General features: G+C 71.0%; 100 protein-coding genes, 4 tRNA genes and 1 pseudogene (2 of these 105 only partly in view). 56 read left to right on the forward strand and 49 right to left on the reverse strand.

Annotated elements, in window-relative coordinates; genetic code table 11:
- Positions 1-114 carry the beginning of a serine hydrolase gene (locus tag PGH47_RS15805; RefSeq protein ID WP_271663974.1) on the reverse strand. It extends 756 nt beyond the left edge of the window, so only the first 114 of its 870 coding nucleotides appear in the window; the start codon lies at positions 112-114; the stop codon falls past the left edge of the window.
- Between the two features lie 196 nt (positions 115-310).
- On the opposite strand from PGH47_RS15805, the gene PGH47_RS15810 reads away from it, so the two are divergent.
- The 3 genes from PGH47_RS15810 (at position 311) to PGH47_RS15820 (ending at position 3,944) form a co-directional block, all read left to right on the forward strand.
- Positions 311-2,554: an ArnT family glycosyltransferase gene (locus PGH47_RS15810; protein ID WP_271663975.1), complete on the forward strand. Its 2,244-nt coding sequence runs from the start codon at positions 311-313 to the stop codon at positions 2,552-2,554.
- A gap of 210 nt (positions 2,555-2,764) precedes the next feature.
- On the forward strand, positions 2,765-3,574 hold the full coding sequence (locus PGH47_RS15815) for an endonuclease I family protein (protein ID WP_271663976.1): 810 nt from the start codon (positions 2,765-2,767) through the stop codon (positions 3,572-3,574).
- A gap of 118 nt (positions 3,575-3,692) precedes the next feature.
- The gene (locus PGH47_RS15820) at positions 3,693-3,944 is read left to right on the forward strand and encodes a hypothetical protein (RefSeq protein WP_271663977.1); all 252 of its coding nucleotides are present in this window, start codon (positions 3,693-3,695) and stop codon (positions 3,942-3,944) included.
- Here PGH47_RS15820 and PGH47_RS15825 read toward each other — a convergent pair.
- The 3 genes from PGH47_RS15825 to PGH47_RS15835 are packed head-to-tail and all read right to left on the reverse strand — an operon-like array spanning position 3,934 to position 8,105.
- Entirely contained in the window at positions 3,934-5,622 is a 1,689-nt protein-coding gene (locus tag PGH47_RS15825; protein ID WP_271663978.1) for a thiamine pyrophosphate-binding protein, read from the reverse strand. The two genes, PGH47_RS15820 and PGH47_RS15825, sit on opposite strands and share 11 nt — an antisense overlap.
- A complete protein-coding gene (gene speB / locus PGH47_RS15830) occupies positions 5,619-6,587 on the reverse strand; it encodes an agmatinase (protein WP_107905547.1) in 969 nt (322 codons plus the stop codon). Before speB ends, PGH47_RS15825 begins: the two co-directional genes overlap by 4 nt.
- Positions 6,588-6,644: 57 nt before the next feature.
- Entirely contained in the window at positions 6,645-8,105 is a 1,461-nt protein-coding gene (locus PGH47_RS15835; protein ID WP_271663979.1) for a sodium:solute symporter, read from the reverse strand.
- 191 nt (positions 8,106-8,296) lie between these two features.
- Here PGH47_RS15835 and PGH47_RS15840 point away from each other — a divergent pair, with 191 nt between their 5' ends.
- The 3 genes from PGH47_RS15840 to PGH47_RS15850 all read left to right on the forward strand — a co-directional run bounded on the left by PGH47_RS15840 (position 8,297) and on the right by PGH47_RS15850 (position 12,131).
- On the forward strand, positions 8,297-9,940 hold the full coding sequence (locus PGH47_RS15840; RefSeq protein ID WP_271663980.1) for a helix-turn-helix domain-containing protein: 1,644 nt from the start codon (positions 8,297-8,299) through the stop codon (positions 9,938-9,940).
- 74 nt (positions 9,941-10,014) lie between these two features.
- Positions 10,015-10,806 carry a phosphatase gene (locus PGH47_RS15845; RefSeq protein ID WP_271663981.1) on the forward strand — a complete coding sequence of 264 codons (792 nt, stop codon included), beginning with the start codon at positions 10,015-10,017 and terminating at the stop codon, positions 10,804-10,806.
- A 152-nt stretch (positions 10,807-10,958) separates the two neighbouring features.
- Positions 10,959-12,131, forward strand: coding sequence for an acyltransferase family protein (locus PGH47_RS15850; RefSeq protein ID WP_271663982.1), 1,173 nt, complete (start codon positions 10,959-10,961; stop codon positions 12,129-12,131).
- 36 nt (positions 12,132-12,167) lie between these two features.
- On the opposite strand, the gene PGH47_RS15855 is transcribed toward PGH47_RS15850, so the two are convergent.
- From PGH47_RS15855 to PGH47_RS15870, 4 genes are all read right to left on the reverse strand, one after another.
- Entirely contained in the window at positions 12,168-13,034 is an 867-nt protein-coding gene (locus tag PGH47_RS15855) for an acyl-CoA thioesterase (protein ID WP_271663983.1), read from the reverse strand.
- Positions 13,035-13,069: 35 nt separating this feature from the next.
- A complete protein-coding gene (locus tag PGH47_RS15860) occupies positions 13,070-14,227 on the reverse strand; it encodes an acyl-CoA dehydrogenase family protein (protein WP_214335612.1) in 1,158 nt (385 codons plus the stop codon).
- 167 nt (positions 14,228-14,394) lie between these two features.
- Positions 14,395-15,036: a DedA family protein gene (locus PGH47_RS15865; protein WP_271663984.1), complete on the reverse strand. Its 642-nt coding sequence runs from the start codon at positions 15,034-15,036 to the stop codon at positions 14,395-14,397.
- Between the two features lie 62 nt (positions 15,037-15,098).
- Positions 15,099-15,695 carry an SACE_7040 family transcriptional regulator gene (locus PGH47_RS15870; RefSeq protein WP_030954494.1) on the reverse strand — a complete coding sequence of 199 codons (597 nt, stop codon included), beginning with the start codon at positions 15,693-15,695 and terminating at the stop codon, positions 15,099-15,101.
- Between the two features lie 110 nt (positions 15,696-15,805).
- On the opposite strand from PGH47_RS15870, the gene PGH47_RS15875 reads away from it, so the two are divergent.
- Genes PGH47_RS15875 through PGH47_RS15890 form a run of 4 tightly spaced genes read left to right on the forward strand, consistent with a single transcriptional unit; the run spans position 15,806 to position 21,467 of the window.
- Positions 15,806-17,422: a carboxyl transferase domain-containing protein gene (locus PGH47_RS15875; RefSeq protein WP_271663985.1), complete on the forward strand. Its 1,617-nt coding sequence runs from the start codon at positions 15,806-15,808 to the stop codon at positions 17,420-17,422.
- A gap of 17 nt (positions 17,423-17,439) precedes the next feature.
- Positions 17,440-19,365, forward strand: coding sequence for an acetyl/propionyl/methylcrotonyl-CoA carboxylase subunit alpha (locus PGH47_RS15880; protein WP_271668072.1), 1,926 nt, complete (start codon positions 17,440-17,442; stop codon positions 19,363-19,365).
- On the forward strand, positions 19,365-20,300 hold the full coding sequence (locus tag PGH47_RS15885) for a hydroxymethylglutaryl-CoA lyase (protein WP_030944338.1): 936 nt from the start codon (positions 19,365-19,367) through the stop codon (positions 20,298-20,300). Before PGH47_RS15880 ends, PGH47_RS15885 begins: the two co-directional genes overlap by 1 nt.
- A 6-nt stretch (positions 20,301-20,306) precedes the next feature.
- Positions 20,307-21,467 carry an acyl-CoA dehydrogenase family protein gene (locus PGH47_RS15890; RefSeq protein WP_125528437.1) on the forward strand — a complete coding sequence of 387 codons (1,161 nt, stop codon included), beginning with the start codon at positions 20,307-20,309 and terminating at the stop codon, positions 21,465-21,467.
- Between the two features lie 16 nt (positions 21,468-21,483).
- Here the strand turns inward: PGH47_RS15890 and PGH47_RS15895 are convergent, their stop codons facing one another.
- Positions 21,484-22,332 carry a hypothetical protein gene (locus PGH47_RS15895; RefSeq protein ID WP_271663986.1) on the reverse strand — a complete coding sequence of 283 codons (849 nt, stop codon included), beginning with the start codon at positions 22,330-22,332 and terminating at the stop codon, positions 21,484-21,486.
- Positions 22,333-22,558: 226 nt separating this feature from the next.
- On the opposite strand from PGH47_RS15895, the gene PGH47_RS15900 reads away from it, so the two are divergent.
- From PGH47_RS15900 to PGH47_RS15925, 6 genes are all read left to right on the forward strand, one after another.
- On the forward strand, positions 22,559-23,605 hold the full coding sequence (locus PGH47_RS15900) for an ABC transporter substrate-binding protein (protein WP_271663987.1): 1,047 nt from the start codon (positions 22,559-22,561) through the stop codon (positions 23,603-23,605).
- Between the two features lie 119 nt (positions 23,606-23,724).
- Positions 23,725-24,579, forward strand: coding sequence for a siderophore-interacting protein (locus PGH47_RS15905; RefSeq protein ID WP_271663988.1), 855 nt, complete (start codon positions 23,725-23,727; stop codon positions 24,577-24,579).
- Between the two features lie 187 nt (positions 24,580-24,766).
- Positions 24,767-26,209: a lysine decarboxylase DesA gene (gene desA / locus PGH47_RS15910; RefSeq protein WP_271663989.1), complete on the forward strand. Its 1,443-nt coding sequence runs from the start codon at positions 24,767-24,769 to the stop codon at positions 26,207-26,209.
- Entirely contained in the window at positions 26,193-27,470 is a 1,278-nt protein-coding gene (locus PGH47_RS15915) for a lysine N(6)-hydroxylase/L-ornithine N(5)-oxygenase family protein (protein ID WP_271663990.1), read from the forward strand. Before desA ends, PGH47_RS15915 begins: the two co-directional genes overlap by 17 nt.
- Positions 27,467-28,006, forward strand: coding sequence for a GNAT family N-acetyltransferase (locus tag PGH47_RS15920; RefSeq protein ID WP_271663991.1), 540 nt, complete (start codon positions 27,467-27,469; stop codon positions 28,004-28,006). Before PGH47_RS15915 ends, PGH47_RS15920 begins: the two co-directional genes overlap by 4 nt.
- Positions 28,003-29,775 (forward strand): IucA/IucC family protein, encoded by a 1,773-nt coding sequence (locus tag PGH47_RS15925; protein WP_271663992.1) that lies wholly within the window; start codon positions 28,003-28,005, stop codon positions 29,773-29,775. The genes PGH47_RS15920 and PGH47_RS15925 overlap by 4 nt, the downstream gene beginning before the upstream one ends.
- A 139-nt stretch (positions 29,776-29,914) precedes the next feature.
- Here the strand turns inward: PGH47_RS15925 and PGH47_RS15930 are convergent, their stop codons facing one another.
- On the reverse strand, positions 29,915-31,507 hold the full coding sequence (locus PGH47_RS15930; RefSeq protein WP_271663993.1) for a beta-N-acetylhexosaminidase: 1,593 nt from the start codon (positions 31,505-31,507) through the stop codon (positions 29,915-29,917).
- Positions 31,508-31,602: 95 nt separating this feature from the next.
- Between PGH47_RS15930 and PGH47_RS15935 the strand changes: the two genes are divergently transcribed.
- A complete protein-coding gene (locus PGH47_RS15935) occupies positions 31,603-32,484 on the forward strand; it encodes a DUF4429 domain-containing protein (protein WP_271663994.1) in 882 nt (293 codons plus the stop codon).
- Between the two features lie 5 nt (positions 32,485-32,489).
- Here the strand turns inward: PGH47_RS15935 and PGH47_RS15940 are convergent, their stop codons facing one another.
- The gene (locus PGH47_RS15940) at positions 32,490-34,052 is read right to left on the reverse strand and encodes a purple acid phosphatase family protein (protein ID WP_271663995.1); all 1,563 of its coding nucleotides are present in this window, start codon (positions 34,050-34,052) and stop codon (positions 32,490-32,492) included.
- A gap of 175 nt (positions 34,053-34,227) precedes the next feature.
- Here PGH47_RS15940 and PGH47_RS15945 point away from each other — a divergent pair, with 175 nt between their 5' ends.
- Together PGH47_RS15945 and glmS are read left to right on the forward strand one after the other, a co-directional pair.
- Entirely contained in the window at positions 34,228-34,485 is a 258-nt protein-coding gene (locus PGH47_RS15945) for a hypothetical protein (protein ID WP_126900017.1), read from the forward strand.
- A 14-nt stretch (positions 34,486-34,499) separates the two neighbouring features.
- Positions 34,500-36,317: a glutamine--fructose-6-phosphate transaminase (isomerizing) gene (gene glmS / locus PGH47_RS15950; RefSeq protein WP_030944380.1), complete on the forward strand. Its 1,818-nt coding sequence runs from the start codon at positions 34,500-34,502 to the stop codon at positions 36,315-36,317.
- Positions 36,318-36,509: 192 nt separating this feature from the next.
- Here glmS and PGH47_RS15955 read toward each other — a convergent pair whose 3' ends face one another.
- Positions 36,510-37,076 (reverse strand): GPR1/FUN34/YaaH family transporter, encoded by a 567-nt coding sequence (locus PGH47_RS15955; protein ID WP_271663996.1) that lies wholly within the window; start codon positions 37,074-37,076, stop codon positions 36,510-36,512.
- A 150-nt stretch (positions 37,077-37,226) separates the two neighbouring features.
- Positions 37,227-37,754 (reverse strand): universal stress protein, encoded by a 528-nt coding sequence (locus PGH47_RS15960; protein WP_030944387.1) that lies wholly within the window; start codon positions 37,752-37,754, stop codon positions 37,227-37,229.
- A 343-nt stretch (positions 37,755-38,097) separates the two neighbouring features.
- Here PGH47_RS15960 and PGH47_RS15965 point away from each other — a divergent pair, with 343 nt between their 5' ends.
- From PGH47_RS15965 to PGH47_RS15985, 5 genes are all read left to right on the forward strand, one after another.
- Positions 38,098-38,415, forward strand: coding sequence for a hypothetical protein (locus tag PGH47_RS15965; RefSeq protein WP_030944390.1), 318 nt, complete (start codon positions 38,098-38,100; stop codon positions 38,413-38,415).
- Between the two features lie 377 nt (positions 38,416-38,792).
- Positions 38,793-40,031: a helix-turn-helix domain-containing protein gene (locus PGH47_RS15970; RefSeq protein WP_271663997.1), complete on the forward strand. Its 1,239-nt coding sequence runs from the start codon at positions 38,793-38,795 to the stop codon at positions 40,029-40,031.
- A 107-nt stretch (positions 40,032-40,138) separates the two neighbouring features.
- Positions 40,139-40,741: an oligoribonuclease gene (orn, locus tag PGH47_RS15975; RefSeq protein ID WP_271663998.1), complete on the forward strand. Its 603-nt coding sequence runs from the start codon at positions 40,139-40,141 to the stop codon at positions 40,739-40,741.
- 117 nt (positions 40,742-40,858) lie between these two features.
- Positions 40,859-40,931 (forward strand) — tRNA-His (locus tag PGH47_RS15980).
- 79 nt (positions 40,932-41,010) lie between these two features.
- Positions 41,011-41,529 (forward strand): GNAT family N-acetyltransferase, encoded by a 519-nt coding sequence (locus PGH47_RS15985; RefSeq protein WP_271663999.1) that lies wholly within the window; start codon positions 41,011-41,013, stop codon positions 41,527-41,529.
- A gap of 72 nt (positions 41,530-41,601) precedes the next feature.
- Here PGH47_RS15985 and PGH47_RS15990 read toward each other — a convergent pair whose 3' ends face one another.
- On the reverse strand, positions 41,602-42,657 hold the full coding sequence (locus tag PGH47_RS15990) for a LacI family DNA-binding transcriptional regulator (protein WP_271664000.1): 1,056 nt from the start codon (positions 42,655-42,657) through the stop codon (positions 41,602-41,604).
- A 378-nt stretch (positions 42,658-43,035) separates the two neighbouring features.
- On the opposite strand from PGH47_RS15990, the gene PGH47_RS15995 reads away from it, so the two are divergent.
- The 4 genes from PGH47_RS15995 (at position 43,036) to PGH47_RS16010 (ending at position 47,871) form a co-directional block, all read left to right on the forward strand.
- The gene (locus tag PGH47_RS15995) at positions 43,036-44,361 is read left to right on the forward strand and encodes an ABC transporter substrate-binding protein (RefSeq protein ID WP_269640912.1); all 1,326 of its coding nucleotides are present in this window, start codon (positions 43,036-43,038) and stop codon (positions 44,359-44,361) included.
- A complete protein-coding gene (locus PGH47_RS16000; protein ID WP_269640911.1) occupies positions 44,358-45,386 on the forward strand; it encodes a carbohydrate ABC transporter permease in 1,029 nt (342 codons plus the stop codon). Before PGH47_RS15995 ends, PGH47_RS16000 begins: the two co-directional genes overlap by 4 nt.
- The gene (locus tag PGH47_RS16005) at positions 45,383-46,285 is read left to right on the forward strand and encodes a carbohydrate ABC transporter permease (RefSeq protein ID WP_271664001.1); all 903 of its coding nucleotides are present in this window, start codon (positions 45,383-45,385) and stop codon (positions 46,283-46,285) included. The genes PGH47_RS16000 and PGH47_RS16005 overlap by 4 nt, the downstream gene beginning before the upstream one ends.
- Positions 46,286-46,452: 167 nt before the next feature.
- Positions 46,453-47,871 carry a GH1 family beta-glucosidase gene (locus tag PGH47_RS16010; protein WP_381633240.1) on the forward strand — a complete coding sequence of 473 codons (1,419 nt, stop codon included), beginning with the start codon at positions 46,453-46,455 and terminating at the stop codon, positions 47,869-47,871.
- 243 nt (positions 47,872-48,114) lie between these two features.
- Here PGH47_RS16010 and PGH47_RS16015 read toward each other — a convergent pair whose 3' ends face one another.
- From PGH47_RS16015 to PGH47_RS16025, 3 genes are all read right to left on the reverse strand, one after another.
- Positions 48,115-49,587 carry a glycoside hydrolase family 18 protein gene (locus PGH47_RS16015; protein ID WP_271664003.1) on the reverse strand — a complete coding sequence of 491 codons (1,473 nt, stop codon included), beginning with the start codon at positions 49,585-49,587 and terminating at the stop codon, positions 48,115-48,117.
- A 107-nt stretch (positions 49,588-49,694) separates the two neighbouring features.
- A complete protein-coding gene (locus PGH47_RS16020) occupies positions 49,695-51,113 on the reverse strand; it encodes a HAMP domain-containing sensor histidine kinase (protein WP_271664004.1) in 1,419 nt (472 codons plus the stop codon).
- A complete protein-coding gene (locus PGH47_RS16025; RefSeq protein WP_030967866.1) occupies positions 51,110-51,814 on the reverse strand; it encodes a response regulator transcription factor in 705 nt (234 codons plus the stop codon). The genes PGH47_RS16020 and PGH47_RS16025 overlap by 4 nt, the downstream gene beginning before the upstream one ends.
- 110 nt (positions 51,815-51,924) lie before the next feature.
- On the opposite strand from PGH47_RS16025, the gene PGH47_RS16030 reads away from it, so the two are divergent.
- Entirely contained in the window at positions 51,925-52,449 is a 525-nt protein-coding gene (locus tag PGH47_RS16030) for a hypothetical protein (protein ID WP_271664005.1), read from the forward strand.
- Between the two features lie 62 nt (positions 52,450-52,511).
- Here the strand turns inward: PGH47_RS16030 and PGH47_RS16035 are convergent, their stop codons facing one another.
- Both PGH47_RS16035 and PGH47_RS16040 read right to left on the reverse strand, forming a co-directional pair.
- Positions 52,512-53,381 (reverse strand): spermidine synthase, encoded by an 870-nt coding sequence (locus PGH47_RS16035; protein ID WP_271664006.1) that lies wholly within the window; start codon positions 53,379-53,381, stop codon positions 52,512-52,514.
- A gap of 44 nt (positions 53,382-53,425) precedes the next feature.
- Positions 53,426-53,881, reverse strand: coding sequence for a hypothetical protein (locus PGH47_RS16040; protein ID WP_185844160.1), 456 nt, complete (start codon positions 53,879-53,881; stop codon positions 53,426-53,428).
- A gap of 266 nt (positions 53,882-54,147) precedes the next feature.
- Here PGH47_RS16040 and PGH47_RS16045 point away from each other — a divergent pair, with 266 nt between their 5' ends.
- Positions 54,148-55,626: a hypothetical protein gene (locus PGH47_RS16045; RefSeq protein WP_271664007.1), complete on the forward strand. Its 1,479-nt coding sequence runs from the start codon at positions 54,148-54,150 to the stop codon at positions 55,624-55,626.
- A 135-nt stretch (positions 55,627-55,761) separates the two neighbouring features.
- Here the strand turns inward: PGH47_RS16045 and PGH47_RS16050 are convergent, their stop codons facing one another.
- Complete coding sequence (locus PGH47_RS16050; RefSeq protein WP_271664008.1) at positions 55,762-56,358, reverse strand: histidine phosphatase family protein; 597 nt, start codon at positions 56,356-56,358, stop codon at positions 55,762-55,764.
- 187 nt (positions 56,359-56,545) lie between these two features.
- Between PGH47_RS16050 and PGH47_RS16055 the strand changes: the two genes are divergently transcribed.
- From PGH47_RS16055 to PGH47_RS16085, 7 genes are all read left to right on the forward strand, one after another.
- Complete coding sequence (locus PGH47_RS16055) at positions 56,546-57,544, forward strand: phosphatase PAP2 family protein (protein WP_271664009.1); 999 nt, start codon at positions 56,546-56,548, stop codon at positions 57,542-57,544.
- Positions 57,495-58,628, forward strand: coding sequence for a hypothetical protein (locus tag PGH47_RS16060; RefSeq protein WP_271664010.1), 1,134 nt, complete (start codon positions 57,495-57,497; stop codon positions 58,626-58,628). The genes PGH47_RS16055 and PGH47_RS16060 overlap by 50 nt, the downstream gene beginning before the upstream one ends.
- Complete coding sequence (locus tag PGH47_RS16065) at positions 58,619-60,226, forward strand: hypothetical protein (RefSeq protein WP_271664011.1); 1,608 nt, start codon at positions 58,619-58,621, stop codon at positions 60,224-60,226. Before PGH47_RS16060 ends, PGH47_RS16065 begins: the two co-directional genes overlap by 10 nt.
- A complete protein-coding gene (locus PGH47_RS16070) occupies positions 60,223-61,557 on the forward strand; it encodes an AAA domain-containing protein (RefSeq protein WP_271664012.1) in 1,335 nt (444 codons plus the stop codon). The genes PGH47_RS16065 and PGH47_RS16070 overlap by 4 nt, the downstream gene beginning before the upstream one ends.
- Positions 61,558-61,861: 304 nt before the next feature.
- Positions 61,862-62,227 (forward strand): hypothetical protein, encoded by a 366-nt coding sequence (locus tag PGH47_RS16075; RefSeq protein ID WP_107905583.1) that lies wholly within the window; start codon positions 61,862-61,864, stop codon positions 62,225-62,227.
- A gap of 140 nt (positions 62,228-62,367) precedes the next feature.
- Entirely contained in the window at positions 62,368-63,033 is a 666-nt protein-coding gene (locus PGH47_RS16080; protein WP_271664013.1) for a hypothetical protein, read from the forward strand.
- Positions 63,024-63,097, forward strand: a tRNA-Lys gene (locus tag PGH47_RS16085). Before PGH47_RS16080 ends, PGH47_RS16085 begins: the two co-directional genes overlap by 10 nt.
- A 347-nt stretch (positions 63,098-63,444) precedes the next feature.
- On the opposite strand, the gene PGH47_RS16090 is transcribed toward PGH47_RS16085, so the two are convergent.
- Entirely contained in the window at positions 63,445-64,878 is a 1,434-nt protein-coding gene (locus tag PGH47_RS16090) for a M6 family metalloprotease domain-containing protein (RefSeq protein WP_271664014.1), read from the reverse strand.
- 309 nt (positions 64,879-65,187) lie between these two features.
- On the opposite strand from PGH47_RS16090, the gene PGH47_RS16095 reads away from it, so the two are divergent.
- Positions 65,188-67,050: a putative bifunctional diguanylate cyclase/phosphodiesterase gene (locus PGH47_RS16095; protein WP_271664015.1), complete on the forward strand. Its 1,863-nt coding sequence runs from the start codon at positions 65,188-65,190 to the stop codon at positions 67,048-67,050.
- A 16-nt stretch (positions 67,051-67,066) separates the two neighbouring features.
- On the opposite strand, the gene PGH47_RS16100 is transcribed toward PGH47_RS16095, so the two are convergent.
- From PGH47_RS16100 to PGH47_RS16110, 3 genes are all read right to left on the reverse strand, one after another.
- The gene (locus PGH47_RS16100) at positions 67,067-68,155 is read right to left on the reverse strand and encodes an LLM class flavin-dependent oxidoreductase (protein ID WP_030967726.1); all 1,089 of its coding nucleotides are present in this window, start codon (positions 68,153-68,155) and stop codon (positions 67,067-67,069) included.
- 107 nt (positions 68,156-68,262) lie between these two features.
- A complete protein-coding gene (locus PGH47_RS16105) occupies positions 68,263-68,994 on the reverse strand; it encodes a maleate cis-trans isomerase family protein (RefSeq protein ID WP_271664016.1) in 732 nt (243 codons plus the stop codon).
- 10 nt (positions 68,995-69,004) lie between these two features.
- On the reverse strand, positions 69,005-69,817 hold the full coding sequence (locus tag PGH47_RS16110) for a maleate cis-trans isomerase family protein (protein WP_271668073.1): 813 nt from the start codon (positions 69,815-69,817) through the stop codon (positions 69,005-69,007).
- 206 nt (positions 69,818-70,023) lie between these two features.
- Between PGH47_RS16110 and PGH47_RS16115 the strand changes: the two genes are divergently transcribed.
- Both PGH47_RS16115 and PGH47_RS16120 read left to right on the forward strand, forming a co-directional pair.
- Positions 70,024-71,007 (forward strand): D-2-hydroxyacid dehydrogenase, encoded by a 984-nt coding sequence (locus tag PGH47_RS16115; RefSeq protein WP_271664017.1) that lies wholly within the window; start codon positions 70,024-70,026, stop codon positions 71,005-71,007.
- Positions 71,008-71,030: 23 nt separating this feature from the next.
- Positions 71,031-72,431: an amidase gene (locus tag PGH47_RS16120; protein WP_271664018.1), complete on the forward strand. Its 1,401-nt coding sequence runs from the start codon at positions 71,031-71,033 to the stop codon at positions 72,429-72,431.
- On the opposite strand, the gene PGH47_RS16125 is transcribed toward PGH47_RS16120, so the two are convergent.
- Positions 72,412-72,906 (reverse strand): DUF3830 family protein, encoded by a 495-nt coding sequence (locus PGH47_RS16125; protein ID WP_271664019.1) that lies wholly within the window; start codon positions 72,904-72,906, stop codon positions 72,412-72,414. The genes PGH47_RS16120 and PGH47_RS16125 overlap by 20 nt on opposite strands.
- A gap of 47 nt (positions 72,907-72,953) precedes the next feature.
- On the opposite strand from PGH47_RS16125, the gene ehuB reads away from it, so the two are divergent.
- The 6 genes from ehuB (at position 72,954) to PGH47_RS16155 (ending at position 77,115) form a co-directional block, all read left to right on the forward strand.
- Positions 72,954-73,859, forward strand: coding sequence for an ectoine/hydroxyectoine ABC transporter substrate-binding protein EhuB (gene ehuB / locus PGH47_RS16130; RefSeq protein WP_271664020.1), 906 nt, complete (start codon positions 72,954-72,956; stop codon positions 73,857-73,859).
- Entirely contained in the window at positions 73,856-74,575 is a 720-nt protein-coding gene (gene ehuC / locus PGH47_RS16135; RefSeq protein WP_271664021.1) for an ectoine/hydroxyectoine ABC transporter permease subunit EhuC, read from the forward strand. The genes ehuB and ehuC overlap by 4 nt, the downstream gene beginning before the upstream one ends.
- The gene (gene ehuD, locus PGH47_RS16140; protein WP_107905592.1) at positions 74,572-75,222 is read left to right on the forward strand and encodes an ectoine/hydroxyectoine ABC transporter permease subunit EhuD; all 651 of its coding nucleotides are present in this window, start codon (positions 74,572-74,574) and stop codon (positions 75,220-75,222) included. The genes ehuC and ehuD overlap by 4 nt, the downstream gene beginning before the upstream one ends.
- The gene (ehuA, locus tag PGH47_RS16145; protein ID WP_271664022.1) at positions 75,212-76,003 is read left to right on the forward strand and encodes an ectoine/hydroxyectoine ABC transporter ATP-binding protein EhuA; all 792 of its coding nucleotides are present in this window, start codon (positions 75,212-75,214) and stop codon (positions 76,001-76,003) included. The genes ehuD and ehuA overlap by 11 nt, the downstream gene beginning before the upstream one ends.
- 173 nt (positions 76,004-76,176) lie before the next feature.
- On the forward strand, positions 76,177-76,941 hold the full coding sequence (locus tag PGH47_RS16150) for an IclR family transcriptional regulator (protein ID WP_271664023.1): 765 nt from the start codon (positions 76,177-76,179) through the stop codon (positions 76,939-76,941).
- Between the two features lie 100 nt (positions 76,942-77,041).
- Positions 77,042-77,115: transfer RNA gene (locus PGH47_RS16155), tRNA-Lys, on the forward strand.
- 239 nt (positions 77,116-77,354) lie between these two features.
- Here the strand turns inward: PGH47_RS16155 and PGH47_RS16160 are convergent.
- From PGH47_RS16160 to PGH47_RS16180, 5 genes and pseudogenes are all read right to left on the reverse strand, one after another.
- Positions 77,355-79,071: pseudogene (locus tag PGH47_RS16160) on the reverse strand (AMP-binding protein).
- Positions 79,072-79,129: 58 nt separating this feature from the next.
- A complete protein-coding gene (locus PGH47_RS16165; RefSeq protein WP_271664025.1) occupies positions 79,130-79,597 on the reverse strand; it encodes a hypothetical protein in 468 nt (155 codons plus the stop codon).
- A 91-nt stretch (positions 79,598-79,688) separates the two neighbouring features.
- Positions 79,689-80,294: a lytic polysaccharide monooxygenase auxiliary activity family 9 protein gene (locus PGH47_RS16170; protein WP_269645247.1), complete on the reverse strand. Its 606-nt coding sequence runs from the start codon at positions 80,292-80,294 to the stop codon at positions 79,689-79,691.
- A 130-nt stretch (positions 80,295-80,424) separates the two neighbouring features.
- Positions 80,425-81,555, reverse strand: a complete 1,131-nt coding sequence (locus PGH47_RS16175) for an SPFH domain-containing protein (protein ID WP_271664026.1) — start codon at positions 81,553-81,555, stop codon at positions 80,425-80,427.
- A 95-nt stretch (positions 81,556-81,650) separates the two neighbouring features.
- A complete protein-coding gene (locus PGH47_RS16180; RefSeq protein ID WP_271664027.1) occupies positions 81,651-83,087 on the reverse strand; it encodes a peptidoglycan-binding protein in 1,437 nt (478 codons plus the stop codon).
- A gap of 183 nt (positions 83,088-83,270) precedes the next feature.
- Between PGH47_RS16180 and PGH47_RS16185 the strand changes: the two genes are divergently transcribed.
- The 4 genes from PGH47_RS16185 to PGH47_RS16200 all read left to right on the forward strand — a co-directional run bounded on the left by PGH47_RS16185 (position 83,271) and on the right by PGH47_RS16200 (position 88,531).
- A tRNA-Lys gene (locus tag PGH47_RS16185) sits at positions 83,271-83,344 on the forward strand.
- Between the two features lie 206 nt (positions 83,345-83,550).
- Positions 83,551-84,267 carry a FadR/GntR family transcriptional regulator gene (locus tag PGH47_RS16190; RefSeq protein ID WP_271664028.1) on the forward strand — a complete coding sequence of 239 codons (717 nt, stop codon included), beginning with the start codon at positions 83,551-83,553 and terminating at the stop codon, positions 84,265-84,267.
- Between the two features lie 323 nt (positions 84,268-84,590).
- Positions 84,591-86,597, forward strand: coding sequence for a glycosyltransferase family 2 protein (locus PGH47_RS16195; RefSeq protein ID WP_271664029.1), 2,007 nt, complete (start codon positions 84,591-84,593; stop codon positions 86,595-86,597).
- Positions 86,594-88,531: a kelch motif-containing protein gene (locus tag PGH47_RS16200; protein ID WP_271664030.1), complete on the forward strand. Its 1,938-nt coding sequence runs from the start codon at positions 86,594-86,596 to the stop codon at positions 88,529-88,531. Before PGH47_RS16195 ends, PGH47_RS16200 begins: the two co-directional genes overlap by 4 nt.
- 97 nt (positions 88,532-88,628) lie before the next feature.
- Here the strand turns inward: PGH47_RS16200 and PGH47_RS16205 are convergent, their stop codons facing one another.
- Positions 88,629-89,660 carry a glycoside hydrolase family 6 protein gene (locus PGH47_RS16205; protein WP_271664031.1) on the reverse strand — a complete coding sequence of 344 codons (1,032 nt, stop codon included), beginning with the start codon at positions 89,658-89,660 and terminating at the stop codon, positions 88,629-88,631.
- A 182-nt stretch (positions 89,661-89,842) separates the two neighbouring features.
- Between PGH47_RS16205 and PGH47_RS16210 the strand changes: the two genes are divergently transcribed.
- Positions 89,843-90,607, forward strand: a complete 765-nt coding sequence (locus PGH47_RS16210; RefSeq protein WP_271664032.1) for a GAF and ANTAR domain-containing protein — start codon at positions 89,843-89,845, stop codon at positions 90,605-90,607.
- Positions 90,608-90,886: 279 nt separating this feature from the next.
- On the opposite strand, the gene PGH47_RS16215 is transcribed toward PGH47_RS16210, so the two are convergent.
- From PGH47_RS16215 to PGH47_RS16275, 13 genes are all read right to left on the reverse strand, one after another.
- Positions 90,887-91,552, reverse strand: a complete 666-nt coding sequence (locus tag PGH47_RS16215) for a class F sortase (RefSeq protein WP_271664033.1) — start codon at positions 91,550-91,552, stop codon at positions 90,887-90,889.
- A 2-nt stretch (positions 91,553-91,554) separates the two neighbouring features.
- Positions 91,555-92,109, reverse strand: a complete 555-nt coding sequence (locus PGH47_RS16220) for a hypothetical protein (protein ID WP_271664034.1) — start codon at positions 92,107-92,109, stop codon at positions 91,555-91,557.
- Positions 92,110-92,239: 130 nt separating this feature from the next.
- Positions 92,240-93,019, reverse strand: coding sequence for an HAD-IIA family hydrolase (locus tag PGH47_RS16225; protein WP_126901951.1), 780 nt, complete (start codon positions 93,017-93,019; stop codon positions 92,240-92,242).
- A gap of 79 nt (positions 93,020-93,098) precedes the next feature.
- Entirely contained in the window at positions 93,099-94,637 is a 1,539-nt protein-coding gene (locus PGH47_RS16230) for an alkaline phosphatase family protein (RefSeq protein WP_271664035.1), read from the reverse strand.
- Positions 94,638-94,766: 129 nt separating this feature from the next.
- Positions 94,767-95,822 carry a 2-aminoethylphosphonate ABC transporter substrate-binding protein gene (locus PGH47_RS16235; RefSeq protein ID WP_271664036.1) on the reverse strand — a complete coding sequence of 352 codons (1,056 nt, stop codon included), beginning with the start codon at positions 95,820-95,822 and terminating at the stop codon, positions 94,767-94,769.
- Positions 95,823-95,860: 38 nt separating this feature from the next.
- Positions 95,861-96,658, reverse strand: a complete 798-nt coding sequence (locus PGH47_RS16240; protein ID WP_271664037.1) for an ABC transporter permease — start codon at positions 96,656-96,658, stop codon at positions 95,861-95,863.
- The gene (locus PGH47_RS16245; protein ID WP_271664038.1) at positions 96,645-97,505 is read right to left on the reverse strand and encodes a 2-aminoethylphosphonate ABC transporter permease subunit; all 861 of its coding nucleotides are present in this window, start codon (positions 97,503-97,505) and stop codon (positions 96,645-96,647) included. The genes PGH47_RS16240 and PGH47_RS16245 overlap by 14 nt, the downstream gene beginning before the upstream one ends.
- The gene (locus tag PGH47_RS16250; RefSeq protein ID WP_271664039.1) at positions 97,498-98,559 is read right to left on the reverse strand and encodes an ABC transporter ATP-binding protein; all 1,062 of its coding nucleotides are present in this window, start codon (positions 98,557-98,559) and stop codon (positions 97,498-97,500) included. The genes PGH47_RS16245 and PGH47_RS16250 overlap by 8 nt, the downstream gene beginning before the upstream one ends.
- Positions 98,556-99,239, reverse strand: a complete 684-nt coding sequence (locus tag PGH47_RS16255; protein ID WP_271664040.1) for a phosphonatase-like hydrolase — start codon at positions 99,237-99,239, stop codon at positions 98,556-98,558. The genes PGH47_RS16250 and PGH47_RS16255 overlap by 4 nt, the downstream gene beginning before the upstream one ends.
- Before the next feature lie 5 nt (positions 99,240-99,244).
- The gene (locus PGH47_RS16260; protein WP_271664041.1) at positions 99,245-100,369 is read right to left on the reverse strand and encodes a TIGR03364 family FAD-dependent oxidoreductase; all 1,125 of its coding nucleotides are present in this window, start codon (positions 100,367-100,369) and stop codon (positions 99,245-99,247) included.
- 141 nt (positions 100,370-100,510) lie between these two features.
- Entirely contained in the window at positions 100,511-101,266 is a 756-nt protein-coding gene (locus PGH47_RS16265) for a GntR family transcriptional regulator (RefSeq protein WP_269644629.1), read from the reverse strand.
- A gap of 72 nt (positions 101,267-101,338) precedes the next feature.
- The gene (locus tag PGH47_RS16270; protein ID WP_435887791.1) at positions 101,339-102,157 is read right to left on the reverse strand and encodes a hypothetical protein; all 819 of its coding nucleotides are present in this window, start codon (positions 102,155-102,157) and stop codon (positions 101,339-101,341) included.
- 133 nt (positions 102,158-102,290) lie between these two features.
- Entirely contained in the window at positions 102,291-103,514 is a 1,224-nt protein-coding gene (locus PGH47_RS16275) for an ROK family transcriptional regulator (protein WP_271664043.1), read from the reverse strand.
- A gap of 59 nt (positions 103,515-103,573) precedes the next feature.
- On the opposite strand from PGH47_RS16275, the gene PGH47_RS16280 reads away from it, so the two are divergent.
- Both PGH47_RS16280 and PGH47_RS16285 read left to right on the forward strand, forming a co-directional pair.
- Entirely contained in the window at positions 103,574-104,665 is a 1,092-nt protein-coding gene (locus tag PGH47_RS16280) for a Gfo/Idh/MocA family protein (protein WP_107905615.1), read from the forward strand.
- Entirely contained in the window at positions 104,662-105,180 is a 519-nt protein-coding gene (locus PGH47_RS16285) for a heme-degrading domain-containing protein (protein WP_271664044.1), read from the forward strand. The genes PGH47_RS16280 and PGH47_RS16285 overlap by 4 nt, the downstream gene beginning before the upstream one ends.
- Before the next feature lie 126 nt (positions 105,181-105,306).
- Here PGH47_RS16285 and PGH47_RS16290 read toward each other — a convergent pair whose 3' ends face one another.
- The 4 genes from PGH47_RS16290 to PGH47_RS16305 all read right to left on the reverse strand — a co-directional run bounded on the left by PGH47_RS16290 (position 105,307) and on the right by PGH47_RS16305 (position 108,049).
- Positions 105,307-106,164 (reverse strand): fumarylacetoacetate hydrolase family protein, encoded by an 858-nt coding sequence (locus PGH47_RS16290; protein WP_271664045.1) that lies wholly within the window; start codon positions 106,162-106,164, stop codon positions 105,307-105,309.
- Between the two features lie 100 nt (positions 106,165-106,264).
- Entirely contained in the window at positions 106,265-107,005 is a 741-nt protein-coding gene (locus PGH47_RS16295; RefSeq protein ID WP_271664046.1) for a YidC/Oxa1 family membrane protein insertase, read from the reverse strand.
- 117 nt (positions 107,006-107,122) lie between these two features.
- Positions 107,123-107,434, reverse strand: coding sequence for a DUF6412 domain-containing protein (locus PGH47_RS16300; protein WP_271664047.1), 312 nt, complete (start codon positions 107,432-107,434; stop codon positions 107,123-107,125).
- Positions 107,435-107,521: 87 nt separating this feature from the next.
- On the reverse strand, positions 107,522-108,049 hold the full coding sequence (locus PGH47_RS16305) for a winged helix-turn-helix transcriptional regulator (RefSeq protein ID WP_271664048.1): 528 nt from the start codon (positions 108,047-108,049) through the stop codon (positions 107,522-107,524).
- A gap of 69 nt (positions 108,050-108,118) precedes the next feature.
- Between PGH47_RS16305 and PGH47_RS16310 the strand changes: the two genes are divergently transcribed.
- Positions 108,119-109,549 (forward strand): MFS transporter, encoded by a 1,431-nt coding sequence (locus PGH47_RS16310; RefSeq protein ID WP_271664049.1) that lies wholly within the window; start codon positions 108,119-108,121, stop codon positions 109,547-109,549.
- Positions 109,550-109,622: 73 nt separating this feature from the next.
- On the opposite strand, the gene PGH47_RS16315 is transcribed toward PGH47_RS16310, so the two are convergent.
- On the reverse strand, positions 109,623-110,417 hold the full coding sequence (locus PGH47_RS16315; protein WP_271664050.1) for a class E sortase: 795 nt from the start codon (positions 110,415-110,417) through the stop codon (positions 109,623-109,625).
- A gap of 261 nt (positions 110,418-110,678) precedes the next feature.
- On the opposite strand from PGH47_RS16315, the gene PGH47_RS16320 reads away from it, so the two are divergent.
- Positions 110,679-112,151, forward strand: a complete 1,473-nt coding sequence (locus PGH47_RS16320) for a beta-1,6-galactanase (RefSeq protein ID WP_271664051.1) — start codon at positions 110,679-110,681, stop codon at positions 112,149-112,151.
- Positions 112,152-112,414: 263 nt separating this feature from the next.
- On the forward strand, positions 112,415-112,910 hold the 5' end (the start) of the coding sequence (locus PGH47_RS16325) for an SEC-C metal-binding domain-containing protein (RefSeq protein ID WP_271664052.1). 527 nt of this gene lie beyond the right edge of the window; 496 of the gene's 1,023 nt are visible here — the first part of the coding sequence; the start codon lies at positions 112,415-112,417; the stop codon falls past the right edge of the window.

Consider the following 112,910-nt stretch of genomic DNA (forward strand, 5'->3'; position numbering starts at 1 on the left):
GGCCGCGGGGCCCGCGGCGATGACCGGTATGAACACACCGGCACCCACGCCCGCCGCGACGACGGCTCTCGCACGTCTGGAAACGCCCCTTGACTTCTCTCTCCCGTGAGTCATGCCCTCAAGACTCGTGAGACCCGGGGAAAGGTTGTACGCGAACGGCACCTGATACACCGTCAGGATATTGCCACGGGATCCGTGCGGCTCCGGGGATCGGCGGCGGCGCGTACCCCTGCTCCCGCCGAGGTGATTTCACAGCCGGCCGCCAGGTACGGCACAGCCCGCACCCACCCCCGCGACACACGATGCGCTGGTGACATCAGCCACCGATCCCCACCCCCACCCGATCGTGACCGCCGACGCGCCCCCGCCGGCACCGCACCGGGCGCCTCCGGACCGGGCACCGCGCTGGTCGCTGCCCGCCCTGATCGCGGTCCTGATCCTGGCGGCGGTGCTGTACTCCTGGAACCTGTCGGGCTCCGGCCTCAACAGCTTCTACAGCGCGGCCGTCCTGAGCGGCACGCAGAGCTGGAAGGCATGGTTCTTCGGCTCGCTGGACGCGGGCAACTTCCTCACCGTCGACAAGCCGCCGTTCGCTCTGATGGTGATGGGGCTGTCCTGCCGTGTGTTCGGCTACGGCACCTGGCAGATGATGCTCCCGATGATCCTTCTCGCGCTGGCGACGATCTGGATCGTGCACGCCTCGGTGAAGCGGGTGTGGAGGCACGGCGCGGCGACGGTGGCCGCGCTGGTCCTTGCCCTGACCCCGATCACGGTCGCCATCAACCGCGACAACAACCCCGACACCCTGCTGGTCTTCCTGATGGCCGGCGGCGCCGCCCTCGCCCTGCGCGCCGTGCGCAACGGCAGGCTGCTGCCCCTGGTCGGCTCCGCGGTCTGCTTCGGCCTCGCCTTCAACACCAAGATGCTCCAGGGCTACATCGCGCTGCCCGCCGTCTTCGCGGTCTACCTGTACGCCGCGAAGCCGGGGCTGGTGAAGCGGATCGTCAACCTGCTGATCGCGGGCGTCGCCCTGGCCGTCTCCAGCTTCTGGTGGGCGGCGGCGGTCTCGCTGGTGCCCGCCGACGACCGCCCCTATATCGGCGGTTCGACGGACGGCACGGCCTGGGACCTGATCATGGGCTACAACGGCCTCGGCCGGATCCTCGGCGGCGACGGCAACGGCGGAGGCGGCGGGGGCGGAGGCGGCGGCTTCTCCGGTACGGCCGGCGTCGGCCGCCTCTTCAACGACATCCTCGGCGGCCAGATCTCGTGGCTGATCCCCTTCGCCGCGATCGCCTGCGCCGGCGGCCTCCTGCTGCGCGGCCGCGCCCCACGCACCGACCCGGCCCGCGCCGCGCTGCTGCTGTGGGGCGGCTGGACGGCCCTGCACTACCTCACCTTCGCCATGGCCGAGGGCACGATGCACCCCTACTACACGACCGCGCTCGCCCCGGGCATCGCGGCGCTGTGCGGTGGCGGCGGCGTGATGCTGCTGCGCGCGTTCCGGACCGACAGGCGGTGGGCGTGGGTGCTGCCGGCGGGACTGGCGGTCACGGCCGTCTGGGCGGTCGTGCTGCTACGCCGTGCCTCCGGCTGGAACACCTGGCTGTGGCCCGCAGTCGCCGTCGTCATGGCGCTGGCGATCGTGGGTCTGCTCGTCTTCCGGTCCGCGACGGGCCTACGGGTACGACTGCTCGCGGCATCCGTGGCGGCGGCGGTCGTCGCGGCGGTGGCGGGCCCGGCGGCGTACGCCTGGTCGGTGCCGTCCGGCTCGGGCGGCGGCATGGGCGGCACGAACCCGACGGCCGGCCCTTCGACGGGGAGCGGCTTCGGCGGCGGGCCCGGTGGTGGCGGCGCTCCAGGTGGCGGTGGCGGCCGGGGCGACTTCGGCGGCGGGCAGTTGCCGGGCGGCACACAGCAGGGCGGCCAGATGCCGGGCGGCGGGAACGGTCAGACTCCCGACGGTGCCGGCGAGATGGGCGGCGCCCCGCCGAACGGCACCGTCCCCGGCGGTACCGCCCCGGGCGGAACGGACACCGGCAGCGGCACCCGGCCCGGCGGCGCGGGCGGCGGCTTCGGTGGCGGCGGCATGGGCGGTGGCGGCATGGGCGGTGGCGCGAGCAGCGAGCTGATCGCCTACCTCAAGAAGCACCAGGACGGCGCCGAGTGGCTCCTCGCGGTGTCGAGTTCGCAGAGCGCCGCACAGCTGATCCTGAGCAGCGGTGAGCCCGTGATCTCCATGTGGGGCTGGTCGGGCAGCGACAAGGCGATGACCCTGGCCAGGCTCAAGGAGCTGGTGAGGAAGGGCGAGCTGCACTACGTCCAGATCGGTGGCGGCGGCATGGGAGGCGGCCCCGGCGGTGGCGGTGACGTCAGCACCGAGGTGACGGAGTGGGTGCAGAGGAACGGGACGGCGGTGAAGGAGAGCGAGTACAGCGCCACGACCGGCTCGGACACCGCCCGGTCCTCCTCATCCTCTTCGTCCTCCTCTTCGCCATCCTCCGAGAGCGACCAGTCCACCGTCTACCGCCTCGACCCGTCGGACGTCGGCTAGCGACACCCGGCACCGCACCACCCCACGGCCCCCGGCTCACCGCCGGGGGCCGTTTCGGCGTGTCAACTCGCGTAGCGCTGCCCCGTTTTGCCGTTCCCCGTCACCCAATGGACACGTGCAAGCCCTCGACAGCACTGCATGTTCATGCCACTCTCCCGTTTGCCGCCTTCGCTCAACCCGCGTAGATCCCCGCGCAGATGGGAACCCCACATGCTGGCGACACACATAGGCCACCGGCGCTGGAAGTCGGTGGCGCTGACGACGGCCGCCGTCCTGGTCGGCCTCACCACCCCCACCCTGACGGCGACTTCGGCCGCCGCCACGACGACCGACTACGACTCGACGTACTACAAGAACGCGATCGGCAAGACCGGCGCGAGCCTGAAGTCGTCCCTGCACACGATCATCAGCAGCCAGACCAAGATCTCGTACTCCGCGGTCTGGAACGCGCTGAAGGTCACCGACCAGGACCCGAACAACAGCAACAACGTGATCCTGCTGTACAGCGGCGTCTCCCGCAGCAAGTCCCTCAACGGCGGTGACGTCGGCGACTGGAACCGCGAGCACACCTGGGCCAAGTCGCACGGCGACTTCGGCGAGGTGACCGGCCCCGGTACCGACCTGCACCACCTGCGCCCGGCCGACGTCCAGGTCAACAGCATCCGCGGGAACCTGGACTTCGACAACGGCGGCAGCACCGTCACCAACGGCGGCGGCAGCAAGGTCGACTCCGACTCCTTCGAGCCGCGCGCCGCCGACAAGGGCGACGTGGCCCGCATGATTCTCTACATGGCCGTGCGCTACGACGGCGGCGACGGCTTCGCCGACCTGGAGCCCAACGAGAAGGTCGGCAACGGCAGCAACCCGTACATGGGCAAGCTCTCCGTCCTCAAGGCGTGGAACGAGCAGGACCCGCCGAGCGCCTTCGAGGAGAAGCGCAACCAGGCCATCTACGACACCTACCAGCACAACCGCAACCCGTTCATCGACCACCCGGAGTGGGTCGAGGCGATCTGGTAGCCGACCGGGCTCCGCTCGGTCCCCGTGGACGCGCCAGGGCCCTCCTCGGCCCCGGCGCGTTCATTCACCACCTGTGCAGCGGAGTTACCTGCGCCGATCCGGTGCCGTTGACCCGGCCATGAAGAAGATCAGCGCGCTCGCCGCGCTCACCATGGCAGCCCTCGTACTCGCCGCCCCGGCTCACGCCGACGACGGCGACCGGGGCCGCATCAGCATCGCCGGCTACTCCGGTTTCGGCCTCTGCAAGGAGACACTCGCGCTCGTCCCATGGGCCCTGCCGCTGACCGGCCCCGCAGTGGACGACGCCTGCCACAACCGCGACCACGACGAGATGCGCGACCGGGCTGCCGGGCCCGCCCTCACACCGTGAGGTGAGTCGGCTCGAACATCCGTAGTACCGCCGGGAGTACGACCACCGAAGGGCCGGGCTCGGACAGGGCCTTGGTCAGGTCGGCCTCCAGGGTCTCCGGGGTCGTGCGGACCCCGGGGACGCCGAAGGACTCGGCCAGGGCTACATAGTCCGGCCGGGTCAGTTCGGTGGCCGTGGCCTCGCCGAAGGCGTCGTTCATGTACTCGCGCAGGATGCCGTAGCCGCCGTCGTCGACGATGAGCCAGGTGACGTTCAGGTCGTACTGGCGGGCCGTCGCGAGCTCGGCGATCGAGTAGAGGGCACCGCCGTCGCCGGACACCGCCAGGACCGGGCGGGTCGGATCGGCCACCGCGCCGCCGAGCGCCGCCGGGAAGCCATAGCCGAGGCCGCCGGCGCCCTGGGCGGAGTGCAGGTGGTTGGGGCCCTTGGCGTCGAAGGCCGACCAGGCCCAGTAGGCCAGGATCGTCATGTCCCAGAAGGACGGGGAGTCGGCGGGCAGGGCGCGGCGCACGGACGCCAGCACCTGCCGCTCCAGAGTGAGTTCCTGGGCGTCGATGCGCTCGGCGACCTTGGCCAGGACCGTCGCCACCCGCTCGGGCGCCGTGGGGTCCGGGCGCTCGGACACCGTCTCCAGCAGGGCCTGCAACGCGAGGCGGGCGTCCGCGTGGATGCCGAGGGCCGGGTGGTTGGACTCCAGCTTGCCGAGGTCGGCCTCGATCTGGACGACCCGGCCGCGCGGCTTGAACGTGTGGTAGTTCGAGGAGAGTTCACCGAGGCCCGAGCCGACGACGAGGAGGACGTCGGCGTCCTCCAGGCAGTCCGTGGTGTGCCGGTCCTCGATCCACGACTGGAGCGACAGCGGGTGGTTCCAGGGGAACGCCCCCTTGCCGCCGGGAGTGGTGACCACCGGCGCCTGGATCAGCTCCGCGAGCTGCCGCAGCTTGCCGCTCGCGTCGGCCCGTACCACTCCCCCGCCCGCGATGATCGCCGGGCGGGCCGCCTTCGACAGCAGGTCGGCGGCCACGGCGGTCAGTTCGATGCGCGGGGGCAGCTCCTCCGGGAACGCGTCGCCGCCCGTCACCACCGGGACCGACGTCTCGGCCAGCAGCACGTCCTGCGGGATCTCCACCCACACCGGGCCGTGCGGGGCCGTCAGCGCCGACTTCCAGGCCGCCTCGATCGCGGACGGGATCTGGGACTGGGTGCGGACGGTGTGCACCGACTTCACCACGCCCCGGAACGAGGCCGCCTGGTCGGGGAGTTCGTGCAGATAGCCGTGCCGGCCGCCGCCCAGGCCCGCCGTGGGGATCTGGCTGCTGATCGCCAGCACCGGCGCGGACGCCGCGGCCGCCTCCTGGAGCGCGGCCAGCGAGGTGAGCGCGCCAGGGCCGGTCGACAGCAACAGCGGGGCCGCCTCGCCGGTCAGCCGGCCGTACGCGTCCGCCGCGAACCCTGCGTTGTTCTCCACGCGCAGACCGATGTAGCGCAGATCGCTGCGGCGCAGGGCGTCGAACATGCCGAGGGCGTGCTGGCCGGGGAGGCCGAAGACCGTCGTCGTGCCGAGCGCCGCCAGCGTCTCCACGACCAGGTCCCCGCCGTTGCGGCCGGGTGGAGGGTTCAGCGCCGCCTCCGTCTGGGCGGCGGTGGGGCGGAGTACCAGGTCGTGGTCGTGAGTCACTTCGCGCGGGCCTCTGCAATCTGGCGGGACATGATCGTGGTCAGTTCGTACGCGGTGTGCGAGGCCGCCACCGACGTGATCTCGGCGTGGTCGTACGCCGGGGCCACCTCGACGACGTCCGCCGACACCAGGTTGCAGGATGCCAGCCCGCGCAGGATCTCCAGCAGTTCGCGCGAGGTCATGCCGCCGGCCTCGGGGGTGCCGGTGCCGGGCGCGTGGGCCGGGTCGAGGCAGTCGATGTCGATGGAGATGTACAGCGGGCGGTCGCCGATGCGCTGGCGCAGCTGGTCGGCGACCTCGTCGGCGCCGCGGCGGTAGATGTCCGCCGAGGTGACGATGCCGAAGCCCATCTTCTCGTCGTCGGTGAGGTCCTGCTTGCCGTACAGCGGGCCGCGGGTGCCGACGTGGGAGAGCGCCTCGGTGTCGAGGATGCCCTCCTCCACCGCGCGCCGGAACGGGGTGCCGTGGGTGTACTCGGCGCCGAAGTACGTGTCCCAGGTGTCGAGGTGGGCGTCGAAGTGCAGCAGCGCGACGGGGCCGTGCTTCTTGGCGACCGAGCGCAGCAGCGGCAGCGCGATGGTGTGGTCGCCGCCGAGCGTCATCATGCGGGCGCCGGTGCCGAGGAGGTCGTCGGCGGCGGCCTCGATCGTCTCGACGGCCTCGTTGATGTTGAACGGGTTCGCGGCGATGTCACCGGCGTCCGCGACCTGGGCGAGCGCGAACGGGGACGCGTCCTGCGCCGGGTTGTACGGGCGCAGCAGCCGGGACGCCTCGCGGATGGCGTTGCCGCCGAAGCGGGCGCCCGGCCGGTACGAGACGCCCGAGTCGAACGGCACACCGACCACGGCGACGTCGGCGCGGCCGACCTCGTCGAGGCGCGGGAGCCGGGCGAAGGTCGCGGGTCCGGCGTACCGCGGGATGCGGGAGGAGTCGACGGGGCCGCGGGGCGTCTCGTAGCTGCTCATGTGGAAATGCCTTCTTTCCTACGCTTCATCGCGTATGCGGGATATCTACCTACGACTCTACTGGTGAGCCGGTACCGGTTCGGACACGAGTTCGGGGTCCCGCCCGGCCAGGCGCTCGCGCCAGGCGGCGAGTACGGCCGCGTCGGTCGGCTTCGTCATCAGGGAGACGACGAGGTACGCGGCGAGGGAGGCCAGCAGGCCGTAGTACACGGGCTCGTTGGCCAGGATGCCGTGGGTCGCCATCAGGGTGATCACCGCGACGCCGCCGACCACGACCGAGGCGAGTGCTCCCTGCGCGGTGCCGCGTCGCCACAGCAGCCCGCCGAGGATCGGCACGAGCAGTCCGCCGACCAGCAGGTTGTAGGCGACGGTCAGCGCCTCGACGACGTTGTTCAGCGCGATGGCCGTACCGATCACGGCGAGGCCCATGATGAGGATGAACGCGCGGTTGCCCTTGACCTCGTCGTGCGCCTCCCCGTCCGGGCGGACCACGCCGCGCAGCCGGGACCAGATGTCGTTGTTGGCGACGGTCGCGCAGGCGATCAGCGCGCCGGAGGAGGTGGACATCACCGCGGCGAGGGCGGCGGCGAGCACCAGGCCCCGCACACCCATGGGCAGTTCGTCCTTGACGATGGTCGCGAAGGCGTCGTCCGGGCTGCCGAGCTTGGGGTAGAGCACCTTGGCCGCGGTGCCGATGACGGCGCCGGCGAGGGCGTAGGCGAGACAGTAGGTACCGGCGACGGTGCCGCCCCACTTGGCGGTCCTGTCGCTGCGCGCGGTGAACACGCGCTGCCAGATGTCCTGCCCGATCAGCATGCCGAAGGTGTAGATCAGGACGTAGGTGAAGATCGTCTCGCCGCCGATGCCCAGCGGGTCGAAGTACTCGGTCGGCAGCTTCGCCTTCATCTCGCTGAACCCGCCGGCCTTGACGACGGCGATGGGCAGGAGCAGCAGGAGCACGCCGATCGTCTTGACGACGAACTGCACCATGTCGGTGAGGGTGATCGACCACATGCCGCCGAGCGTGGAGTAGGCGACGACGATGGAGCCGCCGAGGATGATCGCGACGGTGCGGTTCATGTCGAAGAGGACGTCGAAGATCGTGGCGTACGCGATGGTCGACGTGACGGCGAGCATGAGGGTGTACGCCCACATGACGAGGCCGGAGATGACGCCGGCCCGGCCGCCGTAGCGCAGGTCGAGCATCTCGGAGACGGTGTAGACCTTCAGCCGGGCTATGCGGGCGGAGAAGAAGACACTCAGCGCGAGCAGGCCGAGGCCGATGGTGAACACCATCCAGGCGCCGGAGAGCCCGTACTGGTAGCCGAGGCCCACGCCGCCGATGGTGGACGCGCCGCCGAGGACGATCGCCGCCATGGTGCCGGAGTACATCGTCGGGCCGAGCCGGCGGCCGGCGACCAGGAACTCGCTCTTGGACTTGGCGCGGCGCATGCCCCACCAGCCCATGGCCAGCATGCCGGCCAGATAGACGACGATGACGGTGTAATCGACGGCCATGGTGGGGCCTCCTTCGCGCAACTTCCGGTGGCGTGTCGTGCGTATGGGGGGTGGGGACGGTCGGCAGCGGCTCGCGGGGACATCCGCCCGTACCCGCGGCTGCCGGTCTGGAACGACAGTAGGTGGCCGGAAAGTGACTGCGAAGTGTACGTTTCATCCATCCGAGACTGCGCGAGTGTAGGAAACGTCCCATGCCGGATCCCGCTGTTCCGCCCACCCCACCCGTAGCGCTGTCGGCGCTCCTGGCCCGTGAGGATCTGGGCCTGCGCCAGATCGCCGGCCCGAAGGACACGAACACGGTGATCCACTGGGCGCACACCTCGGAGATGGCCGATCCGTACCCCTATCTGCTGGGCGGGGAGCTGCTGCTGTCGGCCGGGGTGCACGTTCCGGAGGCGGTGGGGTCGGGGACGTACTTCGACGACTACGTGTCGCGGATCGTCGCGGCGGGCGGCGCCGCTCTCGGCTTCGGCCTGGCCCCGGTGCACGACACGGTGCCGCGCGCCCTGGTGGAGGCCTGCGACACCTACGAGCTGCCCCTGCTGGAGGTCCCGCCGCAGACCACGTTCTCCGGCGTGGCCCGCGCGGTCTGGCAGCTCATGGCCCAGGCCCGCCATGCCGAACTGCGCCGGGTGACGGAGGCCCAGCAGAGCCTGGCGGCCGCGGCCTCCCGCCCGGATCCGGTGCGAGCGGTACTGCGTCAACTGGCCCAGCGGGTGGGCGGTTGGGCGGTGCTGTACGGGCCGGAGGGCGCGGAGAGCGCCTCGGCGGGACGCGCGCCGGACGGGCACGGGCAGGAAGCCGCGTCCGCCGGGCGGGCGGCCGAAGCCACGGCGGCCGGGCGGGCGGCCGAAGCCACGGCTGCCGGGCGGGCCGCCGAAATCGCGGCTGCCGGGCGGGCCGCCGAAGCCACGGCTGCCGGGTGGGCGGCCGAAATCACGGCTGCCGGGCGCAAGCCGGGGGACGTGGTGCGTGGGGCGCTGGCCGGGCTCGCGGCGGTCGTACGCCCCTCGGGCCCCGGGACGCCCACCTCCGCCACCGACACCGCCGCCGGCACCCACCTCGCCGCCTATGCCCTCGGCGCGGGCCAGGGCTTCGTCCTCGGTGTCGCCGCCCCGCACCGGGACACCGGCGACCACACCATCGCCTCCGTGGCGGCGGTGCTGCTCTCCCTTCTCACCGGCGAGCACCAGAGCGGCTCCGGCGCGGCCCGCTCCTCCGCGCTCGTGCGGCTGCTGCTGGGCGCCGAGCCGGAGGAGGTGGCCCCGCTGCTGGGCAGCGGCGGCTGGCTCGTGGTGCACGGCAGCCCCGACGCCCAGCCCTGCGACCCCGTCGCGGCCGCCGCACTGGGCGCCGCCCTCGGCTCCCCGCTGGTCGACCTCGCCCGGGACGTCGTACGCGTCCTCGTCCCGGCCGACCGCGAACCCGCCCCGCAGCCCGGCTGGACCCTGGGCGTCAGCGCCCCCGCGACCGCGCGCGACTGGCCGGCCGCCGACACCCAGGCGGCCCGTGCCCTGTCCCGCGCGCGGGCCACCCGGGCGCCCCTGCACCGGCACGGCACCCACCGCCCGGCCCTCACCGACCTGCTCTCCCCCGGCGAGGCCGAGGCTCACGCCCGCGCACTGCTCGCGCCCCTCACCCCGCCCCTCGCCGAGACGCTGCGCACCTGGCTCTCGCTGCACGGCAGCTGGGACCGCACGGCCGTGGCCCTCGCCGTGCACCGCAACACCGTCCGCCAGCGCGTCGCCCGCTGCGCGGCACTGCTCGGCACGGACCTGGACGACCCGGACGTACGCATGGAGCTGTGGTTCGCCCTGCGGCACGGCGAGCGGTGATCCACACAGTGACCCGCGTCGCACGCACCCCGGACGCGGCCGTTCCCGTAGTTGTCTGCCTCACAATGGGAACCATGCCGATACCCGGGACACCCAGCCGCGCCGAGCTCGTCGACCACCTCGTCAGAACCCGTATCGCGGGCGACGTCGCCACTCCCCGCGAGAACAACCTCTCCCACTACCGCAAGCTGGCGAACGGCGACCGCCACTACTGGCTCGGCCTGGAGCTCGGCGAACGCTGGACCGACGAGCAGGACGTGCTCGCGGTGATGGCGGAGCGCGTCGGCGTGAACGACGACGCCGAGCACCGGCACGGCCAGGACACCATCGACCCCGAGCTGACCGTGGCCGCGCTGGAGCGCATGGCGGCCCGGCTGCGCAAGGCCGCGGACGGCGGCCAGCGGGTCCTGTTCGCGACCGGCCACCCGGGCGGCCTGCTGGACGTGCACCGCGCGACGGCCGACGCGCTGCGCGGCGCCGGCTGCGAGATCGTCGTCATTCCCGAGGGCCTCCAGACCGACGAGGGCTACGTCATGCAGTTCGCGGACGTCGCGGTCCTCGAACACGGCGCCACCCTCTGGCACACCCACTCCGGCGAGCCCATGAAGGCCATCCTCAAGGGCCTTGAGCGCGAGGGACGTCCGCTGCCCGACCTCGTCGTGGCCGACCACGGCTGGGCGGGATACGCCGGCCAGCACGGCGTGGACTCCGTCGGCTACGCCGACTGCAACGACCCGGCGCTGTTCCTCGCGGAGTCGGAGGGCACGGTGCAGGTCGTGGTGCCGCTGGACGACCACGTCGTCAGCCCCCGCCACTACGACCCGATGACCGCCTATCTGCTGCGCGAGGCCGGCCTGGCCGAGTAGGGGGTTGTACCGGCCCACGTTGAAATCTCGGCGAACGCTGCCGGATTTCTTCGTGGAGGTCGCGTCCCTGCACACATCCCCCTGAGACACGTCTCTGTCTGTTCAACCGGAAACAGAAGTGACGGAGTTTCTCAGGGGAACGGATGTTGCTGATGCGCGGACTTGATACTGGACACACGGCTCTGCTGCGGGCGCCGGGCGCGATACGCGTGCCCTCGCAGCCGCTCCCCCCGCCGACCGAGACGGCGCCCGCCCGGGAGGGCCGCCGGCTGTACGTCATCGACGGTGTACGGCTGCTCGCCGCGCTGCTGGTGGCGGTGCACCACTACACGGGCACCGACCGGCTCGACCGGCCCGGCAACCCCGTCTGGGACCGCCCGGTGTCCGAGATCATGCCCACGGTGTTCCACTTCTCCGCCTACGGCTGGATCGGCGTCGAGGTCTTCTTCGTCATCAGCGGCTTCGTGATCTGCATGTCGTGCTGGGGCCGCACCCCACGGCAGTTCTTCGTCTCCCGGGTCATCCGGCTCTATCCGGCGTACTGGTTCGCCGTCCTCTTCACCACGGCCGTCGTCGTGGCCCTGCCGGGGGTGTGGGAGCGCCTGCGGATGCGGGACATCCTGCTCAACCTCACGATGCTCCAGTCCGGTTCGGCCTCGCCGCACGTCGACGGCGTCTACTGGACCCTGTGGACGGAGCTGCGGTTCTACCTGCTCTTCCTCGTGGTCGTCGCCATGGGGCTCACCTACCGCAGAGTCGTGGTGTTCTGCTGCGTCTGGGGCACCGCCGCGATGCTCGCGCCGGTCTCCGAGCTGCGCCTGATGATCCTGATCGTGAACCCGGTCGCGGCCTGGTTCTTCATCGCCGGTCTGGTGCTGTACCTGATGTACCGCTTCGGCCAGGACCTGCTGCTGTGGGGCATGCTGACCATGTCCTGGCTGATGGCGCAGGTGGAGCTGGGGCGCCGGATCGAATCGGTCGAGCACGTCTCGGGCTGGCGCGGCAGCGCGCTGATCTACACGGCGTTCCTGCTGTTCATGGTCGCCGTCGCGCTCGGGTACACGGACGGGATCCGCTGGAAGTGGCTGGTCACCGCCGGGGCGCTGACGTATCCGCTGTATCTGACGCACTACCTCGCCGGCACGGTCCTGATCAGCCGGCTGCGGGACACGATGGACCCGCGGCTGCTGGTCGCCGTGGTGATCGCGGTGTTCCTGGTGCTGAGTTGGCTGGTGCACCGGTGCGTGGAGCGCCCGGCGGCGAGGCTGATCAAGCGCGGTCTGGACACGTCGTTCGCCCGGCTGCGGAACGCGACGCGGGCCTGAGGTGCCGGGGCCGGCGGGCCCCGGCGCTCGGCGTGTTCAGCGTGGGACGCGGACCACGCCCTCCTGGATCACGGACACCGCGAGCCGCCCGTCCTGTGTGTAGATCCGCGCCTGGCCGAGCCCGCGCCCGCCGAACGCCGACGGCGACTCCTGGTCGTACAGCAGCCACTCGTCGGCCCGGAAGGGCCGGTGGAACCACATCGCGTGGTCCAGCGAGGCGCCGACCACGTCCCCGACCGCCCAGCCGCCCCTGCCGTGCGCGAGCAGGACGGAGTCGAGGAGGGTCATGTCGGAGACGTACGTGGCGAGCACGACGTGCAGGAGCGGGTCGTCGGCGAGCTTGCCGTTGGTGCGGAACCAGACCTGGGAGTGCGGCTCGCGCGGCTCGCCGAACTTTCCGTACGGCGGCTCGTCGACATAGCGCAGGTCGACCGCCTGGCGTGCCTCCAGGAACCGCTCCACGACCCCCGCGTCGAGGTGGTCGTACCCGCGCAGGCGCTCCTGGGAGGTGGGCAGCGACTCCGGGTCGGGTGAGGGGGGCATCGGGGTCTGGTGGTCCAGGCCCTCCTCGTACGTCTGGAAGGACGCCGACAGCGCGAAGATCGGCTTGCCGTGCTGGACGGCGACCACGCGGCGGGTGGTGAAGGAGCGGCCGTCGCGCATCCGGTCGACGTTGTAGACGATGGGCGCGCCCGGGTCCCCCATGCGCAGGAAGTACGCGTGCAGGGAGTGGGCGGGCCGGTCCGCGGGCACCGTGCGGCCGGCGGCTACGAGCGCCTGGGCCGCGACCTGCCCGCCGAAGACCCGGGGGACGACGGCGGACCGGGACTGGCCACGGAAGATGTCCTCCTCGATCTGCTCCAGGTCGAGCAGATCGAGGAGGTCCTGAAGTGCCTCGTTCATGGCACCTTTTCTACTGGCAGGGGATGTCAGGAGCCTTAGAGGCCCATGTCCTTCGCGATGATCGACTTCATGATCTCGCTGGTGCCGCCGTAGATGCGGTTGACGCGGTTGTCCGCGTACAGGCGAGCGATCGGGTACTCGTTCATGAAGCCGTAGCCGCCGTGCAGCTGGAGGCAGCGGTCGATCACCCGGTGGGCGACCTCGGTGCAGAAGAGCTTCGCGGAGGCGGCCTCGGCGGGGGTCAGCTCACCGGCGTCCAGGGCCTCCAGGGCGCGGTCGGCGACGGCCTCGGCCGCGTCCACCTCGGCCTGGCAGGCGGCCAGCTCGAACTTGGTGTTCTGGAAGGCGGCGACGGGCTTGCCGAAGACGGTGCGCTCGGTGACGTACTGCTGGGCGAACCGCACGGCGGCCTTGGCCTGCGCGTAGGCGCCGAAGGCGATGCCCCAGCGCTCGGAGGCCAGGTTGTGGCCGAGGTAGTAGAAGCCCTTGTTCTCCTCGCCGAGGAGGTCCTCGACGGGCACCTTGACGTCGACGAAGGCGAGCTCGGCGGTGTCGGAGGTGCGCAGGCCCAGCTTGTCCAGCTTGCGGCCGATGGAGTAGCCCTCGGACTTGGTGTCGACGGCGAACAGGGAGATGCCGTGGCGGCGGTCCTCGGCGCTGGGGGCGTCGGTGCGGGCGCAGACGATCACGCGGTCGGCGTGCACGCCACCGGTGATGAAGGTCTTGGAGCCGTTGAGGACGTAGTGCGTGCCGTCCTCGGAGAGCTTGGCGGTGGTCTTCATGCCCGCGAGGTCGGAGCCGGTGCCCGGCTCGGTCATCGCGAGCGCCCACATCTCCTCGCCGGAGACGAACTTCGGCAGGAAGCGCTTCTTCTGCTCGTCGCTGGCGAGCATCTTGATGTACGGCAGGCCGAGCAGCACGTGCACGCCGGAGCCGCCGAACTGCACACCGGCGCGGGCGGTCTCCTCGTACATCACCGCCTCGAACTTGTACGAGTCGATGCCGGCGCCGCCGAACTCCTCGTCGACGCGGATGCCGAAGACGCCCAGCTCGGCGAGCTTGTAGTAGAAGTCGCGGGGCGCCTGGCCCGCCGCGAACCACTCGTCGTAGACCGGCACGACCTCGGCCTCGATGAAGGCGCGGATGGTCTCCCGGAACGCCTCGTGATCCTCACTGAACACCGTACGGCGCACCGCCGCCACCCTTCTCTGCGCCTAAACCGGCGCCGCTCTCGCGTACCTGGTTGCTCGCCGTAGGGGTTGCTCAATTGATGGCTGCGGTCCCATGGCTAAGCGCTTGCTCACTCAACCGTACCGGCGAGTATCCACAGGCGTCCAGAGGTCAAGGTCAGTAACGCTCGTCACGCTCGCAGGCGTGTGCGGAGCAGCCGTGCGGCCACGAAGGCCAGGGCCGCGACCGCCACGGCCGCCAGGATCACCTTGGAGTAGAGGCCGACCACGTCGGTGACCTCGCGCCAGCGTGCACCGAGGGCGTAGCCGCCGGCGATGAAGGCGGTGTTCCAGATGAGACTGCCGGCCGCGGTGAGGGCGAGGAAGACCGGCAGCCGCATGCGTTCGACGCCGGCCGGTATCGAGATCAGGCTGCGGAAGATGGGCACGAAGCGGCCGAAGAAGACGGCCTTGGTGCCGTGCCGGACGAACCACGCCTCGGTCCGCTCCACGTCCGCGACCTTCACCAGCGGCAGCCGGGCCGCCGCCGCGATCACCCGGTCCCGCCCGAAGAGCGCGCCGAGCAGATACAGCGCCAGCGCGCCCACCACCGAACCCGCGGTAGTCCACGCGATCGCGGCGAACACGTCCATCCGGCCCTGGCTCGCGGTGAACCCCGCCAGCGGCAGGATCACCTCGCTCGGCAGCGGCGGAAAGAGGTTCTCCAGGGCGATGGCCAGTCCGGCACCCGGGCCGCCCAGCGTCTCCATGAGGTCGGCGGCCCAGCCGGCCACTCCACCGACCGGCGCCTCGGCCTCAGCAGCAAAGATCATGCCGCCACTTTACGAAGTCTTGACCTAAAGGCGGCATGAAGAAGGGCGCACGCCCTCCCGCCTCACTCCGCCCCGGCCGCCCCGAACGCCCCCCGCGCCATCCGGTGCAACAGCACCGCCGTGACGCCCCGGCCCGGGAGCGCCCCCGGCCGGCCCAGGTGCGGTGTCGAGTTGAGCAGGCCGAAGACCGAGTGCACGGCGGAGCGGGCCGTCGGTTCGGTCAGGCCCGGGTAGACCTCGCGGACCACCTCCACCCACAGCTCGACGTACTGCCGCTGGAGCTGGCGCACGAGCTTGCGGTCGCTGTCGCGCAGGCGGTCCAGCTCGCGGTCGTGCAGGGTGATCAGGGGGCGGTCGTCGAGGGCGAAGTCGATGTGGCCCTCGATGAGGGAGTCGAGGACCGCCTCGGCCGGCACCCCGTCGGCCTCCGCCAGGCGCCGCTTCGCGCCCGTCAGCAGCTGACCGCTGATGCCGACCAGCAGCTCGGCGAGCATCGCGTCCTTGCCGGCGAAGTGCCGGTAGAGACCGGGGCCGCTGATGCCCACGGCGGCGCCTATCTCGTCGACTCCGACGCCGTGGAACCCGCGCTCGGCGAAGAGCCGCGCGGCCTCCTTGAGGATCTGTTCGCGGCGGGTCGGGGCGTCGGTTCTGGTGGCCATGCGAGCAATTCTAGACAGGGAGGTTAGCGGTCGTTAACCTGAAGGAAATGGTTAACGCTCATTAACCAGTCGCTCATGAACAGTCGATCACTGGGTGAGGGGACCGCAGGATGCATGAGGCACCGGAGCTCCACAGCGCGGCAGATCCCGCGTCGGAGGCCTTTCGGTCCAACGAGGAGGCCCACCGGGCGCTCGGCGAGGAGCTGCGCGGCAAACTCGCCGCGGCCCGGCTCGGCGGCGGCGAGAAGGCCCGCGCCCGGCACACCGCACGCGGCAAGCTGCTGCCGCGGGACCGGGTGGACACCCTCCTCGACCCCGGATCGCCCTTCCTTGAGCTCGCTCCCCTCGCCGCCGACGGGATGTACGACGGGCAGGCCCCGGCCGCCGGCGTCATCGCCGGCATCGGGCGGGTCAGCGGGCGCGAGTGCGTGATCGTCGCCAATGACGCCACCGTCAAGGGCGGCACGTACTACCCGATGACCGTGAAGAAGCACCTGCGCGCGCAGGAGGTGGCCCTGGAGAACCGGCTGCCGTGCCTGTACCTGGTCGACTCGGGCGGCGCCTTCCTGCCGATGCAGGACGAGGTCTTCCCGGACCGGGAGCACTTCGGGCGGATCTTCTACAACCAGGCCCGGATGTCGGGTGCGGGCATCCCGCAGATCGCGGCCGTCCTCGGCTCGTGCACCGCGGGCGGCGCCTACGTCCCCGCCATGAGCGACGAGGCCGTCATCGTCCGGGGCCAGGGCACGATCTTCCTCGGCGGTCCCCCGCTGGTGAAGGCCGCGACCGGCGAGGTCGTCACCGCGGAGGAGCTCGGCGGCGGCGAGGTCCACTCGCGGGTGTCCGGCGTGACCGACCACCTCGCGGAGGACGACGCGCACGCGCTGCGGATCGTGCGCAACATCGTCGCCACCCTCCCCTCGCGCCGGACCCTCCCCTGGGAGGTGGTGCCCGCCGCGGAACCGAAGGTCGACCCCTACGGCCTCTACGGCGCCGTCCCCGTCGACTCCCGCACCCCCTACGACGTGCGCGAGATCATCGCGCGCGTGGTCGACGGCTCCCGCTTCTCGGAGTTCAAGTCCGAGTTCGGGCAGACCCTGGTCACCGGCTTCGCCCGGATCCACGGCCACCCGGTCGGCATCGTCGCCAACAACGGCATCCTGTTCTCCGAGTCCGCCCAGAAGGGCGCCCACTTCATCGAGCTGTGCGACCAGCGCGGCATCCCGCTGGTCTTCCTGCAGAACATCTCCGGGTTCATGGTCGGCAAGGACTACGAGGCCGGCGGCATCGCCAAGCACGGCGCCAAGATGGTGACGGCGGTCGCCTGCACGCGCGTGCCGAAGCTGACGGTCGTCGTCGGCGGCTCGTACGGCGCGGGGAACTACTCCATGTGCGGGCGGGCGTACTCACCCCGCTTCCTGTGGATGTGGCCCAACGCCAAGATCTCCGTCATGGGGGGCGAACAGGCCGCCTCGGTCCTCGCGACCGTCAAGCGCGACCAGTTGGAGGCGCGCGGCGAGGACTGGCCCGCGGAGGCCGAGGAGTCCTTCAAGGCGCCCGTCCGGGAGCAGTACGAACGCCAGGGCAACGCCTACTACGCCACCGCCCGCCTCTGGGACGACGGCGTCATCGACCCGATGGAGACCCGGCAGGTGCTGGGCCTGGCACTGACCGCCTGCGGCAACGCGCCCCTGGGTGACCCCCAGTTCGGCGTCTTCCGGATGTGAGGGGGACCTTGATGAGCATGTTCGAAACCGTCCTCGTGGCCAACCGGGGCGAGATCGCCGTCCGCGTGATCCGCACCCTGCGCTCGATGGGCGTGCGCTCGGTGGCCGTCTTCTCCGACGCGGACGCCGACGCCCGGCACGTCCGGGAGGCCGACACCGCGGTACGGATCGGTCCGGCCCCGGCGTCCGAGAGCTATCTGTCCGTGGAGCGCCTCCTGGAGGCCGCCGCCCGCACCGGCGCCCAGGCGGTCCACCCCGGCTACGGCTTCCTCGCGGAGAACGCCGACTTCGCGCGCGCGTGCGCCGACGCGGGGCTCGTCTTCATCGGGCCGAGCGCCGACGCGATCTCCCTGATGGGCGACAAGATCCGCGCCAAGGAGACGGTGAAGGCGGCCGGCGTGCCGGTCGTGCCCGGCTCCAGCGGCAGCGGCCTCACCGACGCCGAACTCGCGGACGCCGCACGTGAGATCGGCATGCCGGTGCTGCTCAAGCCGTCCGCCGGCGGTGGCGGCAAGGGCATGCGGCTGGTGCGGGACGAGGCGCGGCTGGCCGAGGAGATCGCCGCCGCCCGCCGCGAGGCCCGTGCCTCCTTCGGCGACGACACGCTCCTCGTCGAGCGGTGGGTGGACCGGCCCCGGCACATCGAGATCCAGGTGCTGGCCGACGGCCACGGCAACGTCGTGCACCTCGGCGAGCGCGAGTGCTCCCTCCAGCGCCGGCACCAGAAGATCATCGAGGAGGCGCCCAGTGTGCTCCTCGACGAGGCCACGCGCGCGGGGATGGGCGAGGCGGCCGTGCAGGCGGCCCGCTCCTGCGGCTACCGGGGCGCGGGCACGGTGGAGTTCATCGTGCCCGGCGGCGACCCCTCCTCCTACTACTTCATGGAGATGAACACCCGCCTCCAGGTGGAGCACCCCGTCACCGAGCTCATCACCGGCCTCGACCTCGTGGAGTGGCAGCTGCGGGTGGCGGCGGGCGAACGGCTGGGCTTCGGGCAGGACGACGTGACGCTCACCGGCCACGCGATCGAGGCCCGGATCTGCGCGGAGGACCCCGCGCGCGGGTTCCTGCCGTCCGGCGGCACGGTCCTCAGGCTGCGCGAGCCCCAGGGCGACGGCGTCCGCACGGACTCCGGGCTCAGCGAGGGCACCGAGGTCGGCAGCCTGTACGACCCGATGCTGTCCAAGGTGATCGCGTACGGCCCCGACCGCGCGACCGCGCTCAGGAAGCTCAGGGCGGCGCTCGCCGGGACGGTCACGCTGGGCGTGCAGACCAACGCCGGGTTCCTGCGGCGGCTGCTGGCGCATCCGGCGGTCGTGGCGGGCGAGTTGGACACCGGCCTGGTCGAGCGTGTGGTGGACGACCTGGTCGCCACTGACGTACCCGACGAGGTGTACGAGGCGGCGGCGGCCGTACGGCTCGACGCGCTGCGGCCGGCGGGCGACGGCTGGACGGACCCGTTCTCGGTGCCCAGCGGCTGGCGGCTCGGCGGCACCGCGCGGCCCGTGAGCTTCCATCTGCGCGCCCAGGACCCGGTGGAGTACGCCCCGCGCGGCTCCGCCGACGTGACGGACGACGGCGTGTCCGTGACCCTCGACGGCGTACGCCACACCTTCCACCGCGCCGCCGACTGGCTGGGCCGGGACGGCGACGGCTGGCACGTGCGCGACCACGACCCGGTGGCCGCCTCCCTCACCGGGGCCGCCCACGCGGGCGCCGACTCGCTCACCGCGCCCATGCCCGGGACGGTGACGGTGGTGAAGGTCGCCGTCGGGGACGAGGTGACCGCAGGTCAGAGTCTGCTGGTGGTCGAGGCGATGAAGATGGAGCACGTCATCTCCGCCCCGCACGCCGGCACGGTCGCCGAACTGGACGTCACACCCGGCGCGACGGTCGCCATGGACCAGGTCCTGGCGGTCATCACCCCGGTGGAGGAGGACTGATGACGCTGCCCATGACGGTGCCGGCCGCGGACCTGCCCGCCCGGGTCCGCATCCACGAGGTCGGCGCGCGCGACGGCCTGCAGAACGAGAAGTCGACCGTGCCGACCGAGGTCAAGGCGGAGTTCGTGCGCCGGCTCGCCGACGCGGGGCTGACCACGATCGAGGCGACGAGCTTCGTGCACCCGAAGTGGGTGCCGCAACTCGCCGACGCCGAGGACCTGTTCCCGCGCGTCTCCGGGCTGGCGGGCGTGCACCTGCCCGTCCTGGTCCCCAACGCGCGCGGCCTGGACCGCGCCCTGGACCTGGGCGCCCGCCGGATCGCCGTCTTCGCGAGCGCCACGGAGTCCTTCGCCAAGGCCAACCTCAACCGGACCCTGGACGAGTCGCTGGGCGTCTTCGACCCGGTGGTGCGCCGCGCCAAGGACGAGGGCCTGCACGTCCGCGGCTATGTGTCGATGTGCTTCGGCGACCCCTGGGAGGGCGCGGTCCCGCTCCACCAGGTCGCCCGGGTCTGCAAGGCGCTCGTCGCGATGGGCTGCGACGAGCTGAGCCTCGGCGACACCATCGGCGTCGCGACCCCGGGCCATGTGCTCGAACTCCTCTCCCTCCTGAACGAGGAGGGCGTGCCGACGAACGTCATCGGCGTGCACTTCCACGACACCTACGGCCAGGCGCTCGCGAACACCTACGCGGCCCTGGAACACGGCGTCACGACCGTCGACGCCTCGGCCGGCGGCCTGGGCGGCTGCCCGTACGCCAAGTCCGCCACCGGAAACCTCGCCACGGAAGACCTCGTGTGGATGCTGCGGGGTCTCGGCATCGACACCGGAGTCGACCTCGACCGCCTCGTCGCCACGAGCGCGTGGATGGCCGAACAACTGGGCCGACCCAGCCCGTCCCGCACCGTACGAGCCCTCTCCCACAAGGAGCAGTGAACAGCCATGAACCACCGTCTCTCCCCCGAACTGGAGGAACTCCGCCGTACGGTGGAGGCGTTCGCCCACGACGTCGTGGCGCCGAAGATCGGCGACTTCTACGAGCGTCATGAGTTCCCGTACGAGATCGTCCGGGAGATGGGCCGCATGGGCCTGTTCGGACTGCCGTTCCCCGAGGAGCACGGCGGCATGGGCGGCGACTATCTGGCGCTTGGCATCGCGCTGGAGGAGCTGGCCCGGGTGGACTCCTCGGTCGCCATCACGCTGGAGGCGGGCGTCTCGCTGGGCGCGATGCCGATCCACCTCTTCGGCACGGAGGAGCAGAAGCGCGAGTGGCTGCCCCGCCTGTGCGCGGGCGAGATCCTCGGCGCCTTCGGCCTCACCGAGCCCGACGGCGGCTCCGACGCGGGCGCGACGCGCACCACGGCGCGTCTCGACGAGTCGACCGACGAGTGGGTGATCAACGGCACCAAGTGCTTCATCACCAACTCCGGTACGGACATCACGGGCCTGGTCACGGTCACGGCGGTGACCGGCCGCAAGCCCGACGGCAAGCCGCTGATCTCGTCGATCATCGTCCCGTCCGGCACCCCCGGCTTCACGGTCGCCGCCCCGTACTCCAAGGTCGGCTGGAACGCCTCGGACACCCGTGAGCTGTCCTTCCAGGACGTCCGCGTCCCGGCGGCGAACCTGCTGGGCGAGGAGGGCCGTGGGTACGCCCAGTTCCTGCGCATCCTGGACGAGGGCCGGATCGCCATCGCGGCGCTCGGCACGGGCCTGGCGCAGGGCTGTGTGGACGAGTCGGTCAAGTACGCCAAGGAACGCCACGCCTTCGGCCGCCCGATCGGCGCCAACCAGGCCATCCAGTTCAAGATCGCCGACATGGAGATGAAGGCCCACACGGCCCGCCTCGCCTGGCGCGACGCGGCCAGCCGCCTCGTCTCGGGCGAGCCCTTCAAGAAGGAGGCGGCCCTGGCGAAGCTCCACTCGTCGACGGTCGCCGTGGACAACGCCCGTGACGCCACCCAGATCCACGGCGGCTACGGCTTCATGAACGAGTACCCGGTCGCCCGCATGTGGCGCGACTCCAAGATCCTGGAGATCGGCGAGGGCACGAGTGAGGTGCAGCGCATGCTGATCGCCCGCGAACTGGGGCTGGTGGGCTGAGTCCCAGAGCGACCCCTCAGGCCCCGCTCGCGTCCTCGAAGACGATTCGGAGGTTCTCGCGGGCGGGGTCTTCCTCGGGGATGCCCGGCGCCAGTACCGGTGCCAGAGCCGTGAACACCCGGTGCATCGCCCGGTCGTCGTAGCCGGCGAGTGTCTCGGTCGCCTGCACCAGCAGGCCGCCGCAGCGCAGTTCCCGTACGGCGTGGAAGGCCCCTGTGCTCGTGAGACGCGGGGCGCCGCCGAGCCGGGAGGCGAGTTCGCCGGGCACACCGGTGACCCACGAGTAGCCACGCAGGTAGGTGCGGGACTCGCGGAGACACTTGCGGCGGCTCCGTCGCAGAGCCACCTCCAGGTCGGGCTTGTCGTGGAAGTTCAGGTGATCGACACGCGCGAAAACCGGGTCGGCCCCGTCGAGGGCCACCGCCAGGAAGTCGAAGAGGCGTGCGCAGAAGTCCGGGTCGCCGATCCGCTCGCCGGCCCGGAGAGCCGCGGACAGCTCGGTGTGCGTACCGCCGCGGCCTTCGTGCCGGCCCTCGATGCGCCCGTACTCCTCGACCCATTCGTCAACGTTCGCCGACGCCTCGTAGAAACCGACCTTCGCGTAGAAGGGGTGGGCACGCAACGCGTCGGCGAGCGCCGGCCAGTTCTCCCGGACGTCCCTGACCCGGGTCGTCCGCCCGCCACTGATCGACTCGGTGACACCTGCGTACGAGTCGGCGTTCTCCCTCTCTTCCGCCTCGCTCGAGAAGAAGAAGTCGATCGCGGTCCGGAACCAGTGGACGCCGAGGTCCCCGCGGGGCGCAGCGGCCTGTTCGTCGAGCGTGGCCCAGACGGTCACGTCCATGCTGGGTGTCTCGTCATCCATCACAGCCCTCGCCCTCGGCGGACCCGATCGGGGTGAGGCGGCCACAGCACGCCAACAGACGCCCAATGCAAGGGAGTTGCCATCGGCCACCCCCAGCAGCCCAACCCACAGCGGACTCCCAGCTTTCGATCACAAGGCCCCCACCCCTGGACATCAGCTCAGGTTAGGCTAACCTACCTTCGAATTGTCCGGCGGGTGATCCGCCCTGTTCGAAAGCAGCGTACCCATGCCCAACGCCAGTGCCACCCACCTCACCCGCCGCGGCATCCTCGCCGCCGGCGGCGCCCTCGGCCTCGGGGCCGTGCTGGCAGCGTGCGGGGACGACGACGGGAAAAGCGGTGGCTCCGACGACGCCACGACCGCTGCCAAGTCCGGCCCCTGGACGTTCAAGGACGACCGCGGCACCACGGTGAAGCTCGACAAGGTCCCGACGAAGATCGTCGCCTTCGTCGGCGTCGCCGCCGCCCTGTTCGACTACGGCATCGAGGTCAAGGGCGTCTTCGGCCCGACCAAGACACAGGACGGCAAGGCCGACGTCCAGGCCGGCGACATGGACGTCAGCAAGCTGACGGTCTTCGGCAACGTCTGGGACCAGTTCAACGTCGAGCAGTACGCGGCGTTCGCCCCCGAGGTCCTCATCTCCACGACCTTCGACAGCGCCGGCACCCTCTGGTACGTCCCCGAGGCGTCCAAGGACAAGATCGCCAAGCTCGCGCCGAGCGCCGCCGTCTCCGTCTACGACCGCCAGATCACCCAGCCGCTGGAGCGGATGTGGGAGCTGGCCGAGTCCCTCGGCGCGGACCTGAAGGCCGACAAGGCCGCCCAGTCCAAGAAGGACTTCGAGGCCGCCGCCGAGCGCCTGCGCAAGGCCGCCAAGTCGCGCCCCGAGATCAAGGTGATGGCCGGTTCCGCCAGCCAGGACATCTTCTACGTCTCCGGCACCAACCTCTCCATCGACCTGGAGTACTTCAAGGCCCTCGGCGTGAACTTCGTGGAGCCGCCGGAGAGCGCCAAGAAGGAGGGCGGCGGCTGGTTCGAGAGCCTCAGCTGGGAGAACGTCGACAAGTACCCGGCCGACATCATCATGATGGACGACCGCACCTCGACGATTCAGCCGAAGGACATCACCGAGGCGACCTGGAAGAAGCTGCCGGCGGTCAAGGCCGGGCAGGTTATCGCCCGTTCGCCCGAGCCGATTCTGTCGTACGCCAAGTGCACGCCGCTGCTGACGAGCCTGGCCGAGGCCATCGAGAAGGCCAAGAAGGTCGCCTAGACAAGGGCCACTTGGGATTGCGGGGCGACTGCGGGTCCGCTGTGACTGGTCGCGCAGTTCCCCGCGCCCCTAAAAAGGTCGGATTCCCTGACGTCGATTCAGGAGTTGCTCCCCCCCCCATGACCACCGCCATAGCCGCCCCGTTCCGCTTCTTCTCTCTCCAGGTCGTACGGACGAGGCGGCTCGGGCCGTCTCTGGTGCGGGTCTCCTTCGCCGGGGAGGACCTGAGGCACTTCTTCTCCGACGGCTGCGACCAGTCCCTGTCGCTGTTCCTGCCGCACCCGGGGCAGACCGAGCCGCGGGTGCCGATCGAGCTCGGTGACGGATGGTGGCAGGGGTGGCGTGAACTGCCGGACGACGTACGGGCCGTGATGCGGTCCTACACGCTGCGGGCGCTGCGCCGGAACCCCGACGAGATCGACATCGACTTCGTCCTGCACGGCATCGAGCCCGGCGCCGCCACCCCGGCCGGCCCCGCCTCCCGCTGGGCCTCCCGGGCCGCCGCCGGGGACCGGGTCCTGCTGCTCGGCCCCGCCGTCGCCGACAACCGGGCGATCCGGTTCCGGCCGCCCCAGGACACCGACCTGGTGGTGATCTGGGGCGACGACACCGCCGTTCCCGCCGTCTCCGCCATCCTCGAGACGCTGCCCGCCGGCACCCGTGCGCGGGTGTGGCTGGAGGTCCACGACGCCGGGGACATCCAGGACCTCCCGACCGAGGCCGACGCCGAGATCACCTGGCTCGTCCAGGAGGGCGCACCCGCCGAGGGGTCCCCCATGGCCCTCGACGTCATCCGGGACGCCGGACTCCCGGCCGCCGAGCACCCGTACGTCTGGATCGCGGGCGAGTCGGGGTGCGTGAAGGCGCTGCGCCGGCACTTCGTCGGGGAGCGCGGGGTGGACCGGCGCCGGGTCACCTTCGTGGGGTACTGGCGGCAGGGGTTCAACGAGGAGCAGCTGCGCGAGCAGGCGTAACTGCCACTGAATGCAAGGCAATCGGGCGGCTACCGCGGCGTAAGTGATCGTAGTCACCCTCGATGCCACCTTGATCCAAAGGAACTTAGGTTAGGCTAACCTAAGTTAAACGCCGAGCCACCCCCCTGCACGGCACCCCCGCACGGCACCCCGCACTCACGGCCCGTCCCCACCGGAGGACCTCCCCATGCGCTCGCACCTGCTCAATGACACGACCGCGGAGCGGTACCGCAGCTCCGTGACCGAAGGTATAGAGCGGGTGGCAGCCAAACTCGCCGCCACCGACCGTCCGTTCACCGGTGTCACCGTCGACGCCCTCGCCCCCGCCATCGACGCGATCGACCTCGACAAGCCGCTGCTCGACACCGCCGCGGTGCTCGACGAGCTGGAGGACGTCTACCTCCGGGACGCGATCTACTTCCACCACCCCCGCTATCTCGCCCACCTCAACTGCCCGGTCGTCATCCCGGCCGTGCTCGGCGAGGCGATCCTCTCCGCCGTCAACTCCTCCCTGGACACCTGGGACCAGTCGGCCGGCGGCACCCTCATCGAGCGCAAGCTCATCGACTGGACGACGGCCCGAATAGGCCTCGGCGAGAACGCCGACGGTGTGTTCACCTCGGGCGGCACGCAGTCCAACCTCCAGGCGCTGCTGCTGGCGCGCGAGGAGGCCAAGTCCGACTCGTTCGCGAAACTGCGCATCTTCGCCTCCGAGGTCAGCCACTTCAGCGTGAAGAAGTCGGCGAAACTGCTCGGCCTGAGCCAGGACGCCGTCGTGTCGATCCCCGTCGGCCACGACAAGCGGATGCAGACCGTCGCGCTCGCCCATGAGCTGGAGCGCTGCAGGAAGGACGGCCTCGTCCCCATGGCGGTCGTCGCCACCGCCGGCACCACCGACTTCGGCTCCATCGACCCCCTGCCGGAGATCGCCGAGCTGTGCGAGCAGTTCGGCACCTGGATGCACGTCGACGCCGCCTACGGCTGCGGTCTGCTCGCCTCCGTGAAGTACCGGGGCCGCATCGACGGCATCGAGCGCGCCGACTCGGTCACCGTCGACTACCACAAGTCCTTCTTCCAGCCGGTGAGTTCGTCCGCCGTGCTGGTCCGCGACGCCTCGACGCTGCGCCACGCCACGTACCACGCGGAGTACCTCAACCCGAAGCGCATGGTGCAGGAGCGCATCCCCAACCAGGTCGACAAGTCCCTCCAGACCACCCGCCGGTTCGACGCCCTCAAGCTGTGGATGACCCTGCGCACGATGGGCGCCGACGGCATCGGGCAGCTCTTCGACGAGGTCTGCGACCTGGCCGTCGAGGGCTGGCAGCTGCTGGCCGCCGACCCGCGCTTCGACGTGGTCGTGGAGCCCACGCTCTCCACCCTCGTCTTCCGCTACATCCCGGCCGCCGTCACCGACCCGGCCGAGATCGACCGCGCCAACCTGTACGCCCGCAAGGCCCTGTTCGCCTCCGGCGACGCGGTGGTCGCGGGCACGAAGGTCCAGGGCCGCCACTACCTGAAGTTCACCTTGCTCAACCCCGAGACGACGGCCGAGGACATCGCCGCCGTCCTCGACCTGATCGCCGGCCACGCCGAGCAGTACCTGGGAGAGTCCCTTGACCGCGCGTCCTGAAAACCCGACCAAGACCCATGACTTCGTGGGGATCGGGCTCGGCCCGTTCAACCTCGGCCTCGCCTGCCTGACCGAGCCGATCGACGAGCTCGACGGTGTCTTCCTGGAGTCGAAGCCCGACTTCGAGTGGCACGCGGGCATGTTCCTGGACGGCGCCCACCTCCAGACCCCGTTCATGTCGGACCTGGTCACCCTGGCCGACCCGACCTCGCCGTACTCCTTCCTGAACTACCTGAAGGAGAAGGGCCGGTTGTACTCGTTCTACATCCGCGAGAACTTCTACCCGCTGCGGGTCGAGTACGACGACTACTGCCGCTGGGCCGCCGGCAAGCTGAGCAGCATCCGCTTCGGCACGACGGTCGCCGAGGTGACGTACGAGGACGGCCTGTACCTCGTGACGACGACCGCGGGTGACACGTACCGTGCCCGCCACCTCGTCCTGGGCACGGGCACCCCGCCCCACATACCCGAGTCCTGCCGGGGGCTCGGCGGCGACTTCCTGCACAACTCCCGCTATCTCCAGCACAAGGCGGAGCTGCAGAAGAAGGAGTCGATCACGCTGGTCGGCTCCGGGCAGTCCGCGGCCGAGATCTACTACGACCTGCTCAGCGAGATCGACGTCCACGGCTACCGGCTGAACTGGGTCACCCGCTCCCCGCGGTTCTTCCCGCTGGAGTACACCAAGCTCACGCTGGAGATGACCTCCCCGGAGTACGTCGACTACTTCCGCGAGCTGCCCGAGGCGACCCGCTACCGGCTCACCGCCGAGCAGAAGGGCCTGTTCAAGGGCATCGACGGCGACCTGATCAACGAGATCTTCGACCTGCTCTACCAGAAGAACCTCGGCGGCCCGGTCCCGACGCGACTGCTCACCAACTCCTCGCTGAACGGCGCGCGGTACGAGAACGGCACGTACACGCTGTCCTTCCGCCAGGAGGAGCAGGGGAAGGACTTCGAGCTCGACTCCCAGGGCCTGGTCCTGGCCACCGGCTACCGGTACGCCGAGCCGGAGTTCCTGAAGCCGGTGCGCGACCGCCTGGTCTACGACTCCCACGGCAACTTCGACGTCGCCCGCAACTACGCCGTCGACGTCACCGGCCGCGGCGTCTTCCTCCAGAACGCCGGCGTCCACACCCACAGCATCACCAGCCCGGACCTCGGGATGGGCCCGTACCGGAACGCGTACATCATCCGCGAGCTGCTCGGCACCGAGTACTACCCGGTCGAGAAGACGATCGCGTTCCAGGAGTTCTCGGTATGACCATCGGCACGTTCACCATCCGCGCGCTCGACCCGCTCAAGGACGCCGAGCTGCTGCACCGCTGGGTCACCGACCCCAAGGCCGCCTTCTGGATGATGCAGGACGCGAAACTCCAGGACGTCGAGCGCGAGTACATGCGCATCGCGGCCCATGAGCACCACCACGCCTTCCTCGGCCTGCACGACGGCGAACCGGCCTTCCTGATGGAGAGCTACGACCCCCGGTACGTGGAGCTGGTCGGCCTGTACGAGCCCGAGCCCGGTGACGTGGGCATGCACTTCCTGGTCGCGCCGACCGACCGGCCGATCCACGGCTTCACCAAGGCGGTCATCACCGCCGTCATGGACGAGCTGTTCGCCGACCCTCGCACCCGCCGGGTCGTGGTGGAGCCCGACGTCGGCAACAAGGCCGTACACGCGCTGAACGAGGCCGTCGGCTTTGTTCCCGTCCGCGAGATCGACAAGCCGGAGAAGCGCGCGCTGCTCAGCTTCTGCACGCGTGAGGACTTCCTGGCCGCCCGAGGAGTTGCCGTATGACCCTGTCCGACGCCGTGGCGCATCTGTCCCCCCACCGCTGGGCGCGGGCCAACCGCCTCCTGATCCGCAAGGCACTCGCCGAGTTCGCGCACGAGCGGCTCATCACGCCGGAGTCCACCGGCGCCGGCGAGTACGTCGTCCGCAGCGACGACGGTCTGACCCGGTACACCTTCACCGCGGTGCTCCGCGCGCTCGACCACTGGCAGGTCGACGCCGACTCGATCACCCGGCACCGGGACGGGGCCGAACTCCCGCTCGCCGCCCTGGACTTCTTCATCGAGCTCCAGAAGTCCCTCGGCCTGAGCGACGAGGTCCTGCCGGTCTACCTGGAGGAGATCTCCTCCACCCTCTCCGGCACCTGCTACAAGCTCACCAAGCCGGAGGTCACGGTCGCCGAGCTGGCCGGGTCCGGCTTCCAGGCCATCGAGACCGGTATGACCGAGGGCCACCCCTGCTTCGTCGCGAACAACGGACGGCTCGGCTTCGGCATCCACGAGTACCTGTCGTACGCCCCGGAGGCCGCGAGCCCGATCCGGCTGGTGTGGCTCGCGGCGCACCGTTCGCGCGCCGCGTTCACGGCCGGTGTCGGCATCGACTACGAGACCTTCGTACGCGACGAGCTGGGCACCAAGACCGTCGAGCGCTTCCACGGCGTCCTGCGCGAGCGGGACCTCGACCCGGCCGACTTCCTCTTCATCCCCGTCCACCCCTGGCAGTGGTGGAACAAGCTCACGGTCACCTTCGCCGCCGAGGTCGCCCGCGGGTACCTGGTCTGCCTGGGCGAGGGCGACGACGAGTACCTGGCCCAGCAGTCCATCCGGACCTTCTTCAACACCTCCAGCCCCGAGAAGCACTATGTGAAGACGGCCCTGTCCGTCATCAACATGGGCTTCATGCGCGGTCTTTCGGCGGCCTACATGGAGGCCACGCCCGCGATCAACGACTGGCTGGCGCAGCTCATCGACAACGACCCGGTCCTCAGGGCCACCGGTCTGTCGATCATCCGCGAGCGTGCCGCCGTCGGCTACCGGCACCTGGAGTACGAGGCCGCGACGGACCGCTACTCGCCGTACCGCAAGATGCTCGCGGCCCTGTGGCGCGAGAGCCCGGTGTCCTCCCTGCGCGAGGGCGAGTCACTGGCGACCATGGCCTCCCTCGTCCACGTCGACCACGAGGGCGCCTCCTTCGCGGGCGCGCTGATCGAGCGGTCGGGTCTGACGCCGACGGAGTGGCTGCGCCGCTACCTGAAGGCGTACTTCACCCCGCTGCTGCACAGCTTCTACGCCTACGACCTGGTGTACATGCCGCACGGCGAGAACGTCATCCTCGTCCTGAAGGACGGTGTCGTGGAGCGGGCGATCTACAAGGACATCGCCGAGGAGATCGCCGTCATGGACCCGGACGCGGTGCTGCCGCCGACGGTCGAGCGGCTGCGCGTGGACGTGCCGGAGGACAAGAAGCTCCTGTCGATCTTCACCGACGTCTTCGACTGCTTCTTCCGCTTCCTCGCGGCGAACCTCGCGACCGAGGGGATCCTTCAGGAGGACGACTTCTGGCGCACGGTCGCCGAGGTCACCCGGGACTACCAGCACTCGGTGCCCGAACTCGCCGACAAGTTCAAGCAGTACGACATGTTCGCCCCCGAGTTCGCGCTGTCCTGCCTCAACCGCCTCCAGCTGCGCGACAACAAGCAGATGGTGGACCTGTCGGACCCGGCGGGCGCCCTCCAGTTGGTCGGCAACCTGAAGAACCCGATAGCGGGCCTGTAGGCCCCGGAAAGACAGACGGGCACCCCGGGGTACGGTCCCCCCGGGGTGCCCGTCGGCGCGTTCTAAGGGGCTTTAGCGGCAACGCGCCCAAGGGGCGCGGGGAACTGCGCGACCAGCCCCCACCGGGCCCGCAGCCGAATCACTGCGCTGACACCGCGTCCCATGGGACCTGCGGCGACCGATAGAAGTCGATCCCCAGCGCCTCCCACCGCTCGGCCTGCGCAGCGAGCCGCACCTTGTAGGCATCCCAGTCGTGCGTGGCAGCCGGCGACCACCCCAGCTCGGCCACCCCCGGCAGCCTCGGGAACGCCATGTACTCGATGTCGTCGGACTTGGTGAGCGTCTCCGACCACAGCGGCGCCTCCACACCCCGGATCGCCGAAGCCGGCGCCCCCGGCAGGTAGTTGCCCGGGTCCCAGTCGTACGACCGCTTCACCTCGACAAGACCGGCCCAGTCAAGGCCCAGGGGTGTGTCGGCGGTGTACTTCATGTCGAGGTAGATCCGGTCGGCCGGGGACAGAATGACGCCGGTGCCGTTCTGCGCGGCCTTGGCGACCTGCTCCTTCTCCTGCGCACTGGTGTCGTCGAGCCCCCAGTACTGCGCGAGAGCGCCCTTCGCCGGGGTCGCCCCGGTCAGCTGGTGCCAGCCGATGACGGTCTTGCCGTACTCGGCGACGAGCGGCTGCACGCGGTCCATGAACTTCACATAGTCCGCGTGGCTGGTGGAGTGCGCCTCGTCGCCGCCGATGTGCAGGTACCTGCCCGGGGTGAGCGCGGCGAGCTCGCGGATCACGTCGTCCACGAAGTCGTACGTGATCTCCTTGTTCACGCACAGCGAGCTGAAGCCGACCTCGGTGCCGGTGTAGAGCGGCGGTGCGACGCCGTCGCAGTTGAGCTCGGCGTAGGAGGCCAGCGCCGCGTTGGTGTGGCCCGGCATGTCGATCTCCGGGACGACCTCCAGATAGCGGGAGGTGGCGTAGCGGACGATCTCCTTGTAGTCGGCCTTGGTGTAGTACCCGCCGGGGCCGCCGCCGACCTGGGTCGAGCCGCCGTGGGCCGCCAGGCGCGGCCAGGAGTCGATGGCGATGCGCCAGCCCTGGTCGTCGCTGAGGTGCAGATGCAGCTTGTTGATCTTGTACAGGGCGAGCTGGTCGATGTAGCGCTTGACCTGGTCGACGCTGAAGAAGTGCCGGGAGACATCCAGCATCGCGCCGCGCCAGCCGTAGCGCGGGGTGTCCTTGATCGTGCCGCCCGCGACCAGCCAGGGGCCGGGCTGCACGGAGTCCTTCTCGACGGCCGCCGGGAGCAGCTGGCGCAGGGTCTGGACGCCGTGGAAGAGCCCGGCGGGGGCCGCGGCGGTGATGGTGACGCCCTTGCCGCCGCTGTCGAGACGGTAGCCCTCGGCCCCGAACGAGCCTTTGGACAGCCGGAGTCGAATGCCTCCGGCGCCGCCGTCGGTGACCGGGAGGCGGTAGCCGGTGGAGGGGCGGAGGATGCCCGCGAGGTACTCGCCGACGCGGCGGCTCTCGCGGGAGTCGTCGACCCGGATCTGGGTGCCGCGGGTGATCCGGTAGGGGGTCGCGCCCGGCGTGACCGACGCGGGCGCGGGGACCACGAGGTCCAGCGGGGTGGGGGGTGCCGCCTGGGCGGGCGCGGCTCCTGTCGCCGAGGCGCCCATCGCGACCAGCAGCAGGCAACCGAGAAGGCGGAGCGTTCTGTGGTGCTGTCTCACGCGGCGATCTCTCACAGACGTATCCCTTCCATGAGCCATGGCGCTCCAAGAGGTCTGGACCACTCTCTCGTGAGTCTGGTGGAACAATCCACCCCATGGCGGAAATCATCCAGAAGGACGGCACGTGGGTCTTCGACGGCGACGCACTGCGGCTGACTCCCGGACGGGACAAGAACGTCAGCCTGTTCCGCAAGACGCTGGGTGAACTGGTCCTCCCGCTGGGGGCGTTGGCGGGGGTCTCCTTCGAGCAGGGCAAGAAGGCCGGGCGGCTCCGGCTGCGCCTGCGCGACGGCGCCGACCCGCTGCTGCACGCCACCGGCGGCCGGCTGACCGAGCCCAACGACCCGTACCAGCTGATCGTGGAGTCCGACCGCTACGGCGTCGCGGAGTACTTCGTGGAGGAGGTGCGCAACGCCCTGCTGCTGGACGAGGTCCCGGCCGACCCGGTCGACGCGTATCTGGTGCCGAGCCCCTCGGTCCCGCTGTCCGTCTCCGCCGGGGACGCCACCGCCGGCTTCGACGGCGAGCGGGTCCGTCTGGAGTGGAACTGGAAGACGGAGGACGCCAAGGCCGCCGCCGGCACCCGCTCCCTCGCGCTGGCCGACATCACGGCCGTGGAGTGGCATCCGGCGGCGGGCCTGGAGAACGGCCACCTCCGCTTCACCGTCAGGAACGCCCCCACCAAGGCTCCGCCCAAGTACGACCCCAACGCCGTGGAGCTGTGGGGCTTCAAGAAGGACCCGCTGATGGCCCTGGTGGCGGCGGCGGTCCAGGCCCGCCTGCCGCATCCGGCCAGGGCCACCGCGGACGTGCCGGAGGCGCGGAGGGAACTCCCCGCTCCCCCGGCCGCGTCCACCGAGGACGACCACGACGCGCTCCTGCGCCGCCTGCGCGAACTCGGCGAGCTCCATCGCACCGGCGTACTGACGGAGGAGGAGTTCACGATGGCCAAGCAGGCGGTGCTGAAGCGGATGTAGCGGGCCTACTTGGCCTTGCGGGCCACCGTGAAGTGGTCGATGCGGTCACCGGTCTCCGCGATGCCCTGCACCTTCAGGGTGGCGTAGCGGCCGCGCGGCGCGGGGTTCACGTCGACGCGCAGGAACGAGTAGTTCAGGTAGCGCACGCGCGACCAGGCGACCGTCTCGTTCTTCTTGCCGTCCTTGAGGTTGACGAAGGAGGCCACGGAGTCGACCTCGTTCTCGTGCCCCTCGTAGGAGTCGGGAGCGGAGAACGCGTACAGGCTGCGGCCGGCCGCGCCCGCCGTGACGTAGACGACGCCCTCGGTCTCGGGGTAGGCCGTGCCGCCGATCGGCAGCTTCTTGACGACCTCGTCCCCCTTGATCACATCCGTCCGCTCGTACTGGTGGTTGTGGCCGTTGATCACCAGATCCACCTGGTACTTCTCGAACAGCGGCACCCACTCCTGGCGCACACCCCCCTCCGAGGCGTGCGCGGTGGAGGTGCAGTACGCGCAGTGGTGGAAGAACACGACGACGAAGTCGATGTCGTGGGCGGCCCGGAACCTCTTCAGCTGCGCCTCGAACCACTTGGTCTGGGTGCCCCCGGAGATGCCGAGGTTCGCGGGGATCTCGTACGACACGTCGTTGGGGTCGAGCGAGATGATCGCGGTGTTGCCGTGGACGAAGGAGTAGACGCCCGGCAGGTTCTTCTTGTCCGGCCCGTTGTCGGGGAGCGTGAAGCGGGCCTCCTCGCCGCCGTAGCCGTTGGGCGAGTACCAGGCCTCCATGTCGTGGTTGCCGTACGACACCATCCACGGGACGGACTTGGCGACGGACTCGGTCTGGTGCAGGAACTGGTCCCACACGCGCGAGTCGAAGCCCGTGTCGGCGGTCTTGCCGGCGCCGGACGGGTCGGCGTAGGCGATGTCGCCCGCGTGCAGATGGAAGGCCGGGTTCTGGCCCAGGAGCAGGCTGTCGTTGGCGAGGCCGTGGTAGCTGACGCCCTGGTCGCCGAAGGCCGTGAAGGTGAACGGCTTCTTTCCGGCGGGGGCGGTGGTGAAGGTGCCCAGGGTGCCGAGCAGGTGCGGCTCGGCGGGGTCGAAGCCCTGGTGGCCGACGCCGTAGTAGTACGTCCGGCCCGGCTTGAGGTGGGTCAGCCTGGCATGGACGTAGTACTGGGTGTGGTCGGCGCTCGCACCGACGCCGGCCGGGGTGTGGAGGCTGCGGACCTCGGCCTCGATCTTGCGGGAGAGGTCCCAGGGGTGGGCGCCGATCCGGACGAACGGCTTCTTCACGGCGACCGGCACCTGCCACGAGACGGTCATCTCGGTGCTCGCGTCGTTGCCGTAGGCGAGGTGGCGGCCGAAGGGGGCGACGAGAGCGCCGTCGACGGTCTCGGTCTGTGTGAGCGGCTGGGTCCTGGTGGCCGCCCGGGCGGTGGCACCGGGCACGAAGGTGCCGCCCGCGACGGCGCCGAGGGTGACGGCGCCGCCTCTGATCATCGTGCGCCTGGAGAACCTGGCGCGCAGGTACTCGTGCTGTTCGGCCATGCTCATGCGCTCGGCCAGCTGCTGGGGTACACCCATGCGGGGAATGTCCATGGCGCCACAAGCTGGTCTGTGCACACATCCCCCCGCGGAACAACCGCCCAACGGACACCCATGGGCGTTCCATAACTCTCCCAAAGCCCCCTGACACCCCCTTGCCCGAAATCGGGCAGGATTCTTGCGAAGCGATCCCCGATACCCCAGGATCTACCGAGTGCACGACGACCTTGTTGATCACCTGACCCGCAGCACGCCCCTCAGCCGGGGCGAGGCGTCGCGGGTGATCCAGGACGTGCTCGCCTACTTCGACGAGACGACCGAGGAGTTCGTCCGTCGCCGCCACCGCGAGCTCCAGGCCCAGGGCCTGGTGAACGCGACGATCTTCGAACAGATCGAGGCGGACCTGAAATACCGGACGGTGGCACCGCCGGAGCTCACGCTCCGCCAGCTGCGCCGGATCGTCTACGGCTAGGGATACCTATATATATGTGCGGAATCGTCGGATACATCGGGAAGCGTGACGTGGCCCCCCTCCTGCTGGAGGGCCTCCAGCGCCTGGAGTACCGCGGCTACGACTCGGCCGGCGTGGTCGTCTCCTCCCCGAAGGCGCCCGCCCTGAAGATGGTCAAGGCCAAGGGCCGGGTTCGTGACCTGGAGGCCAAGGTCCCGGCGCGCTTCAAGGGCACCACCGGTATCGCCCACACCCGCTGGGCCACCCACGGTGCCCCCTCCGACGTGAACGCCCACCCGCACCTGGACGCCGAGGGCAAGGTCGCCGTCGTCCACAACGGCATCATCGACAACGCCTCCGACCTGCGGCGCAAGCTGGAGGCCGACGGCGTCGAGTTCCTCTCCGAGACCGACACCGAGGTCCTCGTCCACCTCATCTCCCGCTCGCAGGCGGAGAAGCTGGAGGACAAGGTCCGCGAGACGCTGCGCCTCATCGAGGGCACGTACGGCATCGCGGTGCTGCACGCCGACTTCCCGGACCGCATCGTGGTCGCCCGCAACGGCTCCCCGGTCGTCCTCGGCATCGGCGAGAAGGAGATGTTCGTCGCCTCGGACATCGCCGCGCTGGTCGCCCACACCCGGCAGATAGTGACCCTCGACGACGGCGAGATGGCCACCCTCAAGGCCGACGACTTCCGCACCTACACGACGGAGGGCACCCGCACGACCGCCGAGCCCACCACCGTCGAGTGGGAGGCCGCCTCCTACGACATGGGCGGCCACGACACCTACATGCACAAGGAGATCCACGAGCAGGCCGACGCCGTGGACCGCGTGCTGCGCGGCCGCATCGACGACCGCTTCTCCACCGTGCACCTCGGCGGCCTCAACCTGGACGCCCGCGAGGCCCGCCAGATCCGCCGGGTGAAGATCCTCGGCTGCGGCACCTCGTACCACGCGGGCATGATCGGCGCCCAGATGATCGAGGAGCTGGCCCGCATCCCCGCGGACGCCGAGCCGGCCTCGGAGTTCCGCTACCGCAACGCGGTCGTGGACCCCGACACGCTCTACATCGCCGTCTCCCAGTCCGGTGAGACCTACGACGTCCTCGCCGCCGTGCAGGAGCTGAAGCGCAAGGGCGCCCGGGTGCTGGGCGTCGTGAACGTCGTCGGTTCCGCCATCGCCCGCGAGGCCGACGGCGGCATCTACGTCCACGCCGGCCCCGAGGTCTGCGTGGTCTCCACGAAGTGCTTCACCAACACCACGGTGGCCTTCGCCCTGCTCGCCCTGCACCTGGGCCGCACCCGCGACCTCTCGGTCCGCGACGGCAAGCGGATCATCGAGGGCCTGCGCAAGCTGCCCGCGCAGATCGCCGAGATGCTGGAGCAGGAGGAGGAGATCAAGAAGCTGGCCCAGGAGTACGCCGAGGCCCGCTCGATGCTCTTCATCGGCCGCGTCCGGGGCTACCCGGTCGCCCGTGAGGCCTCCCTGAAGCTCAAGGAGGTCTCGTACATCCACGCCGAGGCCTACCCGGCCTCCGAGCTGAAGCACGGCCCGCTGGCCCTGATCGAGCCGGCGCTCCCCACGGTCGCGATCGTCCCCGACGACGACCTGCTGGAGAAGAACCGCGCCGCCATGGAGGAGATCAAGGCCCGCAGCGGCAAGATCCTCGCGGTGGCCCACCAGCACCAGGAGAAGGCCGACCAGACGATCGTCGTCCCGAAGAACGAGGACGAACTCGACCCGATCCTGATGGGCATCCCCCTCCAACTCCTCGCCTACCACACGGCGCTGGCACTCGGCCGGGACATCGACAAGCCGAGGAACCTGGCGAAGTCGGTCACGGTCGAGTAGTGGCCTTGGCCTTGGCCTTTGGCTTTTAGGGGCGCGGGGCTGTATCGATCTGCGGCTCCGCCGCGTGGGCGCGAAAGGCCCCCACACACCCGCAGAGGCCGACGAACGACACGGACCCCCACGTGATGCCACCACTCACGGGGGGTCCGTTTTCGATTGCCGGGAAGCCGCCCAACTCCCCGGCTTGCGCAGCTAACCGGCGGCCGTCACCCCCCGGCCCGCAGCGCGTCGAGGAAGTGCGGTCGGCCAGTGGGCCAGTGCCGCGGTCGCGGCGTACCAGGCGACGGCCCCCGCGGCGACGGCGAACCAGCCGCCCACCTTGGTCAGTCCGTCGTTGTCGGCGAAGCTCGCGATCGCCATGAGGAGCAGGCCGACGAAGAACAGCCCGTACGTGCCCTGACCGAGCTGGTCGCCACCGGCGAGTGTGAGGGACAGCGCCACGAGGGCGAACAGCAGCAGGAAGAGCCCCGCGGCATTGGCGGACACCTGGTTGCCGGCGGCGACGGCCCAGGTGAACCAGAGCGCGCCGAGGGCCACGAACGCGGTGCCGTTCGCCGCGTCACGGTCCCGGAGGGCCATCAGCCCGGCGACGAAGAGGGCAATGCCGCCCACGTACTGGGCGATTGATACGGCGTCAGCGGCCGACACACCGTCGATCACATCGGCGTACCCGAGTCCGAAGGCCAACAGGGTGATTCCGAGGGCGAGTCGGCCGACCACGCCGGTGATTCCGCTTCCCGCAGAGACGTCGTTGTCCACGGCGGGCTCCCTTCATGCATGTGCAGTTGTGCGGTGTGCGATATATGCCCTTCACAAGGGCACAAACACCTCTACGCGTGGGTAAGTTCACGCTTCGCAGAAAGGAGTGCGGCGTCCCGAACGGCTCATCTCACCTGGGACAACGGCGAGTTACGGAATGACAACGACGGGACGCTTGGCCCGCTTGGCGAGCCGCCCCGCGACGGACCCGAAGATCCGCCCGACGATGCCCTGCGTGGAGCCGACGACGATCGCGTCCGCCTCGTACTCCCGCCCGACCTCTTCGAGTTCGTGGCAGATGTCACCGCCGCGCTCGACGAGGATCCACGGCACCTCGGCGAGGTAGTCCGCGCACGCGAGTTCGAGGCCGAGGACCTCGGTGCGGTGGTCCGGTACGTCGACGAAGACCGGCGGCTCGCAGCCCGCCCACACGGTGGTGGGCAGCCGGTTGGCGACATGGACGATGATCAGGCCCGACCCGGAGCGATGAGCCATACCGATGGCGTACGCGAGGGCGCGCTCACTGGAGGTCGAGCCGTCGAAGCCGACGACTACGCCGTGCTTGAAGGCTGGATCGCAGGAGTGGCGTGGCTCTTCCGCCGCCAGGGGCTCGGCCGCCGTGGGGTCGGCGACGGGCCGCTTGCGGTCCGCTGGTTCGAAGAATTCGTGACCGGCCATGGCTGTCTCGGCGTATTGATCCTTATATGGGGGCCCGCGAGCGGAACTCGACGGATGCGGCAGTGTGCGGCGGAGCTGTGTCCGGGAATGGTCTTCCCAACCCCATACCCCAAGGGTACGGCGGCACGCCTCCTTAGCCCAGATACCCGCTCACGGTCGGTGCGGGTTCCAGGGAGCATGCACGAGGGAACGCCCGTAACGCAATGCTTGCTGCGGTGTACAGGCGGTTTGCACAGGATTCACTTGCGCGCGCCGTACGGACGGCCGATCACCAGTGACCGACTGCCCCGCCCCGCGTTGATCACCACGAGCCACCGCCCAGGCAGCCCAGGAGCACATATCCATGTCCGGACCTCGCACCCCCGCCGAGGACAGCACCACCGACGTGGTCCGGTGGGCGGCCTTCAGCTGCGTCCTGGTCCCCGTGGTCCTGCTCTGGTACGGCACCTCGTTCGCCGGCGCCACCGGCACGGCCCTCGGCCTCGCCGCCGTGACGGCCGTGTGCCGTCTGCTGCTGCGCCAGTCGGAGCGCGGCGCGACGCGGCTGCGCCAGGAGGAGCTGCACGGCCCCTCGCCCCGGCGTCGCGGACGCCATCACCGGACCGGAACCGGGGCTCATAGAGGCGGACGTCACACTGGGGGAAATACACCGGTCGGCTGACCGGTTTTCACGCACGGGCACGCCACTTTTCAGCCAACTTCTGGCGCGCATGCATCCCCTGCCCAGAACACCCCTCAACCCCCGTTCCACCTGCACGGAAAGGGCCTCAGGGGGTCTGCGCACCCTACGTGGATTGGCCACTGCGACAAGGCGCACTTCCCTGCACGGCCCGCGAGTGCAACGCTTCGTGATCGAATGCTTCACGCCAAGTTGCCAAGTCGACAATGTGCCGAGTGCCGAACCGGCCACTGCGGCGCGATGCGACACAGTAGATTCGATCTTGACTGTCTACGGCGGGGGACTCGTGCAGGACCGAGGGGAAACGTGCAGGAGCGACACAACCGAGGAGCCGCGACCACCGAGGGGGGCTTAGCAGTATGAGCCACGACTCCACTGCCGCGCCGGAAGCCGCGGCCCGGAAACTTTCCGGGCGACGCCGCAAGGAGATCGTCGCGGTGCTGCTGTTCAGCGGCGGCCCCATCTTCGAGAGTTCCATACCGCTGTCGGTGTTCGGTATAGACCGCCAGGACGCCGGCGTGCCGCGCTACCGACTACTGGTGTGCGGCGGCGAGGAGGGCCCACTGCGGACCACAGGGGGCCTGGAACTCACCGCGCCACATGGCCTGGAGGCGATCTCACGGGCGGGCACGGTCGTCGTGCCGGCCTGGCGTTCGATCACCTCGCCGCCACCGGAGGAGGCGCTCGACGCTCTGCGCCGGGCGCACGAGGAAGGCGCCCGCATCGTCGGGCTGTGCACCGGCGCCTTCGTCCTCGCGGCGGCGGGCCTGCTGGACGGCCGCCCAGCGACGACGCACTGGATGTACGCACCGACGCTGGCCAAGCGCTATCCGTCGGTTCATGTGGATCCACGTGAACTGTTCGTCGACGACGGCGACGTGCTGACATCGGCCGGCACCGCGGCCGGAATCGATCTCTGTCTCCACATCGTGCGGACGGACCACGGCAACGAGGCGGCCGGAGCGCTCGCCCGCCGCCTGGTGGTCCCGCCGCGCCGATCCGGCGGTCAGGAGCGCTACCTCGATCGATCTTTACCGGAGGAGATCGGCGCGGACCCGCTCGCGGAGGTCGTCGCCTGGGCGCTGGAGCACCTGCACGAGCAGTTCGACGTCGAGACGCTGGCGGCACGCGCGTACATGAGCCGCCGGACCTTCGACCGCCGGTTCCGCTCGCTGACGGGAAGCGCTCCGCTCCAGTGGCTGATCACCCAGCGGGTCCTCCAGGCGCAGCGTCTGCTGGAGACGTCGGACTACTCGGTGGACGAGGTCGCGGGCCGCTGCGGCTTCCGTTCGCCGGTGGCGCTGCGCGGCCACTTCCGCCGCCAGCTCGGCTCGTCGCCGGCCGCGTACCGGGCGGCGTACCGTGCCCGGCGGCCGCAGAGCGAGAGGCCGACGGACACGGAGTCCGCGCTGGGTCCGGGTGTGCCGCAGGGCCCGCCGCCCTCCGTGTACCCCGACGCCGGACCGGTCCCGCTCCAGACCCGGCGCACACCGGCGCCGATGGGCACGTCCGCGCCCCTCTCGGTGGGGTCGGACAACGGCCGCGAGGCGTACGCGGCCAGCCGCGCCGGGCTGCCGAGCCAGCGCAGCGGCATGTGACGTCGTAGACACCGGACGGGCCGATCCACTCGGCCCGTCCGGCGTTTCGAGGACCTCCACACCGACGCGGGGCACCCAAGAACGGACGTCAGCCGTAGGGTGGGCGCATGAACGATCGCATGGTGTGGATCGACTGCGAGATGACCGGCCTCTCGCTGTCCGACGACGCGCTCATCGAGGTTGCCGCCCTCGTCACCGACTCCGAGCTGAACATCCTCGGCGAGGGTGTGGACATCGTCATCCGCCCGCCGGACGCGGCGCTGGAGACGATGCCGGAGGTGGTGCGTCAGATGCACACCGCGTCCGGGCTGCTCGCCGAACTCGCCGGCGGCACGACCCTCCAGGACGCCGAGGAGCAGGTCCTCGCCTACGTCCGCGAGCACGTCAAGGAGCCCGGCAAGGCGCCGCTGTGCGGGAACTCCGTCGGCACCGACCGCGGTTTCCTGCTGCGCGACATGCCGACCCTGGAGGACTACCTCCACTACCGGATCGTGGACGTCAGCTCCATCAAGGAGCTCGCCCGGCGCTGGTACCCGCGGGCCTACTTCAACAGCCCGGAGAAGAACGGCAACCACCGCGCCCTCGCCGATATCCGCGAGTCCATCGCCGAACTCCGGTACTACCGCGAGGCCGTCTTCGTGCCTCAGCCCGGCCCCGACTCGGACACCGCGAAGTCGATCGCCGCGAAGCACGTCGTGCCTGCTCAGTAGGTGTGCGAGGGGGTCCCGCAGGGGCGCCGCGGAAAGGCGTGCGCGAGCACCCCTTCGGACCCTGTACACTTTTTCTCGGCCGGTAGGGGACTCCACGGAAGTCAACAGCCGGTCATGGTGGGTGTAGCTCAGCTGGTAGAGCACCTGGTTGTGGTCCAGGATGCCGCGGGTTCGAGTCCCGTCACTCACCCTTGGTGATCAGCCGGTGACTTCAGAGATGAAGTCACCGGCTGATTGCGTTTCCTGGAGCGGGCCCTAGGCTTCCGACGGTGTCCGAGCCCCGTGTATCCGCCGAGCCCCTGCGCACCGACCGTCTCGATCTGCTGCCCCTGCGCGCCGAGCACGCCGAGGAGATGGCCGCCGTCCTCGCGGACCCGGCGCTGCACCACTTCATCGGCGGCGAACCGCTCTCCCCCGACGCCCTGCGCACCCGTTACGAACGTCTCGTCGCCGGCTCCGGCGACCCGGCCGTGTCCTGGTGCAACTGGGTGCTGCGGCTGCGTGCCGGGTCGTGCCTCGTGGGCACGGTCCAGGCGACGATCACCGCGGACGGCATCGCCGAGATCGCCTGGGTGATCGGCACGCCGTGGCAGCGGCGCGGCCTCGCCTCCGAAGCGGCCCGCGGTCTCGTCGCGTGGCTGGAGCAGGGCCCCGTCCACACGGTCGTCGCCCATGTCCACCCCGCCCATCACGCCTCGGCGACGGTCGCCGCGGCGGCGGGCCTCGCCCCGACCGAGGAGTGGCAGGACGGGGAGGTCCGGTGGCGCCGACAGCGGTTGCCCCGGTGACGTCACGTCGCGTGTGACGCCGGATCCCTTACGCCCAACGCCCGGCGGGGGTTGGCGGTCGGGCCCCTCCGATCAGGACGAGGCCCGCGTCACCAACTCCGTGGCCAGGACCGCCTGGTTCCGCTCCAGGTCCCTCGACGCCGCCGGGCGGCGGTCCGCGATCTCGGTGAGGAGGAGGTCGATCATGCGGCGTCCCATCTCCTCGATCGGCTGGCGGACGCTGGTGAGGGGCGGGTCCATGTGACGGGCGATGGCGGAGTCGTCGTAGCCGACGAGGGCGACGTCCTCGGGGATGCGGCGGCCCGCCTCGCGCAGGGCCTGGCGGGCGCCGGCCGCGGTGACGTCCGATCCCGCGAAGACCGCGTCCAGGTCGGGGTGGCGCTCCAGCAGGGCCCGCATCGCGCTGACGCCGCCCTCCTCCGTGAAGTCACCGGGCTCGATCAGCCCGTCGTCCACCGGGCGGCCCGCGTCACGCAGGGCGTCGCGGTAGCCGTCGACGCGGCGCTGGGCGCCGTAGACGTCGAGGCGGCCGGTGATGTGCGCGATGCGGGTGCGGCCGCGGTCCAACAGGTGCTCCACGGCCGAGCGGGCGCCGCCGTAGTTGTCCGAGTCCACCGAGGTCAGCGTCTCCGCGGCCGATCTCGGACCGCTGATCACCGCCGGGATCTCCAGTTGGGCCAGCAGGTCGGGCAGCGGGTCGTCCGCATGGACCGAGACCAGCAGGACGCCGTCCACGCGGTGGGCGGCCAGGTACTGGGCCAGGCGGCGCCGTTCCTTGTCGCTGCCCGCGAAGATCAGCAGCAACTGCATCTCGGTGTCGGTGAGCTCGGCACCCACACCCTTGAGCATGTCCGAGAAGTACGGTTCCGCGAAGAACCGGGTCTCCGGCTCGGGCACGACCAGCGCAATGGCGTCCGTGCGGTTCGCCGCGAGGGCGCGGGCGGCGGTGTTGGGGACGTAGCCGAGTTCGGCGACCGCCGCCTCGACCGCCGCGCGGGTCGCGTCGCTGACCCGGGGCGAGCCGTTGATCACCCGGGAAACGGTGCCGCGCCCGACGCCCGCGCGGGCCGCCACCTCTTCGAGGGTGGGCCGACCGCCGCTCCGGCCCCGCGCTCCGTGGGTTGCCATGGGCTCCGCCTCCCGTTGACCATTCCGTTGGCCTGGAATTTAACAGTCCCGCCGGTGCCGTGACCGTCCGCGGGGATCGTTGATCAAGACCCTGCTTCGGCCAAATACAGGCGATCTTGGCCGAGTTCGCACCCGCACCGCCGGCCCTGCCGAGTTAGCTAACGGGCCGATAACTGAACACATAACTCCGCGTCCGCTCCCTTGACACCCCCGCTCGGACCGACGAACCTTCAACACATCACCTGTGGGAGCGCTCCCACAGTACCTGACACATACACATCCCGCACGTTCCCCGCCCGAGCCGCAGCGAGTACAAACGAACGGGCCCAACAATGCAGTTGGCCGGGGGGTCGGCACGTCAGGCAACAGGAGGACGCAATGCGCACGAGTACCCGCAGGTCCCGCCGGCTGATGGCCCTCGCGGCCGCGGCCGCGCTGACGACAGGGCTGCTCGCCGGCTGCGCCGAGGACTCGGACGACGGCTCTTCGAACGAGGGCGGTGGCAACGGAGGCGGTGGCAAGACCACGCTCACCATCGGCACCTTCGGTGTCTTCGGCTACAAGCAGGCCGGCCTCTACGACGAGTACATGAAGCTCCACCCCGACATCAACATCAAGGAGAACGTCACCACCCGGACCGACGTCTACTGGCCCAAGACCCTCACCCGCCTCCAGGCCGGCGCCGGCACCGACGACATCCAGGCGATCGAGGTCGGCAACGTCACCGAGGCCGTGCAGACGCAGGCCGACAAGTTCGTCGACCTCGGCAAGGAGGTCGACAAGTCCCAGTGGCTGGACTGGAAGAACGCCCAGGCCACCACGAAGGACGGCAAGCTGATCGGGCTCGGCACCGACATCGGCCCGATGGCGATCTGCTACCGCAAGGACCTGTTCGAGAAGGCCGGTCTGGAGACCGACCGCACCAAGCTCGCCGAGCAGTGGAAGGGCGACTGGGGCAAGTACGTCGACCTCGGCAAGGACTACATGAAGAAGGCGCCGAGCGGCACCAAGTTCGTGGACTCCGCCTCCTCCGTCTACAACGCGGCCCTCGGCGGTGAGGTCGAGCGGTACTACGACAAGGACGGCAACGTCGTCTGGGACAAGTCCGCCGGTGTGAAGAAGGCGTGGGACGTCGCCATGGACGTGGCGACCAGCAACATGTCCGCGAAGCTGAAGCAGTTCGACAAGCCGTGGGACCAGGGCTACGCCAACGGCACCTTCGCCACCGTCGCCTGCCCTGCCTGGATGATCGGTTACATCCAGGAGAAGTCCGGTGAGGCCGGCAAGGGCAAGTGGGACGTGGCGGCGGCGCCGACCGCGGCCAACTGGGGCGGTTCGTTCATCGGCGTGCCGACGGCGAGCAAGCACCAGAAGGAGGCCGTCGAGCTGGCGAAGTGGCTGACCGCGCCGGAGCAGCAGGCGAAGGTCTTCGCCAAGCAGGCCAGCTTCCCGTCGGCCCCGTCGTCGTACTCGAGCCTGAAGCCGGCGGCCGCCACTCAGGCGTACTTCTCCGACGCGCCGATCACCGAGATCTTCTCGGCCTCCGCCAAGACCATCCCGACGCAGTACCTGGGCACCAAGGACCAGCCGATCGGCACCGCGATCACCGACATCGGCATCCTCCAGGTCGAGCAGAAGGGCAAGAGCCCGGAGCAGGGCTGGGACGCCGCGACCAACGAGATCAAGGACGTGCTCGGCCAGTGAGCAGTTCCAAGCAGGCCCTCGCGCATCCCGCGTCGAGTGCCGACGCCGCGCCCGGTGACAAGCCGGGCGCGGCCGGCCGCGCGAACGGTCGCGGTACCCCGCCGCCGGGGAGCAGTTCCTGGCGGAGCCGGCTGTACCGCTGGGACATGAAGGCGTCGCCGTACGCGTTCATCTCCCCCTTCTTCATCGTCTTCGGGGCGTTCTCGCTCATCCCGCTGCTGTACACGGCGTGGTACTCGCTGCACAACGTGCAGCTGGCCGATCTCGACGGCCAGACCTGGGCCGGCCTGGACAACTACGAGAACCTGCTGTCCTCGGACTTCTTCTGGAACGCGCTGTGGAACACCTTCACCATCGGTGTGATCTCCACGGTGCCGCAGCTGCTGATGGCGATCGGCCTGGCGCATCTGCTCAACTACAAGCTGCGCGGCTCGACCGTGTGGCGCGTCGTGATGCTCACCCCGTACGCCACCTCGGTGGCGGCGGCGACGCTGGTGTTCGTGCTGCTGTACTCCTGGGACGGCGGCATGATCAACTGGCTGCTGGACTTCGTCGGCATCGACCCGGTCAACTGGCGCGAGTCCGACTGGGGTTCGCAGTTCGCGGTGTCCTCGATCGTGATCTGGCGCTGGACCGGCTACAACGCGCTGATCTACCTGGCGGCGATGCAGGCGATCCCGGTCGACCTCTACGAGTCCGCGGCGATCGACGGCGCCAACCGCTGGCAGCAGTTCATCCATGTGACGATCCCGCAGCTGCGGCCGACGATCCTGTTCACGGTCGTCGTCTCCACGATCGGCGCGACCCAGCTCTTCGGTGAGCCCCTGCTGTTCGGCGGGGTCTCCGGTTCCAAGGGCGGCTCCGAGCACCAGTACCAGACGCTCGGTCTGTACATGTACGACCAGGGCTGGATCATCGGCAACCTCGGCAAGGCGTCCGCGATCGCCTGGTCGATGTTCCTGATCCTGCTGATCGTCGCCGTGATCCAGCTGCTGATCTCCCGACGGCTGAGGAAGTCCCAATGACCGCGACCGAACTGACGACACCTCAGACCGCGGAGCCCGTGCAGACCCGGCGCGAGCGGCCCCGGGTGATGGGCGCCGGCAAGCAGCTGCACGCCGGCCCGCTCACCTATGTCGTCCTGTCCCTCTTCGCGCTGCTCTCGCTGGCCCCGCTGGTGTGGACGGCGATCGCGGCCTCGCGCACCAACCAGCGCCTCGCGGAGACCCCGCCGCCGCTGTGGTTCGGCGGGAACCTGTTCAAGAACATGGAACGGGCGTGGGAGGAGGGCGGGCTCGGCACGGCGATGTTCAACACCATCTTCGTGGCAGGCATGATCACCATCAGCACGGTGCTGTTCTCCACGCTTGCCGGCTTCGCCTTCGCCAAGCTCCGCTTCAAGTTCTCCGGCGTCCTGCTGCTGCTGACGATCGGCACGATGATGATCCCGCCGCAGCTGGCGGTCGTACCGCTGTATCTGTGGATGGCGGACCTCGGCTGGTCGAACCAGCTCCAGACGGTGATCCTGCCGACGCTGTGCACGGCCTTCGGTACGTTCTTCATGCGGCAGTACCTGGTGCAGGCGCTGCCGACCGAACTGATCGAGGCGGCCCGGGTGGACGGCGCGAGCAGTCTGCGGGTCGTCTGGCACGTGGTGTTCCCGGCGGCGCGGCCGGCGATGGCCGTCCTCGGCCTGCTGACCTTCGTGTTCGCCTGGAACGACTTCCTGTGGCCGATCATCGCCCTGAACCAGGAGAACCCGACCGTGCAGGTCGCGCTCAACTCCCTGGGCACCGGCTACGTTCCCGACCAGGCGGTGATCATGGCGGGCGCCCTGCTCGGCACACTGCCGCTGCTGATCGCCTTCCTGCTGTTCGGCAAGCAGATCGTGGGCGGCATCATGCAGGGCGCGGTCAAGGGCTGACGCCCGGCCCGCCGCCCGTACGTCCCACGGCCCCGGGGGCCGCGTCACCGCCGCCCCGGCCCCCGGCCCCGCCCTTCCCCCCTCTCTCTCCCCCCTCCCCTCTCCCCTCCTACTCGTACTCGTCGGTCTCCACGACCTCCAATGGGAGCGCTTCCATGCCTGAGCCCATGACACCCGTGTCCTTTCCGCCCGCCTTCCTCTGGGGTGCCGCGACCTCCGCGTACCAGATCGAGGGGGCGGTCCGGGAGGACGGCCGCACGCCGTCGATCTGGGACACCTTCAGCCACACCCCGGGCAAGACGGCCGGCGGCGAGCACGGTGACATCGCTGTCGACCACTACCACCGCTACCGCGACGACGTGGCGCTGATGGCCGACCTCGGCCTGGGCGCGTACCGCTTCTCGATCTCCTGGTCACGGGTGCAGCCCACGGGACGCGGGCCCGCGGTCCAGCGGGGCCTGGACTTCTACCGCCGTCTGGTGGACGAGCTGCTGGCGAAGGGCATCAAGCCCGCCGTCACCCTCTACCACTGGGACCTGCCGCAGGAGCTGGAGGACGCGGGCGGCTGGCCGGAGCGGGACACGGCCTACCGCTTCGCCGAGTACGCCCAGATCGTCGGCGAGGCCCTCGGCGACCGCGTGGAGCAGTGGATCACGCTCAACGAGCCTTGGTGCAGCGCCTTCCTGGGCTACGGCTCCGGCGTCCACGCGCCGGGCCGCACCGAGCCGGTCGCCACGCTGCGCGCGTCCCACCACCTCAACCTCGCGCACGGCCTCGGCGCCACGGCCCTGCGCTCGGTGATGCCCGCCCGCAACACGGTGGCCCTGAGCCTCAACTCCTCCACCGTACGGCCGGTTTCGCAGGACCCCGCGGACCTGGCGGCGGCCCGGAAGATCGACGACCTGGCCAACGGCATCTACCACGGCCCGATCCTGCACGGCGCCTACCCGGCCAGCCTGTTCACGGCGACGGAGCAGTTGACGGACTGGTCGTACGTCCTGGACGGCGACCTGGCGGCGATCAACCAGCCGCTCGACGCGCTGGGCCTGAACTACTACACGCCCGCGCTGGTCTCCGCGAGCGACGCCGAGCAGGCCGGCCCGCGTGCCGACGGGCACGGGGCGAGCGAGCACTCGCCGTGGCCCGGCGCGGACGACGTGCTGTTCCACCAGACTCCGGGTGACCGCACGGCCATGGGCTGGTCCATCGACCCGACCGGCCTGCACGAGCTGATCATGCGGTACACGCGGGAGGCGCCCGGCCTGCCGCTGTACATCACCGAGAACGGCGCGGCATACGACGACAAGCCCGACTCCGAGGGCCGGGTCCACGACCCGGAGCGCATCGCCTATCTGCACGGCCACCTCGCGGCGGTCCGCCGCGCGATCACCGACGGCGCCGACGTCCGCGGCTACTACCTGTGGTCCCTGCTGGACAACTTCGAGTGGGCGTACGGCTACGAGAAGCGGTTCGGCGCTGTGTACGTCGACTACACGACCCTCACCAGGACGCCGAAGTCGAGCGCCCACTGGTACGCGAAGGCGGCCCGGACGGGCACGCTGCCCGAGGTGGACGAGGTGTTCTAGCCGACGGGGGTCCGGGGGACGGGGCGCGGCACGGTGTGGGAGCGTGCCGCGCCCCGCGGTCGTGCCTGCCGCCGCGGTGTTGCCGGGCGCTGCGGTGTCGCCGGGCGCTGCGGTGTCGCCGGGCGCCGGGCGCCGGGCGCCGGGCGCCGGGCGCCGGGCGCCGGGACAGAAATACGCGCCCCGGCCGGATGGGGGGAAGACCGGCCGGGGCGCGCCCCCCGTGGTCGGGAAAGGCCTACCGGGTCAGTTGTAGGCCGCGAACGCCTTCGAGAAGGCGAACTTGTCCTGGAGGATCGAGCTGCATGTCGCGTCGGCCGCCGGCTTCTCGCCGCCCGCGCACTGCTTGTCGCGGGTGGCCGACCACATCGAGAGCCAGCCGAGGCCCTTGGACTTGGCGAAGTTCACCAGCTGGGTGGCGTCCTCGACCTTGAAGATCTCCGTGGTGACGTCGTTGACGCCGATCATCGGGGTGACCGCGACCGCCTTCCAGGCGGCGCTGTCGGAGAGGCCGAGGACGCTCTTGACCTGGGCCTGGGTGGCGGTGGCGGCCTGCTCGGCGTAGGTGCCCATGTCGCCGCTGTAGGCGGGGCCGTAGTCCATCGCCATGATGTTGACGGTGTCGATCCGCACGCCGTTCTGCTTGGCGTCGGCGAGCAGGTCCACGCCCGGCTGGGTCAGGCCCTCCGGCATGACGGGCAGGGTGTAGGAGACGTCCAGGTCCGGGTGCTGCCGCTGGAGCTTGGCTATCGCCTGCGCCCGGCGGGTGTTGGCCGCCGTGTCCGGCAGGGCCCCGCCCTCGACGTCGAAGTCGACCTTGGTCAGCTTGTAGGCGTCCACGGCCTTGCCGTACGCCGCCGCCAGCGCGTCCGCCGAGGAGCAGGTCGTCGCCAGCTCGCTGCCGGCCGCGCCGCCGAACGAGACGCGGACGTCGCCGCCCTTGGCCCGTAGGTCACCGATCTGTGCGGCCACCGCGTCGGTGCCGAGGTCCGTGACGCCGCCCCACTTGGGGGTGCAGCCGCCGCCGTCGGTGATGAAGGCGAGGTTGTAGTTCTTCACGCCGGTCGCCTCGGCGCTCGCCGCCATGTCGAAGGCCGGGTACAGGGAGGTGTCGATGTACGGGGCGAAGCCGGCGGCGGCCTTCGTGCCGGTGCCGGGGCTCTGCGTGGGCTTGGCGGTGGGGGTCGCCGTGGCGGTGGCCGTGGGCTTCGCGGTGGGCTCGGCCGACGCGGTCGGCGTCGGGGAGGGCGACGGCGGCTGCGTCGGGCGGCCGCTCGGTTCCGGGGTCGCGGTGTCGTCCGTGGAGCACTTGGCGTCGTCGATGAGACAACCCGTGGGCGCTGCCGTGCCGTTGACCACGAAGCCGACGGTGACCGACTCGCCGACGGCCAGGCCGTCCGTGTCCCACTTCGGCGGCGTCACGGTGACGTGCCGGCCGCTCACGCTCGACTCGGCGTTCCACAGGGAGCTCAGCTTCGCGCCCGACGGCAGGTCGAACTCCAGCGTCCAGTCCTTCTTCGTCTGCGCGCTGTTGTTCGTGACGACGTACTGGGCGGTGTAACCCGTCGACCAGTCACTGGTCTTCGTGTACGCCGCTCCGACGCCGGCCGCCTGGGCGGTGCCGGTGAACACGAGCGCGCCCCCGCCGACCGCGGCCGCGGCGACCAGTCCGCCGATCGCCTTGCTCCTGCCGCTGACCCTGCGCCGGTGCGTCCTCATCGCGTGTCTGCCTTTGCTGTTCGAGGTTGGGGTGCGGCAGCACGCTAGCGACCCCGAATCGGGCAAAATGCCTGATCCGGACGGGGGTTGAGGAGCTTATGACGCCCTTAAGGAAGAGATCGGGGACGGTTAAAGGTAGAGACCAATCTGCCGGGCCGGCGGCGGCGAACGGACCCGCGATGCCCTCGCCGAACCGGCTCCCTGCCGTCCAGCTGGATCCAGATCCGCACCTCGGTCCCGCCGAGCACCGACGACCCGATCCGCACGTCCCCGCCCGTCGACTCCGCGAGCCGGCGCACGATGTCAAGGCCGAGCCCGGTCGACCCGGCGCTGCCGGAGCCCCGCCCGCGCGCCATCGCCGCCTCGGGATCGGATATGCCGGGCCCCGCGTCCGAGACGAGCACGATCACCGCGTCCTCGCCGTTGTGCACGTCGACCGCGAACGCCGTGCCCTCGGTGGTGTGCCGGAAGACATTGCCGAGCAGGGCGTCCAGCGCGGCCGCCAGATCCGCCCGGGCCACCGGTATCCGCACCGGCCGCTCCACGCCGGCCACCCGCACCTTGCGGCCCTCGTCCTCCGCCAGCGCCGACCAGAACGCCATGCGCTCGCGCACCACTTCGGCCGCGTCGCACCCGGCGCCGGGACCGGCGGCCACCGTCTGCGGCTTGGCCTCGCGGGCGGTACGGATGATGGTGTCGACCTCGCGCTCCAGCTGGGCGACGGCCGTGCGGGTCTGCTCGGCGGCCGGACCGTCCCCGAGCGAGGCCGCGTTCAGCCGCAGCACGGTCAGCGGGGTGCGCAGCCGGTGGGACAGGTCGGCCGCCAGCTCCCGCTCGTTGGCGAGGAGTTGTACGACCTGGTCGGCCATGGAGTTGAACGCCACGGCCGCCAGCCGCAGTTCGGTCGGTCCCTCCTCCGGCACCCGGGAGCCCAGCTTGCCCTCCCCCAGTTCGTGCGCGCCCTCGACCAGGCGCTGGGCCGGCCGCACCATCCGCACACCCAGCCGGTCGGCGACGGCGACCGAGCCGACGATCAGCGCGAGGCCGACCCCGGCGAGCACCGTCCAGGCCGTGGTGAGCCCGTTGGTGACCTCCACGTCGGGGACGAACACCTCGACGACGGCTATCTCCCCGGAGCTGAGCGCGACCGGCTGCAGCAGCGTGGACCCGCCGGGGACGTCGCTGGTCGAGGCGCGGCCCAGTCGTCGTACGGTCGCGATGTCGGCGGCGGCGGCACGCTGCCGGCCGAGGTCGACGGCGTTCGTGCCGCCGGACGCCTTGTCCGAGGAGGCCGGGATGTGCACTGCCATGCCCGAGTCGGAGCCGGCCGAGGCGACGACCCGCTCCAGTTGGTCCCGGTCGGTGGTGATGGACAGCGCGGGAGCGACGGCGGCGGCCTCCCGCTCGGCGTTGGAGAAGGCGCGGTCGCGGGCCATCTCCCGGATGACGAGTCCGAGCGGCACCGCGAAGGCGACCACGACCATGGTGGTGACGGCCAGGCAGACCTTGACCAGGGCCCATCTCATCGCGGCAACTCCCCACCCGGTGGTTCCAGCTTCACGCCCACGCCGCGCAGGGTGTGCAGATAACGCGGTCGCGCCGCGGTCTCCCCGAGCTTGCGCCTGAGCCAGGACAGATGGACGTCGATCGTCTGGTCGTCGCCGTAGGACTGCTGCCACACCTCGGCGAGCAGTTCCTTGCGGGGCACGACCACTCCGGGCCGGGTGGCCAGGAAGGTGAGCAGGTCGAACTCGCGGCGGGTGAGGTCGAGTCGGACGCCGTCCAGCTCGGCCTGGCGGCGCAGCGGGTCGACGGTGAGGCCGCCGACGCGCAGCACCGCCTCCGGCGGCAGGTCGCCGGCGCCGGCCCGGGAGCGGCGCAGGACGGCCGCCATGCGGGCCGAGAGGTGCTCGACCGAGAAGGGCTTGGTGAGGTAGTCGTCCGCCCCCGCGTTCAACAGCCGGACGATCTCCGTCTCGTCGTCCCGCGCGGTGGCGATGATCACAGGGACGTCGGTGATTCCGCGCAGCATCTTCAGGGCCTCGGAGCCGTCCAGATCGGGCAGTCCGAGGTCCAGGATGACCACGTCGAAACGGAGATGGGCGACCTCGCGCAGCGCCTCCAGCGCCGTCCCGACGCTGCGGACGGTGTGGGCCGCGTCGGTCAGGTGCCGGATGAGCGCCGAGCGAACGAACGGGTCGTCCTCGACCACGAGCACACTTGCCATGCGCCGCACCGTACGCCATGCCGTCGAGCCGGGTCCGGGCCTGTGGACAACTCACCACCTGTGGACAACCGGGCGACACTCCTGGGACGCGTGAGGCAGTATGGCCCGCGATGCGCAGAGGACTCGTACACGTACTTGCTTGGTCGCTCGCCACCGGCGCGGCGGTCACGCTGTCGTGGTGGGGTGTCCACACGGTGATGGCGGGCACGGTCTACGACCGCCCGCGCGCCCTGCCCATCACGGCGGCCGACGCGACGACTCAGGGCTCCAAGCCGCTGGCGTCCTCGACGCAGTCCCCCAAGGTGCCGCCCCCGTCGAAGAGCCCTTCGACGAAGCCGACCGGCAAGCCCCGCACCCCGACGCCGTCGTCGAAGCCGACGACCAGCGCCCCGGCCCCCTCCCCCACCTCGTCCGGCCAGGTCAAGAGTTACGACACCGACGGCGGCCGGGTGGTCTTCGACATCGGCGACGCCTCCGCGACCCTGGTCTCCGCCACCCCGGGCTCCGGCTGGTCGATGCAGGTGTGGAAGACGGAGACATGGATCAGGGTGGAGTTCGCCGCGGGCGCGGACCGGGTGTCGGTGTTCTGCACGTGGCACGACGGGCCGCCGCGGGTGGAGATCGGGAACTACTGACTCACCGCGGGGACCGTCTCACCCGAAGGGCGTTGAAGGGCGTGCTCATCTGAAGCGGGTGCTCAGGTGAAGACGGACGCCGGTGGTGCCGGCGACGCCACCGCCGCCGCGTCCGTGACCGGTACGGCGCCCCCGGTGAAGTCCCTGAGGGAGCGGCCGTGTTCGACCCGCGCCGGATGCGGGTCGGAGGCGGCGCGACGGGTCAGCTCGGCCACCGGCAGCGAATGGTCGGCGGCGACCAGGACCGCGTTGCCGAACCGCTTGCCGCGCAGCACCGTCGGGTCGGCCACCAGCGCCAGCTCGGCGAACCGGGCGGCGGCGGTGGCGATCTGGCCCCGCAGATGCGCGAGCGGCGGCCCGTCGGCGAGGTTGGCGGCGTACCAGCCGCCGGGGCGCAGCGCGCGGCGGACCTCGTCGAGGAACTCCGTGGAAGTGAGGTGGGCCGGGGTGCGGGCTCCGCTGAAGACGTCGGCGATGACGAGGTCGGCCCAGGCGTCGGGCACCTTGGCGAGCCCTTCGCGGGCGTCGGCCGAGCGCACCCGGACGCGGGCGGCGCGGTCCAGGGGGAGTTCGCGGCGGACCAGCTGGACGAGGGCGGCGTCGCGCTCGACGACCTGCTGCGTGGACCGAGGGCGGGTGGCGGCGACGTAGCGGGCGAGGGTGAGGGCCCCGCCGCCTAGGTGCACGGCCTGCACCGGCTTGCCGGGCGCGGCGACGAGGTCGATGACGTGCCCGAGGCGGCGCTGGTACTCGAAGGAGAGGTGGGCGGGGTCGTCCAGGTCGACGTGCGACTGCGGCGCCCCGTCGATCAGGAGCGTCCAGGCCCGCGCACGGTCCCGGTCGGGTATGAGCTCGGCGAGTCCGCCGTCGACGCTCTCGACGACGGAGGCGAGGTCCGCGGCTGACCGCCGGGGCTTTCTGGACTTTCCCACTCCGCCATTATCAGGGGGCGGCGGCGCCGCCGCGCCTGCGCCGGTCACCGACAGTTGTCGGCCGCCTCGATCAGCCGCGCCGCCTCGCCCAGGGCCGCCCGCAGCACCGCGGGATCGGTCGCCAGGTCCGCCTCCCCGGGCGGCAGGAGCCAGTCCGAGCCCTCGACCGGCGGCTCGGGGTTCAGGTCGAGGCTCAGGCCCCGCCCGTCGGTCTCCGTACAGGTGCTGCCCGGCACGTCCCAGGCGGCGGCCGTGCCCGGCGGGACCACGAAGCCGAGGGTGTCGCCGCCGTCGTCGTGCAGGACGGGCCCCACCGCCTCGCAGGCCCCACGCCGCAGGATGTCGACGGCCTCCAGGCCCTGGCGCGCAGGGACGGTGACCACGTCGCACCCCGACTCCGGGTCGCAGCCCTCGCCCGGCGGCGCGCTGCACTCTGCGGTCGGCGCGTGCCTCGCCGTTGTCGACGGCGTACGAGGCACGACGCTCTGGCTGGTCTCCATCCCGACCTCCACCACGGAACCCCTTTTGCAGTCCGAAGAGTTCAACGCGTCGCGGTGTCAACGGCTACGGCGGAAGTCCGCCGCAAAGGATGGCAGTTCATGGCAGATCACGTATGAGATATCCGGTTTGTAGCCAAACCCTGCGTGGTGGCTCCGCTACAGCAGGTACGTTCTTGCCCGCCGGACGCAAGGGCACCACACGGATTTTCGGTTCAACTCGTCCGCGTCCCGGCATGGTTCGACGGTTCGCACGAGAGGACCCGGCCATGACGTCGTCAGAGCTGACCTCGTCCCAGCCTTCCAGGCCACCACGGCCGAACATCGCGTTCCGGCAGTTGCGCGGACAGCGCTCGCCGGCCGAGTTCGCCGCGGTGGTGCGACGGGCCGCTCGCGAGATCGATGAGCGGGTCAGCTGTGACGCGCGCTACATCGGCAGAGTCGAGGCCGGCGAGATCCGCTGCCCCAACTACGCGTACGAACGGGTGTTCCTACATATGTTCCCCGGCCGCACCCTCACCGACCTGGGCTTCGCGCCCCGCTCGTCCGTACGCGGACGCCGGGCGCACGCCGAGGACGACGCGCCCCTGGCACACACCACGAGCCCGGCGCTCGCCACGAGTGAGACGCAAGGGGCCCACGAGCCGTATGACCCACTGAACCCGCAGGACCCGTACGACCCGTGTGACGCGTACGGCACAGCGCAGAACGACGAGAACCACGAGGAGAGCGACGTGCTACGTCGCGCATTCATGACCGGCGGAGGCGCCACGGTGGCCGCCGCCTCACTGAGCCCCCTGGGGCTCGCCCACGACGCCGCGGCCGCGGAGCGTCCCCACAGACGTGTCGGGGGACGGGAGGCGGACGCGCTCGAGCAAGCCGTGCGCCGCATCCGGCTGCTCGACGACCGGCACGGCGCCGACGGCCTCTACCGGCGCGCCGCCGCCCCCCTGCGGGCCGCCTACGCGCTGCTCGACGCCGGTACGACCCGGCAGGCGACCGGCGACCGGCTCCACTCGGGCGCGGGTGAACTGGCCATCTCGGTGGGATGGCTGGCGCACGACTCGGGGCGGTTCGACGACGCCCGCTCGCACTACGCGGAGGCGCTCGCGACGGCCCGGATGGCGGGCGACCCGGGTCTGGAGGCGCACGCCTTCTGCAATACGTCCTTCCTCGCACGGGACGCGGGCCGGCCCCGTGAGGCGGTGCGGGCGGCGCAGGCCGCGCAACGCGTCGCGCGCTCTCTGGGCTCGTCCCGGCTGATGTCGCTGCTCGCGCTGCGCGAGGCGGGCGGCTGGGCGGGGCTCGCCGACCGCACCGGCTGCGAGCAGTCCCTCGCCCGTGCGCAGGCCCTCTTCCAGCGGGGCCACTCGGAGGCCGACCCGGAGTGGATGAGCTTCTACGGGGAGGCCGAGCTGGAGGTCCTGGAGGCGCAGTGCTGGTCGACGCTCGGGAACTGGCAGCGGGCGGCGCGGCACGCGGGGCGGGCGGCCCAGCTCCAGGATCCGCACTTCACCCGCAACATCGCCCTGTACACCGCGCAGCTGGCGGACGACCTGGCGCGGGGCGGACGCCCCGACGAGGCGGCCGCCGCCGGGATGCGGGTGCTGGACCTCCTGGACCTGGTGCAGTCGTCGCGGGTCCAGACGATGCTCGCGGGCACGGCCCGGGTGCTGCTGCCGCACCGGCGGGCGAGCGGTGTGTCGGCGTTCCTGGAACGGCACGCCTCGGCGCCTCGCAAGCCGTGACCGGCGGGGCGGGCTCGCGGGTGGGCGAGCGGTCCTGGTGAATCCCGGTGCGGCACCGCGCTCAAGGGGCGCGGGGAACTGCGCGACCCGCCCCCACCCGCCCGCAGGTTCATCACGGTCCTTCCGGCGGAGCGTTCAGCCGGCCAGGTGCCCCGAGTCGTTCCAGCTCTCGATCGCGGCCTCGCCGTAGGCCCAGCCCAGCACCGACAGCGAGGTCGGGTTCAGCCGGATCCGGGCCGCGAAGTCGAGCGGCAGCCCCAGCCAGCGCGCGCCGATGGACCGCAGGATGTGCCCGTGCGCGAACACCAGCACATCCCGGTCCGCCTCGCGGGCCCACGTCACCACCTCGTCGGCACGGGCCGTCACCTCGGACAGGGTCTCCCCCTCGGGCACGCCGTCGCGCCAGATGAGCCAGCCCGGACGTATCGCCTGGATCTCGGCCGGCGTCATGCCCTCGTAGGCGCCGTAGTCCCACTCCATGAGCGTGTCCCAGGTGCGCGCGCGGTCACCGAAGCCGGCGAGTTCGCACGTCTCACGCGCGCGTGACAGGGGGCTGGTGCGGACCTCGACGCCGTCCAGTCCGTCGCAGGGCGGCCGGTGCAGGCGCTCACCCAGCAGCTTCGCGCCCCGGCGGCCCTCCTCCAGGAGGGGTACGTCGGTCCTGCCGGTGTGCTTGCCGGACAGCGACCACGCCGTCTGTCCGTGCCGGGCCAGCAGGATGCGCGGTGCCATTGCGGGGCCTTCCGGGAGAAATGAGAGGCGGAACGCTTACATCATCGCGCACGCTTGGCGCGGGCAACCCGCCGGGCGATCTCTGCGTCTTGAGGGCCGGGGCGCCCGAAAGGGGCGCGCGAGTACACCGTAAAGTGGTTCGACCGGTCCACCGGGCGCCGTGAAGAAAGAAGGGGGAGGCGATCGGATGCCGCACGCCGACATAGCTGGCGTGGAGGCGACGCCGCGGACCCGCCTGCGCTGGTGGACCGAGCTGCCGCTGATATTGCTGGTCTACGCCTGCTACTCGGCGGGCCGGCTGCTCGCCCGGGGTGATGTCTCCACCGCCGTCGACCACGGCCTGGCGATCCTCGACATCGAGAAGGCCCTGTACCTCAACGCGGAGCACCCCCTCAACCGGCTCTTCACCAGTGAGCCCTGGATAGGCGTCCCAGCCGACTTCTGGTACGCCTCGCTGCACTACCTGATCACGCCGGTGCTGCTGGTGTGGCTCTTCAGGTCCCGCACCGTGCACTACCGTGCGGCCCGCACCTGGCTGATGACGTCGACCTTCATAGGTCTGATCGGCTTCACCCTGCTGCCGACCTGCCCGCCCAGGCTGCTCGCCGGCGGCCACGGCTTCGTCGACACGATGGCCCAGTACAGCTCCTACGGCTGGTGGGGCGGCGAGGCCAGTGCGCCGAAGGGCCTCGGCGGTATGACGAACCAGTACGCGGCGATGCCGAGCCTGCACGTCGGCTGGGCGCTGTGGTGCGGGGTCATCCTGTGGCGGTTCGGCGGGACGCGCCTGACGAAGGTCGCCGCGGTCGCCTACCCGCTGATCACGACGATCGTGGTGATGGGCACCGCCAACCACTACTTCCTCGACGCGGTCGCGGGCGCCGCCGTGATGGGCGTCGGCCTGCTGCTGGCGCCGTATGTGATGCGGATCATGGACCGGGCGCGGGCACGGTTCGGACCGGGGGCGACGCCCGTCGCGGCCCCCGCCGGTTCGGTCGCCAGGGGCGCGGGCGCCACCGTCACGGTGGGCTCTGCCGCCACTTCCTCCTCGATTGTCAGTGGCGGATGCCAGACTTCCGTGGGTGAGCGAATTCCACGGCAGCGCGAGTCCCGGTTCGGATCCGGAGCCGAGCCGAGTGCCTCTCCCCAGGACGCGGGGGACGGCGCTCCGGCACCGGCTCGCTGAGCTGCGCGGTCCCGACGTACCGGCCAAGGCGCTGGACGCGCGCGCCCTGGCCGCCCTCGCCGCCAACCCCGGCTGCAAGCGGCGCGCCATCCTGGACGGCGCCGGGGTGAACAAGGCCGCCCTCGCGGGCGCGTTGGGTTCGCCGTCGGCCTTCGGGCAGTCCCAGTTCGCCCTCACGCGCGGCAACGCCTTCGAGGCGAAGGTCAAGGCGGACGGCGGCGCGGAGCTGCTGCGCCTGGTCCACGAGAAGCTGGACCGCGGCGCCGAACCGCCCGCCCACGCACGCGTGCCCGAGCTCACCGCGACCGGCCCCGAGGGCCGCACGGCCCGTACGGCGCTGGCGCTGCGCGAGGCCACCGAGGCGCCCGGCGAGTGGACCCTGCTCGACCACCCCATGCTCGCGCTGGACGTCGCCGGCTCGCCCGCCTTCCTGGAGCCGGACGCGGTCGTCGTGCACCCGGACGGCAGCTGGACGGTCGTGGAGATCAAGTCCTTCCCGATGCTCGACGGTTCGGCGGACCCGGCGAAGGTGGGCGCGGCCGCGCGGCAGGCGGCGGTGTACGTGCTGGCGCTCGAGCAGGTCGCCGCCCGGCTGGAATCCGCCCCACGCGTGCGTGACCGCGTCCTGCTGGTCTGCCCCAAGGACTTCTCCAACCTCCCCACCGCCTCGGCCGTCGACGTCCGCAAGCAGCGCGCGGTGACCGCCCGCCAGCTTGACCGGCTCACCCGCATCGAGGACATCGCCGACGCACTCCCCGCCGGCACCTGCTTCTCCCCCGAGCTGCCCGCGGCCGACCTGACGGCCGCCGTCGAGTCGGTCCCGGCGACCTATGCGCCCGAGTGCCTGTCCGCCTGCGAGCTCGCCTTCCACTGCCGCGCCCGCTCCCTCGAGTCCGGCGCGGTGACGTCGCTGGGCCGCTCGGTACGGGCGGAGCTGGGCGGCCTGACCACGGTCGAGGACGTCCTGTCGGCGGCGCGCGGCCAATCCGGCGACCCGGACGACCCGGCGGTGGCGGCGCTGCGCAGAGCGGCACGCCTGCGTGCCGAGGCCCTCGGTCAGGAGGCGGTGGCCGGGTGTCGCTGATCTCCACCCTCGCCCGGCTGGAAGCAGTCAGCACCGGTCGCGCCCAGCCCGCCGCGACCGTCCGCCACCGGCATCTCTCGCAGCGCCCGCTCGTGTTCGTGCCCCTCACCACCGCCGGTGAGGCCGGTGCCCCGCTCGGTGCGCTGGTCGGCACCGACCGGGACGCCCCGCATCTGCTGGTCGTACCGCAGCCGCGCGACCGGGACCTCAGGTTCGCGTTCCTGTCCGAGCTGGCGGACGTCGTCCTGCCGTACATCGACTCCTTCGCCGAGGAGGTGGAGGCGGCCGAGCGCAACGAGACCGACCCGGAGACCGGCAAGCGGGTCAAGGTCGAGGTCGAACTGTGCGCGGACGCCCCGCAGTTGATCATGCCGAGCCGCGCGGGCGTCGAGTTCGTACGGCTGCTGGGCCGGTCGATGCGTTTTCGGCGTACGGCGGAGCAGGACCCGGAGGCCCCTTATCCGGCGCCCCCGCGCGTGCCGCTGCTCGGCCGCTGGCTGACCCACTTCGGCGAGCGGGCCCGCGTGCCCGGCTCCTCGCTGCTGCCGGCCATGACGGACCTGCTGTCCCGGCACTGGGCGACCGGCCAGTCCACGCTGGAGGACCAGCACCTCGGCGCCCTGCTCGCCTGGATCGACCCTCCCGAGGGCGAGACGGGCGCCGAGGCCGCTCTGCGCGCGGAGCTCGCGCGGGACCGGGACGGCCAGCTGCTGTGCCCGCCGGCCGGTCCCGCCACCGACCCGGCGTTCGACAACAAGCTTCTCGCTCCCGCGATCGAGCGCTACGACCGCGCCCGCACCGCCCTCGCCGCCTCCGAGGACGGGCTGGAGGCCGATGACCGGCTCGGGGACCTCACCGCCGCCGAGCGGGAGATCCGTGCCCTGGTGGCGAGCCGGACCCGGCCCACCTGGGACGCGGTGTGGCGGGGCCTGGACCTGCTGCGGGCGCTGCCCGTGGCCGGGCGGGTGGAGGAGCGGTGGACCCGCGACCGCTGGTCGTTCACCGGCCACCGGGACCGGGTCGTCGCCGGTGAGCCGCCGCAGCCGCGCCGCGACGACGCCGTCACCGCCGCGAACAAGCTCGCCGCGCGGGAGCGGGAGCAGGCCCGTCTTGAGGCCCAGGAGGCGCTGGACGATCCGCTGGTGATGGCGGGGCGGCGGCTGGCCGGGGAGGCGTTCGCGAGCGAGGTCACCGACGTGGTGATGGCGTACAGCGAGGGCAAGCGGCCGAGCCCGCGGCCCCTGGTCACCGTCCGCACGGACGACCGGCCGCATCTGGGCGAGCGGGCCAAGGTGTTCCGCTCCCTGGGCGGCAAGCCCCAGTCGGCGGAGTTCGTCGGCCACGAGGACGCCCTCGACGAGGACGGCGGCGCGCTGCTGGTGCTGCGTGTGCTGGACAAGATGGGCCGCGGCAAGGAGCCGGAGGAAGGATCGGTGCCGCAGAAGGGCGACCTGGTCTGCTTCACGCTGTTCGAGCACGAGCAGCGGGGCGGCGCGAAGCTGCCCGAGCCGGAGCAGACACCGTGGACGCACGGCGGGCCGCCCGGGGAGCAGGAGTCCGAGGCCGCCGATCCGCTCACCCAGGAGGACGTGCTGTGACCGCCGTGTTCGACCCCGGTGCCGCGGCGTCCGCTGCCACCGACGCGATCCTGCACAACACCCTGCACAGCGACGCGCGCGGGGTCGTGGTGGACTCCCCGCCCGGTGCCGGCAAGTCCACGCTCGTCGTCCGCGCGGCCCTGGAACTGGCGGACGCCGGGCGTCCGCTGATGGTCGTCGCGCAGACCAACGCGCAGGTCGACGACCTGGTGCTCAGGCTCGCCGAGAAGGACCCCGAGCTGCCGGTGGGCCGGCTGCACAGCAGCGACTCCGACCCGTACGACAAGGCGCTCGACGACCTGCCGAACGTACGCAAGTCGGCGAAGGCGGCCGATCTCGCGGGCCTGGCGGTGGTCCTGTCCACGGCCGCCAAGTGGGCGCATGTGAAGGTCGAGGAACCCTGGCGGCACGCGATCGTCGACGAGGCGTACCAGATGCGCTCGGACTCTCTGCTCGCCGTGGCCGGGCTGTTCGAGCGGGCGCTGTTCGTGGGCGACCCGGGTCAGCTGGACCCGTTCGCGATCGTGGGCAGCGAGCAGTGGGCGGGCCTGTCGTACGACCCCTCGGCCTCGGCGGTGACGACCCTGTTGGCCCACAACCCGGACCTGCCCCAGCACCGTCTGCCGGTGTCCTGGCGGCTCCCCGCCTCGGCCGCGCCCCTGGTCTCCGACGCGTTCTACCCCTACACCCCGTTCCGCAGCGGCACGGGCCACGAAGACCGCCGGCTCACCTTCGCGGTGCCCTCGGACGGCTCGGGCCCCGACCGGGTGATCGACGAGGCCGCGGAGTCGGGCTGGGGGCTGCTGGAACTGCCCGCCCGGCACACCCCGCGCACGGATCCCGAGGCGGTGCGGGCGGTGGCGACGGTCGTACGGCGTGTGCTGGACCGGGGCGGCGCGGCGACGTCCGAGCGCTCGCCCGACGCCGCGCCCCTGACCGCCGACCGGATCGCGGTCGGCACGGCCCATCGGGACCAGGCGGCGGGGGTCCGGGCGGCACTGGCCGAGCTGGGCGTGACGGACGTCGTCGTCGACACCGCGAATCGTCTCCAGGGCCGCGAGTACGACGTGACCGTGGTCCTCCACCCGCTCTCCGGCCGCCCCGACGCCACCGCCTTCCACCTGGAGACGGGCCGCCTGTGCGTCCTCGCCTCCCGCCACCGGCACGCGTGCATCGTGGTGTGCCGAGCGGGCGTGAGCGACCTCCTGGACGACTACCCGTCGACGGAGCCGGTGCAGTTGGGGACGCTGGTGAAGTTCCCGGACGGCTGGGAGGCCAATCACGCGGTGCTCGCACGGCTGGCGGAACACCGGGTGGCATGGCGGCCATGAAACGAACGGCACCCGCACGACCCTGCACCGGCCTCACCCGCCCAGCTGCCGGACGGAGTCCGGCACGCCGCCGGAGGCGGCCCATGGATGCAGCCCGGACGGCTGGGAGGCGAATCACGCGGTGCCGGCGAGACTCGCGGAACATCGGGTGGCCTGGCGGCCTTGAAGCCCCTGGAAGGACGGCAACCCCATTGACCTGTCCCGACGCCCTCTTGCGCGAGCGCGGGACAATGGACGGTGGACCGGTTCACAGCCGGGTCGCCGGGGACCCATGAGATCGGTGACGTACGAGGAGGACAAAGACATGGCGGAGCCCACGCCGCGTCGGAACGAACCGCGGCTACGCCCCGCGCCCCTGCTCTTCGAGCCCACGCAGGTGGCCGCCGACCCTGAGCACTTCTTCGACCTGGAGTCGATGGACGACCCCCGGGCGCTGCTCGCGCGGGCGACCGAGCTGACGCAGGCGTTCCGGGCGGCCACGGACCGCGCGGTGGAGTTCCAGGCCATCGCGGCGGCCCAGCTCGCCGATCCCCGGCGGTTCGACCGGCTGACGCCCGCCGACATCGCAGAGCGGGCCGAGTGGACCGAGGACTACGCCAAGAAGATGGTGGAGTTCGGCCGGGATCTGATGCGTGGTGTCGAAGGGGCGGGGCACGTCGACCCGGTGTGACCGACCCGGGCCCGTCCGCTCACCCACCGCCACCCTTTGGCATATGCCAGGCGGGCAAGATACCCGCTGTCGGCCTCCCCTGTCCGGCTTTTCGGCAACCCTGTGAGACCGCATGCTCACGCCAGGTAGATCTATGCGTCATGAGCAGCACACGGGACGACCTCTTCTCGGACGCCGGGTTCCACGCCACCGGGGTCGACGCCGCAGCACGGATCACCCCTGAGGGCGTCGCCTGGCTCGCCTCGGCAGGAACGTATCCCCGCAGCACGCTCGCCCTCTGGGAGGAGCGCCCCGCGGCCCCGGTGGTCCTGCCCTGCGGCTCCGTCTTCGACATCGTCAGCGCGCCCGCGCTCTTCGGGCGCCGGATGCTCGACCGGCTCTGGGACGGGGGGCCGGGTTCGGGGCCGGTGGCCGTCTATCGCGGGCGGATCCTGATGTTCGCCGCGCCGGGCACCGCCCAGCGGCTGCCCTCGCTGCTGCGCTGGGAGGAATTCGGCCGCACGGACGGGATGCCGCCGCTCCTCTGCCACGGCACGGGCGACGCGGTCACGGTGCCCGCGCCGGCCGATCCGGAGGGGCCGGACATGCCGCTCCCGGACCTGGACGTACCGGACGTGGACCTGCCGCTCCTGGCCCCCTCCGGCTCCCGCTGGCTGGTCGCGCCGGACACCCGTAATCCCTGGTTGCCGGGGCCCGAGGTACTGCTCTGGGCAGCCGTCCGAGCGGCCCGCGCCACCGTTCGGATATCGATTTTTCCCCACCCCGATCAGGGTGCTAAGGTCTACGACGTCAGCAGGCGCCGCTAGCTCAGTTGGTTAGAGCAGCTGACTCTTAATCAGCGGGTCCGGGGTTCGAGTCCCTGGCGGCGCACAGACAGTGAAGGCCCTTCGCAACTGCGGGGGGCCTTCGCATTTTCGCCGGGTCCTGCAGGGTCGGCCGGGGGTCCGGGGGTCGTCCCCCGGAAGATGCAGCATCAGCGGGTCCGGGGTTCGAGTCCCTGGCGGCGCACAGACAGTGAAGGCCCTTCGCAACTGCGGGGGGCCTTCGCATTTTCGCCGGGTCCTGCAGGGTCGGCCGGGGGTCCGGGGGTCGTCCCCCGGAAGATGCAGCATCAGCGGGTCCGGGGTTCGAGTCCCTGGCGGCGCACAGACAGTGAAGGCCCCTCGTGAGAGCGAGGGGCCTTTCGCATTTCCGGTTGTGCCCGATCGGCACCACCGCTATCCCACCGCCCGCGTACCACCCGCCGTAGTGATCTTCACCGTCCACGCCCCGGAAGCCGTTCGGCCCTCCACCTCCACGCGGACTCCCTCCCCCGGCACCGTGAAGCTCTCACCCAGGGCGACCGGGGCGTCCGCGAGCGGGGGATACACCGACTCCTCCCAGCAGGCCTCGCTGCGGGGATGGGCGTCGATCACCTGGACCGGGCCACTCCCGGACTCGGTCCGGCTGCGCACCCGGTACACCAGCACCCCTTGCCGGCAGGTCTCCACGTCGTTGCCCACCGGGCCGCGCACCTCGAAGGCGAGGGCGCTCTCGGCGCCGGTGCGGACGACGGCGAGCTTGGTGCCGTGGCCCAGCCCGAACCCCGGCACGGTGCCGTAGGAAGAGCCTGAGGGAGCGTAGGAGGAGCCGGACGGGTCGGAGGAACCGTCCGTGCCGAAGACACTGTCCGCCCCGGCCGCACCCGTCCGCGGCGGCGCCCCCGGCCCCGCCGACAGTGGCTCAAGCGTCAGCCGGACGGCCCCGGCGCCGCCGCCCTGTACGCACACCACCTGCCGCGGCTCCAGCCAGCCGAGCTTCCACTTGTGCCAGCCGAACAGGTCAGGGGACATGCCGAACTGGCTGCCCATGAGGTCCCAGTCACCGACGTACGTGTCCCAGTCGCCCTTGCCGTCCACCGGACGGTGGTACAGGTCGGGCAGGTCGAAGACATGGCCGGTCTCGTGGGCGAGGACCAGCCGGTCCGGCGGATGGTTCTCGAACACCGTGACGACGCGCCGGATGTCCGTGCCGTCGGCCCGCAGCGGCGTCTCCAGGTTCACGACCTTCGTGGCGTCCGAGTCGACGCCGGGCGCGTCCGGGTCGGCGACGAAGTACACGACGTCGTAGCGGGAGAAGTCCACCTGCCGGTCCGCCACCGCGAGGGCGTCCCGCAGATAGGCGGCCCGGTCGGCGACACGCCAGTCACGCTGTATGGCGTACGCCGTCGACGGACGCGGCATCCGCAGCCAGTGCCGCAACGGGTGCGGGCGCAGGGTGAATCTGCCGTAGGAGGCACGTTCGAAGAAGCGGGTGGTGGCCGGGAAGTGGTCGGCCGTCAGTTCGGCGGGGGTCGTCAGAGGGGCCGCGTCCGGGAAGGACAGGAACACCATGACCGCGTCGAGCTTGCGGGCCGGACGTGGATAGGCGGCGTTCCAGGTGTCCACGCCCTCCGAGTGGTGGGCGTCGGTGCGCTGCAGGGCACAGGGTGCCGCGTCGAACGGTTCCGCGACCGACGGGCCGACGACCAGGGAGGTCGCGGCGAGCGCCGACATCGTGGTGAACACGGCGGCGGCACTGCGCAGTCGGGGCCTGTCCCGCAGCAGACCCATCCCACGGAGCAGGGGGTTCTGACGCGGCACGTGGACCTCCGGATGCGGTTCGCGGGACACCGCATCCAGCCTGTGTGGGATTGTCGTACTACGTCCTGTTGTGCTGCACCGGACGGGTGAGCGGCCCGCGCGTCCCGTGGAATCGACACCCCCGAATCGCTCACGGAACGTCACAAGTGGTCGAGGGCCCGAAGAAGCTGTCCAGGTGCGAGCAGAAACGATCTGTCGGATGCGCGCGCTGCGCGGGAACACTGGACAGTAGGTGGAAGGGCCGGAGACCAGCCTCTATGATCGGCACACTTTCCTGACACTTTTCCTGCACGGACACAGCCCGGCGGCCGTCCCCCATCCACCCGGCCGACCATTCCGATGAGACCCATCCGAAGATCGAGTGCACTGCGGGAGCGAGCGGTGAGCGGAACGTCCGAAGGGCCGACGCCCGCGGCAGACCTCATCGGGCCGGCCGTCACAGAGAGTAATGCCCTGCCATCCCCTGGTACGGGAGGACCGCCCTACTGGTCGGCCTTCTCCGCCGCGCCCCTGGCCATGGCCGTGGTCGACCGCGACGGCATGGTGGCCGGCGCCAATTCCACCTTCGCCGAGCTGCTCGGCAGGCCCGCCCAGGAGCTGACCGGCACCCCTGCCGCCGACCTGGTCGACCTCGCCTCCGACACGCGGACCTGGCACACGTACCGCGAGGTGCTGCGCGGCCGGCAGGCCGAACTGCTCTGCACGCGCCGCCTCAAACACCCGGAGGGCCACTTCCTGTGGGCCAGGGTCACGGTCGCGCCGCTGCCGGGCGACGAGTCCGGCGGCGTCCTGCTCTCCGTCACCGACATCAGCGCCCACCGCGAACTCCAGGCGCGTGTACGGCACTTGCAGATGCACGACCCGGTGACCCGGCTGCCCAACCGCACGCTGTTCTTCGAGCGGCTGACCGCGGCGCTGGAGGTCGAGTCGTACGACGAGAGCGGCACCACGGGCCGAATCGGCCTGTGCTACCTGGACCTTGACGGCTTCAAGGCGATCAACGACACCCTCGGCAACCGCGTCGGCGACAAGCTGCTGGCGGCCGTGGCCGAGCGGCTCACGCGCTGCGCCGAGCAGGCCGGGTACGCCCGCTCCAGCCCGCCACTGGTGGCCCGGCTCGGCGGCGACGAGTTCGCCCTGCTCGTCGAGGACTCGACGGGGACCGAGCAACTGGCCGATCTGGCCGAGTCGTTGCTGGAGGCACTGCGCGAGCCCTTCGACCTGTCCGGCCGGCGTCTGTCGGTGTCGGCGTCGATCGGTGTCGTGGAGCGGCACGCGGCCGGCACCACTCCGACCGCGCTGATGCAGGCCGCCGACACGACGCTGTACTGGGCGAAGGCCGACGGCAAGGACCGCTGGACGCTGTTCGACCCCGAGCGCAACGCTCACCTCATCACCCGTCAGGCACTCGCCGCCACGCTTCGCGCGGCCGTCGACCGCGGTGAGTTCGCCCTGGAGTACCAGCCGCTGGTGGGCATGGAGGACGGCCGGCTGCGCGGCGTCGAGGCGCTTGTCCGCTGGAATCATCCTCAGTTCGGCGTACTGGCGCCGAATCGGTTCATCGGACTGGCCGAGGAGGACGGCTCGATCGTGCCGCTGGGCCGCTGGGTCCTGGCGACCGCCTGCCGGCAGGCCCGCGCCTGGCAGGTGGCGCACCCGGACGAGCCGCCGATCTTCGTGAGCGTGAACGTCGCCGTGCGCCAGGTGTGGGACTCCGACCTGGTGTCGGACGTGGCGCGGATCCTGGAGGAGACCGAACTCGCCCCGCATCTGCTCCAGTTGGAGCTGACCGAGTCGGCGGTGATGGGTTCGTCGGGCAGGCCCCTCCAGGACCTCCAGGCGCTCAGCGACATGGGTGTGCGCATCGCCATCGACGACTTCGGCACCGGCTACTCGAACCTCGCGTACCTGAGCCGGCTGCCGGTCTCGGTCCTGAAGCTGGACGGCTCGTTCGTTCGGGGCTTCCAGTACGAGAGCGAGAACAGCGCCGCCGTCCCGCCGAACCCGGCCGACGAGGTCGTGGTCGAGGCGATGATCCAGCTCGCCCACCGGCTGGGTCTGACGGTCACCGCGGAGTGCGTGGAGACGATGGCGCAGGCTTCACGGCTGCGCCGGATCGGCTGCGACACCGGCCAGGGGTGGCTGTACTCACGGCCGGTGTCGCCGGATCGCATCTCCGAGCTGATGGGTGCTCGCGTCTGACACGTGCGGCGTCCGGTCAGGCGGCCGGCAACCCGTAGGCGTCCGCGATGAGTTCGTAGGAGCGCAGGCGTACGTCCATGCCGGGCGCGTTGCTCGTGATCATCAACTCGTCGGCGCCGGTGCGCTTCTGGAGGTCGTCGAGTCCCGCACGGACCTCGTCGGGCGTGCCGTGGACGACGTTGGCGTTCCAGGTCTCTACGAACTCGCGCTCCATCGGGCTGAACTCGTACGCCTCGGCCTCCTCCGGGCTCGGTATGAGGCCGGGGCGTCCGGTGCGCAGGCGGACCATGCCGAGGGCGGCGGCCCGTACCTGGCGGCGGGCCTCCTTCTCCTCGTCGGTGGCCAGGGCGGAGACGCCGATGAGGGCGTAGGGCCGGTCGAGGACGGCGGAGGGCTGGAAGGACTCGCGGTACAGGTCCAGGGCCGGGATGGTGTTGCGGGCCGAGAAGTGGTGCGCGAAGGCGAACGGCAGGCCGAGGACGGCCGCGAGGCGGGCGCTGAAGCCGGAGGAGCCCAGCAGCCAGACCGGCGGGCGGTGCGGGGACTGGACGCCGCCGGGCGAGGTCGCCTGGACCGGGCCGGGGACGGCGTGGATACGGCGGTAGGGGTGGCCGTCGGGGAAGTCGTCGTCGAGGAAACGGGTGAGCTCGGCGAGCTGCTCGGGGAAGTCGTCGGCGCCCTCGTTCAGGTGGTCGGTGCGGCGCAGGGCGGCTGCGGTGGCGCCGTCCGTGCCGGGGGCGCGGCCGAGGCCGAGGTCGATCCGGCCGGGGGCCAGGGCCTCCAGGGTGCCGAACTGCTCGGCGATGACCAGCGGGGCGTGGTTCGGGAGCATCACGCCGCCGGAGCCGAGGCGGATGCGGTTCGTGTGGGCGGCGAGGTGGGCGAGGATCACCGCGGGTGAGGAGGATGCGACGCCGGGCATGGAGTGGTGTTCGGCGACCCAGAAGCGGTGGAAGCCGCGGGACTCCGCGAGGCGGGCGAGGTCGACGCTGGTGCGGAGCGCGTCGGTGGCGGTGTGGCCGGCGCTCACCGTGACCAGGTCCAGTACGGAGAGGGGGACGGGGGCGGTGCCCTGTGCCTCGCCTCGGGTCTCGTCTGCCGTCACCGGTGCCTCCTGCCGTTTTGCCGTGCGGTGTACGTCAGCGGTTAACAGGAGGCCGTCTCCGGTTTATTCCCTCGCCCTCGCTGAATCGGAGGGCGTCCGCGGTCCCACTACACCTGCACGATCGGCTCCCGGGTGAACAGTTCTCCCAGTGCCGGGGCGTTCACTCGGCGGTCTGTCAGGCGTAGGGCCTCCCATACCGTGACCTGGTTGGCGGTGAGGACCGGTTTGCCCAGTTCGTTCTCCAGGGCCTGGATGTGGGCGGCCGTGTGCAGGGCGGTGTCCGGGAGGAGGACCGCCTCGGCGTCGGCCGTGTCCGCCTCCTTGGCCAGTGCGAAGACCTCGGCCTCGCCCCAGGTCCCGACCTCCGCCGCCGTGATGATCCCGGAGCCGCGCACCGCCGTGACCTCGGCGCCCGCGTCGGTGAGGAAGCGGGCGAACAGCGCGGCGACGTCGTCCGGGTACGTCGCCCCGATCGCCACCCTGCGCACGCCCAGCTCCTGTGCCGCGTGCGCGAAGGCGAAGGACGTCGAGGAGGCCGGCATGCCCGCCGCGACGGCGAGGCCGCGCACCTGCTCGTGGGCGCCCTTCCAGCCGTAGACGAAGCTGCCGCTGGTGCACGCCCACACCACCGCCTCGGCGCCGGTCAGCCGCAGTGCCTCCACGCCCGCGGCGAGGCGCTCGGCGGAGCCCATCCGCAGCAGGGCGTCCACCCGGTGCGCGTCCTCGCCGATGTCGGTGTGCACCAGGTCGATCCGGATGTCGCTGGCGAGCAACTGCTCGATGCGCGGATAGTCGTCCTCGGCGGAGTGGCCCGGGTAGAGAAATCCGAGTGCGGTCATGTCAGCCTTTCTACTGCTGTTCCTGCTCGGGAACATCCGGCACGTCCGGGAGCACGGGCCCGCTCGGGGTCGCCGGATCGATCCTCGCCGCCGGGTCGATCAGCGCCTGATAAGGCCCCACCGCGCGAGTACCCAGCCTGCGCAGCGCAGCCCACATCGTCACCTGGTTGGCCGAGAGAACCGGGATGCGCAGCTCCGCCTCCAGTTGGGGGATCACGTCGTAGGTCGGCAGATTGGTGCAGCTGATGAACAGCGCGTCGACCCGGCGGCGGCCCACGGCCTTGCGTGCCATGCCGGCCACGTCGCGGTAGGGCACCTTCCAGATGTGCCGGGTCAGCCCCATGAAGGCGCACCCGGTGACCACCACGCCCGCCTCGGCCACGTACTCCTCCAGCGCCCGGGTCACCGACACCGTGTACGGCGTCACCAGCGCCACCCGGCGCACCCCGAGCTCGGTCAGCGCCTCCAGCAGCGCACCCGACGTGGTGACCGACGGCACCGCGCCGGCCCGGGTCATCGCCTCGCACATGGCCCGCTCGCCGGCGATGCCGCCGACGAAACTGCCGGACGTACAGGCGTAGGCGACCACCTCGGGTGCGATCGCGGTCAGGGTATGGACGCCGTCGCTGAGCGTCTCGTGCTCACTGACCAGACGGGCCAGATCGAGGCTGACCTCGACCGGGACGTAGGGCGTCCGGGTCAGGTGCAGCGAGACCTCGTCCGGCACCCAGCGCCACAGTTCGCGGTCCAGGGCGAAGTCGAAGGGGGCGACGACTCCGACACCGCGCTGCGGGCGGGGGCCGCCGAGGAAGGAGATGTCCATGGCGTCCATGGCTGGCACCGCCCTCACTACGAGATACGGGTGAGCAACGGACCGTACGTACGCCCGTGTTGACGAAGGTAGGTTCGGGTGCGAGCGTGGTCAAACCTCGCATGTCAGACGGCCATCCCTTCCAGTAAAACTCCGAGAAACGGCCCCCGCACACCCCCGGGCTCAGCCCTCGCACACCTCTGGAGAAGCGACCCCGAATGACCTCACCCGCCCCCGGTCCCTCCCCCGCCTCCGGCACGCCGCCCACGCTCCTGGTCCTCGACGCCGAGCCCCTGCCCCGCCTCGGCCGCCTCACCGGTCGCGCCCGGGTCGAGCACGCGGACGAGTCGACCCTCGCGCAGCGGCTCCCGCACGCCGACGTCCTGCTGGTCTGGGACTTCACCTCGCACGCCGTGCGCCACGCCTGGCCCGGCGAGGGCCCGCGGCCGCGCTGGGTGCACACGGCGAGCGCGGGCGTGGACCACCTGATGTGCCAGGAGCTCACCGACTCCGAAACCGTGGTCACCAACGCGCGCGGGATCTTCGACCAGCCGATCGCCGAGTACGTCGCCGCGCTGGTGCTGGCGATGGCGAAGGACCTGCCGCGGACCCTGGACTTCCAGCGCGCCCGGCAGTGGCGACACCGCGAGGGGCAGCGCGTGGCGGGCACGCGTGCGTGCGTGGTCGGTTCCGGTCCCATCGGCCGCACGATCGCCCGCACGCTCAAGGCCCTCGACGTCACCACCGCGCTGGTCGGCCGGGTGCCGCGCACCGGCATCCACGGCCCCGACGACCTCGACCGGCTGATGTCCCGCGCCGACTGGGTGATCGCGGCGGCGCCCCTGACCGAGCAGACACACGGCATGTTCGACCTGCGCCGGTTCGGCGTCATGCAGCCCTCGGCCCGGTTCATCAACATCGGACGGGGGCAGCTGGTGGTGGAGGAGGCGCTGGCCGAGGCCCTCGACAAGCGCTGGATCGCTGGGGCCGCCCTTGATGTGTTCGAGCACGAACCCCTCACCCCGGACAGCCCGTTGTGGCAGCTGCCGGGCCTGATCGTCTCCCCGCACATGAGCGGGGACACCATCGGCTGGCGGGATGAACTCGGGCGTCAGTTCGTGGAGTTGTACGAGCGGTGGGAGGCGGGCAGACCACTGCTGAACGTGGTCGACAAACAGCGCGGGTACGTACCCGGACGCTGACGTCAACGGCTGGAGGGCGCCCCATGACGGATCTCACCGCACTGACCGCCGTACAACTCCTCGACGGCTACCGCAAGGGAGACTTCAGCCCCCTCGACGCCACCCGCGCCGCGCTGGAACGGGCCGAGCGGATCCAGCCGGAGGTCAACGCCTTCGTACGGCTCACCGCCGACGAGGCTCTCGCGCGGGCCGGCGAGTCGGCCGAGCGCTGGCGGCGCGGCGAGCCGGCCGGTCTGCTCGACGGCGTCCCGGTCACGGTGAAGGACATCCTGCTGCTGCGCGGGTCGCCGACCCTGCGGGGCTCGAAGACCGTCGCGGACAAGGGCCACTGGCAGGAGGACGCCCCCTCGGTGGCCCGGCTGCGCGCGCACGGCGCGGTGTTCCTCGGGAAGACGACGACGCCCGAGTTCGGATGGAAGGGCGTCACCGACTCACCGCTGTCCGGCGTCACCCGCAACCCCGTCGACCCGACCCGCACCGCGGGCGGCTCCAGCGGCGGCGCGGCGGCGGCCGTGGCGCTCGGCGCGGGTCCGCTGGCGCTCGGCACGGACGGCGGCGGCAGTGTCCGTATCCCGGCGGCGTTCTGCGGCGTCTTCGCCCTGAAACCGACGTACGGCCGGGTCCCGTTGTACCCCGCGAGCGCCTTCGGCACCCTGGCGCACGTCGGCCCGATGACCCGTGACGCGGCCGACGCGGCCCTGCTCCTGGACGTCATCGGCGCGCCCGACTCCCGCGACTGGTCGGCGCTCCCGCCGGCCCCGGGCTCCTTCGCCGCGGCCCTGTCCGGCGGGGTGCGCGGCCTGCGCGTCGCCTACTCCCCGTCCCTGGGCGGCCAGGTGGCGGTGCGCCCGGCGGTCGCGGCTGCGGTGCGGCGGGCGGTGGAGCGGCTGGCGGGGCTCGGGGCGTACGTCGAGGAGACCGACCCGGACTTCACGGATCCGGTGGACGCCTTCCACACCCTGTGGTTCACCGGGGCGGCCCGGGTGACCCAGCATCTGGGGCCGCACCAGCGGGAGTTGCTCGATCCGGGCCTCAGGGAGATCTGCGGCGTCGGTGCCCGGATGTCGGCGCTGGACTATCTGGCCGCGGTGGACGTCCGGATGGAACTGGGCCGCCGGATGGGCCGCTTCCACGACTCCTACGACCTCCTGCTCACCCCGACCCTCCCGATCACGGCCTTCGAGGCGGGCGCCGAGGTCCCGAAGGGGTCGGGGCACCGCCGGTGGACCGGCTGGACGCCGTTCACCTACCCCTTCAACCTGACCCAGCAGCCGGCGGCCACCGTCCCCGTCGGCCCAGACGGGGACGGCCTGCCGATCGGCCTCCAGATCGTGGCCGCCCGCCATCGCGACGAACTCGTCCTGCGGGCGGCGCACGCGCTCTACGAGGCCGGCATCGCCCGGCTCACAGCCTGCGGAAGCTGAGCGACTCGCCCAGGGCCCCCGACCGCCACAGGTCGTTGCAGCCCTGGGCCATCTCCTCGAGTCCCTCCACGATCTGGCCCCAGACGATGCCGGGCACCCAGCCCACGTCGCCGTTCAGCAGCAGGTTGTTGCGCTCGTAGAACAGGGCCAGGTCGACCACCGTCGTGCCGGCGCGGACCTCGCGGTCGTAGCCGTAGGACTTGGTGCCCAGCTCCGTACCGGCGAAGGCGAAATAGCACAGATCACCAGGAATTGGGGTGACTGTCGGATTTTCCAGGGGCGGCTCCGTTTCCGCGAAGGGCGGGAAGAGGGCGTAGATCTCGTTGCGGGCGTATTTGGCGTGATAGACGTCGCCGGTCAGGGGCAGGGCGTCCCAGACGGCCGCGCAGGTGAGCGGGGCGCGGTCGTCCAGGAGTTTGGCCGTGCAGTGGATCTCGCGCTTGACCAGTGACACCTCGATGAACCGATCAGTCATGCGTTCCAGGGTGCATACATCGCATCGTCTCGGGTAGCCGCGCCGCCATGGCTCCACCTAATGGGAACGACAGAGACACACCTGGGACCACGCGCCGGTCGCTGCTCGCGGGGGTGGCGGCGCTCGGTGCGCTGGGGGCCGCCGGCTGCTCGCGGGTGGCCACGGCATCGACCGAGGACGGCGGCGACCTGCTCGACCGGCTCAGGGCGGCGGGCGTCGTACGCCTCGGTATCGCGGGAGAGATCCCCTTCGGCTACATCGACAGGAACGGAGACCTGACCGGCGAGGCGCCGGAACTGGCCAAGGTCATCTTCAAACGGCTGGGCGTCGACAGGGTGCAGCCCGTGCCGACCGAGTTCGGATCGCTGATCCCGGGTCTGAACTCCCAGCAGTTCGACGTGGTGGCCGCGGGGATGTACGTCAACCCCGAGCGCTGCGAGCAGGTCATCTTCTCCGACCCCGACTACCAGATGCTCGACTCCTTCATCGTGCGCAAGGGCAACCCCAAGGGCCTGCACGACTACAAGGACGTCGTCGAGAAGAAGGCCAAGTTCGCCACCGGGACCGGCTACGCCGAGATCCAGTACGCCGTCGAGGCGGGGTACGAGGAGGGCGACATCCTGATCGTGCCGGACCAGGTCGCGGGGCTGAACGCCGTCGAGGCGGGGCGCGTGGACGTCTTCGCCGGTACGGCGCTGACCACCCGTGAGGTCGTCAAGAAGTCGGCCAAGGCGGAGTCCACCAAGGCCTTCGCGCCCCTCGTCGAGGGCAAACCGCACGTCGACGGCGGCGCGTTCGCGTTCCGGCCGACCGAGACGAAGCTGCGGGACGCCTTCAACGTCGAGCTGGCCAAGCTCAAGAAGAGCGGCGAACTGCTGCGCATCCTGAAGCCGTTCGGCTTCACGGAGAACGAGATGACGGATCTGACCGCGAAGGAGCTCTGCGGCGGATGACCTCAGGACTCTGGGAACTCGTACTCAAGGGGATATGGACCACCGTCCAGCTCCTCGTCCTCAGCGCGCTGCTCGCCGCCGCGGTGTCCTTCGTGGTCGGTGTCGCGCGGACCCACCGGCTGTGGGTCGTGCGCTTCCTCGCGGGCTTCTACACCGAGGTGTTCCGCGGGACCTCCGCGCTCGTGATGATCTTCTGGGTGTTCTTCGTGCTGCCCCCGGCCTTCGGCTGGCAGCTGGTGCCGCTGTGGGCGGGCACGCTGGCCCTGGGCCTGACGTACGGCGCCTACGGCTCGGAGATCGTGCGCGGCGCGCTGAGCGCCGTCGACCCGGCGCAGAAGGAGGGCGGGATCGCGCTCAGCTTCACGCCCTGGCAGCGGATGCGTCTGGTCCTGCTGCCGCAGGCGGTGCCGGAGATGATCCCGCCGTTCTCCAACCTGCTGATCGAACTGCTCAAGGGCACCGCCCTGGTGTCGATCATGGGCATGGGCGACCTGGCCTTCAGCGGCAACCTGGTGCGCCTCGCGCTCCAGGAGAGCGCGGAGATCTACACGTACATCCTGCTCATCTACTTCGTGATCGCCTTCCTGCTCACCCGCGTGATGCGCGGGCTGGAGAAGAAGCTCAAGGCAGGGGTCGGGAAGGCCCCGGCGCGCGGCGTGACCGCCGATGAGTTCAAGCGCGCGCAGACCACCGGCGTCGGAGGTGCGGTGTCATGAAGTGGGACTGGAACGCCGTGAGCGACTTCATGCCGTACTTCTGGGACGGTCTGCTGGTCACCCTCCAGGCACTCGTCCTGGGTTCGCTGATCTCGTTCGCCCTGGGCCTGGTGTGGGCCCTGCTGATGCGTACGCCGACGCGCTGGGTGCGCTGGCCGGTGGGAGTGGTCACCGAGTTCATCCGCAACACCCCTCTGCTGGTGCAGCTGTTCTTCCTGTTCTACGTGCTGCCCGAGTGGGGCCTGACCTTCTCGGCGCTGACCACCGGTGTCTTCGCGATCGGCCTGCACTACTCGACGTACACGATGCAGGTCTACCGCGCCGGCATCGAGGCGGTGCCGGTCGGCCAGTGGGAGGCCGCGACGGCACTGAACCTGCCGATGACCAGGACGTGGCGGATGGTGATCCTGCCGCAGGCGATCCGCCGCGTCGTGCCTGCGCTCGGCAACTACGTGATCTCGATGCTCAAGGACACGCCGCTGCTGATGGCGATCACCGTCCTCGACATGCTCGGCCGGGCACGGCTGTTCTCCCAGGAGAACTTCCAGTTCACCGAGCCCCTCACCGTGATCGGGGTGGCCTTCATCCTCATCTCCTACCTGGCCTCCCTCCTCCTGCGAGCCCTGGAGCGACGTCTTGTCCACTGACATCCAGCACAACCCTGAGAAGAACCCCGCCGAGAGCCGCTCCAACGGCGAACTGATCCGTCTCGAGCAGGTCACCAAGCGGTTCGGCGACAACACCGTCCTCGACAACCTCGACTTCTCGGTCCAGGCCGGCAAGCACGTCACGCTGATCGGACCGTCCGGATCGGGCAAGACCACGATCCTGCGGCTGCTGATGACGCTGACCAAGCCGGACGAGGGCCGGATCACGGTGGACGGGCAGCAGCTGTTCCCCGCTCCCGAGAAGCAGATCCGCGAGGTCCGCAAGAAGATCGGGATGGTGTTCCAGCAGTTCAACCTGTTCCCGAACATGACCGTGCTGCGCAACATCACCGAGGCGCCGGTCACCGTGCTCGGCATGCCCAAGGACGAGGCCGAGGCGCGCGCCCGTGAGCTGCTGGACATGGTGGGCCTCGCCGACAAGTGCGACGCCCGTCCGACCCAGCTGTCCGGCGGCCAGCAGCAGCGGGTGGCGATAGCGCGGGCGCTGGCGATGCGTCCGCAGGTGCTGCTGCTCGACGAGGTGACGTCGGCGCTGGACCCGGAGCTGGTCGCGGGTGTTCTGGACCTGCTGCGGGACATCGCCCGCACCACCGACATCACGATGCTCTGTGTGACCCACGAGATGAATTTCGCCCGGGACATCTCGGACCAGGTCCTGATGTTCGACTCCGGCCGGGTCATCGAGTCCGGCACCCCGGAGAAGATCTTCAACGACCCCGAGAACGACCGAACACGGGAGTTCCTGAGCGCTGTGCTGTGACTCTTCGCGAGGCCCTTGACTGCGGCATATGCCAGAGTGCTACCACCGCAGTTGAGGGCGCCGCGATCTCGTCAACAACCGCTCAACTCAAGCCTCTTGCCCGTTATCGTGAAGGGGACTGACTCACTCGAACCGGGCCCGATGAGAAGCGACGTGCGACCGCAGGGGGAACCGTGGCGCTCCAGCACGAGTCGACGACGCCGTACCACTCGGTCCAGGACGCCCTGCGCGTCCTGGAGACCGTGGCGCGGCACAGCACCGGAGTCACCGAAGCCGAGCTCACCCGGCATACCGGTATAGGCCCGGGGCGCCTGACCGGCCTCCTCCGGATGCTGCGCCGCGAGGGCTATGTCGAGCAGATCGCCGACGGGGCGTACGTCACGGGTGACGCCCTGGCCCGCCTCGGTTCCGCCCAGGGCCGTGAGCAGGCCCTGCGGGACAACCTCCAGCACACCCTGGACCGGCTGCGGGACTCCGTCGGTGCCGCCGTGTACATCAGCCGGTACATCGACGGAGAGGTCAAGATCGACCAGTTCGCGGCCGGGCCTGCCACCCCTGTGGTCAACGAGTGGGTCGACTTCCGCTTCTCCGCCCACGCCACCGCGATCGGCAAGAGCCTGCTGGGCCAGCTCGACCACAACGGCCGGCGCGACCATCTCTCGCGGCACAAGATGGCCCGTCTCACCTCGCGCACGATCACCAACGACCGGGTGCTGCTCTCCCGCCTGGAGTCGCAGCCGCCGACGGTCCCCCACCTCGACCTCCAGGAGTACGCGGTGGGCACGGTGTGCGCCGCCGTCCCGATAACGGCCGGCTCCTCGGTGGGCTGCCTCGCCCTGTCGCTCCCGGTGGAGCACGCGCACCGGCTGCGCCAGGCGGCGGACGCCCTGAACCGCAGCGCCGCGCCGGTGCTGCTGTCGCTGGCGATCCAGTCCTGACCGGCCCGCTCCGCGGTGGTCCGAAGCACCCCTGCGGACCAGGTAGTATTTTCTTCGTCGCCGCCGCGAAAGGCACAAAGTCGCGGTCGGCGCGAGTCATGCGCCGCTAGCTCAGTTGGTTAGAGCAGCTGACTCTTAATCAGCGGGTCCGGGGTTCGAGTCCCTGGCGGCGCACAGACGAAAGGCCTCTCGTGGGAGCGAGGGGCCCTTCGCTTTTACCCCGGATCCTGTGGGGTCGGCTGGGGGTCCGGGGGTCATCCCCCGGGAGATACAGCATCAGCGGGTCCGGGGTTCGAGTCCCTGGCGGCGCACAGACGAAGGGCCTCTCGTGGGAGCGAGGGGCCTTTCGCTTTTACCCCGGATCCTGTGGGGTCGGCTGGGGGTCCGGGGGTCATCCCCCGGGAGATACAGCATCAGCGGGTCCGGGGTTCGAGTCCCTGGCGGCGCACAGACGAAAGGCCTCTCGTGGGAGCGAGGGGCCTTTCGCTTTCACCCCGGGTTCGGGCCTCTCGTGGGAGCGAGGGGGCCTTCGAGGTATGTCAGGGTGTCCGCCTCCGTGAGTGGGCGGTAGGTCCGCTCGCCCGGTGGGCGCCACCACACCGGATCGGCGCAGCGCGGCCCCTCCCGTCTGAGGCCGGCCCGATGGATCTTGTTCGTGGCGGTCACCGGCATCCGCTCCACGACCCGCACGAACCGGGGCGCCATCTTCGTCCCCAGGTCCGGCTGGGCCAGCAGGAACCCGGCGAAGGCGACCGGGTCGAACTCCCCGGCAATCGTCGCCATGACCTGGTCCCCGGTCACCGGATCCGGCACCGCGTACACGGCGACGGCGGACGCGCCCTCGTAGCGGGCGAGGATGTTCTCGATCATCGCGGCGGACAGGTTCTCCCCGTCGACCCGCAGCCGGTCGTCGCCGCGCCCCGCGAAGTACAGATAGCCGTCGGCGTCCCGGCAGAACAGGTCCCCGGTCCAGTACCAGCCCTCGCGCCGCCGCTCGGCCTCCGCCTCGGGATTGCGCCAGTACCCCTCGAAGGGGTTCGACCCCTGGTTGACCAGCTCACCGATGGCCGCGTCCCCGTTGACGAGCCGTCCGCCCGCGTCGAAGATCGCCTGCGGACACTCCTCACGGGTCCCGGGGTCCAGGACGACGAGACCGGGCGCCGCCCGCCCCACGGCCCCCGGCGGCGTTCCCGGCGACCACTGCACGGCGGCCCCGCCCTCGGAGGAGCCGTACCCCTCCACCAGCCGTACCCCGAACCGGCGCTCGAAGGCGGCGGCGTCCACGGCGCCCGCCTCCGTGCCGAAGCCGAGCCGCAGCGGGTTGTCCCGGTCGTCGGGGCGCGGCTCGGTGGCGAGGACGTACTGGACGGCCCGACCCACATAGGTGAAGTACGTCGCCCGGTAGCGCCGGACGTCCGCGAGGAAGTTCGACGCCGAGAACCGGCGGCGCAGGGCCACGCCCGCGCCGGCCGCGAGGGCGGGCGCCCAGTCGGCGATGACCGCGTTGCCGTGGAACATCGGCATGCAGATGTAGTGCACGTCGTCGGGCCGCACCCGGAACTGTTCCGCCAGGGAGTACCCCGCCGCGGCCAGCCGCCCCTGGCTGCAGATCGCGGCCTTGGGGGCGCCGGTCGAGCCGGAGGTGAAGTACAGCAGGAGCCGGTCGCGCGGGTCGGCGCGGGAGGGGTCGGGCCGGGTGCCGGCGTACGGGGCGAGCAGGGCGTCGTATTCCGGCGTCCCCGTCAGCAGCAGGCGTACTCCCGGGAGTTCGATGCCGTCGAGCAGCGGCAGTCGGGACCGCTCGGTGACCAGGACCCGGCACTCGGTGTGCCGGATGTCGCGGGCGAGTTCGGGGCCCCGGCGGGTGGGGTTGATCCCGGCGACCGCGGCGCCGGCGAGGGCCGCCGCGCCCAGCCACATCGGGTACTCCGGGGTGTTGTCGAGGAGCACTCCGATGTGCGGCTCGGCGCCGGGCGGCAGCAGCTCGGCCAGCAGCGCGGCACGGGCGGCGGCGCCGGCGGCCACCTCGTGCCGGGTGAGCGTCCGCTCCTCGAACCACAGCCCCGGCCGGTGGTCGCCCCACCCTGCCGCCACCAGCTCCGCGACCGTGCGTGCCGTAGTGGACTCCATGGAGGCGCACCGTAGTTGACACTCCGTCAGATGTGGAGGGCCAAAAGCAAACGAGGGTTCAGAAGCCGCCCATCGCGTCCATGCCCGAGGACATGTCCGTGTAGGTGGCCATGAAGCCGACGCAGAACAGCACGACCACGCCGAGGAAGGTGAGGACGCCGACGGTGGCCGCCGCCTGCCTGCCGTGGCTCGGGCGGTGCGCCGTGGCCACCACCCGCGGGCCGTCGGCGTAGTGGACGGTGACGAAGTCACCCTCGACGGTCGTCCCGGGGCCGTCCTCCTCCTCGAAGCGGACGAGCCGGCCGTCATGGGTGACGAACTCGTACACGTGGTGCAGCGTGGTGTACACGCGCGTGTCCCCGCCGCCGCCGTGACTGGTCGTGTACATCCGCAGACAGCGCGCCTGCGCGGTGAGCCCGCTGTTCCAGGCGCTGCGCAGCTGGGACGAGCGGTACACCACCCGGTACGCCATGAACAGGGCCACGGCCATGATCAGGCCGGGCACGGCGTAAAAGATCACGTCCATCGCACATCCCCCGAGGTCGATACGCCGACCCCGATCGGCCGGCGTGGGAGGAACCTACCCACGCCGGCCTGGGCACTGACTCAAGAGAACCTCAGAACGTCACGTCCGAGCACGCGTAGAACGCGTTGCTCGTGTCGGCGATCGTCCACACCGCGAGGATGACGTGACGACCGCTCAGCCCGGACGGCAGGGTGCCGGTGTGGGAGAGCGTGGACGGCGGCCGCTGCCCGTTGTACGGGACCGTGAAGAACGGCGTGAGGTTGAGGTCCGAGCGGGAGAGGTTGTGGTTCTGGTTCCAGCCCGGCTTGGTGATGTAGTACTTGAAGTCGGTCGTGGCGTGCATCGCGGTGAACTGCCAGCGGAAGGTGTAGCTCTGACCGCCGTTCACCTTGGTTGCGGGCCACGCACCGCCGGACGGCGTCTTGGGCGCGCTGAGCTGGGAGAACTGACCCAGTCCTGCGTTGCAGAGCTGTCCGTCGGCCGGGCCGGAGCCCGGGAAGCCCTTCGGCCCCTCGACGCTCTGCGGCTCCCACTGAATGGAGCCGCAGTTGGTCACGGTGCCGTTCTGACAGAGCTTCTGCCGACTGATGGGGAGATCGGTGTAGCCATGGCTGCTGGCGCCACCGGTGGAGAGCACGAGGGCCCCGGCCGTGCTGAGCCCGAGTGCGGCTGCGTACAACTTGGCCTTTCTGCGCATGCTGCTGCTCCTGGGAACGTGGGGGAAGTTCGGCGAGCTTGCAGGTCTAGACCAAGTCTCAGATTATTGCTGACTGTTGAACATGTCCATACCAATCGAGGGAGATGTTCGAGCGGCCGTCGCGGGGCCGTCAGATCGTCGTCTCGCCCCGTCCCGCGCAGAACGCCACCGTCAAGTCCTTGACCAGCGCCTTGCGTTCGTAGTCGTCCAGCTCGACCAGGCCCCGCATCGTCAGCCGCGTCACCGTGTCCTCCACCGAGTCGACGACCGAGTCGACCATCGTGGCCCGGTCCTGCGCGTCCAGCGCGGCGACCCGGCGACGGTGCATGGCGGCAGCGACCTCGGGCGCGTACTCCACCCGCACCGGCCGCACCGAGAACACCTCCAGGCCGACCGCGTCCGCGTCCCGCACCACCAGCCGGGTCAGTGACTCGCCGGTCGCCTCGACCGAGCCCCGCGGGCCGCCCGGCATCTCCACCGGCACCCGGGCCAGCGCCGCCTCGACACCCTCGCGCAGATACGACTCGTGGTCCTCCACCCCGAGCAGCGCCCGGGCCGTGTCCTTCACCCGCCACACCACCTGGACGACCACCCGGACCGCGACCCCGTTGCCGTCGGCCGCCGGCAACGGCTCGCTGCGCCAGTGCCGCAGCCGGACGTCGACCCGGCGGCGCAGCAGCAGCGGGTTGACCCACATCAGGCCGGTGCGCCGGACAGTCCCGCGGTAGCGTCCGAACAGCCCGAGCACCCAGGCCCGTCCGGTCGACCCGCGGGCCAGCCCGCCGAATCCGAGCAGCCCCAGCGCCCCGGCTCCCGCGTACGCCGCCCACTGCGCCGGACCCAGCTCCGCCCCCGCCGACACCGGCAGTCCCAGCGCCTGCACCGCCGGCGGCGGCAGCACCCCGGCCCACCACGAGGCGGCGAGGCACCCGGCCGCTCCGCAGGCCCCGGCGAGCACGCCCGCGGCGCCGGGCAGCACCCGCGCGGGCCGCTCCACCAGTTCGGGGTCGACCTGTGGTTCGGGACGCGGCTTCGGCTGGACCGGGCGGCGCAGGCGCGGCTGCTCGCCCGTGCCCTGCCGGCGGGCGACGACCGTCGGTCTGAGCGGCACGGACACCGGGCCCGCCTCGTCACGGAACAGCAGATGGACGGGGATCTCGGTGGTCACCTCGTTCTGGATCAGCCGCGCGGGCCGGGCCGGCACCTCGGCCGGTCCGGCGAACCCCTCGGGCTCGGGCGTGTGAGAAGTGGTCGTGGTCATGCGTTGCCTCCAGCCTCCGCGCCAGATGCGTCACAGGAAGGTCGTGCGGCCGTGGTCGTACGGCCTTGGTTGTCGAGCGCATGCGTGCCGGGCCGTTACGCGAACAGTCGCCGCCACGTCTCCGGCCCCGGATAGCCGTCCGCCGCGCCGCCGCGCCAGCCCTGGGTGCGCTGGAACGCCTCGACGGCACGCCGGTCCGACTGGCCCCAGCGCGGGCCCGGTCCGGTCTTGTAGTGCTTGCCGAACCCCTTCTTCACAAGCTGCTTGCCGAGCTGGGTCACGTACTGGTTGTCGGCGCCCGGCCGGAACAGCGCCCGCCCCGGGTAGCCGGGCACCCCGTGCGACGCCGGCTGCTCGGGCGGCGGGGCCGCGGTGGCGGCGGCCGGGATGTCCTTGCCCTTGCCCGTCACCAGCAGCTTCCATGTGCCCGGCCCCGGCACGCCGTCCGCGTCCTGTCCCCGCCAGCCCTGCGCGAGCTGGAAGGCCTGGGTGGCCCTGCGGTCCGCGTCCGACCAGCGGGGGCCCGGGCCGGTGGTGTAGTGGTGGCCGGCGCCGCGCTCGACGAGTAGGCGGCCCAGCCGGGTGACGTGCTTGTTGTTGGCGCCGGGACCGAAGTGGGCCCGCCCCGGGTACGGCGCCGGGCTCTTCTGACTCGCCGACTTGGCGGTGTCCGGCTCGGTGGCACTCTGCTGCCCGGCCTCCGTCTTCGTGCCGGCCTGCTGCCCGGGCTCCGCCTTCGTGCCGGTCTCCGATTTCGTGCCTGTCTGCTGCTCGGTGTCCGGTTTCTTGCCCGTCGAGGTGCCGCTCGTGAGGCCCTTGTACCGGTAGGCGACGTAGCGGTCGGCGTGGTTCCAGTAGGCGTACGGCGTGGACTGGCGCCGGGCGTGCGGCGGAGCCGACTCGTAGGCGATGTAGTAGGTGTGCGTGTAGTCCGTCCAGCCGCCGAAAATGACTACGTGCGAGCCTTTCTGGGGGTCCGCGGGATTATGGAACAGCAGAATGTCACCGGGCTGGAGTTCCTCCTTGGAGATACGGACGCCGTACTGGCCGAGGCTTCCGGTCCATTCGTTTCCGGTGAGGCTCCAGGCCATCGAGACGAACCCCGAGCAGTCCTGCCGGTATCCGTCGGACCAGTACTTGGACATGCTGTACGGCACCTTCGCGGTGACCCATTTCTTGGCCCGTTTGATGATCTCCGCACGGGTCGTCGGCGGCGTCTTGACCGGGCCGGCGGGCTGGGCCGGCCTCCCGCCGGGACCGTGCAGCGGGGCCTTGCCTCCCTGGGGCGTATTGGGCTCGTCACCTGCAGGAACGGCCGGGCGGTCGAGGGTGTGGGGGGCGGCGAGGGCGGGGGCCGTGTGGCCGACGACGAGGGTGGTGGAGGCGGCTGCGGCGAGAATCAGGGCTCGGTGCGCGGCGTGGTGTCGACCAGGTGCGGAATGCGGCAGGACGCGTCTCCAGTGGACACATCCGGGGCAGTCGCAGTCACCCCCCGGATCGATTTCCTCGAATACCGGAGTCCGAGCCTCCATGCGATTCCCCTCACACTCCAGTCGGAAATGTCCGCGGCTGTACACCCCGTCAGTTTCTCAACGGTCTTCCGCACTCGCATGTTGACGGTCCGAATGGTTTACGGCCCCCCGGAAGCCCCGCGCCGCCCCGCCGCCATGGTCGGACCCACCCCCGCAGGTCATGTAGAGTTCACGAGTCAGCAGGCGCCGCTAGCTCAGTTGGTTAGAGCAGCTGACTCTTAATCAGCGGGTCCGGGGTTCGAGTCCCTGGCGGCGCACAGACAGTGAAGGCCCCTCGCAGCAGCGGGGGGCTTCCGCTTTGGACGTAGGTCGCGCAGAGGCGGCTGGGGGTCCGGGGGTCATCCCCCGGGAGATGCAGCATCAGCGGGTCCGGGGTTCGAGTCCCTGGCGGCGCACAGACAGCCAGGAAGCCCCTCGTGCAAGCGAGGGGCTTCCTGCGTGTTTGGCCGGATACCCTCTGGCCATGGCAGCTCGTGACCTGCAAGAGCGGATCAAGAAGCTCATCATCGACCGTCGGCTGGCCTCCGGGGCCCCGCTGCCGACCGAGCCCGAGCTGATGGCTCACCTGGGTGCCAGCCGCAACTCCGTGCGCGAGGCACTCAAGGGTCTGCAGGCGATGGGCATCGTGGAGATCCGGCACGGCTTCGGCACCTACGTCGGCGCGATGTCCCTCGCCCCCATGGTCGAGGGCCTCGCCTTCCGCACGGTCGCCGGACACCACCGCGGCGAGGACACCCTCCTCCAGCTCGTGCAGCTGCGGGAGGCCGTGGAGACGGGGCTGGTGGCACGGCTCGCCGGCCGGCTCCCGGACACCGACCTCGTTGAACTGGACGCGCTCGTCGACCGTATGGAAGAGCAGGCCGCACTGGGCGGCGACGGCATCGCCGAGACCGACCGGGCGTTTCACGCCACCCTCTACCGAGGGCTGGACAACGCGTTGCTGGGCGAGGTCATGGAGGCGTTCTGGGACGCCTTCCACCGGGTCCACACCGACCTCGGGGGTGCTCCGCAGGAGCCCCTGGTCACCTGCCGGCAGCACCGGGAGATCGTGGACGCGGTGCGGTCCGGCGACGCGATACGGGCGGAGGAGGCGATACGGGAGCACTTCGGCAACATCCGCGCGCGTGTGTCCACAACGAATACACAACACCCCCACAGGTGCCACAATGAGCGCGTATGACCGGTAAACACCTCGTTTCGCATCTTGCGATCATGCGGAACGCCGTAGAACCCTGGGGAGGGGTTTACCAAGATGCTGCGGATTCGCGGCAGTTGGGGGGCAAGAAACCGGTTGCCGGTTTTTTCGGGGAGTAGGGGGCCCCGTTCATGACCGCATGCCGAGGGGGGCATGATGCAACCGGAAGGTCGCGTTTCCATGTCTAAGGTGTGGAAGATGTGGTGACTGCGGCCCACCACTGATACGCCTGTGAAGGTCGAGGGGGATCGACACAGTCGTAAAGGAACCGACAGACACGCGGTGACCTGCGTGTGGGGGGATGACTCATGACGTCGACGCCGACGGGCGCCCGGCAGAACTTCGACCCGTCTCAGACCACCCAGCTACGGGTGCCTTCGCAAACGCGGACCGGCACATTCCGCCGGATAAAGAAGACGCTGCCGAAGTATGACTACGAGCACTACAGCCGGCTGGCCGGTCCCCTCACCCAGCCCGATCCGAACAAGCCGTACCGGGTCCAGTACCGCTCGCTGATCTCGCAGGAGCCGCACCGGATCAGGGTCGCCCTGATGCTCGCCGCGGCCCCGGTGCTGTCGCTGGTGCTGCTGTTCTGGCTGCTCCAGCCCGAGCACTGGACCGAACGGGACTACCCCGCCTTCGACTTCCTGCCGGCGCTCGACATAGTCATGCTCGTCTCGATCGGCCTGATCGAGTTCTTCCGCTGCATGAACGTGCTGTCCAACGCGCACGCCACGCTGGTCGCCCGCGACCCGATCCCGGTGGTGCCGGAGACCGGCACGAGAGTGGCCTTCCTCACCTCCTTCGTGCCCGGCAAGGAGCCGCTGGAGATGGTGACGAAGACCCTGGAGGCGGCCGTCAAGCTGCGCCACCGGGGCCTCATGCACGTCTGGCTGCTCGACGAGGGCGACAACGCGGAGGTCAAGGAGGTCTGCGCCCGGCTCGGCGTGCACCACTTCTCCCGCAAGGGCGTTGCGAAGTGGAACCAGGCGAAGGGCCCGCACCGCGCCAAGACCAAGCACGGCAACTACAACGCCTGGCTGGACGCGCACGGCGACAACTACGACTTCTTCGCCTCGGTCGACACCGACCACGTGCCGCTGCCGAACTACCTGGAGCGGATGCTCGGCTTCTTCCGGGACCCGAACGTCGGCTTCGTCATCGGCCCGCAGGTCTACGGCAACTACGACAACTTCGTCACCAAGGCCGCCGAGTCCCAGCAGTTCCTCTTCCACGCGCTCATCCAGCGCGCGGGCAACAAGTACGGCGCCCCGATGTTCGTGGGTACGTCGAACGCCGTACGCATCAAGGCGCTCAAGCAGATCGGCGGCCTGTACGACTCGATCACCGAGGACATGGCGACCGGCTTCGAGATCCACCGCCACAAGAACCCGGCGACGGGCAAGAAGTGGCGTTCCGTATACACGCCGGACGTGCTGGCCGTCGGTGAGGGCCCGAGCGCCTGGACGGACTTCTTCACCCAGCAGATGCGCTGGTCGCGAGGGACGTACGAGACGATCCTCAAGCAGTACTGGAAGGGCTGGTACTCGCTGCCGCCGAGCAAGCTCTTCAACTACACGATGATGATCATCTTCTACCCGATGTCCGCCCTCAACTGGATCCTGGCGGCGCTGAGCTGTGCGCTGTTCCTGGGCCTGGGCGCCTCGGGTGTGAACATCGACCCGACGATCTGGCTGATGCTCTACGGCAACGCCTCCGCGCTCCAGATCGGCCTGTACGTCTGGAACCGCCGCCACAACGTCTCGCCGCACGAGCCCGAGGGCTCCGGCGGCGTGGCCGGCATGGTGATGTCGGCGCTGTCGGCGCCGCTGTACGCGAAGGCGCTCTTCGACTCGATGCTGCGCCGCAAGAGCAAGTTCGTCGTCACTCCGAAGGGCGATTCCGCGAGCCCCGACCGGTGGTTCGGCACCTTCCGCTACCACTGGTACTTCATCGCGATCTTCGGCGCCTCGATCGCCGCCGGTTTCGTCTACGGCCACTCGCACCCCGCGATGATCACCTGGGCGATCTTTGCCATGCTGATCACGGCGACGCCGATCTTCGCCTGGCGCTACATGCTGCGTCAGGAGAAGAAGAAGCCCGCCGCGACCGTGCCGGCCCAGACCGGGCCGCAGGACGCGGTGGCGACGGGCGCGACCGCGGCTCCGTACCAGCCGCAGCCGATGCCCGCGCACGCCACGCCGCCGCACACGCCCCACGGCCAGCAGAAGCCGAGCTGGGCCGCGTCGGGCAGCGGCGGCAATGACCAGACGATGCAGATCGCCCTTGGTGGACTTGGGGGACGTAAGGAATGAACGACCGTGCAGGCCGCCGCCGCGCCCGTCGACTCGCGATAGGCACGGCGGTGGTCATCGCGCTGGCCGGAATGAACGGGCCGTGGCTCTATCGCGTCGGCACCGAGAAATACCACCAGTACCAAATCAACAAGCCCGAGTACAAAGCCGAGAACGGCAAGTGGGAGATCGTCGATTTCCCCGAGGAGTACCGCCTCAACACCATCCACGCGGCGCTCCTGCACACCGGCAAGGTGCTGCTGATCGCGGGCTCGGGCAACAACCAGGACAACTTCGACGCGAAGAAGTACGACACCCGGATCTGGGACCCGGTCAAGGGCACGATCAAGAAGGTGCCGACGCCGAACGACCTGTTCTGCACCGGCCACACCCAGCTCTCCAACGGCAACCTGCTGATCGCGGGCGGCACGAAGCGGTACGAGAAGCTCAAGGGTGACGTCACCAAGGCCGGCGGCCTGATGATCGTCCACAACGAGAACCCGGACGAGCCGATCACACTGCCCGCGGGCACCAAGTTCACCGGCAAGGAGAACGGCAAGACCTTCGTCTCCAAGGACCCGGTGCTGGTGCCGCGCGCGAAGAAGGTCTTCGACAAGGCGACCGGCGAGTTCCTGCGCAACGACCCCGGCCTCGGCCGGATCTACGTCGAGGCGCAGAAGAAGGGCGCCAAGTACGAGACCGGCACCCAGGACAACTACCGGATCCAGGGCCTGTCCGGCGCCGACGCGCGCAACACGTACGGCATCGCGCAGAAGCTCGCCCTCGACAAGAAGGACTTCCAGGGCATCCGGGACGCCTACGAGTTCGACCCGGTCGCCGAGAAGTACATCAAGGTCGATCCGATGCACGAGGCCCGCTGGTACCCGACGCTCACCACCCTGGGCAACGGCAAGATCCTCAGCGTCTCCGGCCTCGACGACATCGGCCAGCTCGTACCGGGCAAGAACGAGGTGTACGACCCGAAGACCAAGAAGTGGACGTACCTGACGAAGCTGCGGCAGTTCCCGACGTACCCGGCGCTGTTCCCGCTGGAGAACGGCAAGATCTTCTACTCGGGGTCGAACGCGGGCTACGGCCCGGACAACGTGGGCCGTGAGCCGGGCATCTGGGACGTGGACACCAACAAGTTCAGCAAGCTGCCCGGTCTGAGCGACTCCAAGCTGATGGAGACCTCCGGCACGGTGCTGCTGCCGCCGGCGCAGGACGAGAAGTACATGGTGGTCGGCGGCGGTGGCGTCGGCGAGTCCAAGCAGTCCAGCGAGAAGACGCGGATCATCGACCTGAAGGACGACGCCCCGAAGTTCGTGGACGGGCCGTCGCTGGAGAAGGGCACGCGGTATCCGCAGGCTTCGGTGCTGCCGGACGACTCCGTGCTGCTGTCGGGCGGTTCCGAGGACTACCGGGGCCGCGGCGACTCCAACATCCTCCAGGCGCACCTCTACCGTCCTGGCGCGAGCGAGCTCGACCGGGTGGCCGACCCGCTGGTGGGCCGTAACTACCACTCGGGGTCGATCCTGCTGCCCGACGGCCGGGTGATGTTCTTCGGCTCGGACTCGCTGTACGCCGACGCGGCCAACACCAAGCCGGGCGAGTTCGAGCAGCGGATCGAGATCTACACGCCGCCGTATCTCTACCGGGACGCGCAGCCGTCACTGTCGGGCGGGCCGCAGACCATCAAGCGGGGCGGCACGGGGACGTTCACCTCGCAGCACGCCTCGTCCATCGAGAACGTACGGCTGATCCGGCCGAGCGCGTCGACGCACGTCACGGACGTGGACCAGCGGTCGGTGAAGCTGGACTTCAAGAAGTCCGGCGACAAGATCACGGTGGCTGTGCCGACGAACCGGAATCTGGTTCCGTCGGGGTGGTACATGCTGTTCGTGACGGACGATCAGGGGACGCCCAGCAAGGCACAGTGGGTTCGAGTGCCTTGAAAGCCTTAACGCTCCCGCACCTTGTACTTCGGGTGCGGGAGCGTTGTGGTTTCTCGCGCACACGCGGCGGAGCCGCATATGTCACGGCCCCGCGCCCCTAGGGGGTTGTGGCTTTCGCGAGTTTCAAGGCGTACTCCGCCCACCACTGGCCCGCCTTCGGGCCGCCCTTGCATTCGCCGTCCGACTCTCCGGGGCGTTTGACCCAGACGTAGGCGTCGACCAGGGGGTCGGACGTCTTGGTCGTCGGGGTCTCGCCGAGCGCGCGGCCGGGCGGGTTGCACCAGCGTTCGTTCGGGTCGCCCTCGGTGTAGGGGCCGTTGCCGTTGCGGCTGGTGTCGATCACGAAGGGCTTGTCGCCCACCTTGCCGGAGAGCTGCTTGCCGTACGCGATCGAGTCCTTGGTCGTGTAGAAGTTGGAGACATTGACCGAGAAGCCGTCGGCCTGGTCGATGCCCGCCCACTTCAGGGGCTCGAAGATCTGGTCGGGATGGCCCCAGCCGGCGTTGCCCGCGTCCACGTAGACCTTGGTGTTCTTCAGCGACTTCAGCTTGCCGATGGCGCCCTTGAGGAGGTCGTAGCGCTCCTCGTGGAACTCGTCCGGGGTGCAGCCGTCCACCAGGTGCAGCAGCGCGTCCGGCTCCAGGATCACCGTCGCGGCGCGGTCCTCGATGCCCTTGGCCACACCGTCGATCCAGTCCCGGTAGGCGTTGCCGTCGGCGGCGCCGCCCTGGGAGTACTGGCCGCAGTCGCGGTGCGGGATGTTGTAGAGGACCAGCAGGGCCGTACGGCCCGCCTTGTCGGCGGCCTCCGTGTAGCCGCGTGCCTCGTCCTCCGGGTTCTCCGGGCCGATCCACTCGCCGGTCGGCTGCTGGGCTATCTTGCGGATCTGCTCGGCGTCGTCCTTCTTGCCGCCCTTCTCGTAGTCGGCCACCTGCTCGGCCGCGTTCCCGTCCGGGTTCACCCAGAACGGGTCGGTGCCCTTCGGCTGTTGGGTGATCCCGGCGCCGGAGTTGTCGTCCGGTTCGTCTCCGTCCCCGGAGGAACAGCCCGCGACCAGCAGTGCCGCCCCCAGCAGCATCGCGGACGTCCGCGCGCGAGCGCCCCTCCAGGCCCCCCTCTTCAGGTACATCCAGCTCCCCCTCGGGTGCTTTGTTCCAAGGCTCAATCCTGACATACGTGTCCTGGGGCGAACGAGGTCGCCGAGCCTTGTCGGGGAGCTGTTACAGCCACTATGACGACTTCCAGGGGGCGGGGCGCCGGCGTGCCCGCCGGCGGGACAACAGGGGAGACAGGGAAGGGGAGTGTGCGGTCATGCACCAGTCCACCCGGGAGATACGGCTCGCCGAGGCGTTGGTGGAGTCGGCGGACACGCTCGTCGAGGAGTTCGAGGCCGCGCACCATCTGTCGCGCGTCGCCGACCACTGCGTACGGCTGCTGCCCGCGCGGGCGGCCGGGATCATGCTGGTCGACGACGGCCGGCCGGTGGCGCTGGCGGCGGGCCGCGCGGACCGGGAGATCGTGCTGGAGCTCCTGGCGGCGCAGCACCGCGGCGGGCCCGGTGCGGACTGCTGCGGCTCGGGCCGGCCCGTGCCGCCGGTGTCGATCGGGGCGGCCCGGGCCGCGGGGCGCTGGCCCGAGTTCACCGAGCGGGCCCTCGCCCATGACATCGCCGTCACCTACGCGGTCCCGCTGCGCCGCCGGGAGCGGGTGCTGGGCGCGCTCAACGTCTTCGGGCCCGCCGTGCCCGGCGGCTCCCCGCCCGACGACGGCACGACGCTGCGGCTGGCGCAGCTCATCGCGGACTGCGCGGCCCTGGGGCTGGAGAACAACAGCGCGTACACGCAGTGCCGCACCCTGGCCGGTCAGTTGCAGCAGGCCCTGTCGAGCCGGGTGCGCATCGAGCAGGCCAAGGGCATGCTCGCCGAGCGCTGGAACACGGCCGCCGACGATGCCTTCGTGGCGCTGCGGCAGTACGCGCGCCGCCATCAGCTGTCCCTGGACCGGGTGGCGCGGTCGGTCATCGACCGGGTAGCGGACGACGCCGAGCTGCGCCGGGCGGCGGAAGGGGGACGATGACGGACACCCCTGACGGCCGCCGGCGACCTCTCCGGGCCTCTGACGCGCGCTGCTGGGCCCCTGGCACTTGCCTCTAGGCCCCGGGCGGTCTTCCGTTCTAGAGTCGTCCCCGGACGACCCCAGCCCCCGGTCGGCCCGTCTCCACTGGTCTCACAAGGCCTCCCGCGCCGGACGCCGGGTTACTCCCGCAGCCCGAGCGCCCGCGGTCGAGGACCGGCCCGGTCGGCGGCTTCGGGGGGAGCAGGTCGCCGATCGGGCCCGGTGCGTCCCGCTCTCCCCTCACAGCCCCGTGCCCGTCAGGTACGCCGAGACGACGACGTTCGCCGAGTAGGCGCGGGCCGCCCGGTCGAAGGTGCCGGCGCAGGTGATCAGGCGCAGTTCGGCGCGGCCCGGCCGGTGGGCGCCGTAGACCTGGTGGGCGTCGAAGTTCTCCCGGGAGACGACACGGACGTCGTCCACGGTGAACTCGGCGACCCTGCCGTCGTCGCGCAGCACCCGCACCGTCGCGCCGGGGCGCAGCATGCCGAGGCGGTGGAAGACGGCGGGCGCGCTCTCGGTGTCGACGTGGCCCACCATCAGCGCCGCGCCGACCGCTCCGGGCTTCACCCCGGCCGCGTACCAGCCGACGGCGCCGGCCTGCGCGTAGGGCGGCGGATCGATGGCGGCGTGCGCGTCGAGCCCACGGGCGACGACCGGTGCGCGCAGGTCGAGCGCGGGGATGTCGAGGCGCTGCGGGAGTGCGTCGCCCAGCGGGCGGGCGGCGGGCGGCAGTTGGACGGAGGCGGGGCGTCCGACGGCGGCGACGTCGCCGGACACCGGGGCGGCCGCGCCCTGGCGGACATCGGTGACCTCTCTGCCCCACAGCCACAGCCCGAGCAGCAGCACGGTCCAGGCGACGCCCATGAGGATCCGGCCGCGGTGACCGGAGTTCTCCTGCTCGGCCATGGTCAGCGCGGCCGTCTGCCGCGGCGGGCGCTGCGCAGGGCGACGGCCGTGGCGGCGACGCCGGCCAGGATCAGTCCGGTCACGGTGTGGGCGGTGCCGGGGCCCTCCTCGCGGGCGTCCACCATGGCGAGCCGGGACGTGCCCCCGCCGCCGGCCCGGACGGGGGCCGTGGGAGAGGCGGAGGAGGCCGGCTGCGGCCCGTGCCGTACGGAGTGTCCTGCGGCCTTGGCGGCGACGGTGACGGCGCCCGTGCGGGAGGTGTCACCGCAGGCGACCTGGACGCCGTAGCTGCCGGCCCTGGCGGTGGAGCGGACGCGGCTCTCGCCGACGAGCTCGCCGTCGCCGACGACGGTGAGGCGGGCGTCGGCGACGAACGCCTTGGAGACGGCGGTGGCGGTCCGCTGCGGGCATCCGCTCACCCGCAGGGTGACGTCGCCGCCCGGCTGCGGGGACGACGGACTCAGCGAGACGCCTCCGTCCGTCGCGTGTGCCGCCGGGGTGAAGGCGACCGCCCCCAGGGCGGCGATCGTACAGAGAGCGACCCGCAGTGATCCCATCGTGAACCTCCAGATACCTGGAGGCTCCCCCCGTGGGACGGGCCCCGCATCCTCAGCGGGGCCCGCATTGCTCCGTACGGGTCATGTCGCGGGTGGGAGGGGTTGAGGCGGGTGCCGCCCCGGACCGGCCCTAGACCCGGTCGACGAGGTCCGCGATGGAGTCGACGATCTTGGAGGGGCGGTACGGGAAGTTCTCCACCTGCTCCGGCCGGGTCAGGCCGGTGAGGACCAGGAACGTCTGCATCCCGGCCTCGATGCCGGCCAGCACGTCGGTGTCCATGCGGTCGCCGATCATGGCGCTGGTCTCGGAGTGGGCGCCGATGGCGTTCAGGCCGGTGCGCATCATCAGCGGGTTCGGCTTGCCGGCGAAGTACGGCTGCTTGCCGGTGGCCTTCGTGATCAGCGCGGCGACGGCGCCGGTCGCGGGCAGCGGGCCCTCCGTCGACGGGCCGGTCTCGTCGGGGTTGGTGCAGATGAAGCGGGCGCCGGCGTTGATGAGCCGGACGGCCTTGGTCATGGCCTCGAAGGAGTAGGTGCGGGTCTCGCCGAGGACGACGTAGTCGGGGTCGTGGTCGGTGAGGATGTAGCCGATGTCGTGCAGCGCGGTGGTCAGGCCGGCCTCGCCGATGACGTAGGCCGAGCCGCCGGGGCGCTGGTCGTCGAGGAACTTGGCGGTCGCCAGAGCCGAGGTCCAGATGTTCTCGACCGGCACTTCCAGGCCCATGCGGTTGAGCCGGGCCTGCAGGTCACGCGGGGTGTAGATCGAGTTGTTGGTGAGCACGAGGAAGGGCTTGCCGGACTCGCGCAGCTTCTTGATGAAGGCGTCGGCGCCGGGGATCGGAACGCCCTCGTGGATGAGCACACCGTCCATGTCGGTGAGCCATGACTCGATGGGCTTGCGGTCTGCCATGGTGCTGTGACTCTCCTGGCCTGCGTACGGGACGAGCTGGGGGCGCCGGAACCACGCCGTACCGACGCCCCCAGGGTAATCAGGACTGGCTGATCCTGACCCCGTCGATCACCCAGTACCAGTTGTTGGACCCGGTGTAGCGGAACCGGAAGCTCACGCCGGTGGCCCCGGCGGGGACGTCGACGGTCAGCGACTGGGGCTGGGAGACGACGTCGGAGGTGTAGTTCTTGACGACGGCGGGGGTGCCGCCGTTGAAGGACGCGAGGACCTGGGCCTGCTGGGCGCCCTCCTGCCGGTAGAGGGTGGTGAAGTCCAGCCGGACCCTCGACCAGCCGGTGACGTCGTACGCGGGCGTGACCAGGGTCGAGTCGTAGGGGCCGGAGAAGGTCCTGTCCGACCACTCGTCCGAGTCGGCGACCGCGAACACGCCGCGCGCGCGGACGTTGAGCTCGCGCCACTGGTCACGCTGGGTGCGGGACCAGAACTCGTCGGTGGCGAAGGACCAGCCCCGCCACTCGGTCGTTCCGCCGGTGCCCATGGCGTTGTTGATGACGGACCAGCCGCTGGGCGTGGTGTGCGTGAAGCCGAGCACGCCGACCGGGATGCCGGTCTCGTCGACCCGCCCGGTCAGGGCGGGCCGCAGCGCCTCGAAGGGGTCGGTGGAGCGTTCCTGGACCGGCTTGCCGTCCAGGCCCCAGGCCGGATCGGGCGTGATGCCGAGCTGCTTCAGGACGGTGGGTACGACGTCGACCAGACGGGTGTCGATCGGGCGGGCGCCGGCCGCGATGCCGGGCCCGGTGGCCAGGACGAAGGTGCGCCGCTCCTCGACCGAGGAACCGCCGTGGCCGCCCGCGTCGAGGTGGCCGTGGTCGGTGGCGACGACGACCGTCCAGCGCTCGGCGGCGTAGGAGGGCCGGGCCTTGATCGCGGCGCGCAGCCGGCCGACGTAGGCGTCCTGCACGGCGATCTGGTCGAGGTAGGCCTGGCTGCCGGCGCCCTGGTTGTGGCCGACGATGTCGGACTGGCCGAAGTAGACGAACAGGACGTCGGGGTTCTGGTCGCGGATGATCGCCTCGGTCTCGGCGGCGATGGTGGCGTCGTGGCCGGTGTAGCCGTCGCGGTCGCCGTCGAGGACCAGCTTCGCGTCGGCGCCGGGGGTGACGGTGCCCTGGGCGTCCAGGGGCTTCCAGTCGACGGCCGCGTACGTGGACAGCGCGGGCCGTACCTGGGCCAGGCGGGCGAGGAAGCCGGGGTACTGGCCGTACTTCTTGCCGGCGAAGGTGTTGTCCTTCACGCCGTGCTTGTCGGGCCACACGCCGGTGGAGACGGTGGACCAGCCGGGGCCGGAGGACGTGGCGGCCATCGGGCTCGCGTACAGCAGCGAGGTGCCGTACGTGCCCTCGCTCATCATGGCCTTCAGGTGCGGGGCGTTCGCCGCGTCGATGCGGTCGTGGCGCAGGCCGTCCATGCCGATGACGAGCACCTTGTCGTTGCTGGTGCCGTTGGGGAGCGTGGGGACGGCGTGGGCCTGCGAGGCGGTGGCGGCGCCGAGGGCGACGGTGGTGGCGGCCGCCGCGGTCGCGGTGAGGACGGTGCGGCGGGACAGGTGTGACGTCACGTGATCCTCCTGGGGACGGGAGTGCGGGCATGACAACGCCCCCGGTGGTGCCAGGGGCGTTGCGGTGGTGCGGCCGTGCGGGTGTGGCCTTGGTGATATGACCCTCGTGTGTGGCCTTGAGGGGGCGGGTCAGCTGCCGGTGGCCGACTTCCAGGCGTCGACATACGTCGTGAGGTTCTTGTCGATGTCGTCCCAGTCGGGCTCGAACACCTCCACGCCGTCCATGAGTCCCGCGAGCGCGATCGCGTTGCCGTCGGTGGCCTTGACGTCCCCCCGGGCGCTGAAGCCGCCGCCGATCTCGCTGACCTGCCGCTGGGCGTCCTGGCTCAGCATGAAGTCGAGGAGCTTCCGGCCGTTCTCGGTGTGCGGGGCGTCGGTGACGAGGCCGGCGGCGTAGGGCAGGGCGAAGGTGGTGGGCCTGCCGCCGTCCTTCGCGGGGAACCAGATGCCGAGGTTCGGCATGGTCTTGGACTGGGCGAAGTTCATCTGGACGTCACCGTTGGCGACGAGGAGTTCGCCCTTGTCGACCTTGGGGGCGAGCTTGCCGGTGGAGGCGGACGGGCCGACGTTGTTGGACTGGAGCCTGCCGAGGTAGTCCAGGGCGGGCTTCTGGCCGCCGAAGTCGTGCATGGCCTTGATGAGGACGGCGGTCCCGTCGCCGGCGACGCCCGGGGTGGAGTACTGGAGCTTGTTCTTGTACGTGCCCTCCAGCAGCTCGTCCCATGTCGTGGGCGCCTGCTTCAGCTCCTTCTTGTTGTAGACGAACCCGAAGTAGTTGTTGACGACGGAGGTCCAGGTGGCGTCGGCTCCTTTGTCGGCCCCGCTGACCTGGTCGGAGCCCTTGGGTGCGTACTTCTGGAGCAGGCCCTTGCCGTCGGCCTGCTGGATGAACGGCGGGAGCGTGACGAGTACGTCGGCCTGCGGGTTGCGCTTCTCGCGGGCGGCGCGCTGCACCATCTCTCCGGAGCCGCCCTCGACGTACTCGACCTTGATGCCGGTCTGCTTCTCGAAGTCCTCGAAGATCCGGTCGTACCAGCCGTCGCCGTCCTCGCCCTTGAGGCCGTCGGCGCTGTAGACGGTGACGACCTTCTCGTCGGAGGCGGCGGAGCTGCCTCCGCAGGCGGACAGCAGCGGGGTGGCGAGGAGGGACAGGGTGATGGCGAGCCTGAGGGTGTTTCTGGGCATGACGGGGTGAACTCCTTGCACGGGGAGGGGCGTCGGGGTCAGCGGTAGGAGGCTTTGGTGCGCACGCGGGAGACGGCGAACAGGGCGAGCAGCGTCGCCGCCATCAGGACCACCGCGAGGGCGGACCCGGCGAAGAGGGCGCCGCGGTCGGTGGCCGCGTAGATCAGGACGGGCAGCGGGGTCCAGTCGGGCGGGTAGAGCATCATCGTGGCGCTCAACTCGCCCATGGACAGGGCGAAGCAGAGGCCGGCGGCGGCGGTGAGCGACGGCAGCAGGAGGGGCAGCCTGACCCGCACGAGGACGTACGCGGGCCGGGCGCCGAGGGAGGCGGCGGCCTGCTCGTAGGCGGGGTCGAGTCGGGTGAGGGCGGCGGACACGGACTGGTAGGAGAAGGCCGTGACCAGGACGGTGTGGGCGAGGATCACGATCCAGCGGGTGCCGTTGAGCAGGAACGGCGGTTCGGAGAAGGCGACCAGGATCGCGAGGCCGACGACCACCGAGGGCACGGCGAGCGGGAGGACGAACAGCGCGTCCATGACCCTGCGGTGACGCTTCTTCAGGGCCGCCGCGGCGAGGGCGGCCCAGGTGCCGGCGACCAGGGCGAGCACGCTCGCGGCGGCGGCCGTGGCCAGGCTGTTGGTGAGGGCCTGGAGTGCTTCGCCGCGGGTGGCGGTCGCGTAGTGCGCGGTGGTGAAGCCGGAGGGCAGCACGCCCGACCAGTTGGTGGCGAAGGAGGCGCCGAGGACGACGAGCAGCGGCAGGGCGAACAGGGGCAGGAACAGGACGAGGAACAGGGCCCATACGGCCCACCTGGCCCCGCGGCTATGCACCAGCACGGCGGCTCACCACCCGGTAGAGGCCGTACAGGCCCACGGAGATCAGGACGTTGACGACGGCGACCACGCAGGCGCCCGGGTAGTCGGACTCCAGGATCGCCTTGCTGTAGACGAGCATCGGCAGGGTCGTGACGCCTTTCGCGCCGGTGAACAGGACGATCCCGAACTCGTTGAGGCACAGGACCAGCACGAGGCTGCCGCCCGCGGCGAGGGCAGGCAGGGCCTCGGGCAGGATCACCCGGCGCACGATGCGCAGGGGGCGGGCGCCGAGCGAACTCGCCGCCTCCAACTGGGCGGTGTCCAGCTGGGAGAAGGCCGCGAGCAGCGGTCGTACGACGAAGGGCGTGAAGTAGGTGACCTCGGCCAGCAGCACACCCCAGGGGGTGGTGAGGAACTGGAACGAACCGACGATTCCTGTCGTGCCGTAGATGAACAGCAGGGCGAGCGTGATCAGGAAGGACGGGAAGGTGAGGAAGACGTCGACGAAACGGGCGACGATCCTGGCGCCCGGGAACGGCACGAAGGCGATGACCAGCGCGAGCACGAAGCCGAGGACCAGACAGCCGGCGGTGGAGGCGACGGCGATCCACACGGTGGTCCACAGCGCCTCACGGAAGGCGGCCGAGGCGAAGACGTCGGCGTAGGGCTGGAGGGAGGTGCCGCCGGAGTCGGGCCGGAAGGACTGCCGGACGACGAGGGCGAGGGGGTAGAGGAAGAGGAAGGCGAGCAGAACGACTGGCGGGACGGCAACCCCCCAGGGGCGCGGGGCGCCGTTGAATTTGCGGCTACCGCCGCGCGGGCGCGACCAACCCCCACCGCGCCGCAGCCGACGAACGACCTCATCCATCGGTCACTCCCGCAGCCAGCAACGTCGCATCTTCCGGCGAGAAATGCAGGGTCACGGAGTCCCCGTGAGCAGGCGGCGCCTTGAGCTCCCGCAGATCGGCGATGACCTGATGGCCGTCCACCTCGACGTACAGCCGGTGCGTGGCCCCCCGCCACTGGATCTCCCGTACCGTCCCGGCGAGCCGGTTGGGCCCTTCGCCGAGGCCGACGAGGTGGGGCCGTACGCACAGCGTCGCCCTCGCGCCCGGCGCCGCGCCCTCCGTGTCCACCTTCAGCTCGCCGCCGCCGAAGGCCACGCCGCCCGAACCGACCGTCACCGGCAGCAGGTTGGCGTTACCGACGAAGGACGCCGTGAACTCGTTGCCGGGCGCCCGATACAGCTCCCTCGGCGTCCCACAGGCCCGCAACCGCGCGCTGTCCATCACCGCGATCCGGTCGGCGAGGGTGAGCGCCTCGACCTGGTCGTGGGTGACGTAGAGGATCGTCACGTCGGGCAACTCGCGGTGCAGCCGTGCCAGTTCGGCGAGCATGCCGGAGCGCAGGCGGGCGTCGAGCGCGGAGAGCGGCTCGTCGAGGAGGAGGACGCCGGGGCGGATGGCGAGCGCGCGGGCGATGGCGACGCGCTGCTGCTGGCCGCCGGACAGCTCGCGCGGGTGGCGGCGGGCGTAGCCGGCCATGCCGGTCATCTCCAGTGCCTCGGCGACCCGGGTGCGGATCTCGGCCCTGGGCACCTTGGGGCTCTTCCGCGCCTTCAGTCCGAAGGCGACGTTCTCCTCGACCCGCATGTGCGGGAACAGGGCGTACTGCTGGACGACCATCCCGATGCCGCGCGCGTACGGCGGCAGGCCGGTGACGTCCCGCCCGCCGAGGAACACCCGCCCGGAGGCGGGCCGTACGAACCCGGCGACCGCCCGCAGCGCGGTGGTCTTGCCGGATCCGGACGGCCCGAGCAGTGCCATGACCTCGCCGGGCTCGACGGTGAGGTCGAGCGAGTCGAGGACGACGTTGCCGTCGTAGGCGACGGTGACGGAGTCGAAGCGGATGCCACCGTTCACGTCCCCTCCTTGGCGAGCAGCCGCGGCAGTTCGGCGACGGAGCCCAGCACATGGGTCGCGCCGGCCGACCGCAGCGCCTGCGTGTCGTGCGCGCCGGTCAGGACACCGGCGACCAGGCCCGCGCCGGCCCGGACGCCGCTGAGCATGTCGTAGGAGGTGTCGCCGACGACGGCGACCTGGCCGACCGCGTCGGCGGCCCCGGTCCGCAGGAACGCGGCGAGGACCATGTCGGGGTACGGCCGCCCCCGGCCCCCGGCGTCCGCCGGGCACAGCGTGAGGGGGACCAGGTCCTGCCAGCCCAGGGCGGCCAGGATCGCGTCCTGGGTGGGGCGCGCGAAGCCGGTGCTCAGTACGACGGTGCGGCCCTGGGCCGTGAGTTCCTCGACGGCCTCGCGGGCGCCGGGCAGGGCCGCGACCTCACCGCCGTCGACGAGACCGGCGTACGCGGCCTCGAAGGCCCCATTGGCCTCCCGCGCCTTCGTCTCGTCCCCGAACAGGTGCCGGAAGACGGAGATCTTGGACTCGCCCATGGTGGCGCGGACGTGGTCGATGCCCGCCGCGGGGTCGGCGCCGACGTGGCGTGCGGCCGCCGCGAAGGCCCGCTCGACGAGGCCGCCGTCGGCGACGGTCGTGCCGGCCATGTCGAGGACGACCAGCCGGATGTCCTGATGGAGCGTCATGTCTGTCACCAGCCCAGTTCGTTCGCGGTCGTCTCGGCTATTGCGGGCGAGCAGGTCATGCCGCGCCCACCGGGCCCGGTGACCAGCCACACACCGTCGCGCACCTGCTGCCGGTGCACCACCCGCCCCGGGTCGGTGCACTGTGCGTACACCCCGGCCCAGCGGCGCCGGACCTTCGGCAGGGGGCGGCCGAGGAGGGACTCGACGACCTCGGTGAGGTGGTCGTAGGGGTCCTCGACGGTGTCGAAGGCGAAGGGGTGCTCGTACTCGTGGGTGTCGCCGATGGTCAGCCCGCCGTCGGCGCGCTGCACCATCAGCAGCTGCATCCGGTGGGCCGCGGCGGTCTGCGCCTGCGCCTGGCCGGCGTTGAGGGCGTCGAGCGCGTCGGAGGCGTAGGCCGGGTAGTAGCGGAAGCTGTCCGCGTCGGCGACCGAGGTGGTCAGCGGTTCGCCGAGCGGGTCGGTCTGCATCATCTGGAGGCGGACGCGGCGCACCGGCAGGTCGGGCCCGGCCAGTGCGCGGACCAGGCCGCCGAGCCAGGCGCCGGTGCACAGGACGACGGCGTCGCCGTGATGCACGTCGCCGTGGTCGTCGCGGACGGCCCCGGCGCCGACGACCTCGCGGACCTCGCGGCCGGGCAGGAACGTGTAGTTCGGGGACTTCAGGAGCTCCTCGCGCAGGGCGAGCTGCGCGGTGCGCGGCTCCACGGCGGCGTCGCGCTCGCAGTACAGGGCGGCGGTGAACTCGCCGCGCAGGGCGGGGTTCAGGGCCCGCGCCTCGCCGGGGGTGAGCAGCTTGTGGCCGCGGGCGGCGGCGTCCTCGCGGGCCACGGCGGCCTCGGCGACGGCGAGCTCCAGGTCTCCGCGGACGGGGGTAAGGGAGCCGTTCGGCCGGAAGCCGAGGCCCGGCACGCGGGCGCCGATCCCCTCCCACAGCTCCCGGGCCCGCAGGGCGGTGGCCAGTTCCTCGCCGCCCGCGCGTCCGCTCACCCAGATCTGCCCGAAGTTGCGCAACGACGCGCCGCGAGCCTCCGCCTCGCGCTCGATCTGTACGACCTCATGGCCGCGTTCCACTGCCTGCCAGGCGTGCATGGTGCCCACCACGCCGGCTCCGACGACTGTCACTCTCACGACGGCAACGCTCCTCGGGATCGGGGAACCGGAAGGGACCGGCTCTCAACGAGAGCGTGAACTGGCTATCACGTTTGGGCTAGACCCGTTACCTGTTCGTGATATTCAGGGGATGATGAAAAGGGATGTTTTCCGGACTTCTCAGCCTCGGAGATGGGTGCTGAACGAGAACCGGTCACCGCGGTACAGCGACCGCACCCGCTCCAGCGGCCGCCCCTCGGTGTCCCGTGAGATCCGGTGGATCAGCAGCATCGGCAGGGCGGGCGGGGTGCCGATGAGCAGCGCCTCGCGCGGGGTGGCCAGGACAGTCTCGATGCGTTCGTCGGCGTCCCCGAATCCGATGCCGTGGCGGTGCAGGAAGGCGTAGAAGGAGGAGTCGGGGTCGAAGTCGACGTCCAGGCGCGGCACCCGGGCGACGGCGACGTACGTGCTCTCCAGGCCGACCCGTTCGTCGTCGGCGAGCAGGACGCGCTCCAGGTGCCAGACGGGTTCGCCGCGTTCGAGGCCGGCCTCCGCGGCGAGGGCGGCGGGACAGGGGAAGCGGTCGAGCGTGACGAGGGTGCGGCCGGGGGTGCGCCCCTGCCGGCGGACGCCTTCTGTGTAGCTGGCGAGGGACAGGGGCTGTTCGAGCTTGGGCCCGGCGACGACCGTGCCCCGGCCCTGCCGCCGCAGCTTCCCCTCCAGCACGAGTTCGCGGATCGCCTGCCGGACGGTCTCGCGGGCGACCTCGTACTCCTCGGAGAGGTCGCGCTCGGTGGGCAGCGGATCGCCTTCGCCGAGCCGGCCGACGAGGTGGTCGAGCCGGGCCTTGACCGCGTAGTACTTCGGGATGCGGCCGTGCTCCGGGATGCCCTGGCGCACGGGGGCGCCGGGGGCCTGGTCGTTCGGGTAGTCCACGCAGGGATCGTCGCAGACGGGACGGGCCGCCGGGTCGGCGCCTCCCGGCGGCCCGGGTCGCGAGGTGTGACTTCAGCGGCGTCTGCGTACGACCAGGAGGCCGGCGCCGGTCAGCAGGAGGGCCAGGGTGGCGGTGAGAGTGACGCCCGGGGTCGAGGTGAGGCCGGTGCGGGCGAGTTCGTCGGCGAGGGTGAGCCGGTTGCGGGCCGGGTCGGTGCCTGGCGGGGCCGAGCTGTCCGGGCCCACGGAGGCGGCCTCGTGGGCCTCGTCGGTGGGACGGCCCTGTTCGGCGGCGTCGAACCGTTCGTCCTCGTCCGGGGCTGCCGTGGTGTCGGCCTCGATCCTGAAGCGGTAGTCGTTGGACTGGCCGACCCAGTCGCCGTCGCCCTCGTGCCGCTGGACGACAGCCGCGTTGGCGGTGACCCGGTTCGGTACGGCGTCCGAGGTGACGGCCAGCCGGATCTTCACGGTGACGGTCTTGCGGGGGCCGACGGTGAAGCCGTCGAAGCCGTCGAAGGCGCCGACGAGTTCGTCCTCGTCGGTGGTCTCGAAGCGCACGGCGTGCGGGCGGGCGCTGTCCGGACCGCCGTAGAACTCCAGCCGGGGCTGGGACGGCTTGAGCGCCCGCTTGCCGTCGACCAGGACGACGACCGGGTGGATGCCGGTGCAGGTCCGGGTGGTGGTGTTGGTGAGGTCCAGGTACCAGGTGCCGAATCCGCCGCCGGCCGCGTAGGAGGCGGGGCCGCCGTGGAGGCGGGTGGTGAGGGGGAAGTCCCCGGCGCCGGAGGCGCAACCGGGGAGCGCGGCGGGCGGTTCCGCGGGCACCGGGGGCGCCGCGGCGAGGAGGGCGGCTGCTGCGAGGCAGAGGGGGACAGATGTGTGCAGTCGCATAAACACATGACCATCCCGGGTGGGGGCGGATACGCGGCGACGCCATTCCGTACGGCGCCACAAGTCCCCTCGATCAGCGCACGCCGCTCGACCCGCATGCCGTAGCCCCGGTCGAGCACCCCGCTCTTCCCTCTCAGCCCTCCGCCCGTCCGAACAGCGGTGCCAGCAGCAGTTGGGCGGCGCCCTCGGCGACCCCGCCGCCCTCGCCGGGGGCGACCCGTACCGGTACCGGGTCCTCGCCCGCGCGCCCGGCGCGTTCGTCGAGGACCGCGGCGACGCCCCGTACGAAGGTCTCCGGCGCGGCGGCGACCGTGCGGCCGCCCAGCAGGACGAGGTCGACGTCCAGGAGGGCGACCAGGTTGCCGGCCGCGGTGCCGAGCACACGTGCCGCCTCCGCCGCGTCGCCCCGCGCGACGGCCGCCAGACACAGCGCCTCCACGCAGCCGCGGTTGCCGCATCCGCAGGGCGGTCCGTCCAGCTGGACGACCTGGTGCCCGAACTCCCCGGCTCCCGTACGGGCGCCCCGGTGCACCGCTCCCCCGATCACGAGCCCGCCGCCCAGACCCGCCCCGAAGTGCAGGTACGCGAAAGAGGCGAGGGCACCGGCCTCACCTCCGACGGCGAGGCCGAGCGCGGCGGCATTGGTGTCCTTGTCGACGACGACCGGCAGCGAGAGGCGCCTCGCGAGCACGTCCCGCAGCGGGAAGCCGTTCCACTCCGGGAACCCGGTGACGCGGTGCAGCACACCCCGCCGATGGTCCAACGGACCGGGCAGCGCCACGCCGACGCCGAGCACTTGAGGCCGACGGTCACTGGAACCCCCTGGGGGCGCGGGGAACTGCGCGACCAGCCCCCCGCCACCCGCGCCCGACCGCCCGCCCTCCCCCACCAGCTCCCCCACGACCCGCACAGCCCGCTCGACGACCGTTTCCGCACCGGCCCCAAGATCCAGCGCGGCACTCCGCCGCGCCACCACCGCACCGGTCAGATCGCAGAGCACGGCCGTCAGCTCGTCCCGGTCCAGATGCACGCCCACCGCGTGCCCGGCCTCCGGCACCAGCCGCAGCACCGTGCGCGGCTTGCCCCCGGTCGAGGCCCGCCGCCCCGCCTCCGCCGCGAGCCCGGCCTCACGCAGCCGGGCGGTGATCTTGCTGACCGCCTGCGGGGTGAGCCCGGTGCGCTCGGCGAGTTCGAGCCGACTGATCCCGTCGGGCCCGGCGGTGCGCAGCAGGTCGAGCACGAGCGCGGCGTTGTGACTGCGCAGGGCACCCAGATTCACGCCACCGACCGAGCCGCCGCCCACGCTCCCGCTTCCCGAGCCGCCGACATCCCCATCCGTCCTGCTCACGCCACCCATCACCCGCCCATTCTCCCCCGCGCTTGCACTTTGGCAACAGCGTTGCCAAAGTAGTCCGCATGACTGGCACTCCCGGCACGACCGCTACTCCCCTGCGCGTGGGCCTGATCGGCTACGGCCTGGCAGGCTCCGTCTTCCACGCCCCGCTGATCGCCACCACCGAGGGCCTCGCCCTGGACACGGTGGTCACCTCGAACCCCGAGCGGCAGAAGCAGGCCCGCACCGAGCACCCGGACGTACGCGTCGCCGCCACACCCGACGAGCTGCTGGCCCGAGCCGGCGATCTCGACCTGCTCGTCATCGCGTCCCCCAACAAGACGCACGTCCCGCTCGCGAAAGCCGCCCTTGAGGCCGGCCTTCCGGTCGTCGTCGACAAGCCGATCGCCGGCACTGCGGCCGAGGCACGCGAGCTGGCGGCGCTGGCCGAGGAGCGCGGTCTGCTGCTCTCCGTGTTCCAGAACCGCCGCTGGGACAACGACTTCCTGACCCTCCGCCACCTCCTGGCCGAGGGCGAGCTGGGCGACGTATGGCGCTTCGAGTCCCGCTTCGAGCGCTGGCGCCCGCAGCCGAAGGGCGGCTGGCGGGAGTCCGGCGACCCGGCAGAGATCGGAGGTCTGCTGTACGACCTCGGCAGCCATGTCGTCGACCAGGCGCTGGTGCTGTTCGGCCCCGTCACGCAGGTGTACGCCGAGGCGGTCGTCCGCCGGGCCGGCGCCGCGGCCGACGACGACACGTTCCTCGCGCTCACGCACGCGAACGGCGTCCGCTCCCACCTGTACGTCTCCGCGACGACCGCTCAACTCGGCCCCCGCTTCCGGGTGCTGGGCTCGAAGGCGGGCTACGTCAAGTACGGCCTCGACCCGCAGGAGGCGGCGCTGCGCGACGGGCTGCGGCCCGGCGCCGGCGCGGACTGGGGCGTGGAGCCCGAGTCGATGTGGGGCCACGTGGGTGCCGGGGAGTCCCCGGTGACGGGCGGCGGCCGCGCGGAGGCGACCCTGCCGGGCGACTACCCCGCCTACTATGCGGCCGTGGCGAAGGCCCTGCTGGACGGCGCCCCGAACCCGGTGACCGCCCTGGAGGCGGCCGCCACCCTCGACGTACTGGAAGCTGCGCGCCGTTCGGCGCTCGACGGAGTGGCGGTGACGCTGTGACACCCGGCAAGACACACGGTTCGGAGATCACCCCAAAGTTCCACCCGGAACTCACCCCGCCGCTGGCGGAGCTGGAGGCGCAGGAACGGCGCCTGGTCTTCCCCCGGTTCACCCACGACGACGCCTGGGCGCTGGGCTGCCTGCTGGTCGAGATGGCCCGCGAGCGCCAGGCCCCGGTCGCGATCGACATCCACCGGTCCGGCCAGCAGCTGTTCCACGCGGCCCTGCCCGGCTCCACCCCGGACAACGACGCCTGGATCGCCCGCAAGCGCCGCGTGGTGGAGCGCTACGGCTCCGCCTCCTACATCGTCGGCGCCCGCTTCCGCGCCAAGGGCACGACCTTCGAGGACTCCTCCCGCCTGGACCCCGACACCTACGCGGCCCACGGCGGCTCGTTCCCCATCAACGTCGAGGGCGCGGGCGTCATCGGCTCGGTGACGGTGAGCGGCCTGCCCCAGCTGGAGGACCACCGGATGGTGACGGAGGCACTGGAGCAGTTCCTGAACAAGCAGTAGGAGCAACGCCCCTGCTCTTTGCTTTTCGCTCTTTGCTTTTCGCTCTTCGCTTTTCAGGGGCGCGGGGAACTGCGCGACAGGCCACGACGGGCCGGCACCCGCCGCACTGTGCGCAGTCCCCACCCCTCAGGCGTCCTTGAACTCCTGCCGCTGACGGCCGAGCCCCTCGATCTCCAGCTCCACCACATCCCCGGCCCGCAGATACGGCTTCGGCTCGGGGTGGCCCATGGCCACGCCCGCCGGGGTGCCCGTGTTGATGACGTCGCCGGGATACAGCGTCATGAACTGGCTGACGTACTGCACGACCTCGGCCACCGGGAAGATCTGCTCGGCCGTCGTGCCGTCCTGCTTGAGCTCGCCGTTGACCCACAGTCGCAGGGCGAGATTCTGCGGGTCCGGCACCTCGTCCGCCGTCACCAGCCAGGGGCCCAGCGGGTTGAACGTCTCGCAGTTCTTGCCCTTGTCCCAGGTCCCGCCGCGCTCGATCTGGAACTCCCGCTCGGACACGTCGTGCGCCACCGCGTACCCGGCGACATGCGCGAGCGCCTCCTCGGCCGACTCCACGTAGCGGGCCGTACGTCCGATGACGACCGCGAGTTCGACCTCCCAGTCGGTCTTCGTGGACCGGCGGGGCACCAGCACGGTGTCGTGCGGGCCCACGACCGTGTCCGCGGCCTTGAAGAAGACGACCGGCTCGGCGGGCGGCTGGGCGCCGGTCTCGCGGGCGTGGTCGTGGTAGTTCAGCCCGATGCACACGACCTTGCCGATGCGGGCGAGCGGCGGCCCGACGCGCAGGCCGGTCGCGTCCAGCGCGGGCAGCTCACCGGCGTCCGCGGCGGCCCGGATCCGGCCGAGCGCGGCGTCGTCGGCGAGCAGGGGCCCGTCGATGTCCGGCACGACGCCCGACAGGTCCCGCAGGGTCCCCTCGGCGTCGAGCAGCGCGGGCCGCTCCGCTCCCGCCGTACCGACTCGCAGCAGCTTCATGATCACAATCTCCCTCGATCGCGGGGCGCCCGCCGATGTGTGCAGCCATCGGAGGACTGGTCGATCCTCCAAGGTCCACGGCCAGTCCGCAATACCCGGTTCACGTACTGGACCGTAGGCCGCCCGGCCATCGGTAGAGCGCGGCCCGCTCGACCGCGCTCCAGGTCGTGCTGGTCACCACGTACAGGGCGGCGGCCAGCGGCACGACCGCCACGGTGACCAGGGTGAAGAAGGACATGAACGGCATGACCTTGGTGACGGCCCCCATCCCGGCGAGCGGCTGGCCGTCGGCGACCGGCACCGCCGGATTGGCGGCCATCATCCGCTTCGTACGGCGAAAGTTGAACGCGGCGACGCAGGCGACGATCACGAACAGCCCGGCGTAGACCAGCCCCGCGCCGCCGAACGCCCCGCCACTGCCGAGCGCGTCGGCCCACCGGTCGCCGAGGGGTGCGGCGAAGAGCTGGTGCGAGAGCAGTTCGTTGGCCCGGCCGCCGATCGTCGTGTTCGAGAACAGGTGGTAGAGGACGAAGAAGGCGGGCAGCTGGAACAGTCCGGGCAGGCATCCCGCCAGCGGCGACACCTTCTCCTCGGCGTGCAGTTCCATCACGGCCTGCTGGAGCTTCTCTGGGCTCTTGGCGTGCTTCTTGCGCAGCTCGGCGATCTTCGGCTGCAACTCGGCCCGCGCCTTCTGCCCGCGCGCGGCGGCCCGGGACAGCGGATGGACGAGCAGTCGTACGAGCGCGGTGAACAGGATGATCGCGGCGGCGGCCGCACCGGCGCCGAACAGCGGGTCGAGCAGATCGGCGAGCCGCTGAACAAGGTCGGCGAAAACAGACATGGATGAGCCCTCCGGGGGTCTCGTCGTGCCGGATGGAGAGATGCCGGGAAACGGCATGGCGGCATGACGACCCGCGCGGGGTCACACGACAGGGGTGTGCGAGCTGAGGTGCGTGCCCTACGCGGCGGTCGCCGGGAGGGCGTGCCCGGGTGCCCTGGGCCGTGGCCGGCCCGAGGCGTCGGGGTCGCGTTGCGGGAGGAAGGCCGTACGGCGGGCCCGGTCGCGGATGGCCGTACGCACCCGCGTGGGCGGCACGGCGGGCGCTGCGCGCGAGGCCAGCAGGGAGCAGACGGCGAACGCGGAACCGGCGGCGGCGGTCGCGGCGAGCGCGACGGTCGCGGAGAGGCTGCCGGTGTCCAGCAGCGCGATCTCCAGGAAGAGCAGCAGGAGTGCGGCGGCGGGACGCAGATTGGCCAGTCGGCGGATCATCGGCGCCACCTCCCCCTCGTGTCCCTGCGCGGCGTGTCCGCGGTGTCGCTCGCCCTGACGTTCGTCTGTTTCGTTATACAGGATCCCTCACGCCGACCCGGCTTCGATGGGCTGCAACAGCCGCCTGGGCTTCAGCAGCGCCCGGCTGACCGGATCCGCCGGGTCCGGATCGAGCGCGGGCCCCGGCGTCATGAGGACGTCCGCGACGGGTACGACGGTTGCGCAGGCCGGGCACTCGCCGTACGGCCCGAGTTCCGTACCGCACTGCGCGTGCAGGAAGTAGCGCAGCCGGGCCTCGTCGAGGTGCTCGCGCCCCCACAGGCCGAGCGAGCGCAGGGTGGGCCACAGGGCGATGCCGCGCTCGGTGATGACGTACTCGTCGCGCGGCGGCGACTGCTGGTACCGGCGCTTCTCGAGGATCCCCTCGGTGGTGAGCGTCTGGAGGCGGGCGGCCAGGACGGCGCGCGGGATGCCGAGATGGACGAGGAAGTCGTTGTAGCGGCGGACGCCGTAGAGGGCGTCCCGGATGACGAGGAGCGTCCAGCGCTCGCCGACGATCTCCAGCGCCCGGGCGATCGAGCACTGCTGTGTCGCGTAGTCCTTGCCCAATGCCATGCCGTCCACTGTAGACCCTTTTCACCTTCTTGGTTCAATGAACGAACCTAAGAGTGCTACGGTGGCCGCATGCCCAGGTTCAATGAACGAACTCTCGCCGAGCCGGTCGCCACGGCTACGGCCGCACCGCAGGACGCCCCCGCGCACGCGCCCGCCGCCGAACCGGCCCCGAACCGGCGCGCCACCCTCGCCCTGACCAGCGCCGCCACCGCCGTCGCCCTGATGACCTACACGGCGCCGATGGTCACGCTCCCCCAGACCGCCGCCGCCCTGCACACCCCGCTCTCCGCCCAGGCCTGGCTCCTCAACGGCACCCCGCTCGGCCTCGCCGCCCTGCTGCTGGTGGCCGGCAGCCTCGCCGACGACTACGGCCGCCGCCGGATCTTCGTCGCAGGCACCTTCGCCCTCGGCATCACCACCGCCCTGGGCGCGCTCACGACGAACACCTGGCTCTTCACGCTGGCCCGCATCGCCCAGGGCGGGGCGAGCGCGGCGCTCCTCGCCAGCAGCCTCGGCCTGATCGTGCACGCCTTCCCCGACCCGCGCGGCCGGCTGCACGCGACCGGCGTCTGGGGCGCCTTCGTCAGCGGCGGCATCGCACTGGGCCCGGTCGTCACCGGCGCGATACCGAACTGGCGCCTGGCCTACGGCGTCCTGGCCACCGCCGCGCTGATCGTGGCGGCCCTGTCCACGCGAGCCCTGTCGGAGTCGCGGGCCCCGCGCGGTGGCCGCCCCGACCTCGCCGGCGCCGTGACCTTCGGACTGGCCCTGGTCTCCCTGGTCGCGGCACTGACCCTGGGCCGCGACGGCTGGCTGCGGGCACCCGTGGGCCTGCTGCTCCTGGCGGCGGTCGCCCTGCTGGGCCTCTTCGTCGTACTGGAGCGCCGCACCGCGACCCCGATGATCGACCTGTCCCTGCTGCGCCGCCCCCGCTTCCTCGCGTCCTCCGCCGGCGGCCTGTTCACCGGACTCGCGGTGATCGGCCTGTTCAGCTTCCTGCCGGCGCTGCTCCAGCAGACGCTCGGCCTGTCCGCGATGGAGACGGCATGGCTGTTCCTGCTGTGGTCCGGCCTGTCCTTCGCGGTGGCCCTCCAGGCCCGACGGCTGGGCGGCCGGGTGTCGCCCCGCATCCAGCTCGCCATCGGTTTCGTCCTGCACGCGGGCGGCACCCTGGCGATGCTCGGCGCGATCGGCGCGGGCTCCTGGCCCCGGCTGCTGCCCGGCCTGCTGATCGCGGGCGTGGGCAGCGGCCTGCTCAACGCCGCGCTGCCGCTGCTCTCGGTGGAGTCGGTGCCGCCCCAGCGCGCCGCGATGGGCTCCGGCGCCCAGCAGACCTTCCGCTACATCGGCTCCTGCGCCGGCGTCGCCCTGACCATCGCCCTCGCCACGTCCTCCGCGGGCGGCCTGGCCCGGGGCGCGGACATCGCGATGCTGGTCTCGGCGGGGCTCGCGCTGCTGGCGGCGGTGGGCGTGGTGGCACTGCGGGAGCGCGCGGCCTGACACGGGCCGCCGGCGCCTCGACGTGGCCGCACGGAAACGACGCCTCAACGGAACGGCTCGGAGACACCGCGCCTCAACGCGGCCGCATCGAGACGAGCTTGCCCCACACCACCAGCCGGTACTTCGACGTGTACTCGGGGGTGCAGGTGGTGAGGGTGAGGTAGTAGCCGGGCTCGTCGTACCCGTGGTCCGGCCGGACCGTGGAGCGCGGGATCGGCCGGATCACGCCGCCGTCGCGGGCGGCCGTCTGCCGCAGGGTCCGGTCGACGGCGTACGTGTACGTCGCACTGCGCGTCTCGACGCGGACCGTGTCCTTCGGCTCCAGCCGGTTGATGTACCGGAAGGGCTCGCCGTGGGTGTTGCGGTGCCCGGCGAGCGCGAAGTTGCCGGCCTGGCCCGGCTGTTGGGTGCCGGGGTAGTGGCCGACGTAGCCCTTGTTCAGGACGCCGCTCCTGCTGATGCCCTCGGCGACGGGGACGCGGAGGTTCAGCCGCGGGACGGTGAGGATGGCGTAGGCCTTGGACCAGTCGGGCGCGGGCGCTGCGGCAGGGCGCCCGGCCCCGCCGGCGGACCGCCCGGACGCCCCGTCGGACGCGGGCGGATCCGATGCCTCCGGGACGGCCGTAAGGGACTCCCCGCCACCCTCGCCACCCTCGCCTCCCCCGCCGTCCCAGGAGCGCTCCAGTGCCCGGACCTCACGCTCGGCGCCGGCTCTGGCCTCCCGGTTGGTCCACCACATCTGGTGGACGACCAGCAGCAGAAGCGCGACCCCCACGGTGACGAGCACCTCCCCGCCGGCCCACAGCACCCGCCGCCGCGCGGCACGCCGCCGCAGCCCGCTGTGCCGCACGACGCGAACCCGCCCCATCTCAAGCCTCCTTCACCGGAGCCGCCCGCACGATAGGTGCCGCGGGGCGAGGTCTCCAGACCCATGCGCGCCCTGCCCTGAACACTCCACGCGTCCGACCCCCCGAACACTTCCTCCACAGGTTTGAGAAAGGGCTGTCGGAACTCTCGACAACCCCACGCGCCACACCCGATGCTTCGTGTCGGCATGAACGGGACAAGCCATGGAGCCGGTTCGACGGCGGCACCGCCGACACCGGCCGTTGAGCGAAGCGGAGAAGTCATGATCCGACGCAGAACTCTGCTGGCGGCGACAGGCGGCGCGTTCCTCGGCGGCGCCCTGGCCACGGGCACCGCACACGCGGACGCGACCGTCGCCGTCAACCCCGGTACTTCGTACGGCACTTGGGAAGGCTGGGGCACCTCGCTGGCCTGGTGGGCGAACGCCTTCGGCGCCCGGGACGACTTCGCCGACCTCTTCTTCACCACCAAGTCGGTGACCTACGACGGCACGGCACTGCCCGGCCTCGGCCTCAACATCGCCCGCTACAACCTCGGCGCGTGCAGCTGGAACAGCGTGGGCGGCGAGTCGATGGCCGAGTCGGCGAACATCCCCGGCTTCAAGCAGATCGAGGGCTTCTGGCAGGACTGGAACAACGAGGACCCCACCTCCTCCGCCTGGAAGTGGACGGCGGACGCCAACCAGCGCGCGATGCTGGTGAAGGCGACGCAGCGAGGCGCGACGACGGAGCTGTTCGCCAACTCCCCCATGTGGTGGATGTGTTCCAACCACAACCCGTCGGGCGCGGCGGGCGGCGGCAACAACCTCCAGACCTGGAACTACCGCCAGCACGCCTCACACCTGGCGGCGACGGCGTTGTACGCGAAGTCGAACTGGGGCGTGAACTTCGCGACGGTCGACCCCTTCAACGAGCCGGCCTCCAACTGGTGGACCGCCACCGGCACCCAGGAGGGCTGCCACATGGACCCGGCCGTCCAGGCGGCCGTACTCCCGTACATGCGAAGCGAGTTGGACAAGCGTGGCCTGTCGGGCATCCGTATCTCGGCCTCGGACGAGACGAACTACGACACCGCCCGCTCGACGTGGTCGTCCTACAACTCCGCCACCAAGGCGCTGGTCAGCCAGGTCAATGTGCACGGCTACCAGGGCTCGGGCGGCCGCCGCGACCTCCTCTACACGGACGTGGTCACCACATCCGGCAAGAAGCTGTGGAACTCGGAGACGGGCGACGGCGACGGCACCGGCCTCACCCTGGCCTCCAACCTCTGCTACGACTTCCGCTGGCTGCACCCGGCGGCCTGGTGCTACTGGCAGGTCATGGACCCGACGACGGGCTGGGCACTGATCGCCTACGACGCGAACACGCTCCAGCCCACCACAATCCAGACCAAGTACTACGTACTGGCACAGTTCAGCCGCCATATCCGCCCCGGCATGCGGATCCTGGACACGGGCGTGAGCTACGCGGCGGCGGCCTACGACGCCTCGGCCCGCCGCCTGGTGATAGTCGCGGTGAACACCTCCACCTCGGCCCAGACCCTCACCTTCGACCTCTCCCGCTTCACCACGGTCTCCGGCGGCACGGGCGGCCTGGTCCCGCGCTGGAACACGGTGACGACGGGCGGCGACCAATACCGGTCGTACTCGAACACGTACCTGAGCGGGAAGTCGGTGGCGGTGCCGTTCGCGGCACAGTCGGTGCAGACGTTGCAGATCGACGGCGTGGTGATCTGAGACGCCGGCGTGACGCGACCCCGGGCACGGGCCCTGGCACGACCGAGCCCTACCGCACCGGCCGCGGCTCGGCCGAGCCCGCAGCGCCGTCGGCTCGGCCGAGCTCTCCCCGCGCCCGCGCCCGCGATCGCGATCGCGATCGCGATCGCGATCGCGATCGCGTCACGCTCCCTCGGACCGCGCCGCCTCGACCAGGCAATATCTGCACCCTCTTCCCCCCTCTGTTCTCTCCTCCGTCAGCCATGGGCAGTACGGTGTCCCCCATGCGCCCCGACACGCCTGCCGAAAACGTCGACCACACCGCCGAAGCGGCACGCCTGGAGCGAACCGCCGGCCTCTACCCGGAGGACGCCGAGGCCCTGCTGCTGCGGGCCGCGGCCCACCTGGAACTGTCCGGCGACCGCCCCGCCGCGACCGCGCTCTACGACAACCTGCTGTCGTCGTCGACGCCCCTGGAGCACCCCCACCTGGTACGCGCCCTGAAGGCCTCGAACCTGTGGGAGTACGGCCACGAGGCAGAGGCCCGCGCGATCATCGACGGCGTCCGGGCAGCCGCCCCGCGCGAGCCGGCCCCCTGGGTGATCGTGGCGGAGGCGCTGGAGAATCACGACGAGCTGGAGCAGGCGCAGGAGACGTTCACGGAGGGCGTGCAGCTCCTCCTGACGGACGTGGCGGAGCCCCCGTACGCCACCCACACCCTCCTCTTCGGCCGCCATCGGGTCCGCCGGATGCTGGGCGCCCCGCACGACGAGTGGGACA

Origin of the sequence: Streptomyces sp. HUAS 31, from assembly GCF_028198125.1 — a bacterium.
GTDB classification, from domain to species: domain Bacteria; phylum Actinomycetota; class Actinomycetes; order Streptomycetales; family Streptomycetaceae; genus Streptomyces; species Streptomyces chartreusis.

Excerpts from the sequence above, each read along its gene's own strand:
- PGH47_RS16225 (WP_126901951.1), bottom strand. The coding sequence starts at position 93,019 with ATGGCAGACCGCAAGCCCATCGAGTCATGGCTCACCGACATGGACGGT.
- PGH47_RS15895 (WP_271663986.1), bottom strand. The coding sequence starts at position 22,332 with ATGGATGACGAGACACCCAGCATGGACGTGACCGTCTGGGCCACGCTC.
- PGH47_RS16025 (WP_030967866.1), bottom strand. The coding sequence starts at position 51,814 with ATGGCAAGTGTGCTCGTGGTCGAGGACGACCCGTTCGTTCGCTCGGCG.
- speB (WP_107905547.1), bottom strand. The coding sequence starts at position 6,587 with ATGAGCAGCTACGAGACGCCCCGCGGCCCCGTCGACTCCTCCCGCATC.
- PGH47_RS15820 (WP_271663977.1), top strand. The coding sequence starts at position 3,693 with ATGAAGAAGATCAGCGCGCTCGCCGCGCTCACCATGGCAGCCCTCGTA.
- PGH47_RS15815 (WP_271663976.1), top strand. The coding sequence starts at position 2,765 with ATGCTGGCGACACACATAGGCCACCGGCGCTGGAAGTCGGTGGCGCTG.
- PGH47_RS15845 (WP_271663981.1), top strand. The coding sequence starts at position 10,015 with ATGCCGATACCCGGGACACCCAGCCGCGCCGAGCTCGTCGACCACCTC.
- PGH47_RS16255 (WP_271664040.1), bottom strand. The coding sequence starts at position 99,239 with ATGACGCTCCATCAGGACATCCGGCTGGTCGTCCTCGACATGGCCGGC.
- PGH47_RS16005 (WP_271664001.1), top strand. The coding sequence starts at position 45,383 with ATGACCGCGACCGAACTGACGACACCTCAGACCGCGGAGCCCGTGCAG.
- PGH47_RS15850 (WP_271663982.1), top strand. The coding sequence starts at position 10,959 with ATGCGCGGACTTGATACTGGACACACGGCTCTGCTGCGGGCGCCGGGC.
- PGH47_RS16190 (WP_271664028.1), top strand. The coding sequence starts at position 83,551 with ATGGCAGCTCGTGACCTGCAAGAGCGGATCAAGAAGCTCATCATCGAC.
- PGH47_RS16180 (WP_271664027.1), bottom strand. The coding sequence starts at position 83,087 with ATGGAGGCTCGGACTCCGGTATTCGAGGAAATCGATCCGGGGGGTGAC.
- glmS (WP_030944380.1), top strand. The coding sequence starts at position 34,500 with ATGTGCGGAATCGTCGGATACATCGGGAAGCGTGACGTGGCCCCCCTC.
- PGH47_RS16270 (WP_435887791.1), bottom strand. The coding sequence starts at position 102,157 with ATGCGACTGCACACATCTGTCCCCCTCTGCCTCGCAGCAGCCGCCCTC.
- PGH47_RS16170 (WP_269645247.1), bottom strand. The coding sequence starts at position 80,294 with ATGCGCAGAAAGGCCAAGTTGTACGCAGCCGCACTCGGGCTCAGCACG.
- PGH47_RS16110 (WP_271668073.1), bottom strand. The coding sequence starts at position 69,817 with ATGGACATCTCCTTCCTCGGCGGCCCCCGCCCGCAGCGCGGTGTCGGA.
- PGH47_RS16080 (WP_271664013.1), top strand. The coding sequence starts at position 62,368 with ATGAGCAGCACACGGGACGACCTCTTCTCGGACGCCGGGTTCCACGCC.
- PGH47_RS15970 (WP_271663997.1), top strand. The coding sequence starts at position 38,793 with ATGAGCCACGACTCCACTGCCGCGCCGGAAGCCGCGGCCCGGAAACTT.
- PGH47_RS16310 (WP_271664049.1), top strand. The coding sequence starts at position 108,119 with ATGCCCAGGTTCAATGAACGAACTCTCGCCGAGCCGGTCGCCACGGCT.
- ehuD (WP_107905592.1), top strand. The coding sequence starts at position 74,572 with ATGAAGTGGGACTGGAACGCCGTGAGCGACTTCATGCCGTACTTCTGG.
- PGH47_RS16055 (WP_271664009.1), top strand. The coding sequence starts at position 56,546 with ATGCCGCACGCCGACATAGCTGGCGTGGAGGCGACGCCGCGGACCCGC.
- PGH47_RS16205 (WP_271664031.1), bottom strand. The coding sequence starts at position 89,660 with ATGTACCTGAAGAGGGGGGCCTGGAGGGGCGCTCGCGCGCGGACGTCC.
- PGH47_RS15875 (WP_271663985.1), top strand. The coding sequence starts at position 15,806 with ATGCATGAGGCACCGGAGCTCCACAGCGCGGCAGATCCCGCGTCGGAG.
- PGH47_RS16300 (WP_271664047.1), bottom strand. The coding sequence starts at position 107,434 with ATGATCCGCCGACTGGCCAATCTGCGTCCCGCCGCCGCACTCCTGCTG.
- PGH47_RS16030 (WP_271664005.1), top strand. The coding sequence starts at position 51,925 with ATGCGCAGAGGACTCGTACACGTACTTGCTTGGTCGCTCGCCACCGGC.
- PGH47_RS15940 (WP_271663995.1), bottom strand. The coding sequence starts at position 34,052 with ATGGGTGTACCCCAGCAGCTGGCCGAGCGCATGAGCATGGCCGAACAG.
- PGH47_RS15900 (WP_271663987.1), top strand. The coding sequence starts at position 22,559 with ATGCCCAACGCCAGTGCCACCCACCTCACCCGCCGCGGCATCCTCGCC.
- PGH47_RS15960 (WP_030944387.1), bottom strand. The coding sequence starts at position 37,754 with ATGGCCGGTCACGAATTCTTCGAACCAGCGGACCGCAAGCGGCCCGTC.
- PGH47_RS16120 (WP_271664018.1), top strand. The coding sequence starts at position 71,031 with ATGACGGATCTCACCGCACTGACCGCCGTACAACTCCTCGACGGCTAC.
- PGH47_RS16075 (WP_107905583.1), top strand. The coding sequence starts at position 61,862 with ATGGCGGAGCCCACGCCGCGTCGGAACGAACCGCGGCTACGCCCCGCG.
- PGH47_RS16210 (WP_271664032.1), top strand. The coding sequence starts at position 89,843 with ATGCACCAGTCCACCCGGGAGATACGGCTCGCCGAGGCGTTGGTGGAG.
- PGH47_RS16040 (WP_185844160.1), bottom strand. The coding sequence starts at position 53,881 with ATGGAGACCAGCCAGAGCGTCGTGCCTCGTACGCCGTCGACAACGGCG.
- PGH47_RS15925 (WP_271663992.1), top strand. The coding sequence starts at position 28,003 with ATGACCCTGTCCGACGCCGTGGCGCATCTGTCCCCCCACCGCTGGGCG.
- PGH47_RS16105 (WP_271664016.1), bottom strand. The coding sequence starts at position 68,994 with ATGACCGCACTCGGATTTCTCTACCCGGGCCACTCCGCCGAGGACGAC.
- PGH47_RS16315 (WP_271664050.1), bottom strand. The coding sequence starts at position 110,417 with ATGGGGCGGGTTCGCGTCGTGCGGCACAGCGGGCTGCGGCGGCGTGCC.
- PGH47_RS16125 (WP_271664019.1), bottom strand. The coding sequence starts at position 72,906 with ATGACTGATCGGTTCATCGAGGTGTCACTGGTCAAGCGCGAGATCCAC.
- PGH47_RS16045 (WP_271664007.1), top strand. The coding sequence starts at position 54,148 with ATGACGTCGTCAGAGCTGACCTCGTCCCAGCCTTCCAGGCCACCACGG.
- PGH47_RS15880 (WP_271668072.1), top strand. The coding sequence starts at position 17,440 with ATGTTCGAAACCGTCCTCGTGGCCAACCGGGGCGAGATCGCCGTCCGC.
- PGH47_RS16200 (WP_271664030.1), top strand. The coding sequence starts at position 86,594 with ATGAACGACCGTGCAGGCCGCCGCCGCGCCCGTCGACTCGCGATAGGC.
- PGH47_RS15965 (WP_030944390.1), top strand. The coding sequence starts at position 38,098 with ATGTCCGGACCTCGCACCCCCGCCGAGGACAGCACCACCGACGTGGTC.
- PGH47_RS16235 (WP_271664036.1), bottom strand. The coding sequence starts at position 95,822 with ATGCCCAGAAACACCCTCAGGCTCGCCATCACCCTGTCCCTCCTCGCC.
- PGH47_RS16115 (WP_271664017.1), top strand. The coding sequence starts at position 70,024 with ATGACCTCACCCGCCCCCGGTCCCTCCCCCGCCTCCGGCACGCCGCCC.
- PGH47_RS16195 (WP_271664029.1), top strand. The coding sequence starts at position 84,591 with ATGACGTCGACGCCGACGGGCGCCCGGCAGAACTTCGACCCGTCTCAG.
- ehuC (WP_271664021.1), top strand. The coding sequence starts at position 73,856 with ATGACCTCAGGACTCTGGGAACTCGTACTCAAGGGGATATGGACCACC.
- orn (WP_271663998.1), top strand. The coding sequence starts at position 40,139 with ATGAACGATCGCATGGTGTGGATCGACTGCGAGATGACCGGCCTCTCG.
- PGH47_RS15840 (WP_271663980.1), top strand. The coding sequence starts at position 8,297 with ATGCCGGATCCCGCTGTTCCGCCCACCCCACCCGTAGCGCTGTCGGCG.
- PGH47_RS15935 (WP_271663994.1), top strand. The coding sequence starts at position 31,603 with ATGGCGGAAATCATCCAGAAGGACGGCACGTGGGTCTTCGACGGCGAC.
- PGH47_RS16275 (WP_271664043.1), bottom strand. The coding sequence starts at position 103,514 with ATGGGTGGCGTGAGCAGGACGGATGGGGATGTCGGCGGCTCGGGAAGC.
- desA (WP_271663989.1), top strand. The coding sequence starts at position 24,767 with ATGCGCTCGCACCTGCTCAATGACACGACCGCGGAGCGGTACCGCAGC.
- PGH47_RS16165 (WP_271664025.1), bottom strand. The coding sequence starts at position 79,597 with ATGGACGTGATCTTTTACGCCGTGCCCGGCCTGATCATGGCCGTGGCC.
- PGH47_RS15870 (WP_030954494.1), bottom strand. The coding sequence starts at position 15,695 with ATGGCCACCAGAACCGACGCCCCGACCCGCCGCGAACAGATCCTCAAG.
- PGH47_RS16245 (WP_271664038.1), bottom strand. The coding sequence starts at position 97,505 with ATGGATGAGGTCGTTCGTCGGCTGCGGCGCGGTGGGGGTTGGTCGCGC.
- PGH47_RS16320 (WP_271664051.1), top strand. The coding sequence starts at position 110,679 with ATGATCCGACGCAGAACTCTGCTGGCGGCGACAGGCGGCGCGTTCCTC.
- PGH47_RS15885 (WP_030944338.1), top strand. The coding sequence starts at position 19,365 with ATGACGCTGCCCATGACGGTGCCGGCCGCGGACCTGCCCGCCCGGGTC.
- PGH47_RS16010 (WP_381633240.1), top strand. The coding sequence starts at position 46,453 with ATGACACCCGTGTCCTTTCCGCCCGCCTTCCTCTGGGGTGCCGCGACC.
- PGH47_RS15995 (WP_269640912.1), top strand. The coding sequence starts at position 43,036 with ATGCGCACGAGTACCCGCAGGTCCCGCCGGCTGATGGCCCTCGCGGCC.
- PGH47_RS16220 (WP_271664034.1), bottom strand. The coding sequence starts at position 92,109 with ATGGGATCACTGCGGGTCGCTCTCTGTACGATCGCCGCCCTGGGGGCG.
- PGH47_RS16290 (WP_271664045.1), bottom strand. The coding sequence starts at position 106,164 with ATGAAGCTGCTGCGAGTCGGTACGGCGGGAGCGGAGCGGCCCGCGCTG.
- PGH47_RS15855 (WP_271663983.1), bottom strand. The coding sequence starts at position 13,034 with ATGAACGAGGCACTTCAGGACCTCCTCGATCTGCTCGACCTGGAGCAG.
- PGH47_RS16050 (WP_271664008.1), bottom strand. The coding sequence starts at position 56,358 with ATGGCACCGCGCATCCTGCTGGCCCGGCACGGACAGACGGCGTGGTCG.
- PGH47_RS16280 (WP_107905615.1), top strand. The coding sequence starts at position 103,574 with ATGACTGGCACTCCCGGCACGACCGCTACTCCCCTGCGCGTGGGCCTG.
- PGH47_RS16295 (WP_271664046.1), bottom strand. The coding sequence starts at position 107,005 with ATGTCTGTTTTCGCCGACCTTGTTCAGCGGCTCGCCGATCTGCTCGAC.
- PGH47_RS16215 (WP_271664033.1), bottom strand. The coding sequence starts at position 91,552 with ATGGCCGAGCAGGAGAACTCCGGTCACCGCGGCCGGATCCTCATGGGC.
- PGH47_RS16095 (WP_271664015.1), top strand. The coding sequence starts at position 65,188 with ATGAGACCCATCCGAAGATCGAGTGCACTGCGGGAGCGAGCGGTGAGC.
- PGH47_RS15990 (WP_271664000.1), bottom strand. The coding sequence starts at position 42,657 with ATGGCAACCCACGGAGCGCGGGGCCGGAGCGGCGGTCGGCCCACCCTC.
- PGH47_RS16305 (WP_271664048.1), bottom strand. The coding sequence starts at position 108,049 with ATGGCATTGGGCAAGGACTACGCGACACAGCAGTGCTCGATCGCCCGG.
- PGH47_RS15865 (WP_271663984.1), bottom strand. The coding sequence starts at position 15,036 with ATGATCTTTGCTGCTGAGGCCGAGGCGCCGGTCGGTGGAGTGGCCGGC.
- PGH47_RS15890 (WP_125528437.1), top strand. The coding sequence starts at position 20,307 with ATGAACCACCGTCTCTCCCCCGAACTGGAGGAACTCCGCCGTACGGTG.
- PGH47_RS15905 (WP_271663988.1), top strand. The coding sequence starts at position 23,725 with ATGACCACCGCCATAGCCGCCCCGTTCCGCTTCTTCTCTCTCCAGGTC.
- PGH47_RS16175 (WP_271664026.1), bottom strand. The coding sequence starts at position 81,555 with ATGACCACGACCACTTCTCACACGCCCGAGCCCGAGGGGTTCGCCGGA.
- PGH47_RS16020 (WP_271664004.1), bottom strand. The coding sequence starts at position 51,113 with ATGAGATGGGCCCTGGTCAAGGTCTGCCTGGCCGTCACCACCATGGTC.
- PGH47_RS15835 (WP_271663979.1), bottom strand. The coding sequence starts at position 8,105 with ATGGCCGTCGATTACACCGTCATCGTCGTCTATCTGGCCGGCATGCTG.
- ehuB (WP_271664020.1), top strand. The coding sequence starts at position 72,954 with ATGGCTCCACCTAATGGGAACGACAGAGACACACCTGGGACCACGCGC.
- PGH47_RS16015 (WP_271664003.1), bottom strand. The coding sequence starts at position 49,587 with ATGAGGACGCACCGGCGCAGGGTCAGCGGCAGGAGCAAGGCGATCGGC.
- PGH47_RS15920 (WP_271663991.1), top strand. The coding sequence starts at position 27,467 with ATGACCATCGGCACGTTCACCATCCGCGCGCTCGACCCGCTCAAGGAC.